Origin of the sequence: Echinicola arenosa (assembly GCF_014841125.1) — a bacterium.
Lineage (GTDB): Bacteria > Bacteroidota > Bacteroidia > Cytophagales > Cyclobacteriaceae > Echinicola > Echinicola arenosa.
In genome coordinates, this window is sequence record NZ_JACYTQ010000003.1 from 1 (window position 1) to 115,343 (window position 115,343).

Sequence of the window (115,343 nt, forward strand, 5' to 3'; positions counted from 1 at the left end):
AAAAACCAGAGTCAAACTGACCTTGGGTCAGAAAAATAGAGGCCGATTAATGAAAATCGGCCTCTATTGGCTAAAATCGACTGTCAAACTTTTTTAACTCTTGTTTTGAGACAGCCTCTTTTTATTTGATTACACCATACTTGTCACATCTGATCATATTACTCGTGATGTAATAGGGTTTTCCATTTGTTGTGGTGTAATGATAGGCGAAATAAAAAGTTTTTTGCCCTTTGGAGGGTAAGGAAACAGATGTGTTGGGATCTTTGATTTTATGCTTTGACCATCGTTCATCCCTAAAATCCATATCTTCCTCGGAATAGGCTTCCCAAAGTTCAATTTTCTTCGGCTTTAGCACATCAAATTTAGTTGAAAGCTTGACAGATTGGCCTGTATTTTCCAATAGTTCGAGAGTAGGGGCGGGCAAGGGTTTTTCTCTGCATTGAAACTCTAGAAAGGCACTTAAATTTTGAAAAGCTGAGGTGCCATCGCCTAATCCATGGCCTACATTAGGGATATAGATGAGGTTGTTTTTCCCAGGTAGGTCATTCCAATAGTTTTTTGCAGCATCAACCGGCCAGTAAGGGTCATTAGTACCTACAAAGACTAATTTAGGGACAGTCAATTGATGCCTATAGGCATATGGATCTACCATTGAAATGGTAGTTTTCCCTTTTTCCGAATTGGATTGTTGGGGGATACCGAGATTGACATAGTCTTGTATCTCAGGACTGTAGTCTTGCCACATCTCTATTTGATATTGCAAACTTACAGGCATGTTCAAAACGTCTATTACCATAGGAGCAATGGCAATGACTCTTTCGTCCTGAGCGGCAGTTAGCCAAGTGGTCCAGCCTCTTTTGGACAGCCCTGTGAGAAGAAATCTGTCCACTTGATGACCTAATTGATTTTTTGTGAATAGGGTAACTACATCCATGGCCTTTTGTACAGATTTTACCATGGGAAATAATAAGGGCCATTCTTCATCTTCTGTCTCCTGATACTGATGTAGGGTGTAGGAAATGATTTGGTCTTCCACTTTTCCATCAAAGAGCGGCTGGTTAGGAACTTGAAAAACAGCCGAAACAATAGTCTGATTTTCAATGGAAAGTTTGGCCAGTTCATTGATCAGTTGATCATCCCGCTCTCTCATTTGTGGGATTTCCTGCTCTAGACTTCCTCCCCCGATATAAAGAAGCCCTTTTTGGTATTTGGTTTTATTGGGGGCGAGAATTACTAGTCTATGTTTCCACGTATAGTCTTTCCATTTTTGGGAAGTAAGGATAAACTCATATTGTGTGACCTTATTTTTTTGTACGGTCTGAACACATTCTACATAAAATTCTGGATTGGGCTTTTCCAAATAATTTTTCAAAGCGGAATGGTTTTCCTGAGCGTTTGAATAGTAAGGTTGAGCTATAGATGCACATAGCAAAAGGACCTTAAACAATACCTTTTTCATCGTAAAACAGATTAATATGAAACAAAAATTTTAAAGGGTGACGGGTAGTTAAAAATTACTCTAATTATTAAAAGTACATATGAATAAATATAAAAAAAATCAGTTGAAATACAAATATCAAACTTTAAATGAACATCTGTTTTATGTAATTGAAGTAGGACTTAAAGGGTGTTTGTGTTTAGGGAGTAGAGGAGGGATATAAAACAAAAAGCACTTTACTGAAGTGCTTTTTGTTTTAAGTTACATAACTTAATATTAGTTGATTTAAGCAATTTTTTTATTTCCTATAAGTTAGAATAATCTTTCCTTTTACTTCTCCTTGGGGAGTTGCCATTTGAACCTGATGGGCTGTGGTCATTTTGTCCCTTTCAAGGGTCAGTACCTGATAAATGGTTTTTTCACCGTTTTGATCAATAGTGGTAAAAGAATCGGAGCCTTTGGCCGTCCACTTCCCACTTCCATTGGTTTCTCCCGCAGGATTTTTGATGACATAGCTGAAGTCTTTGTTTAAGGTTAGTTTTCCATTAATGTGGAGATCCTTGCCGCCTTCTATCATGGCTTTGATATCAGGACCTGCTGATTGCTGAAACTCCAAGGAGGTGCCAGTCCAAGTTCCTGTCAGTTTTTTAGTTTGATCCATATTGGAATCGAATGAAAACAGCATTGACATTACTGCCAAAACTGGAATCAATAAGAGAAATCGGGCTTTCTGCCACTGGTTTGATTTCGTTTTGTTCATCATAATAATTCGGTTTTTAATTGGTGAATAATTGAAATTGTGCATTATTGCTAATGAGCTTTTTTGACTGGCCAGTTCCACCAAATGTCTAGCATATTGGCTGGTAGAATACTTTAGGGAGACCATTTTATCCGCTTCGAATTCATGTACTTCTTTGATGGACTTATCAAACAGATAGATCATAGGATGGAACCATAGAACAGCTTTGCATATGGCTAGAAACAGCACATCCCAACTATGGCGTTTTTGAACATGAACGGATTCATGTAAATAAGCTTGTTGATTTTCAATCGTTTTGTTCAAAGGTTCTGGAAAGAATATGTATCTAAAAAAAGAAGCATATTGATGTTTAGGGTGGACGGCCAGTGTAATTCCATTTTTTTTCTCCAATGATGATGCTTTGATTCTGTCAAATATCATTTTGAGTTGATAGCCGAGCTTAAAAAATGCCCAAATAGCTCCTGAAAGGTATATCATAGAAAACCAAAAAAGATAATTTGAAGTAGTTTCGAGCTTTCCATTCAAGGTTATTCTGTCAGATACAGTACTGGATAAATTCGTTTGGAGAAGGAAGGAGGTGTTGGTTGGAGCTGATTCATGAAAATCAAATGAGAGCAGTGGAGTGATGAGACTGGCAATTATCAGGAATAGAATACAAAGCCGATTAACATTAAAAAAGGTCAATTTTGAAAACGCCAAATAATAAACAGGATAGGCTAATAACAGGCAAATACTTACTTCAAATAAATATATGAGCGTACTTTCCATCTTACTTTTCCTTATCGTAACTATTAATTAAACTCTTGAGGTCTTCAACTTCTTTCTCGCTTAGTTTTTTTTCTTTCACCATAAATGAAAGCACATTACTGGCTGACCCTTCAAAAAAGTGGTTGACCATTTTATTAAAGCGGTATTTTTTATAGGCTGACTGGGAAATTAACGGAAAGTATTCATGGGTTTTGCCATAAGCTTTGTGGCCTATATAGCCTTTTTTCTCCAATAAACGGACTATTGAAGATACTGTAGTATATGGCGGTTTAGGTTCATCCATTTTTGCTAGAATATCCCGTACCAAGCCTTTCTCTAATTTCCAGAGAATACGCATGATCAATTCTTCATTGCTGTTTATTTCTTCCATGTTCTGAATTTACTAACTAAATTTTAATAATACAACTAAAAATTAGTTAATTAACTTCTATTAAGAAGAATCAGAGCGTGTAGTTTATGTTATTTGAGGGTCATACTTAAGGCCCAGCTATTGAGTTTGCCTATGTCCTTGCTAAAAGTATCTGCTACATGGAGCTTCCATTTTCCCTTGGCATTTTCATCCTTTAGGTTTTGAAGGATAGGAGTGTTGGTCATTGAGAAGTTCTTTATCAGGTTATTGCTGCTACCACCTGTTTTATTGTGCAAGATGATTTTAGTGCCATTGGGAGATGTCAGGGTGACTAATAAGTCACCAATATAGGTATGTGTGATATCTAGTTTGACCTCGATTTCCTGGATCAAACCAGTCTCATCAATATTTAATTCTCTAGATATTCCTATTGGATCACTATCGGGAATTTTAATGCCAGGTGACTCTGATACTTCTATGTTTTGCTGAGGCGTTGATTTTTGGATTCGGAGTTGCCAGCTGTTGACAGTACCTATGTCTTGAAGGGCATGGTCAGTGACTTGAAGTTTCCATTTCCCTTTGATTTCTTTTCCTTTAAAAGCTAGCAACGCAGGTAGACTTTGCTCATTATAAGCTACTTCCAGGTCATTGCTTCCTCCACCATTTCTATTATGAAGTAGAATAGTGGTTCCATCTGGGCTAGATAGTGCTACTTTTAAATCTCCTATATAGGTGTGGCTAATATCAATTTCAACGGATAAACCACCCACAGTCCCTGCTTCATTGATGGTGATCTCATCAAGGACGCCTGCTTCGTCACGATCAGGGATATTTAGGTTAGGAGAGGAGGATACATTCACCACTTCTTCTTGAGGGGAAGGTGCAGGAGGTAACATTCCTAAGGTTGCAATAACTGCCGCTTCTGCATCCACTTTCCCAAAGCCAAACCAAGGACTCCAAGTTCCGTCGGCATATCCCTGATCTGTAAAATCTCCCTGGTGAAATGGTGATACTGGAGAGATATCCCAGGAAGTGTCTGGGTCATAACTGGCTGGTGGAGTGCGGGCATAGGATGACATATTAAGATCTTTGGAAGCGGTACTTTGTAATATTGAAATTACCTCATAAGCAGATAAGTTTGGGTTGGCAGAGATGACCAATCCAGCTATTCCGGCCACCAATGGAGTGGCACTTGAAGTGCCACCAAACTCATTGTCAATTAAACTGGAATCGCCAGAGGTGGTGGTGATTCCAATCCCGGGAACAGACATGCGGTAATATTTATGGATGTTACTGGAAGGAGCAGTAATCGAAATATCAGGACCATAATTAGAGTAGTGACTTCTTTGGGCATTGCTGGCCAAGGCAGCCACAAACATAACTCCTGGTATTCCTCCCAAATTGTGACTAAAGGTTTTGGAAGTTTGAACACCTACCCATTGAACTGATCCTGTTGGACCATACCCATATCCGCTTGTATAGGGAATATTTTGATTTCCCGTGAAGTTGATAGGACAGTTTTCATTGCCCGCTGCCCAAAGAAATACTATTCCTTTACCTCTTCTTCCCCCGTTCTGTGCAAGGGATTTAATTTTGTTGACCACAAAAGATGCGTAATTGCCATGTGGAGAGCTTCCCCAGGAATTGGACAATATGTCTACTTTATCTTTGATATATTCCAAAACGGTAAAAATCTTATCATCACTGATGTACAAACTACTTCCACTGGATTCCCATTTGATGGGCAAAAGCTTGCAGCCTGGAGCGGCCCCAACAGTAAGGTGGGCATCTACTTCAGCAGCAGCAACCCCACAGCAATTGGTTCCATGGTCAGCTCCAGTTTCATACATATTATCGGGATTGGCACTGACAGCATCACGGTGAATTAAGTTGAGTCCTTGCATGTATCCCCAAGAGGCAAACTTTCCTGTTGAGTCAAAGTCTGGATGATTGAGCTTACAACCATCGTCAGTAACTCCTATAACTACATTGTTGTCACCAAAATGTTCAAGGGCTTTCCAGGCATTTTCGCAATTGGCTGAAGATCTTATGTCAAACTCTTGGTCTGTTAACCTTTTGTGCAGGTGCCATTGAGAAATATAGTTGGGGTCAATAGGAATGGCGATATTACTTTTGGAAATGGTATGGTTGAGGTCATGCTCACACAATTCCACGAGATCTTTGTCTTTCTCTGTTATGGTAACTACAAGCTTGATGGGGTTCATTCCTGTCTCATCGGTAAGCTGAAAAAGATACTCCAAATCACTGTACTTTCTTTTAAGCAACAAGGCATATTTTGCCATAAACTCACTTAGTTGATCATGTGTAATTGGTGCTTTGAAAGTAACGATTATCCTGTCAGTAATTAAAAAGCTACTGTCATCTTCTTCCCTAGTATAGGCATGGTGAGCCACAGCATTTTTTCGGATAATGCTCATTTCGTTTTCCAAATGCTCTGGATCCACATCTACTTTTGTTGAGGCGGAAGAAACCTGGTGAAGCGGTTTGTCCAATCCCATTCTGCTAAGCTGTTTTGGTGTAGCTCGTACTACATATTGGTCATCCTTTTTAAGTAAGAATTGTTTCTTTCCATTTCTATAGGTGTACAATTGATTTGACTTGGCCATGATGTTTTCGTTTTAGTAAGTGGAATAATTAAAAAACGCCAGAAATAATGCTAACTACATAAAGTAGTGGGAGTAGTAGATAGAGAAATAGTTGGTGGTTTTCTTTCTCTAAACTTGTAAGAAAACAAGTGTATAAAAGCTACAAAATAGTAGACCGACTTAATCTAAAAGTTGGTTGTCAAAGTTACTGAATTTCAGTCTTTTGAAAAAGTTTTGCGCTTCTTATTCCTGCTCGTTGACGGAAGGGTTTTTAAGATGGTTTTCTGGATAGTTGATCACCTTTTGTACCCTTACTCTATTTCGTTGATGCCAAAGAAAAGGATAGAAATTAAAGATAATATTGGTTATGAAAAGTCCAATGATAAAGGTTGTAGTATAGCCTAAATAAATGTTGATTAAAATCAAGGAGTTTAAAGCAACAAAACCTATCAGATGACCGATTTCCAAGTCAAATCGGTCATCCTCTAATTCCTTAAGACTGTAATGCTTGATGCCGCTTTTATATTTGCCTTGATACTCCCAGTAATTTATCGTGGAAGAAGTAAGCAATTTTCCAAATAACTTCACACCCAGCAGCTTTTCCCAACGGTTACTTTTGATTAGGGAAAATTGCTTAAACTTTTCTCTAAAAGATGTATTCTTGATATTTTCATTCACCATTAGCCCCACAAGCCAAGAAAATGCAGTCATGCAGATTATTTGTAGCAAATAAATGAATATCATCGGTAATGAGATAAGTTGGTTACTTATTGTTTATAACGTTAAAGATCAAATTTATTTATGAAAATGTTAGATTTATCTATTCCAAAAAACTAGAAAATCCTTCCAATGGTTCATTTACTGATTTAGATGGTATCCTTACGGGTGAGGTTTGGATTTGGCCCAAATTGTAAATTAGAGCGCTTAATTTTTCAGATAATATGTTGAGGTAACTTTTCATGATTAATTGTATTTATAGGTTGAATTTTAACTTTTTACCATTTATAGGCTGCTTTGAATGTAAACCAGTTGAATTTATAGCCTGTGCCTGTACTGGATGCTACGTTGCTGGTTTGATAGTTCAGAGAAGTTTCAACTGCCGGAAAACGGTATCCCAGTTCTATTTGGAACCTATAGGCTGCATCCCAACCTTGACTTTCGATATTCTGTGAACCAACTGCTCCTTGTGCAGATAGATATGTTTTACTGATTTGCGGCAGGGAAGTGCTGAAGTCAGCAAATACCTCTCCGCTCATATACTTATCAGGAGCAAAATAGTATGGGTTTTCACTTTCTTTAAAATGAAGGGTGGAACTGTTCAAGCCCACTTTTAATGTTGGTTCGGTTCTCAATAGATGATACACGGAAGCGAATAGCTGCATTTTTTGGTTATTATCATTTAGAAAACCATAACCGCCTTGTGAATATATACCAGTCTTACCACTGAGCATGATATGTGTGACATACCCAATGTTATGACTTCTGATGTCCTTATCGAGTATTTCGGCTGTAAAGTTTAAGATTTCAGAATCGTAATACAGCCCAATCATTCTTCTGTCATTAGGTTGGAATTTTACTGTTTGACGACCCGTGAGACCGCGATAAGTATTCCCATCGGAAGATTTCACTTGTTGAAAGTGTAATTCTGTCTGGCCTGTGAAAGCCAGGCCCCATCTTTCTTGAAGACTGAAATGGGCAAATTTTACCTGAGTTTTTTTTTCTTCAGGAGAGCTTACAGAGGCTGTACCTATTTTTGCTCCCAAGCGGTATTTGAGCTGACTACTTTGTTGCCACCAGATGGCATTTTCAGTTCTGATGTTATTTCCAATATCTTTAAAATAAATAGTATTGGTACCTAACATTTGTTTATCACTTTGAACAGCTTTATTGGTAAACGTCTGCTGTTCTTTTTTATTGAATAGGGCTTCATTTTCCTGCATAATATCCTTGGCTTTTTCAAACTCCTTTTTGCCCAAAAGGATATCAGCATATTCCATAACGTAGTGTTTATTCTCAAAGTTGTTGACCAAACTGTCATATAGTTTCAGACCATATTGATAGTCGCCGCTTGATGAAGCCAAACGGGCTTTTAGTACCAAGGATTGGTCATCTTGTAGCAAAGACTCATGTTCACTAAGAAAACTTTCGGCTTCTTTGGTTTTTTGGTTCCAAAGCATGGCGTTGAAGTAGTTGATGATTGCATTGGTATGTGATGAGTCATTTTCCCAAGCTGATTGAGCTATTTTTAGTGCTTTTTTGGGTTTATGACTCATAAAAAGTGCATAGGATAGATTTATCCTTGTAGTGGTCAATTCATATTCCAAAGGTAATATGGATTCATAAACAGTTACAGCATGGTTAAAATCCTTGTTTTGCAATAGCAGGTCTCCTTTGTACAAAAGAATGGAAGCATCGTTGGGCAGAACGTCCAAGATTTTTTGCAATGAAACAATTGCCCCACTGTAATCTCCCTGGGCTCTATATTCATTGGCTTCTTCTATAATGGCCTGCTTGTGCACAGGATCAACTGTATTTTGAGCAAAGCTGTTTTCTGAAAGGAAAATCCATGAAACACCAACTAATATTTTTAAATACTTCATTTTTGTTTTAACTTTTATTTAAACTTAAGCCAATGAATATCACAAGAGAGATTTTTAAAATGAGTGGCAAACCAGGGGATTGTCTCAAGTTTATTTTACCGGCTGCTTTTGTCGGAAATGATGTTGTCGAACTTAGAAACCATGTTTTTGACCTGTCCAATGCTGGGTTTGATCAAGTGTATGTGGATGCCACGAAAGTCGAAAAGGTAGACCTTTCCGGGATCAATGAAATTATTCATATACATCATCAACTTTATCATGCCAATAGAGAGCTTGTTTTTCTTTATAGAAAATCGTCTGCTATTGAAGAGTGGGTTGATAGCACTTCGATGGATAATTTTGTAGCTACGGCGATTATTCCCTAAGGAATAGAGTATTCCCACCAAAACCATACTATACACTAAGCTTCCTAATGTGGACATGACAATGTCCCAGAAATTAAGATGCTCAGGCAATACTATTGCCCGAACACCTAGGGTGATCACGCTTACTAATAATATTTGTGCAAAATAAGGTGATCGAGACGTTGGAGTGATAAACGTAGAAGGGAGCTTTTTATAAAAGACAAAAATACCTAAAAGACCTATTATGCTACTGATGATTTGTAAGAGGAAGTAACAAGGAACTGGTTTTCCAAATATTTTGACAGTTATACTTAATAATGGTATTTGAAGTACAGCCCAGCCATCATAATGGGTGAATGCATCCAAGAATAAATGGGAAGCGATACCTACCACTAAGGAGAATATGACCATTACAGAATGCTTTTTGAAATAGCTTAACCAGTCGAAATCTACATACCGGATCAATTTGCTTTTGGCTGTTTCAGGTAATGCTTTGATGAAAAGGTCTCGAACCAATAAATGGAATAATAGACATAAAATAATTCCTAGTGGAATATCCAATAATAAAATTCCCCAAGGGTGGTGCCCAATATTTTCACCTGCTTTCATTTTCAAAAAAAACTCAAAGTCAGGTACCATGCTGCCCACAATAAGTGCTGTTGCAGAGAGTGGCTTCAATGCTTTTTTAAAAGGTAGAAGATAAACTGGATGAGATAAAGTAAAGGGCATAATAGGTTCTTTTTTGATTAGTTCAAACTGGTTAGAATTCGCGTTACTTCTGTTTTAGTAGCCCTACTTTTAAGCAGGTATTCGTGTGATCCAGACTCCATTGCGCTAATGGCTACATTGAGGTCTTCAAAAGAAGTACAGAAAACCACATTGGTGTTTGAATTTTTGCTTTTGATATGGGGGAGTGCTTCCAGTCCATTTGTTTCATCCATTTGGTAATCAAGAAATACCAATGAAGGGTTAAGGTGAAGGTTGTCCAAACAGTCTTTACCATTATTGAAAAGCTGAATGTTTTTGAACCCCATGTCAGATAATACTTGGGAAAGTACAGATTGCCAAAACGGATCGTCATCGACAATAAAGATGGTTTTTTCTAAATGTGTTTTCATACTATTCTGTTTTTAGAAAGGAGTATGCTATACACGTGCCATATCAAGAAAATGTCGTTTATGAGCTGTTTATGTCGATTTTATAGGTGTTTATATTCCAAATTTTGGAAAATAATCTTGTTAGTGGAAAGGTTGTTGAATATTCAGGGAGATAAAAAAATATATAGGCAAACCGCGTCACCTACAAATTTAGATCAATAACCTAATAAGACTATCAAATTACAACTGTATATGTTCTAATTCTTGGTTCACTTCCTCAATCACCTTATCAATTTTATTAATGGACTTTTGTATGTTTTCATCAGACATATTGCCTTCTTCTAATTTTCTAATGTCCTGTTGGATAGAAGTGATACCCAGGCTCGATATAGAGGGCTTCATCCTATGGGCTATTTTTTTGATTTGCTCTCGGTTACTACTTTTATAAGCGTCTTTGATTTCCTGCATGGAGGAGGAGGAAAGCGTTTTGAAAAGATCAATCATTTTTTGTTGGAAAAGCTTATTTCCTGGAGATAAGGCTTTTAATTTTTCCAAATCATAGAGCTTTTCCGTCGAATCTGGAAGCTTTTTGTTTATACTTTCAGCTTTGTCTTTATCATTTCTTAGATCATTGTCTAGCCATTTACAAGTCGTTTCCAATAATTGGTATTCATCAAATGGTTTGGCCAGGTAATCATTCATTCCTTGATCCAAGAATTTGACATCATCACCCTTTAAAGCAAAGGCTGTCAAGGCAATGATGGGGATTTCTGTAATTTCTTTTTGTCGGATGATTTTAGTCGCTTTTAATCCATCCAGCATCGGCATTTGAATATCCATAAGAATCAAATCAACTGGAAATTTCTCTACCTGATCAATGGCTTTTATCCCATTGTCTGCTTCTAATATTTTGGCGCCATAATTACTAAGGATAGTAGAGGCTACCAATCTGTTCATATCATTGTCATCAGTGACCAAAATTAACTTGTCCTTTAAAATGCTGGTGTCAACTGTGTTGGGTTTTGTTGTTGGTAAATTCTCCGCTTTTCCTTTGAGAAGTGGTAATAGGACAAAAACGGATGTTCCTTGGTTTTTGACACTCGATACTGTGATTTTACCGCCCATGAGTTCTACCAATTCCTTACAAATACTCATGCCCAGACCAGTTCCTCCAAATTTTCTGGTGATTGAAGAATCTTCCTGGTGGAATTTTTTGAACAGGTTTTTAACAAATTCTTCTTCCATTCCTATGCCTGTATCCGAGATACCTATTTTGATGTTCTGAATATCATCTTGTTCAGATATCAATTCGAAGGTAATGTCTACATTTCCTTTTTCTGTGAACTTGATGGCATTGGAAATAAGGTTGAGAAGAATTTGATTGAGCCTGTAAGGATCGCCAATTAGGACATTGGAAATTTGGGAGTCAAATGTTGAGTTGGTGAATTTAATACCCTTTTCTTCAGCTTTATGTCCCATTACTTGCATGACCCTGGTCAGAACATGGTGAGGTTCGAAGCCGATTTCCTCAAGTGAGAGCTTACCGGCTTCGATTTTGGATAGGTCCAGTATGTCATTAATTATAATTAGCAAATTATCCGCAGCTGAATTAATAGTATTAAGATAAAAGGTTTGGTCTGAATCTAAAACTGTTTTGCGTAATTGATTGATCATTCCTGTTATTGCATTCATCGGAGTCCGAATTTCATGACTCATATTGGCAAGAAACAATTCTTTAGCTCTCGTTGATGCTTCAGCGTCTTCCTTTGCTTGGATCAGTTCTTTTTCTAATTCTTTTTGAGAGGTAATATCAAGGTGTATTCCCAAAGAACCAATCAATTCCCCATCATCGTTATAATTAGGGGATCCGCTAACAAACCACCATTTCTTTTCTCCAGCTTTATTTTTAACGGAGATCTCAAAATTGTCCGAAATACCTTGATTTCTCAAGTTTCGCTTTTCTTCAAGTAATTGATGGCCCTTTTTTTCCAGCAGTAGATCAGTAGCTTTTCCTCCGTGAAGCTCTTTAAGAGAATAACCCGCCATTTCACAAAAACGCTTGTTGGCATAAAGGATGTTTTCATGGTTATCCACTTCAAGAATGCCCAAGTTCATGTTGGTAATGATATTCCGATATTTCTCTTCCTGAATCTTTAGGTGTCTTTCTGAGTCTTTTCTTTCAGTAATATTTAAAATCATCTGTGTGAAAAGAAAGAGTAACTTCCTTTCTTTTTCTTCAAATTCATGAGTTTTTAAAACAGCATCAAAACCTATAAAACCTATCAGTTTATGGTTCCTGATCATGGGTAGTGTGATGAGACTTTTTACACCTTGTGGTTCAAGAATCCCTCTTAAACTATCGGGGCCTTCATCTGGAAGTAATGAGACATCGGGGATGTAAAAAGGTTCTCCTTTTGCATGCTTCTCTACCCATTGCGGAAAATAGGCAAGAGGAATCTGTTGTAGTTGGTCTATCTCGGGCCGAATACCTGCTCTGCACCACTCAAAAGTGTTTGAGGTTGTTTCATTACTGAAGTCGTAATCAAAGATATAAGCCCTATCTGCCTGCACAAACTCTCCGAGAGCTTCCAAAGATTTTTGGATGGCTTGATCCACATGCTCCAGTTCAATATTGATGTATTTTGAGGAAATATCGATCAGGATATTTTGAAGTTCAACTTCTTTTTTCAGCGCGAGGTCTGCATCTACGGAAGGAGTAATATCCCTGCCATAAATATTGAAGTAATTGTTTTCTATTATTGGAATGACAATAAACGAATAGACTTTACCATCAGCTTCTATTTCAAAACTCTGTTTCTCCTCATTGAGTTGTAGTTCCTTGGATATTGTTTTCCAAAATTCCTTATGCGGATAATGCCTGTTTTTGTAGGTATAGGATATTAGCTTTGACGCAGATGGATTGGCCAGTAAGATGCTTCCATGGGTATCAATTCTTACTAATGGATCAGGGTTTTGCAAGGGAAACAAAGCTGTTTCTTCAATTTCTTTACTGGCCTTTTTGAGCTCATTCTTCTGTTTTTTTAATGTTTCAAGGACCTTTTTAAGGTCTTGGCTAATAGTTTCCTGATTTTTCAGGGAATGGAGTAAATCAAATGAGGGGTCGTGGTTTGCAAAATCGTGTATCGTAAGGGATTTTTCAGTAAGCTCTTCAATAGACTTAAACCATGGAGTCCCAATAAATAGTAATTGTTCTGAAGCGGAAATGACTTCAAATTGTCCTCTTAAATCAAACAGAGGATCCTCTGTATAATTAAGGATGACCATTTGATGGGTTAGCTTAAAAATATCGGCTGATTGCTCCTTAGCTGGAACAGGGATTTTCACCTGAAATATTTCGGGAAAGGATTGGTGGAGAATTTCAGGATATAATTTTTTTAAGCTTTTGCCTAAAGCTGTAATTTTCAAGTCCTTTCCAATGAGCATGTAAAAAGGAAAGATGTCGTTAAATTGCTCAAAATTAAATGAGATCATATTACATCAGTCTAAATCCATAATATGTCAAATAGGGCAGACCTTTCTGGGTGAAAAGGATCCGGGGTGATATTGATCTTCACTTGGCTACTAAATAACTTCGCAAGTCCTATCAGCATTCCATATACAAAATTCACCAATCCTGCTCTTTTGGATTTGTAGAGCAATTGAATATTGTTTCTTGAAATGGATGTAATGGCAAATTCAGGTGTTTGGATTTTCGGGTAAATCATCATTACCCTGGTATGAAAAGCAGGGAGATTGATCAAAAACTCTCTTAGATCTTGTCCTCCAGTGGTCATTAAGGAGCCGTATCTTTCTTTAGAAAGTTTGACAATCCACCAAATTCCAAGCTCTTTCAATAACTCATTTTGAGATTTTCCAATTACATTTCCCGCTGCTTCAATTAATTGAAAAGTAAGTTGGTCATCATAAACCTGGTTGATCAAAAAGAAATCTATATCAAGATTAATCTGTTCCTTCGTATTGTCCCAACTCTCTTCACCATATTGGGTGATGATCAGGTCTTCGATTGCTTTATTAACTATTCCGTACATCGTATAATTGTCATTCTTTTGCTTAGAATAACATAAAACAATGCCAAAACTGTATTTGATGGCTAATAGAGGCTGAGGCCTTTTTAGGAGATACTGGCCTGAAGAGATTATTCCGATTATTGGAATTTATTCCAAAAAGTAGAAGCTAAAGATCGCCTTCTTTGATCATTTTATAGATGGTGCTTTTACCAATATCCAGTTGTTTGGCCGTGATCAAAACATCATTATCGTTCTTTTCCAAATAATATTTAATAATATCCTTGGTGTGTTCTTTTAGAGACTTTTGCTCCAATAAAAACATATCCTCCTTTGTGATATTATTAAAGGATATGTCATCTGCCATGATTTCTTTTTCATTTGACATGACTATTGCTAATTCAATGATGGCTTTGAGTTCACGGACATTTCCGGGATATTGGTACTTCAAAAGTTTTGCTTTGGCCTCTTTACTTAGACTGATCGGAGCCATTTGATTGTCTTTCGTAAACTCATCAATAAAGAATTTTGCCAAGATCAGTACGTCATTGTCTCTTTCACGCAGCGGAGGTAGGGAAATAGGTAAACCCATAATTCTGTAGAAAAGGTCTTCTCTAAATTCATTGCTTTTCACCTTTTCGGCTAGATTTTGATGGGTAGCCACTATGAGTCTTACATCAAGCTTTACTTTTTCATTTCCACCTACCCGAGTAACTTCTCTTTCCTGAAGTACCCTGAGAAGTTTACTCTGGTTATTAAGGTCCAATTCGGCAATTTCATCCAAAAAGATAGTGCCACCCTCTGCTTCTTCAAACTTGCCTATTTTGCGGGTAAGCGCTCCTGTAAAAGCACCTTTTTCGTGACCAAAAAGTTCACTTTCAATAAGCTCTTTGGGGATGGCTGCCATGTTCACGGCTACGAAATTCTTTTTCTTTCTCTTGCTATTGTAATGGATAGCTTTGGCTACGACTTCTTTTCCGGTGCCTGTTTCTCCTGAAATGGAAACATTGATATTTGTTTTGACAGCCTTTTCAATAAGAGTAAATACCTTTTGAAGTGAGGAGCTATTGCCGATGATGGATTTTTGAAAAGTAAATTTTTGCCCCAGTTCTTCCTTTAGACTTTCTACTTCCATTTTAAGGCTTTGATTTTCCCTGATTCTAATCACACTGTTCCAAAGCAGGTCTTTGGTGGAATCGTCTTTCAGTAAGTAATCACTGGCCCCCATTTTTAACATTTTTACTGCAATAGCAATGTTCTCCTGTGAACTGATTACGATCACTGGCAAATCCGGTAGCACATCACGTATTTTTTTGAATAAATCATCTCCTTCCATGTCAGGCAATGAAAAGTCCAGTGTGATCAAGTCGGGTTTGAGGTGCAAATGCTTGATCAATTCTTTCCCGGTTTCGAATCGCTTTACCTGATAGTCAGGATTAAGTCCTAAATGGTACTCTAAAATCTGTCCATACCAAGGGTCATCCTCGACTATAAAAATTTGAAATCCATTCATTTTCATGTGGCAAAATAAAAGTTAATTACTGTGGCTATTCTGTCAACTAATATAGAAAAAATATAAATGAAGTGTTGTGCAAAAATGAGAATGTATTCCAGAATATGGAAAATTGGCAAGGTTAAAATATTTTAAAATACTGAAAATCAATATTTTAAAATTAGGCATTGCAATTGGGTAAAGGGTTTTGGCATCAGTGATAAAACATTGACCTACATATTTAAAAGATTGATTTACAATTAAACCATTTAGTTATGAACAACATTCTCAAGGAAGATTTTCAAAAGTTTGCGATTGTAGTCCCATGCTACAATGAAGAAGAAAGATTTCCATACCATCATTTTTTGACTTTTGCCAAAATGAACCCTGATGTGCTTTTGTGCTTTGTCAATGATGGCAGCAAGGACAACACTTCCGGAGTATTGAGAGGTATACAAGTACAGTCACCTGAAAATATTGTGGTGCTGAACCTAAAGCAAAATGGAGGTAAATCAGCAGCCGTTAGACATGGAATGCTTTATATGCATTCAAAACATAACGTGCAGTTGTTGGGCTTTTTGGATGCAGACTTGGCTACTACACCCGAAGAGTGGTTGCAGATGGCTATGTACAAAGAAAACTATCCTAAGTTCGGAGCTATAGTGGGTAGTAGAATCCAACGTTTGGGAGCAGATATTAAAAGAGATGATAATAGATCTTTACTGAGCAACATTGTAAAGAGAGCCATAAAAAGCATTTTGAAAACCAACTTTCAAGACACTCAATGTGGTGCAAAGATATTTCACAGAAGTCTAGTGCCTTATTTATTTTCAGAGCCCTTCAAGACTCCCTGGTTATTTGATGTGGAAATTTTCTTGAGATTACAGCAAAAATTCGGAAAGACCACCTTGCAAAGAGGTGTACTGGAATTTCCGTTGATGCAGTGGACTGAAATAGGAGGTTCTAAACTAAAGTTTAAAGACTCTTTTAAAATACCCTTTCAATTATTCCAACTCTATTACACGTATCGCGTGTCGCCATCCATGGTTTCCAAATCAGATGCTGCACCACTAATGTCAAAAAAAGTTGCGAGTTGATCACCCTCAATTCTCTTGAGAATAAACACTTAAAGCTGTACGATGGAAAAGTTGACTTATCACCCAATAATTAACAATTCAATTACACTTTAAGCTGTGCTTTGATCGGGGCTGCGGCCCCGACTAGAGCTTTCAATTAATGAATCCAAATTTACATAAGACCTTTTAAAAGATAAGATCATGAAACATTCCAAACACTACAATAAATCCAATAGCTATGTGGCTATTATGGCTGGAGGGATAGGAAGTCGATTTTGGCCTATCAGCAGATCTAATTACCCAAAACAGTTTTTGGATATTTTGAATACAGGAGAAACCCTCATTCAGGCTACCTTAAGAAGGTTCAATGCATTTATCCCTTTGGAAAATATTTATGTGATCACGGCTGATGATTACCTTACTATCGTGGAGGATCAGCTTCCAGAACTGCCCAAAGAAAATATTTTAGGAGAGCCTGAGCGTAAAAATACGGCTGCCTGTATCGCTTATGTTTCTACGAAGCTACAAGCAATAAATCCAGAGGCAAATCTCATCATTGCGCCATCTGATCACCTGATCGGTGACGATGAGCTCTTTAGGAAACACTGTGAAACAGGTCTACATTTTACGTCCAAATATGATGTCTTCCTTACTTTGGGAATTCAGCCTACACATCCTAATACTGGTTATGGATATATTCATTACGGTCATGAAATGGTGGGGGATGAAGAAGTTCACGAAGTTTATCAATTTACTGAAAAACCGAATAAGGAAACAGCTGAGCTGTTTTTAGAAGCAGGGAATTTCTTGTGGAATTCTGGAATATTCATCTGGAAAGCATCCGTTTTATTGAAAGCGTTGGAAGAATTTCAACCGGCTATGTTTAAGCTATTCAGTAAAGCAGCCAGACAATTAAATACCTCAAACGAGGTGGAGGCCATCAAGCAAGTGTATCAAAAATGTGCCGCTATTTCAATTGATTATGCTGTCATGGAGCATGCCCAAAATGTCTATGTGATTCCGTCTTCATTTAAATGGAATGATTTGGGAACGTGGAGTAGTGCCTATGAAAACTTTAATAAGGATGCCATGAATAATGCAGTCAATAATTTCAATACTATCACCAAAGATACTTCAGGATGCATGATTCACTCCAATGACAAAAAGCTGATGGTAGTCGGAGGGGTGAAGGATTTGATCATTGTCAATACTCCAGATGCCATTCTTGTCTGCAGTAAGGACAAAGAACAGGAAATAAAAGATTATGTGAGCCTGGTAAAAGAAGTCAAAGGCAACACTTACTTATAACATTCACCTAGCAGTAACTCAAACCAAGAAAACCTTGAGTAGGATAGAGCAAAACATATGGAATGACTATTTGGGTAAGAAATTACTCTTGATAGCCATGTCAATAGCATTGCTGACACATGGGGTAATTGGATATTTTACCTTGCCTCAGACTTATGATGCGTATGTGCATATGTTCTTTGCAGATCATTATTCAAGGTTTTGGTTTGAGCCTTGGGACTATCGCTGGTATACAGGCTTCTTAACCGTAAGCTATCCTCCACTGCTGCATCAAATGATAGCGTTGATCAGTAAGGTGTTTCCCTTAAAGGTGTCATTTTGTATTGCGGGGATTTTTATCTTTGAGATTTTGGTGGTAGGTGTGTATCGTTTTTCAAAAATATTCTTCGATAAGACTACTGCAGGCGTGGCTGCTTTATTGGTCGTAGTATTGTCTTCTATAGTGGAAACTTTGCACGTTTATGGTCAGCTGCCCACATTGACAGGCTTGGCCTTCCTACTGAATGCATTGCCTTTTTTGTATCAGTTTATGATCAAAAACAAGCCGTTTTACCTGATTATGGCATTTTCTTTTTTGGCGGTGGTGATATGTTCTCATCATGTGACAGCCATTTTTGGGATGGTTTTTTTTATTGCTCCGTTGCTGTTTATGGGCATTGTGGATGGGTCATCAGCGCTGAGCAACACCAAGTTTTCTTGGGCTTTTGTCAAAATGGCTTTGAGAGCTATTTGGGCTAAGAAATGGCCCATTATCATATTTGCCACTTTGATGATCAGCATGGCCATTAGTTTGATATTTCCTTATTGGTATTGGAGCAAAACCGATCCAATTGCACAAGTATCGATTCCTCATGGATCTAGGGACAATTTCTTTGAGCAAACTTCCTCAGGATTGATTTTCTATGTCATTCCTCTGGCCTTGATCTTTGCTTTATTGCCAGCCATTTCCTACAGCATTTTCAAGAGGACCCGTTTTATCGGTTGGTTGCTTTCCTTTTATGGCTGTTTACTACTAGGGAGTGGAGGGACTACACCCTTGCCAAAAATGATGTTAGGAGAACATGCCTTCAATATCCTCACGTTGGACCGTTTTGGTTTTTGGGCTTCCATTATTGCCATTCCCTTTATGGCCAAATTCATATTGTCCTTTTTGGCAGGACCGGTGAGGGGTTTCTGGATCAAAAGACATAAAACAGCGGTCCACTTTGTGTTGTCAGGGTTAAACGGATTGGCTTATATCTTATTTATTATCTACATATTTCACTTGGCCAGCTTTAGGCCTTTACAGCCAAAGCCGGTAGATATTCAGCCAATGCTCAATTTTCTCAACCGAGATGAACACATGAGGTGGCGTTTTATGACTCTAGGTTTTGGAGACCAGATGGCTTGGTTAAGTTCCAATACCATGGCTGCCACAGTGGACGGAAATTATCATTCCGCAAGAAGACTTCCAGAAATGACTTCCCGGCCAGTAGAGCGTTTGGAAAATGCCAAATATCTAGGGGAGGAAGGATTAGCCACTTTGGAAGATTTCTTGACCAAAGCTGAGAAGTACAATTTAAAGTATGTTTTCAGCAATGACCGCTTTTACGACCCTTTACTGTATTATACGGGTTGGAGCAGAAACATCCTATTGGAGAATGGCATCATGGTATGGGAAAAAGGTAATATCAGTACGATTAAGCCTATTACTCCCAAGGAACTGCACCCATTTCTAAAATACGCATGGGGTATCATTCCAATCAGTAGTCTTATCCTGATGACATTGCTCACCACGCTTTATATGGTGAAATATAAAAAGCAGATGTACTTTGAAGTTGAAGGTCCCCTAGATGCAGATTATCCTAAATCTGTGATATATGCTACCTCTTTCATGCCGGTACTTTTCTTTACTGGGTTCTTGATCTATGTAACCTATGAATTACTATTGGTGGATCAACAAAAAGACCCAGAGACTACGATTGCCAATTTCTATAATGAACTGGATTTTCAACGATTTGAAAATGCACATGGTTTTTTTGAGCCCTCTTTGACTTTCACTCTGGATCAATACCTATTGGAAAAGTCGGTTCAAGATGGAGGGCTTTTACCTTCCTATGCAAAATTGGATAGTATTGCTGTGGTGGAGTTAAGGGCGGATGAAGACAATGTAAGTGTTGCTGTTCATACTCAGTGGAGAACTTCTTTAGGATACCAAAAGCAAATCGATTCATTGGATTTAGTTAGGCTAAATAAGCAATGGTACATTGTTCCACCAAAATTTGAATTGGAGATACCTGAAGAACAAGTACATAGCTATACCTATACTTTGTTCAAAAAGATGGGTAAGCGGGTGATTTCCAGCTTTCCAACGGTTAAAGATGACCGGGTGAAAAAACCTTTTGCCGCTATTCTTCAGGCCAATTTGGTTCAGTATGGTGAATCCCAACACATCGCTGGTGAAATTCTAAACGCCGATGATGTTCCCATTAATGTAGCGCTGATGGCTACTGTTACCTTCGGGAACGGAACTAAAGAGAACTATTATCCAAGTACATTAATGCATTATAACCTTTCTCCAAAAGCCAGTACTTATTTTCAAATAGGATTAGACAGTGCTTCCTCTTTGGATTCTTTGAAGATTGTGAATATAGACCTTCAAGCAGCCACGGACATCAGTGAAAGAGGATATATACACGGTGGTACTGTTGGCTATGAAGTAGAGGAGCAAGCACCTTTTGAAATGAAAGTAATTGCAGAAGTATACAATGAATTGACCACTGAAATCAATATTCCTGGGCTTTTAATTGCTGAGAAAGATAGCTTGGGAAGAATATGGAAAGTGGAATTGGCCATTCACCAAAGATCAATTCGCACAGGATTAAAAAGGGAATTTACAGTGCCTTTTCAAAAGATTCAAGATCGGGCCAAATTGCTCGAAGAGGACCTGATCAAACTGTATGTGAATGGACAGAAAAGAAATTATTTCTCTATATCGCCTGATGAAATAGCTGTAAGACATCAAGGCATCAGCATCATGTCTCATGGCTTCTTGGCCAATGAAATTTATTTGCAATGAGGAATCTCCTATTCATATTGTTTGGAGCGATTTTATGCGTTGCCTGTAATCGCTCAGCTATACCTGAACCCATTTGGCTTAATAAAAAAGAGATCTTCGGATTGTCTGACTTTACTGCCAACTTTTTGGTAGAAGGAGAAGAATGGGAAGGAATTCTTTTTACTTCCTCCCAACCGATCATACTAGAAGGAAAGCAAGTATCGGGAAAATTGAGATTAAGCATTCCAATGGGTAAGAACTTAATTGGTGGACCCGCGAATCTTGAGCTACGTAACGGAAAGCACGCTTTTTATTATCCGCTATGGTTAAAGGTGGATACTGTAGAGGTGAAATGGATAGAGTTCAGGTCTCCCAAAACGGTCAATACTGATTCCGTATTAATGCATCAACAGTTGGTATATAAAACCGATGGGATTGGAAATATATTGAAGGTGGATTCCGACTTATGGTTTAAAGAACGAAGCATAACGCTTAGTGAAGAAGTTGGAGTCTATCCAACCAGCGATGATGAGCCCCTGAAGGCATTTTATGTGCAGCCTGGAAGTCCAACTGCAGTTCCCTTGATGCTAAAGGAGAAAGAAGGAAGTATAAACAATGATTTGATTGTTGGCCCCATGAAAGATAGATATGGGAATTTGCTTGCTGATGGTACTTTGGTCAAGATAATATTGAAAAACGATACTAAGACTTGGTTAAAAGAAATTTATGCTAAAGACGGTATGGCCAATATGACCATTGAAAGAGGGGAGTTTGATGGGTATGAAGTTTTGGCCATGGTTTATCAAGTAAAATCTAATATCATTAAAATTTTATAATCATGATGAAGACCTTATTCATTGGGTTGATTTGTCTAGTATGCAGCATCTTTTTCCTCATGGGAAATGGAAGATACAAGGAATCTATTCTACCAGTATTTCTTCAGCAAGATGAGATTGTTAAAGCGCATGAGACACAAGTTGAAATAACAGTCCATTCTCCCTATGTCCCTAACAGCTTTCAACTGGAACAGTTCAAAAAAGATTATTCAGGTGTCTGGGCCCATCTTAATCATTTGTATTCAACAAATGATGTAATCACCGGTAAAGAGTATTATTCAGAATCTTGGTTCAAGCAATTGGCCAATCAACATACAGGCAGCTTGGATAATGGCGTGAAAAGAAAAGATCTTTTTCATGATGTACATCTGATGAACTGGTCAACTGATGGATTGGTCTGCACAGCGGTTGACAGTTCTGCTGTTTTGGAATATGATTTTCCAAAAAATGGAAAAAAGTTTACCCTGGCAACTGTGGCAATGGTCTTTTTGTACCAAGGGGACCATTGGAGAATAGATGGCATAAGATTTATAGAAGAAAAAGAAATTATTGCATCAAAAAAATTGAAGTAACCATGAAACTTGCATTTGTATCACCTTACCCGCCAAGCCAAGTTACATTAAATGAATACGGCTATCACCTTATCAGAAGTTTTATTGGCAAACCTGGTATCGATGAGATTTATGTTCTGACCAATCATCTTGACAATGATGCGGATTATGAAAGATATGCTTGCGCGGGTATAGAAATTATACCCTGTTGGAAATTCAATGATTGGAAAGCCACTTGGTCTATTCAAAAAAAACTGAAGGAACTAAAACCTGATGCTGTTGTGAGTAATCTGCAGTTTATGACCTTTGGGTCTGGTAAAATCCAAGCAGCCCTCGGCTTGTTTACTCCATGGATGTGCAGATTGATTGGAATTCCATCGGTAGTTATTTTGCACAATATTACGGAAACTGTCAAACTGGAAACCATTGGAATGGCAGATAAAAAATGGAAAGGTAAACTCTTCCTTTGGATAGGGGAGCAGCTGACCAAAATTATCCTTCAAGCGGACGTAGTAGGGGTGACCATTTCCCAATATGTCACCATTTTGAAGGAAAAGTATAAAGAAAACAATGTGGTATTGCTTCCACATGGCAATTTTGAATTGCCTGACCGAAAGCCATTACTTGAGCCATTGTCCAAAATAGAGTTGATGGCTTTTGGGAAGTTTGGCACTTATAAAAAAGTAGAGGTAATGCTTGATGCAGTAAAGTTATTGGAAAAAAAGTACCCCTCACTCAATTTTTCCGCTACGGTAGCAGGAACTGACAACCCAAATGTGAAGGGCTATATTGATGGAGTAAAAGAACAATACAAGGAAATGCGAAATGTGAAATATACGGGATATGTGCCTGAAGAGGCGGTTTCTGATATTTTTCATGATAGTACCTTCGTGGTATTCCCATATACGACCACCACAGGTAGTTCAGGGATCCTGCATCAGGCTGGATCCTACGGAAGGGCTTGTATTCTGCCAAAAATAGACGATCTGGAGCGAGTGGTGGAGGAAGAGGGGTATGATGGGGCCTTTTTCAATACAGATGATGCGGACAGTCTTGCAGAGGCTGTAGCCAGTTTGGTTGAGAATCCTGAAAAGAGAAGGCAAATAGAGGATAAAAACTATGCAGCTGCAAAGGGATTGCCTATGAGTGAGCTTGCGGAATGGTATCTAAGTCATATTTATCGTTTGACCAACTTTAGATTAAACTAACGATGGATTTATATTTACGAACGGGAATTGAACGTTTCTTGGAATTGTGTTATCCTCTTTTCAAGAAGGTACTTCCTTTCCAAGTTTATGCTTATATGGCTGTAGGAGGTATCAATACTGCACTAAATATCCTATTGTTTATTATCTTCTTCCAATGGGGATTACCTATTGAGGGTTTTGTTGTTTTGGGATATTCATTGGCTTCTTATTCCGTGGCCTTAGTATTGGCATTTATGATTACGGTACCCACTGGTTTCTGGTTTAGCAAATGCTTTGCATTTAAAATAGCTGGAAATAATGGTACTAAAACTATAGCCCAATTAGGTAAATATTTTATTGTTGTACTGCAAGGTTTAGGAAGTGATTATGTGCTTCTTAAACTGTTGGTTGAATTTGGTGATGTCTATCCTACCGTCGCCAAGGTGCTCTCTACTGCAATCGTATTAGTCGTTAACTATCTGCTTCAAAAACACTTCACTTTCAGGACAAATATACAACATTGACGCAGCCGGGTAAATTTAGGGGGGTTAGTCTTTAATATATTGATCTAATGCAGTGATAGCCTGCTGAATTTCTTTTAAAATAGCGTCGATGTCGTTTAGTAAATTCTGATCATCAAAGTTATATTCTTTTCTAGTTTCAATTTTTGCGGATAGTTCTGCTAGTCTGTCCATTCTCATGGTGCATGCAGATCCATAAAGTTTGTGAGCGGCTAGACTCAAACCTGTGCTTTTAGTTTTGTGAATTTTAATGATGTCTTCACGGGAGTTGATCAATTCTTTTTTACCTGATTTTAAAATGATTTGAAACATCTCGCTCTCTACATCTGGAAAACCTAAAATTTCCTTTAAATTTTCTATGTCGAAAGCAGCTAGTGAAGGCAATTCTTTAAAATTCTGTACTAAATCATGTGATTGTTTAAGCTCCCATTTCTCTAATAACTTAATCAAATCCTCTTCAACAAATGGTTTTGCAATAAAATCATTCATCCCGGCATTCATGCACTTTTCCCTTTCTCCTTTGATATTTCCTGCTGTGAGGGCTATGATCAGGATGTTGTGTTTATTGTAAAGTTGGCGAATTTCTTTGGTCGCCTCATAACCATTCATCTCTGGCATTTGTATGTCCATAAAAATGATGTCAGGCAGATCCTTTTTGCATAACTCCAAGGCTTCAATACCATTTTGAGCCTCCAATATTTTAGTGGAAGGGGAGAGGTTGTTTACTACTGTTTTTGCCAAAAGCATATTGATGCTGTTGTCTTCCACAATCATGATCTTGGTGTCTTTCGGAAAGATAGACTTCTTTTCAGCTTTTTGAGATTTTGATTTTTTATGGTCTTGCTTCCTATTGATGGTCATCAAAGCGTCATACATTTCTTGTATTTTGATGGGCTTAACCAGCTTCATATTGATATTGAGCTCTTTACAGGCTTTAAGTATATTTTCATCATCTGAAGAGCTATGTAGGAATATGATGGGTTGATGCTCAAAACTCTCTCTGATTTTTCGAATGGTTTCAATGCCATTCATATAAGGCATATGATAGTCCATAAGGATGACATCATATTTATTGCCATCGATTAATTTTTGAATGGCTTCAAATCCATTTTTGGCCTGATCTGTTGCTATTCCTCTCAGAGCGAGCATTCTATCTAGGATGATTCGGTTATTGTCATTATCATCCACAATCAGGACATGATTGATGCCCAATTCAGTTTGCCATACTTCTGGATCACCATATTCACATTTTACTTTGAGGTCAAAAAAGAACTTGCTCCCTTTTCCAGGGACACTTTCCAGTTGAAGTTTACTGTCCATTAGTTTCAACAAACTATTGGAAATGGTCAATCCAAGACCAGTTCCTCCGTATTTTTTGGTAGTGCTGATATCCTCTTGGGAAAATGCCTCAAATATTTTAATTTGTTTTTCAGGTTTGATCCCGATACCTGTATCACTTACAGAGAATCGAATCTTCATTTCGTTGTTCTCGTTGATTTTTCCCAATGGCTTTAGCATCAGCTCAATTTCTCCTTCTTCTGTAAATTTGGAGGCATTTCCAAGGAGATTAACCATGACCTGCTTCAATCTTACACTGTCCACCCAAATGTATCTTGGAATGTCCGGATGGATGTTGAGCAGCATTTCTAGACCTTTTTTATGAATTTCATAAGTGATGATATCACTGGCTTGATCACTCAATTCATAAAGGTCACATTTATCCGTATCTAGGTCCAGTTTCCCAGCCTCAATCTTAGAGAAATCAAGGATATCATTGATGATGTTTAGTAATGCATTGCCAGATTGGTTGACAATGGAAAGGTACTGTGCTTGAGTATCTGTTAGCTCCGTTTTTAAAACCAAGTCGGTAAATCCTATTACTCCGTTTAGAGGGGTTCGAATTTCATGACTCATATTGGCCAGAAATTCTGATTTGGCAATACTGGCTTGCTCAGCCATTATTTTTGCCTTTTTGAGTTCATCCCGTTGAAGACAAGCTTCTGTAATGTCTTGGGTCAGCATCATGATTCCACCGATCGTACCGTCAAACTGATGCCATGGTCTTACTTCCCATCGCAGGTATTGATCGTGATCCCATCCATCAGGTCTCCAAACGTCCTCTTCGTTACTGATTACTTCACCTTTGAGACACCTTGCATGGATGGCTTTCCATTCATCTGAAATGCTTTCAAAAACTTCATAATGGGATTTGTTTTTTATGTCTTGTCCTTGGAGTTGATATTCTTCCAACCAGCGATTACTATATGCGATGTATTTGATATCAGTATCAAACATAGCTACTGCTGCAGGGGCGTGGGTGACAAAAGCATTGAGCCTCGCCTTTTCAATAAATAGGGCATTTTCTGCCTTCTTTCTTTCAGTGATATCGGTGGCCATTCCCAAATAACCTGTGATTTCGCCATGTGTATTTCTCATGGTGGTTACTGCCAAACTGACGAAAAGTTTGGTGCCGTCTTTTCTGATATAGGACCATTCTCTTTCTTCGGCCCCATAGATCTCAGATTTATATACAAAAACCTTAAAGCCAGTGATGCTTTGATTGTATTTGGAACTGAGTTCTTTCCCTCTTTCTTCTATTTCAGTAGGATCATGGATGATGGCTGGACTTTGCTGGCCTATCATTTCTTCTGCTGAATATCCTAACATTTTTTCAGCACCCTTATTGAATAAGGTGATGATACCTTCTGTGTTTGTGGAGATGATGCTGACTTCGGATGAAGCATTTTGCACATCTTCCAGCAGCTTTTTTGATCTTATTATTTCTAGCTCGGCCTGTTTCTTTTCATCCACATCCTGGAAAGTCCCAAAAAGCCTAACACATTTACCATCTTTAAATTGGGGCTTCCCAATCGCCCTGACCCATATTTCTTTCCCCTTTGCCGTGATCAACTCCAATTCCAGATCATAGGATTCCCCTTTGGTAATGGCATTCTCAAAGGCTCTTTTTATAGCTTCTTGATTCTTTCCTTCTTTGTAAAAACTAATGGCATTTTCGGAGTCTGGAATGAAATCATCGGAAACTTCATGAATCTCTCTTGTCACATCTGACCAATAGAGAGTATTATTGATAAAGTCAGCTTCCCAGCCTCCTACACGGGCTACACTGTTGGTTTGCTCTAACATTTCCTTTAATCTATTGTACTCGTATTCTAATTTGTACCTTTCGGAAATATCCAGTGCGTTACCTAGAATAAATTTATCTCCATGGATGTTTTTTTGTAGAACGTTGGTATACAGCCACATTCTTTCAGAACCATCTTTATGGAGGGTTTTCATGGTTCCACTGCTATGGCCTTTTTGAAGAATTTCATCCAAATAATGTTTGATACCTCCAACATGATGCTTAGGAATGATGTCAAACAATGACTTTCCCAAAAGCTCGTTCTTTTCATAGCCCAAACTTCTGGCACTGGCATTATTGATCAATAGGAGTTTTCCTTTAAGATCATGTGTGCACATCAGCCCCATTGATTCTTCGAAAAAATTCCTAAACTGATTTTCGGAATAGTTGATGTTTTCCAGTTCTAGTTTATTGATATACTTTGAGTTGATTTCCTCAGTCAGCAAAGCGATTGAAGAAAGTGTTTCTTGACTTACTTTTTCGGAAGGTTCAATCAAGATCAAAAAACCTTTGGACTCCTTGAAACCATTAATAAAGGGTGAAATTATCAGAGATTGTATTGACTGACCTTGAAAGTCAATGTTTAGTTTTAGTTGGGTGATCTCTTTGATTTCATGGGTTTTGTTTATAAAGAAATCGTTGTTTTTGCTAATTGATACTTCGTCAAATCCAATTTCAGATAATAAATGAAATTGCCCTTCTTGACAAACAGCAACAAAAGCGAATTTAGCTTTTGCCATCATCAAAGCCACATTGAGTAATCTGTCGTAATTCCCACTTAGTGCTGTCTCGAAATCTTGAGGTGTCTTTTTTTGAGGCATTTGATTGAACTTTATAATCTGTTTGTATCTGAAGTTTAGTTATTTGTAAACTTTAATTAACTATATTTTTTCTTTAAAAAAAAGAAGGTGGCTGCGACTATGATAACTTACTTTTTGATAGGTTTTAATTACTTTTTTGTGCTTTTAAGGCTGGAAGGATTTCGGAGGTACCTGTTTAAATATGAGGTAAAGTTTGATGAAATAACTAGAATACCTTTTCTAAATTTTAAGATTGACCAAAAACAGAAATAATACTAAACTGTATAGTAGGGGATTTTTCACAGGAGGTTTCAAGAAAAATAAAGATACTGGACACTCACACTTATGAAATGGATACTTTAAAAGTATATAAGTCTACAGAAAGGCCTAATAAATTGATACCAGCCCTTCTCTGTTATTTATGAGCACTGGGCTTGAAAGCTCAAAATCAACCTGATTATAGAAGGGGCTGAATCTGGCAGAAACTACAGTTTTTTATCATGAAGGGATCTATTATTTATATGGAACATATCGTGCAGATGAAGGTTTGCAGGTATAAAGATCTACTAACTTGAAGGAATGGAAAGTTTTCTCAGTGAAGCTATCTGAGGGATTTTATTTGAGTAAGGAGGATGTTATGGAGATTGGGGTTTTTGGGCTCCTCAATTTTTCCAAAAGTGCGTGATGATCAATATGGCCTATACAGCCATTGAGTACATTTCGATTGTATAAAGCAAAAGTCCTTTGGGTCCATTTGAGCAAGAAAGTCAACTACATTATAGGAAAGTAAGCTGACCGAGAAATTGATCCTTTATTTTCGATGAGCCCAAAGGAAAAACATATTTGTACCATGCCAATGTGGCCAATGGAGTAAATAGAATTTATGTTTCAGAATTGACTCCTGCTTTAAAAAGCCTATAGGAAAGAAGTACCAATTTTTGCATAGAAGCTACAGAATTGTGGGAAAATTATAAAAGCGACAAGGATAGTATGGATAAAGTCAATAGCATAGCTCCATAAAACATGCTATTGATTGATGAAAATATAGCTAGTAGCCCAGTCCTTAATTCTGTAAAAATACTCTTTGGTGAAAGCATGAGCTCGGAGTAGAAATTACCAAGTGATTGGTCAGGGAATTGCCTGTATATTTTTTCACGATAAACAAAGTAACTGTCCATTAACCAAAATAATAGAGTAGGGACAAATGCAAAGAGTAAATAATGCAAGTTTGTAGTAGATGCTGCCAGTACTAATACAATAGAAATGTTGGTAATTGCAATAATTTTCACAATGATGGAATTCTTTTCCATAATAAGAATACAATTCTTTGAAGAATTTAGATTTTTTTTCATATCCTAAAAGTTTAAAAATGGGAGATTATGTGTGGTAACCTTAATCCCTTAATTACTAGTTGGTTAATCTGTGTTGATAAATCTAATAGTGGCAATTCATAGTACAAGTGCCATTACCCTTATTCCTTGCGGATCATAAAGGTACCAGTTTAGTAATTATTATAAAATACCATGAATACGGTATTTATCTACAATAAAATGTTGATCAGTAAATTTTAAGGAGAATAAAAATAGGTTAAAAAAGATAAATATCAAACAAATTTTAATAAGTGTTTTTTTTACATTTTTATTTGAACAAAAGTTTATAAAGGGTAATTTAGAACAGTGATAGTTACAGGTAATCAGGCTTTAAAAGAAAATAGCCTCCATAAAGCCTAATAAAGAAGATTTATAGTCAACCCAAAATAATAAACATGAAAAAGGAGAAGAAGTACGACATGCTAGCATTATATTTTTTTGCTGAAAAAATATTTACAAAGGTGTTATCGGATAACCTTAATTTTAAAGACCTATTAGAGCAGTTTGAATGTAATTTGATTTTGAATCCGATCAAGGACAAATAAGAAACCCCGTATAACCAATCTTTCATGAAACAATTATTGATTTTATTGCTTTTGTCACTGATCATCTGCTGTAGTGAGCCTGATCAGCATATTGGGCCACTGATAGGTTTTTCACTGGATGATGTACAATTATTAGATGGGCCATTCAAAAAAGCCCAGCTCACTGATATGCACTACATATTATCCATGGATCCGGATAGACTTTTGTCCCCCTACCTTAGAGAAGCAGGCCTGCAACCTAAAGCAAAGAGTTATCCTAACTGGGAAAATACAGGCCTTGATGGCCACATTGGAGGGCATTACCTTACAGCTCTATCTTTAATGTATGCCGCTACCGGCAATGAAAAACTCAAAGAGCGGCTGGATTATATGGTGGATGAGTTGGCTCGATGCCAGAAAAAAAACGGCAATGGCTATATAGGAGGAATTCCTGGAGGAAAGTCTATGTGGGAGGAAATTGCTGAGGGAAATATTAGGGCAGGTCGATTTTCGTTGAACGATAAATGGGTGCCATTATACAATATCCATAAGATTTATGCAGGACTTTATGATGCACATACGATAGGAGGAAATGCCAAGGCCAAAAAACTATTGATCCAATTGATGGATTGGATGCTTGATATAACCTCTAATCTATCGGATGAGCAGATTCAAGAGATGCTTTATAGTGAACATGGTGGACTTAATGAGGTATTTGCAAAAACATCAGAATTAACTGGAAACAAAGCGTATTTGGATTTGGCAGTTAAATTCTCCGATCATGAGATCTTGGATCCTTTGTTGGAGAAAAAGGACATGTTGACAGGTATGCATGCCAACACCCAGATTCCAAAAGTGATAGGTTTTGAACAGGTAGCTAGGCTAAATGGAGATGAGAGCTGGCTTGCAGCATCAGACTTTTTTTGGGACAATGTTGTCAATCAAAGAAGTATTTCCATTGGAGGAAATAGCGTTTCAGAACACTTTAACCCAATCGATGATTTTAATGGAATGGTCGAATCGGTTGAGGGAGTTGAAACTTGCAACAGTTACAATATGCTCAAATTGAGTAAGGATTTATTCTATGAAAAGCAGGATGCTGCTTATATGGATTTTGTGGAGCGGGTACTTTATAACCATATCCTTTCATCCCAGCATCCTGATGGAGGTTTCGTTTACTTTACCAGTATGCGTCCCAGACATTATCGGGTGTATTCGCAAGCGCATGATGGTTTTTGGTGTTGTGTAGGTTCTGGCTTGGAAAATCATGGCAAATATGGAGAGTTTATTTATGCTCATGATCATCAAAATATTTTTGTGAATTTATTTATTGCTTCCAAACTTTCATGGAAAGAAAAGGGACTTGAATTGATCCAGCAAACCACTTTTCCTGAAAGTAATGAAACAGAATTTACATTAAACCTAGAAAATCCCATTGATTTAGGGTTAAAGATCAGGTATCCGGGATGGGCCAGCGCAGGAGAGATTGCCATATGGGTTAATGATCAAAAGCAAGAAATAGAGGAAGGGCCTTCTAATTACATTTTGTTGGATCGAAAGTGGCAGAATGGTGATAAAGTTCGTGTTCAACTGCCTTTGCAATTAGGGGTGGAATACCTTCCTGCTGACAGTAGTTGGGTTTCTTTTAAATATGGACCAATAGTTTTGGGAGCCGAGACAGATACCACTGATTTAGAGGGGGTATGGGCTGGCGATAGTCGCATGGGACATGTGGCCAGAGGACCATTATACCCTTTAGATAAAGCTCCTTGGCTGGTTGCCAATAATGATCAGGAGTTGTTGGGGAAAGTAAAACCTATTAATGAAGAGGCACTTTTATTTGATCCTAATGAATTGTTGTATACATCGGCATATCAAGGTGTGAGGCTTAAGCCATTTTACCAAATCCACGAAGCAAGATATATGGTGTATTGGCCTGTAGTCAGTGAGAAGGAAGTTGAAGGAAAACTTGAAAAGCTACGAGTTGAAGAAGAAAAGATGTTGGTCTTAGAGGCTAAAACAGTGGATAAGGTAAAGACTGGTCAGCAACAGCCAGAATCAGACCATTTTATTGCCAGTGAAGCGTCATGGACTGGGATCAGTCATGGAGATCACTGGAGAGAGGCGAGGGACTGGTTCAGTTATCAGTTTACCGATAGGAACAAGGTAGCAAAGAACTTGAGGATTACTTATCACGCCAAGGATGGAAATCATCAATTTGACTTACTGCTCAATGGAAAGTTGCTCGTCAGGGTGAAGGAAGAAGGCAATGGAAATGATGGGTTTTATGATGTAGATTATGAAATTCCTAATAAATTCATTTCAAATTCTGACGGGAAATACGAAATAAAACTTCAGGCTTTAGAAGGAGAAAGTACAGGAAGAATTTACCATTTAAGGTTGATCAAATAAGGTGACGAAAACTAGAAATTAGAGCAAAGCATTTTTAATGATTGTTTCTTGGTCTGTATTTTCAAGCATAATCATTAAAGTGTCACCAGCTTCTATTTCAGTTTGCCCGTTCGGGGTAATAAATTGACTGTTCCTATTGATAAGCACAATCAGGCAAGTACTGGGCAGATCCAGTTCCAGAATTTTTTTGCCTGTAGCGGGTGATTCATCAGGAATATCCAATTCAATCAGGGCATTCTTAAACTCATCAGACAGCTCGAGATCCAAAAGAGATTTTCTTTTTAAGGAAGCAGGAAGCGCAAGGTCAAGTAGTTTGGCTGCCAAAGGAAGGGTAGTGGCTTGTAAGGCAACTGATGTGAGGACAATAAAGAAAACGATATGGAATATCACTCCAGAACTTGGTAGTCCAGCAATCATGGGAATGGTCGCAAAGACTATAGGTACCGCTCCTCTAAGACCTACCCAACTGAGAAATGTTTTTTCTCTCAGTGATAATTTGAATGGAGTTAGGGCTAAAAATACTCCGAGCGGTCTGGCTACCAAGATCAGAAATAATGCTGCTGTCAATGAAATGCCAATAATTGGTAGCATCTGAGTAGGGAAAACCAATAAGCCAAGGGTGATAAACATCACCACTTGCATTAGCCAAGCCACACCATCAAAAAACTTCATCATGCTCTTCTTGTGGACCATTTTTCCATTACCCACTGTCAAGGCACAAATGTAAACAGCCAGAAAGCCGTTTCCGCTAAATAGATCAGTCAATGTGTATGTAAGCATTACCAAAGCAAGCATTAATACTGGGTAGAGTCCTTCAAAGTCCAAATTGATTTTATTCATTAAGAGGACACACATTCTTCCCATCAACCAACCAACTAGTGCACCCACTGCCATTTGAACGAAGAAAAATGGAATGACTTCCCAAATATTGTAATGGGGAGACACGATAATACTTGTAAGGGCAATAGTCAGAAAATAAGCCATGGGATCATTGCTACCACTTTCCAATTCCAAAAGCGGTCTGAGATTTCCCTTCAGGCCAATACTTTTTGCCCTGAGAATAGAAAAAACAGCGGCAGCATCTGTTGAGGAAACAATGGCCCCCAAGAGCCAACTTTCCATAAAGTCTAGATCAGAAACCCAATAAACAAATGCTCCCAAAGTAATACTTGTCAATAATACTCCAACTGTGGAAAGAGAAACCCCTTGCCAAAGCACAGGCTTTATACTTGGCCACTTGGTATCCAACCCACCAGAAAAGAGAATAAAGGTAAGCGAGATGATACCTAGGAACTGGGTCAAGTTAGGATCGTCAAACATTATTCCTCCAAGTCCATCAGATCCGGCAAGCATTCCTACACCCAAAAAGATCAACAAAGCTGGAATACCTGTTTTTCCTGATGTCTTACTGGCAATAACTCCTGCAAAGAGTAAGAGAGAACTAATCAATAAAATGTTTTCAGTGGTTAAGGTCATATCGGTTGTTTGGTAGATAAAAAATAATAGACATGCAATCTTAAACAATAGTTTCAATTTGTTGAACTAATTGAAGTTATTTGGCGTATTGACTGTATGAAAATTAAGTCCGTATCAGCCGTGCTATTTTATATTTTGCTCTGGGTATTCCTTCCAGGGATATATTCAGGGCAGGCTGAGTGGTCATCGAAGGAGATTTCTTTATTGGAGGATACTGTCCAATGGAACTCTAAAGCTTACCAAGCTTGCCATGGACAAGTTAGCAGTTATGATTTTTATTTTAAGGAGCCCTCCATTGAGTTTACCGAAAATGATTTTAAAGGTTTAAGTCATTTTTTCTACGGTATTCCTCGAAATTTCCATTTATTTGATGGTTCCACAGAATTGTTTGGAAATGGGTTTCTAAAGCCCATTGAAGGAGCATTCGTTTCCACCATGATTATATTTCCCTTTCATTATTTCTGGTAGACAACACCGTTTTCTGTTTGAGTTTTAAGCTACACCCCAAAGTTTGAGTTACTTCGGAGTGCTTATGTCTGTACCATATTGTATAAAAAATGAAAGAAACAACAATTATCATTACAGTGGTAGGATCTTTATTGGTGTTTTTCCTACCCCTATACCTGAATAGTAGAAAGCATTCAAGAGTGAATAAAAAGCTCAAAGAAGAGCTGTTGAAAGCTGGAAGTAAGGAAAATTTGAATTTAAATAAGTTAAACGTTTGGCGAAGTTTGTATGGGTTGGCCATGGATAAAGATAAATCCATTTTGGTTTATGGGAAATCAAGTCAAGAAAAGGTTAATTGCAGCATTGTTGAGTTGGAACATTATAAACTTTGCAAGCCTGCAAAAGTGCTTAGAGATGTTGGAGCTGGTAAAGAGAGACACAAAGTAGTAAGTAAAATTAACTTGGTGTTACTGCCAATGGATGATAAATTTCATCCAATTAACTTTGAAATGTTTAATGAAGATCACCATTCCAATATTATTATGGAATGGGAATTGGCTCAAGAATGGGCCAAAGAGATCAACAATCATCTTATTAGGACAAAGGAAAAGTATGTAGCGTAGCACTGAAAGCCCGTTAAAGTGAACAGGGAAGGTTTTTTGCCTTCCCTGTTTTTTTGACTAGGCCAAGTGTTTATGGAAGAAACCGATAGTTCTTTTCCATGCTAATTTTGCGGCTTCTTCATCATACCTTGGTGTCGTATCGTTATGAAATCCGTGGTTGGCATTGGGGTAGATATAGGCCTCATATACCTTGTCGTTTTCTTTTAAGGCTTTTTCATAAGCAGGCCAACCGGCATTGACACGCTCATCCAGCTCTCCATAATGAAGAAGCAAAGGGGCATTGATTTGGGGAACCATTTCAGCAGTGGGTTGGCTACCATAAAATGGTACTGCGGCTTTTAGGTCAGGAATTTTTACCGCCATCATATTGGAAATCCATCCACCAAAACAGAACCCTACCACTCCAATATTACCAGAGCATTCAGGATGGTTTTTGAGGTAAGTAAATGCTGCAATGAAATCCTCCAACATTTCGTCCCGATCTCTTTGGCGCTGCATAGCCCTTCCATCATCATCATTTCCCGGGTAGCCACCTAAGGGGCTTAGGGCATCAGGAGCAATGGAGATAAAACCTTCTAATGCCGCTCTTCTGCCCACATCAGCAATATATGGATTTAAGCCTCTGTTTTCGTGAACCACTACAATGCCGGGCAGTTTTTTATTTGCATCTGCTGGGCGCGAAAGTTGTGCTTTGATTTCTCCTCCACCCTTGGGTGAAGGATAGGAAATGGTTTCGGTTTTTAGATCTTGATGATCAATAGGAACTTGAATATTGTCCTTGTAATTGGGCATGATAAAGCTCAAAAGTGAGGATACAGTCAAGCCTCCCACAGCAAAGGTGGATAGCTTTTCCATAAATTCCCTTCGTTCCAATTTGTTATGGGCATAGGCATCATAAAGGTCAAAAATTTCTTGCTTGATGTCTGCTTTGCTAAGTTTTTTCATGGGGATGGTTTTAGGTTATTGAAGAGGTGGAAAAAGGATAGTTAATACATTCATATAATTTACAATTTAATCCTTTGAATTAGAAAAGCAGGTTGATTTCTTTGAACGTTAAGATTTTAAATTATCTGATCCCCCAACAATTCGAAAAATCAAATCAGCCGTTCAGCTCCTTAATAGTTGGAAAAATATTGGCTTATCGCGATGAGGGACAGAAGGATTTCTGAGGTTCTTATAACCAAAACATTGAAAGGGATGTTCCCAGGTTTTTCCATGACTTAAGGTGTAGGCTAGCCTAAATTGCCGATAAGAGAAACACGGGATAAACACGGGATAAACACGGCTTAACTAGGGGTTAAATACGGGTTAAAGAGGCAATGTTAAAAATGTTACATTCATTAATATGGACCATTTTCATTCTTGATTCAGTTGTTTTCTTTTTGGCTTGTTCCTAAAAAAATCTAAATGTATATCCGCAATTGCACCAGTAAAGGTTAAAAGCGAGTCGAAATGTTCGTTTTGATTAAAATATCAACTGCTTCGTTCTTCAGGCTTCAAATTTCTGATCACTTTAAGCAAAGGATTTAAGGTTACTGGCATCATTGCGGATAATCAGAAAAATCTATAATGTTTGATTGATTTCTTTTGTTCTAAGACTAAAAAATAACATCATTGCGGAGCTTTTTTGTGCAATTTTGCATACAATTAAATTAACATTAACCTAATTACTACATTTCATGGAATTTGCCATTTGGGACAAAATCATCTTTATCTGTTATGGACTGATCATAATAGGCATTGGTCTATGGGTGTCCAAGGGAAAAGGCGGGACTTCAGAAGATTATTTCCTTGCCAGTAAATCACTGCCATGGTGGGCCATTGGAGCTTCGCTAATTGCAGCAAATATTTCAGCAGAACAATTTATAGGCATGTCAGGCTCCGGTTTTGCTGTTGGATTGGCCATTGCTTCTTATGAATGGATGGCGGCATTGACATTATTGATTGTGGGGAAGTATTTCTTGCCTGTGTTTATTGAGAAAAAACTCTACACCATACCGGAATTTGTAGAGGTAAGGTATAGTACTACATTGAAAAGTATTTTGGCGGTATTCTGGATATGCCTATTTGTTTTTGTGAACCTGACTTCAGTGCTTTATTTAGGAGCTACAGCCTTGGATACGATTATCGGTGATGGCAGTGGTTCTATTTTTACCTATTGTATTTTTGGTTTGGCCTTATTTGCTGCAGCCTATTCTTTGTATGGCGGTCTTTCAGCTGTAGCATGGACAGATGTTGTTCAGGTAGTTTTGTTGGTAGCAGGTGGATTTATTACTACGATTATTGCGCTGTCCCATGTAACAGAAGGAGGTGGTGTAATAGATGGCTTGGTGACGATTTATGAACAAGTACCAGAAAAGTTTTCTATGATTTTGGAAAAAGGTGAAATCATTACACCGAATGGCAAAGATGCTTGGTGGGATTTACCTGGCTTGGCAGTGTTGATTGGAGGATTATGGGTAGCCAATTTGTACTATTGGGGTTTTAACCAATATATTATCCAAAGGACCTTGGCCGCAAAGAGCCTTCAGGAATCCCAAAAAGGGATTGTATTGGCGGCCTTTTTGAAATTGCTGATTCCTTTGATTGTAGTTGTTCCAGGAATCGTGGCCTTTGTCATGAATTCAGGACCTGATGGAGCAGTGGGAGAGATGTACACGGATCCTTCTTTTATTGCGGAAGGTGGAAGAATTATCAATGACAACGCAGCTCCTTGGTTGATCAAAGAATTTGTCCCTACTGGATTAAAAGGACTGGTTTTGGCAGCTTTGGCAGCAGCGATTGTTTCGTCTTTGGCCTCCATGTTAAACTCTACTGCTACCATTTTTACAATGGACATTTTCAAGCCTTATTTTGGAAAAGAAGCTTCTGAACAAAAGTTGGTGAATGTAGGGAGGTTATCTGCCACTTTGGCCTTGATAATTGCAGTAATACTGGCTCCACAGCTGAAAAATTTAGGACAGGTTTTTCAATATATCCAAGAGTATACAGGGATTGTCAGCCCTGGAATATTAGCAGTGTTTATGCTTGGCCTTTTCTGGAAAAGCACCACAAATAGGGCAGCCATTTTAGGAGTATTGGTATCCGTTCCTATTGCTTTTTATTTTAAAGTAGCACCAAATGGTTGGTCGGAAAATAGCATTTTCCTTAACCTTCCTTTTATGGATCAAATGTTCTATACTTGGATTTTGACCATGTTGTTTATGATCTTGATCAGTTATTTGGAAACCAAAGGAAGAGCTCACCCCAAAGCCATTATTATTGGAAAAAGCTTGTACAAGACAGAGCCAGTTTTCAATATTTGTAGTTTTGCTATTATTTTGATATTAGTTATGTTATATGCGCTATTTTGGTAAGAAATTACCATAAAAATTAAAGGCCGAAAATTAATTTTCGGCCTTTAATTTTTATGGGCTTTTTGTTAATCGGCTAGTTGGTAATACAGTGTTAGGATTTAATAATCCTGTATGACTGCCTCAGTGAATACTTACTTAATTTGATTGTTTAAAATCCATTGAGTGGATATATAAGATTAACAATTATTGGGATAGGTTTCTTTTGCTAAAAATGAAACTGATTTGAATCTAACTTTTAACTTGATTACAATGAACATAAAAAATGGTTTTGTTTACGTATTGTTTGCACTGATTAGTATTGGAGCTAAGGCGCAAGGGGAATTAGTAGATTACCAAAGAGCTGATTCCATTAAACAAGCTTTTGCCAAAGTATATCATTCCCCAAGTAGCTTTAACTGGATCAAGGATACTGAAAAATTTTGGTATCAGATGAAAACAGAAAAAGGAGAGGAGTACATGCAGGTCATCGTTTCGGAACGCCACAAGCAGTCACTATTTGATCAGGAAAGACTTGCTCTTCTACTTTCCAATGAAACATATGATACTATTAAAGCCTATCAACTACCCATCAGCAGAGTTCAACTGGAAGAAAAAGGCAAACTGATGAAATTTCAAGCCAAAGGGTATCATTGGGAGTATGATTTGGAGGATGAAATGCTTGTTAAGAAAGAAAAGGTGGAAACCAGAGGTGGTTATTGGGGGACGCGATGGAGCGATAGGGAAGGGGAACCAGTGGTTTCACCTGATAAAACAAAAGAAGCCTATATTCGTGAGCACAATGTTTGGGTTAAAGACTTAAGCAGCAAGGAAAGCACCCAATTAAGCTTTGATGGTTCGCCTGGGAATTATTATGCTGCAGATATCCAATGGTCGCCAGATAGTAAAAAACTGGCTACCTATAGCGTCAGGCCTGCTGAGGTGAGGAAACTGACATTGCTTGAGTCTTCTCCTGAAGATCAACTGCAACCGAAGCTACAAACCAGAGATTATGTAAAGCCGGGTGATGCCTTACCAGTAAAAAGACCTGTTCTCTTCCATGTTATTGAAAGGAAAATTGTACCCATAAGTGATGAACTCATTCAAAACCATTTTAGCCTTAGTCGAATAATTTGGAGAGAAGATAGTAGGGCATTTACCTTTGAATACAACCAAAGGGGACACCAGGTATACAGGGTGTTGGAAGTGAATGCAGCTTCCGGTTCTATCCGTCCACTGATTGAAGAGCAAAGTGAAACATTTATCGATTATAGTGGTAAGAAGTTTAGAATGGACCTGGAGGATGGTAAAGAAATTATTTGGGCTTCAGAGAGAGATGGTTGGAGGCATTTGTACCTGTATGATGGGGAATCTGGAACCGTTAAAAACCAAATAACCAAAGGTAATTGGGTGGTCAGGGAAGTGATGCATGTGGATAAGGAAAAACGTCAAATCTATTTTTTGGCCAGCGGAATGGACAAAAAAGAAGACCCTTACCATCTACACCTCTGTAAAGTGGGACTGGATGGAAAAGGATTCCAGCAAATTACAACAGAAGAAGCCAATCATAGCATTTCGTTTTCAGACAATTTGACTTATTTTATTGATGTTTTTTCGACTCAGGACATGGCTCCTGTAGCCCAATTGAAAGAAGTGTCCTCTGGCAAGGTGTTGATGGAAATTGAGGAAGCAGACATCACTCAACTTGAGACTGCAGGCTGGAAAGCTCCTGAGATTTTTTCGGCCAAGGGCAGAGATGGGAAGACAAACATTTGGGGGCTGATCATCAAACCAAGCAATTTTGACCCCGAAAAAAGCTACCCAGTGATAGAATATATTTATGCAGGTCCTCACAGTTCATTTGTTCCAAAGTCTTTTGCTCCAAATTATAGAGGACTGAATGAACTGGCAGAATTGGGCTTTATTGTAGTTCAAATTGATGGAATGGGAACCTCCAATCGCTCTAAAGCTTTTCATGATGTTTGTTGGAAGAACCTTAAGGATGCTGGTTTTCCAGATCGGATTTTATGGATGCAGGAAGCCGCTAAGACCAGACCTTATATGGATTTGGATCGGGTGGGGATATTTGGCACTTCTGCAGGTGGTCAAAGTTCAACAGGAGCTTTGTTGTTTCATCCAGAGTTTTATAAGGTTGCTGTATCTTCCTGCGGTTGTCATGATAACAGAATGGATAAAATTTGGTGGAATGAACAGTGGATGGGCTATCCTATTGGAAAGCATTATGAAGAATGTTCCAATGTGGTCAATGCCAAAAACCTGGAAGGAAAGTTGATGTTAATCGTTGGAGAAGTTGATGATAATGTTGATCCTTCCTCTACTTATCAACTGGTAAACCAGCTGATCAAACACGATAAAAATTTCGATTTTCTAATGGTGCCTGGCATGGGGCATAGTTCTGGTGGAGAATATGGAGAACATAAAAGGAGGGATTTCTTCGTTAAGAATTTGATCGGAATAGATCCTCCGGCTTGGGAGGATTTTTAACGGATTATCGACCTTATAAAGATCAGTTATAAGACTGAAGAAGAATAAGCCCTTACAGCAAAATAATGCGTAAGGGCTTTTATTTTTTCAAAATAGGAGATCAGTATGACTTATTTTACATTTCATTTTTTCGAAAGAAATTGAAATGGTCATCTTGAATATTTTTGTATATTTAGATTCAAATAGGTAAAATATTTAATTAATGATTTATATTAATTAGGTAATTAAGTAAGAAAAAAAATAAGCTTTTTGGCATCTAAATACTAAATCAATGAGGCTTCTAATCCAGAATAACTATGATTTGCTCTCTAAATGGGTGGCGGATTATATTGCAGACAAAATCAAAAAACATCAGGAAAAGCATTCGAGGCCATTTGTCTTGGGCCTACCCACTGGCTCTTCACCAATAGGGACTTATCGGGAGTTAATAGCGCTTCATAAAAATGGACAATTGTCTTTTAATAATGTCATTACTTTCAATATGGATGAATATGTTGATTTAGAAGAAACCCATCCGGAAAGTTATCATTCATTTATGTACCATCATTTCTTTGATCATATTGATATCCCTCGGGAAAATATCAATATCCTAGATGGTAACTGTGAAGATTTGGCCCTGGAGTGCAGTCAATATGAAGAAAAGATTAAAGCTGTTGGAGGAATAGACTTGTTCTTGGGTGGAATTGGGACAGATGGGCACATTGCATTTAACGAACCAGGTTCCTCGCTTAGCTCTAGGACAAGAGTGAAAACCTTGAATACTGAAACCCGCCAAGTGAATTCCAGGTTTTTTGACAATGATATCAATAAAGTACCTAAGTTGGCCTTGACGGTTGGGGTTGGCACCGTGATGGATGCAAAAGAAGTGGTTGTGATTGTCAGTGGTCATCAAAAGGCCAGAGCATTGCATAAAGCAGTTGAGGGAGGTGTTTCCCATATGTGGACTTTAAGCGCTTTACAGCTACACAATAAGGCCATGATCGTATGTGATGAAGATGCGACCATTGATCTCAAAGTGGGAACTTACAAATACTTTAAGGATATTGAAAGAAACAATATTGAGCCAGAGAAAGGTAAGGAATTGGATAAATATTTACATTAAAGTAAATCCTGAAAAATTAAATAAAATGGGGAGGTGACCAGATTTCGGCTACCTCCCTTATTGTTTTCTCTAATTTTTAATCTTTTAAAAACTTCCAGCTGGTTTGATGATTTTTAGATAAAGTCTCATCAGTGATTCTTGCCCTGATCAGTTCAATGGGAATAGCATTTTGGGTCAGGATAAAATCATGGAACTGTTTCTCTGTCATTTTTCCAGTGTCTACCATTTCGGCTTTTAGGGCATAGAACTGAAAACCACCAATCATATAAGCTATTTGATAAAGTGGGCCATAATTTCCTTCAAATGATCTTCTTACTTCAGCTTCCGCATTGGCATACTCATGGCCGACTTTTTCAACCAAGAAGTCGATACATTCTTGCGGGGTCATGTTGCCCAAATGGTAATTGAGCGAGAAGATGATTCTTGCACAGCGGTGCATTCTCCAAAAAAGCATTCCAACCCTGTCTTCTGCATTGCGAGGGAAATTTTTGTCCCACAGGTTCAATTCCCAGTACAATGCCCATCCTTCCATCCAAAAAGGCGTATAGAACATTCTCCGGTAAGGTTTGTGCCTTTGCATCATAAAATTTTGTAGGTGGTGTCCGGGAATGAGTTCATGCTGTACTGTGGCACGGGAAAAATGGGGATTGTTTCCTCTCATGCTCATCATTTTGTCCTCTTGGTTCATTTCAGAAGTTGGGTACGAGATGATAATGGTTTCCCCACCCAGAAAGAATGGGCTTACTTTCTGGCGTTCGGCTGACATCATCTTGGTTCTCCAAGCTTCTTTGGCCAATTCCGGGATGGTGATCAGGTCATGTTTTTCTAAATAATCTGTCGCCTCATTGGCCAACTCCACCACATCACCTGGCCATTCGCCCTCTGGTACATAAGTATTCTTGACATACTCTAAGGCTGCTTTCCAATCATTTCCATAACCCAATTCGTTGGAAGCTTTGAGCATTTCCTTTTCGCACCAAGCAAACTGCTTATTGGCTTCATCAATCAATTCTTGGGCTGAATAAGGGATGAGTTCAAACTTCAATTGTTTTTTGATGGCTTCAGCACCAATTGGTTTTCCGATAATACCGCTACCATCGTCTTTGACAATGTCATTTTGGAAATGGCTCAATAAAGATGTACTATATTCATTAAGGGTTTTTTCCAGTTCTTTCCAAGGTTGCTGAACCCACCAGGTGAAATCTGGATCATAATCATAATAAAAATCATAGGCTTCCTTCAAAGTTTCCTTAAGCTCCTTAATGGTACTGGAAGCTAATTCAGCTTTTTGCCAGCTGTCAAAAGGAGTTTCATTGATGCTTTCCCATTTTAGCTGGATGGTTTTATTGGCTTCTGTAAATGATTTTGCGATGGCTTTGGCATCAGGTTTCTCAGCGGTTCTTCTGAAGATGTAAAAAGCTTCCAGTTCTTTTGCAAAACTTTTTACATCCATTACCTCCTTAAATTCTTTGAACTCTTGCTGGTGGAAGTAAAGGTTTTTTTCTAAATAGTTTTTGAAAGCTAGGTAGTCTATTTTTCCATCAGCACTCAGCTTTTGATAGTCCATGGCCTTTAGCTTTTCCAACCAGTTTTGGTATAAAAGTTCGATGCGATCAAAATATTCAGAAGAGAGATGGTTGCTGTACTTTCTATTTAAAGCGGACCGATCGGCTTGAAAACTTTCAATAGGCTCATACAGCTCACTGGCTTCCAGGAAAAAAGGCAAAAAAAGTATGATTAATGCAATTAGCGGTTTTTTCATTTTAAGATTAGACTTTTTAGAAGTAATTTTTTGTATGGGGTATATTTCAAAAGGTTACTAAACATATGATTATTTTTGTGTCCATACAAATACTCCCATTATGAGCGGTCAGTCAAGAAAAAGCTCGGGCGCAAATGATGCTAAAATTAGTTCTGATTGCTATAAAGGACTGTTGGACTGTTTATAGATCGAAAAAAGGATGGAGCAATTTTAAATGAATAGCCAGAAATCAATATTTCTAAAATTTAAACGAAAATTTTTGAATAAAATGAAAACAAAATTAGTGTATTAGCGCTTACTATAGGAAACGAAACTAATATGATCAAAGGAACTTTTTTATTTTATGTGTTTTTAAGTTTTCTAATTGGGACAATGGCATGGAATCTTTTTGATATCAATCAAGAGGAAGCATGGGAGAATGTTGTAAAATCTTATGATGTTTATGAAGGAATGGACAAGGCTAGCGCTTTAGCAATCATGGGAATTCCTGAAAGCAAATTGCCTAATGAAAACGCTGATACTACTTACCATTATGCGACTCCAATACAAGCTAAAAAGGGAATAGATATCTGTTTTGATTCTTTAGGTAGGGTGTTCAGAGTTGTTTATTATGAGAATTAGGACGAAGTACCAGTGTAAAAATACTGGGAAACCACTGTTTCCCAGTTTGAGTGTTTTACAGTAAAAAGCCTACTAGCTTGGCTTTTCGTTTGAAAGGTTTGAGCTTCTTTTTGACAGTTTTTTTGTACTTTTTAAAATCATCTTCACCCAAAATGTCTTTAAAGATTTTTGCATTATCCTCTTTAGCCATTTTGAATTTCATGGTCTTTTCTTCAGGAGTATCATTTCCTTTGGCAATATCAAAAAGATTGTCAACTGCACTTTTGTTACTTTCCTTGAGTTTGTCCTTTTTATCGGCACTGATGTCCAAATCATCAAAACTATTCATGGCGTTTAAAATTTCGCTTTTTTCTACTTCTTGAGCCAGTAATTCTGGAACCCCAATAAACATTGCTAATAAAAAAGGAATTAATATTGCAGCTTTTTTCATGGTAAATATAGTTTGTTGGTGAGTTATTATTGTAATTTAAATAATAATTTGAATTAATTAAACATGTTTAAGCTTAAAAATGCAACCTATATTAGCTAAATCGAATTTTATTGAAAAGGAACCTTTAATGAAAAGATGACTGATTATTCAGTTAGGGATCTATAAAATGAAATAATTGTCAAGTCAGAAATTGGTGAACAGACATACATAAAATTGATGAAGCATTAGAAAAAGTAAACAGTTTTTTCGTATTTATTTTAAGCTGATGTGACGAAAATCCCCCTAAAGCTGTATTAAAACAAGCAAGGTAATACTGACTTTACCTTGCTTTAAAGCATCAATCAACTTACTAGCTTTTACTCTTTACCCAGTACAGGTGCATAATTAATCCCCGAATTGTCCCAATGTTTTTGAATTCGCTGGAGTGACTTTTTAAAAGACGCAAAATCCTTTTTTTCTGGCATGGTCCAATCAACCTCTGCAAAAGCTGCAATTCTAGGAAAGGTTTGATACTCTACCACTTCGTTGGTCGGTGCCCATTCTGTCCACATTTGACAGCCAGAACCATATACATTTTGGTGATATTCTGGAGATAATCCCTCGGGAATAGGATCAAAATTATAAGCTTTCTGCAAAGAGATGCTTTTATAGCTGTAATCCAAATAGGTATTGCTATGTAGCGAGTTAACAATTCCATATCCTTTTTCTGCCGCCTCAGTGGCCAGCTCCAGATTACCTTTCCAGAAGTGAACCACTACATTTTTGGCCAAAGCTGTTTCAGCTTCTTTATCATCCTTTTTTTCTCCAAAATCTTGATGGATGTTGCTTCCCATGATTTCATTCCACCCCATCATGCGTCTCCCGTTCTCTTCGATAAACTGTGAAATCTTATTGGTAAAGTTAATCTGTAGATCTGCAGGAGTTTTAATCCCTTGCGTTTTCATATACTCCTGGACATGGGGGGATTCTTCCCATACTTTATAGCCTACTTCATCTCCACCTATATGGATTACTTCCGAAGGAAAAAGCTCAAATAGTTCGCTGAGGACATCTTTGGTAAACCCAATGACTTCTGGCTTGGTGACATCATAATTATCATAGTGCCTGCCAAATTTGACAGGAACATCAATGTCCTTTCCAGCCGTACCAAGCCAAGTGTAGGCAGCTATGGCCGCACTGGAATGCCCTGGCATTTCGAATTCAGGTACAATGGTAATATTCCTAGCTGCAGCATAGGCTACGATATCTTTGATCTGATCTTGGGTGTAAAATCCTCCATGGGCTTCTCCAGAAGTTTTCCCACTTTTCCAAGTGCCTATTTCCGAATCATTTCTTTGTGAACCTATTTGTGTGAGTAGCGGATACTTTTTGATTTCAATTCGCCAGCCTGCATCATCAGTCAAGTGCCAGTGAAAGACATTCATTTTCAAAAGCGCCATTTGATCTAAAATGGTTTTGACAAATTCTTCTCCTTGAAAATACCTGGCCTCATCAAGCATATACGCTCGCCAGGAAAATCGCGGCTGGTCATCAATGATTACACCGGGTACTAGCCATTGCGTTTTAGAAGAAGACGCTGTTGAGTCTTGGGTAATTAACTGTCTTAGAGTCTGGGTGCCATAAAACCAGCCTGCTTTTCCGGATGCCTTGATCACAATTTGCTCAGGACTAACCTCCAACTGATAGGCTTCATTGGGAAGATTTTCATTGGTTTCAAAACGAATTAGGGCATTTCCTGTTTCAGCAATCTCCAATGCTAGCCCTGTTTCTTTCTGAATGTTTGAAGAGAAAAGTGTGGCAATTTCTTTTTGGGTACTATCTTTTACAATTATTTTTACTCCATCTTCAAGCACCATTGAAGCATGATTTACAATGACTTTGTTGGGTTTGGGAATAATGGTTAATTCCTGCTCAGTAAAAGTTCGGCCACTTTTCGTACTACAAGCAAAAGTCGAAAGTATTAAAATAAAAAAGAGTAGTTTATCTTTCATGGATGAATGATGTTTGTAATGTTTTGTAATATATGTAATATAAAATAGAAATAAAACGAAATTGATATGTTACTTTTTGTTGCTATTTTATGTGGTGTCAGAATGTTTAGCCTGGACTTAAGTTGGCAAAGGTGGTTGTGTCAGTGGGTTGTTTATCAGGAGAAAAGAGTGGATGGGACTCCTCAATTACTTTGGGATCTAACTAAGGCTTAACCGTTTCTTCGTTACTTGGTATTTCAGATGGTAAATAGCCAAATTCTTCCTTAAAAAGTTTTCTAAAGTACTTGGGACTGCTAAAGCCCACTTCATAAGCCGCCTGGGCTACGCCAAGATTTTCAGTTTTGATTAAGTAGGCCGCCCGTTTTATTTTGACACTTCGGACATATTGGTTGATGTTTTTTCCGGTTAGGGCTTTCAGTTTACGGAAGAGAGAGGTACGGCTCATGCCCATCAGTTGCGAGAGGGTGTCCACATCAGTTTGTTGTTCTGTCAACTGATCTAAGATATGGCTTTCCAAGCTTTTGAGAAATGCCTTTTCTTTGGATATGGCAAGTTTTTGAACTTCGTTGAGCTCTTCCAGATTTTCTTGTTTACCTAGGTAGTAATCCCTTAAACGAGCTTTTGCATCCAATAGATTCATGATTCTTGACCTGAGAATCTGACCGTTGAAAGGTTTGGTGAGGTATTCATCGGCCCCTTTCCCAAAACCACTGGTGATGCTTTCCACACTGTCTTTGGCAGAAAGCAGGATTACAGGAATATGGGTTGTTGCTTTTTGCCTTTTGAGGATTCCACAAAGGTCGATTCCATTTTTGACAGGCATCATTATATCAGAAATTATAATGTCAGGAATATATTGAAGCGCTTTTTCCAAGCCCTTCTGTCCATCTGCGGCATGAATAAGATCGTATTCTTGTTCCAGCAAATGATCAAGGTAAGACAAAATTTGAGGGTTGTCATCGATCAACAAGACCACCTGCTTTTCCTCTTTCAAATCTAAATTGGATTTAGGAGTAGTCATTTCCTGTTTGTCCAGTTGGGGAGACCAAATAGTAGAGTTGATCAAGGCAGAGTCTTCTTCTTTTTCGACATTGGCCTCCAATTTTTGCAAAGGAAGCATCACAGAGAAAATGCAGCCCATATTTGCCTGACTGACCAAAGATATTCTTCCTTGATGATCTTCAACCAATCTTTTCGTGAGGGCCAGCCCAATACCTGTCCCTTGTTGGGTATTGGTTGAGCCACTTTTATAGTACCAGTTGAATATTCGTTGTTGGTTTTCGAGAGGAATACCGGGCCCATTATCCAGAACAGTTATTTCATAATGTTCTGGGTGTGTTTGAATACTAATATTGACTTTGTCGTTTGGCCTACAGTACTTCAAGGCATTGGAAAGAAGGTTATTGACAATGATATGAAGCTTTTCCAAGTCAATAGCAGCTACAAAGTCTTCATCAGGAAATTGGGTTTTTAGTTCGATCTTTCTATGCTGAGCTAGCGGCTGGTATTCCTCTACCCATTGTTTGAGAGGGCTTAGGATATAATGGTTTTTCAGTTGAAGTCTATTGAGATCCAACTCTGATTTTCTGAATTCCAATAGCTTGTTGATCATTTCCAGAAGATACTGTGCATTTTTTTGGACCAATAACAATTCTTTTCGGTACGGGGCATTTTTAACCTCTAACAGCAAGTCTTCTATTGGAGCCATAATTAGGGTAAGTGGGGTTTTCAGCTCATGGGAAAAGCCTGTAAAGAAGCGTGCCCTTTCCTCATTGAGTTCATGTTCCAGTGACCGTTGTTTCTTCTCAAATAGCAGTGAGTTTTTTAATTTCAAACGGTCAGCATAGTATTTCATTCCACCTACAACAAGCCCCGTTGCTACGACCAGGTAAATCAGGTAGGCAGGCCAAGTTTTCCAAAATGGTGGAGCAATGACAATGGCCATCTGGTTCTCTGCATAATGGTTAGCATTGCTACTGGCTTGAACTTTTAGGGTATAGTTACCCGGAGGAATATTGCTGAGATTAGCTGTCCCAATTTGACTGGTTTCGATCCATTGATTATGATAAGGCTCCAGTTTATAGGCATAATTGATGTCATTGCCAGAAGGATATTTTAAAGCTACAAAATCCAATGAAACCAAAGATTGGTCATAATTTAAATTCAATTGCTTTAAAAAGGGGATGTTCTCAGTGATCAAAATTCCCGATTCTTGATTGTCAATGACCACATCTTTATTCATTAATCGAAGGTCTGTAAAGATCAGCGGGTAATCACTAGTCTGCTGGTGTAAGGCATCAGGAGACAACACATTGATGCCTTTGTTGCCACCTAAATAGATTTTACCGTTTTTATCAGTGAGTGCTGCTCCAATGTTAAATTCACTTTGTTGAATATTATTATAGGCATTCAGGTTTCCTATCTCATTGGTAGTGGGGTCATAAAAACTAATCCCACGAAAAGTGCCTAGCCAGATTTTACCGTCTTTACCTTTAGTAATACTGTTAATGGTATTGTTGCTGAGCCCATTTTCTTGGGAAAATACTGCCACAGTTTTATTTTTTGGATCAAGCCTGATCAATCCCTCATATCTACTTCCTGCGAGTATTTCTCCGTTCTCCAATCTTTCAATGCTAAAAATTATATCTCCAGGAAAGCCAAAAACGGTAGATTCATTATACTGTTCCTGTTCTCCCGTAAGGTAATTATAGCGGATGATACCATTGCCGAAAGTGGCAAGCCAAAGGTTCCCCAGATCATCATCTACAATATCACGAATGTCTATTTTTCCAAGTTGTTTGACATAATCAAAATCATCAATAGGAGGGTGGTAACGATAGAGGCCTCCCCGGTTAGTACCCACCCAAATTTGACCTCTTTGGTCTTCGAAAATTACCCTTACATCGTTCCCTTTTTCCTGGCTTCCCTGTAAGTAATGTCTGAAATTACCTTGGGGTTCAATCATACGGTTTAGCCCACCTTGATAGGTGCCAGCCCACACCCTGCCTTGACTGTCTTCGAGTATGGAAATGATATAATTATTGGAGAGGCTTTTAGGGACATCCATTCGATGTTCATAGTGTGTGATTTGACCAGAGGAGGGGAAATATTGGTCCAATCCTCCTCCATCAGTACCTACCCAAATGCTTCCATTTCGACCAGAAGCCAAAGACCCAATACGGTCATGGGAAATGGTTTCTTTGATGGATAGATTTCGTTGAATCAACTGTATGGGATCCCCATTCGGGTTGACCACATTCACCCCCGTGCTGGTACCCACCCACATATTGCCATCCCGAGCCAGCTTCAAGCAAGCAACGGTACGGTTAAAAACGCTGGTACCATCATTTCTTGGCAGAAACCATTGGATGGAAAGTTGATGATTGTTCAAAAGCCGCTTTGGGTTAATGATATTCAGACCACCATTTCGTGTACCTACCCAAAGCTGTCCAAGCTGGTCTTTTTCAAAGCAAAGAATATTGTCATCTGAAAGCCCTTTCTGTGGTGTAGCAGCAGCCGAAACGTTCAAAGTGTCACCTTTGCTGCTGATGATTTGGATTCCTTTATTGCCACCTACCCATAGGTTACCGTCTTCATCAGTGTATAGACTATTTATATTGGAGGCTATGGTATTTGATTTTACCGGTCGAAGACTTTTATTTTTGTAATTGAGTTTATTTAAACCTTTGTCAAAAGTGCCCACCCAAAGAATGGAGTCGCCTTGAAAAGCCAGAGAAGTCACTTGGTTTGAGGATAATGACAGCGAATCATTTGGATGATGGGAGTAGGAGAATAGTACTTTGTTTTGATTGATAATCTGCAATCCTCCCCAATAGATTCCCAATGCAGTATTCCCGTCTGGAGTGCTTGCAGTGCAGTTGACATTGTTTTCTATAAGTCCAAATTCCTTTCCTTTAAGTTCAAACAAATCTGTTTTGGGATGGTAAATATTGAGCCCGCCACCGGTAGACAAGAGTAATTGGTTATCCTTGGTCAGTTGGATGTTTTGGATATAGTTATTTGCCGGTCCACTATTAGGCAATCGGTTATTTTTTCTGTAGTTGGTGAATTTTTGTCCATCATATCTGTTCAGGCCTTCCAAAGTGGCGATCCATATGAAACCCAAGGAATCTTGCTCAATACTGTTGATATAATTATGTGACAATCCAGCTTCCACATCCAGCAAATAAAAAGTAAGTTGGTTTGAGCTAGGCAAAAGTGTTTCTGCTCGATCTTCTTGAGCGAAAACTATGGAAACAAAGTTAAAAATAATTAGGGCTATTAGGGGTAGTCTCATTGATCACAATCACGGTAATTGTTTTCAAAAATGCCAATAAAATCCAAAATAAACATCTTTTGGACGTTTTGTACCCCATGATTTGCTGATTAGTACCCCTGATGAAACAGCAATTCTTTCGAAAATTGTCTTAAGCTTTTTCATAATAGTATGGTGCTGTTATGAAATCTTTTAAAATAAATTAAAAACAATAAACCTAAAAAAACATGCCAACACAATTACAAGCCAGGGCATGGCTTTTTTGCATGTCATTAGTATTTCTGATGCTGTGCACAGTGCCCGATGTTTTTGGTCAACAACAAATCAATGGCCAAGTATTGGATGAAAATGGTAAGGGACTTCCGGGCGCTTCAGTGCTCGTAATAGGAACTTCCAATGGAACCGTTACAGATCTTGACGGTAATTTTAAACTCACTGTTTCATCTGAAAATCCCGTTTTAAAAGTATCATTTATTGGATACGAATCTCAGGAAATCACTGTAAATGGGCGAAGTACCATTGAAGTAAATCTTCAGCCTGATATGCAGGCTTTGAATGAAGTGGTTGTAGTAGGTTATGGTGAGCAGAAGAAAGCCACACTCACAGGGTCTATATCCCAAGTGGAAGGCAGGGATTTGCAAAACAGTCCCCAACCCAATGTTTCCAATTCACTGGCAGGCAGATTTTCTGGTATCATCGCCAATAACAGAGGTGGAGAACCAGGTTATGATGGTTCCAGTTTTAGCATTCGTGGTTTAGCCACTACAGGAAACAACGATGTATTGGTGGTGATAGATGGAGTGCCAGGACAAATTGGTGGTCTAGAGCGCTTGAACCCAAATGATATAGAAAGCGTATCTGTCCTGAAAGACGCCTCAGCAGCGATTTACGGCTCAAGAGCGGCAAATGGAGTGATTTTGGTGACCACTAAAAGAGGTGAATTTGGTAAACCTGTTATTTCATACAGTTTCAACCAAGGTTTTTCTTCACCCACTAGGTTACCAGAAATGGCTGATGCTGCAACTTATGGACAAATCAGGAATGAAATTGCCTATTACAACAATCCTGACGGAGGGATGAACCAGGTATATTCCGAATCAGATTTGGCTCTCTTCGGAAATGGATCCGACCCCTTGAATTACCCGAATACAGATTGGGCTGCAGCGTCGCTGAATAACGTGGCATTGCAAAATCAGCATAATTTGAGTGTGAGAGGTGGTTCTGAGTCAATGAGTTATTTTATGTCTTTGGGCAAAACAGGCCAAGATGGCCTTTACAAGGATGGAGCAACCCGATACGACCAGTATAGCTTCCGGGCCAATATTGATGCTGATATCACAGAACGTTTGAAAGTGGGGCTTTCCTTGGCAGGGCGAAAAGAAGATCGTCAGTACCCAACCCAAAGTGCAGGGACTATTTTTAGATCGATTTACAGGGCTTACCCAACTGTAGCAGCTGTTTATCCAAATGGCTTACCTTCTACAGGGATTGAAAACAACAACCCCGTTATAATGGCAACGGATGCTGGCGGACTGACTCATAATCCAAAATATGTTTTTAATGGGATATTAAGAGGTAGTTATCAGCTGCCATTTTTGGAAGGCTTATCCGTAGATGGTTTCTTCTCTATTGATGAAAGCTCCAATAGAAACAGGACTTTCAGTACACCTTACACATTGTATAATTATGATTCTGGAAGTGATTCCTATAACCCGGTAGTAGTAGGAGGTGGTCCTGACCAGCAAGCCACACTCTCTGAAGAGCACTATACCCAGTCCATGATGGTATCCAATATCAAGCTGAACTTTAAGCAATATTTTGGAGATCATTTTGTGGATGCTTTTGTAGGTTATGAGCAAAGTGAGAATAGGACCCATACCATGGGAGCCTCAAGGCTTCACTTCCCAACTACCGAGACACCTGAATTGTCCCAAGGTGGAGCAGCTGCTTCAGATTATGACAACTGGGGAAGTAGTTATAACTACACCAGAAAAAGTTACATAGGTCGGGTAGCCTATAACTTTCAGGAAAAGTATTTGGCAGAAGTGCAGATGCGTGTAGATGGATCCTCTAATTTTCCTACTGGTGAAAGGTATGGATTCTTCCCATCTGTATCTGCAGGTTACCGTATCTCCGAAGAAGATTGGTTCCGTGAAAACGTTGGTTTCTTCGATGACTTAAAGTTTAGGGCCTCTTATGGTAAATTAGGAAACGATAATGTAGGCCAGTTCCAGTATTATGATAATTATTCCTTTAACAACCGCTATGTAATCGGTGATGAAGTAGTGACGGGAATTGATTTGACCAGACTGGGTAATCCGAATATTACTTGGGAAGTGGCCACAAAGACAGATATTGGTTTCAATGCGGTTTGGTTGCAGAAGTTTACAACTGAATTCATTTATTTCCAGCAGGACAGGACCAAGATTTTGACCACTAGAAATGCTTCCATTCCAGGAACATCGGGAATCGTGAACCCTTATGATGGAGAGACATTGGTGCCGGCAGAGAATATTGGTGAGGTGAAAAGCCATGGGGTGGAGGCAACCTTAGGTTACCAGCATAAAGGAGATTTTAGCTATGGTGTGTCAGGTAATTTTACCTATGCCAAAAATGAATTGGTGTTTGTGGATGAAGCCCCAGGCGTTTTGGATTATCAGCGTCAAACTGGTCGTCCCCTGAATACTTATTTACTTTATAATGCCATTGGTATTTTCAGAACGCAAGAGGATTTGGACAATTACCCTCACGTGCCAGGTGCTCAGCTCGGTGATCTAATTTATGAGGATTATGATGGCAATGGGGAGATTACTGCGGATGATATGATCAGAACTCAATATGGTAATATTCCTCAGATCACATTTGGCCTTACTTTAAATGCAGCCTATAAAAACTTTGATTTCTCCGCTGTGATTTCTGGACAAAGCCAAGTGAGCCAATATGTTTTGCCGGAATCAGGAACTGTGGGTAACTTCTATAGCAGCTGGGCAGATAATAGATGGAGCCCTAACAATCCAAATGGAAGCTACCCAAGAGTAAGTGAAAGAGCTTCTTCAGCTGTTAGCGGAGGGCTTTACCGCAATAACTTTTGGTTGAACGATGCGACTTTTGCAAGACTTAAGAACATACAGATTGGGTATAATGTACCTCAGAGCTTCTTGGACAAGTATTCTATTGGAAGCTTAAGAATTTATGCCAATGCTTTCAACTTACTGACAGTTACAGGTGTGAAAGATTATGATCCCGAGGGATCCAGCGAAAGTGGTCAGTTTTATCCACAGCAGAAGATCATCAACCTTGGTCTAAATATTCAATTTTAAAATCGGTCGACATGAAAAGTAACTATATCATCAAACCATTTATGGTCATAGCACTGATCGGTTCATTGCTGGTCGGTTGTAAAGAAGATTTCTTGGATATTGTCCCAACAGACAGGGTATCCGATGCATCTATATTATCAGATTCTACATTATTTGAAGCCTATGTAATCAACCGTTATTTAGGAGCAAGGCTAACCAACAAAGAAGGTGATGCTTACCAACCAGGCTTTGGTCGTGGCTTTGAGTATGCCTTCTGGAGTTCATTGACTGATGAGTCCATTTACAACAACGACGACAACACCTGGTTTATCCAGCAAGGTCAACTTTCTCCCGAAAACACAGGGATTGCAGGTACTTTTTGGGGTCGTTCTTACAGAAGTATCAGAGAGTGTAATTATGCACTTACCAACATTGGTGAGCTGGATATGAGTCAAAGCGGTAAAGATCGTTTGATTGCTGAACTGAAATTTATCCGGGCTTTCCGTTATCATGATTTGATCCGTAACTATGGTGATGTGGTGATGATGGGAGATAGAGTGCCAGAACTGGGAGAGGATTTTACTGATCCATCATTCTATGAAAAAACGGACAAGCAGGCAGTGATTGAATATGTAGCAAATGAGTTGGATGCGGCCGCCGCAGGTCTACCATTGGCTAATGATGGAACTTGGAAAGAAGGGAGGGCAACAAGAGGAGCAGCACTGGCCTTAAAAGCAAGGTTATTGCTGTATGCTGCCAGCCCATTGTATACAAATGGTTCAAATGATATTCAGAAATGGCAAACTGCTGCCAATGCTGCTAAAGCTGTGATGGATTTGCAACAATATAACCTTTATCAGGGTGGATATAGTCAGTTGTTCTTGACTTCCAACAGCAATGAAGAAATCATTTTTGCCCGCTATTATAATATCAATGCCCGTCACACAGCACTTGAAATTGCCAATGGTCCAAATGGCTATGATGGATGGGGAGGTAATGTACCTTTGCAAAATTTAGTGGATGATTATGAAATGATGGATGGGACATCTTTTAGCTGGGATAATGAGGAGCAGGCCAGTGCCCCATATGAGAATAGAGACCCTCGATTCTATGAGACTATTTTATACAATGGTGCTCCTTACCGAGACCGTGAAGTGGAAACTTTCCTTCCGGGAGGCAGAGACAGCCAAGATGGTCCATCTAATTGGAATACCACCAAAAGTGGCTACTATTTGAGGAAGTTTATCAATGAGGAATTGCCTATAAGAAACCCTTGGGAAGTGGCAGGAACGCAAAACTGGATTTATTTCCGTTATGCTGAAGTATTGTTGAACTATGCAGAAGCGCAAAATGAGGCCGTAGGGCCAGATGCGACCGTCTACGATGCTATCAATACCGTCAGAAGCCGTACAGGTGTAGAAATGCCGGCATTACCAACAGGCTTGAGCCAAGACGAAATGAGGGAGAGAATTCGTCATGAAAGAAGAATTGAGTTGGCTTTCGAAGAACATCGTTTTTATGATGTGAGAAGGTGGTTGATTGCTGATGAGACAGAAAACGAACCAGCTTATGGCATCACGGTAACAAAAGCAGGAGATGGTTCTTTGACTTATGAAAGAAAGATTGCCTTGGAAGGAAAAAGCTTCTTGGATAGACATTATTGGTTGCCTATCCCACGAGCTGAGATCCTCGCATCCGATAACCAGTTGGATCAAAACCCAGGCTATAATTAATTTGAAACAATAAAAAGGGAATCCAAAAGGGTTTCCCTTTTTATAATATTATCTTAATGAAGAAAAGATTGTAACGTGGGAAAATTGAAGAGAAGTTTTTATGCTTGGACAGGGTTACTTTGTTTAGTAGCGTTTTCTTGCAATTCAGAAAGAAAGGAAAAACAGCCTGACGAAGTGCATGAACAGGTCACCCAGGTCAACGCACTAACCAGTACAAGCTATCAGACCATAGAACACTTTGGGGCTTCAGATGCTTGGTCTTGTCAGTTTGTAGGTTTATGGCCCGAGCAGAAGAAAAGGGCAATTGCTGAGTTGCTGTTCAGCCAACAGAATGATTCAAATGGAAAGCCTGATGGAATTGGTTTGTCCCTATGGCGCTTTAATATTGGTGCAGGAAGTGCTGAGCAGGGAGAACAAAGTGGAATCAATGATGAATGGAGAAGGGCGGAATCTTTCTTGAACAGCGATGGAACGTATGATTGGGATAAGCAAGCAGGTCAAGTTTGGTTTGCGCAGACAGCACAAGAGTTTGGAGTGGAGAAACTATTGGTGTTTCCTAATAGCCCTCCAGTATCCATGACCAGAACAGGAAAAGCCTATGCTGAAAATGGCCAGTCCAATTTGTCCTTTGAGAAATACGATGCATTTGGAGTCTATTTAGCCCAAGTCATCAAAGGCCTACAAAGTAAAGGACTAGAGGTGGATTATATCAGTCCTGTCAATGAACCTCAATGGGATTGGTCTGATGGAGGTCAAGAAGGCACTCCTTATTGGAACAATGAAATTTCAGGAATAGTGAAGGCTTTGGATAAAGCACTGACGGCTGAGGGTATGGATACCAAAATTGATATTGCTGAAGCAGGCAAAATTAATTACCTGTACGAGCAAGCGGATAAAGAGGGTAGAGGCAATCAAATTACGGATTTCTTTAATGAGTCATCTAATAATTACATTGGTGATTTAACCCACGTGGGAAATGCCATTTCTGCCCATAGTTATTTTACCACTTCTCCTCATGAGGCAGCTGTGAAGCGAAGAGCTCAAGTCAAATCTGCTATGAATTCTCTGGAGGGGAGAAATTTTTGGATGAGTGAATACTGCATTTTAGGTGACAATGCTGGAGAGATCAATGGTTCAGGTAGGGATTTGGGAATTGACCCAGCACTCTATATGGCCAGGGTAATTCATAATGACCTCACCGTAGCTCAGGCCACAGCATGGCACTGGTGGCTGGGAGTCTCTCCTTATGACTATAAAGATGGTCTGGTGTATATTGATTATCAGAAAGCAGATGGCAACTATTACGAAAGTAAAATGCTATGGGCTCTTGGTAATTATAGCCGATTTATAAGGCCTGGATATAAGCGCGTAGGAGTGACCATAGATGGCAAAGAAGGTCAATCCCCAGAACTTTTGGTATCTGCTTATCAGCATCCCGAAGGAGAAGATGTGGTTTATGTAATGATCAATTCAGCCAATAAGGAAGTAGAAGTAAATTTATCATTGGATGGATCTGAAATTTCTAATACCACCTTATACCTTACCAGCAAAGACAAGGATTTGACCCCAGTAGATCAAGTCGATAATAGCTCAGCGCTTATTATCCCCGCTAGGTCAATCCTCACAGTGATTACAAAACCATAAAATTCCAATATAAACCGTGATAACCTATACTAAAATTTTAACCTTTTTATGTGGGCTGATGCTTTTGTGCATAAGCCATCAGATGTTTGGACAGGAACAGGGCAAAACGCTATTTAATGAGCACTGGCAATTTATCAAAGCTGATGAAATTACTTCTTTGGAAGACTTAAGATCAACAGAAAACCTTGATTGGAGAGCCATAACCTTACCGCATGATTGGTCAGTGGAAGGTCCATTTAGTCCTGAATGGGCAAGTGGTACAGGTTTTTTGCCTGGTGGGGTAGGTTGGTACAAAAAGCAGTTCGATCTTATAGATTGGGATAACTCTAAGGAATATCAACTGTATTTTGATGGGGTTTATAAGAACAGTGAAGTATGGATCAATGGACATTATTTGGGAAAGCGTCCCAATGGGTTTATTGCATTTTATTATGAAATAGGAAAATACCTCAATGCAGAAAAAAATGAGGTGATTGTAAAGGTGGATCATCGTCAATATGCAGATTCAAGGTATTATACTGGTTCAGGGATTTATAGAAATGTATACTTGATCACCAAAGAACCAGTACATTTCAAAACTTGGGGAGTTTTCTTTAGTACTCCTGAGATAAATAATGATCAAGCACTGGCGAAAGTAGAGGTTGAAATCATAAATACTTTCGATAGAACCTCAAATGTAAGCATCAAAGCCCGTTTATTAGATGGTTCAAGTGAAGTGGCAAATAGTGAATTAGTCTCTTTTGTACCTTCAAAAGGTAAAAATCATGAGACCCTGTATATGTCAGTGGAGCAACCCAACTTATGGTCACCAGACTCTCCTCAGTTGTACCAACTTGAAGTAAGTTTGTGGACCGATGGCGAACAAGTGGATAGTTATATTGATCAGGTAGGTTTTAGAAGCATTCGTTTTGATGCCAATGAAGGGTTTTTTCTCAACGGGGAAAACATGTTGATCAAGGGAGTTTGCATTCACCATGATGCAGGATCCTTTGGAGCTGCTGTTCCCAAAGAGGTATGGGCCAAGCGCTTGGAAACGTTAAAGGATTTGGGGTGTAATGCCATTAGGATGAGCCATTATCCGCATCAGGACTATTTGTATGACTTATGTGATGAAATGGGCTTCTTGGTTCAGGATGAAGCTTTTGATGAATGGGAGAGAGGAAAGAATAAATGGATTGAAGGTTGGAATGTGGGAACGCCTGGCAATGATGGGTCCTACGATGCTTTTGCGGAGTGGGGACACCAAGACGTTAAAGATATGGTCCTTCGCTCAAGAAACCATCCTTCCATATTTATGTGGAGTATTGGCAATGAGATAGATTACCCGAATGATCCTTACAGCCACCCAGTATTGGATGAGGGAAGAAATCCCCAAATATATGGAAGAGGTTATCAGAAAGATAATCCAGCTGCATCTCAACTGGGGCCATTGGCAGAAGGTTTAGTGGCCGCTGTTAAAACGGTAGATACATCCCGTCCTGTAACTGCAGCATTAGCAGGGGTAACCATGTCCAATCACACCAGTTATCCTGAGGCCTTGGATATTGTAGGGTATAATTATCAAGAATATCGGTACCAAGAAGACCATAAAGCCTACCCTGATAGGGTAATTTATGGTAGTGAAAATGGAGACGCTTTGGAAGCTTGGCAGGCGGTTACTGAAAACAAACATATTGCTTCACAGTTTTTGTGGACAGCCTTTGACTTTTTAGGAGAGGCTCGGCCCTGGCCAGTTAGAAGTAGCGGAGCAGGCATCATTGATATGGCAGGCTATCCCAAGCCAGACTTCTATTTTAGAAAGAGTCTTTGGAACGATACTCCAATGGTTTATATCGGTATCACCAATAGTGAAGAGAATGTCAATCATAGAAGAAGAATCCAAGATACTTGGATTGGTGAGAAAGGGCAAGAGAAGTGGGTGGCCGTTTACGCCAATGTGGAAGAAGTAGAACTGATGCTAAATGATCGGTCATTGGGTAAAAAGAAAATCAATTATTCTTCTGAATCCATGCCCGGTTGGTCTGTTCCTTTTGAGGAAGGAACTCTGAAAGCAATAGCTTATAATGATGATAAGCAAGTAGCTTCTTATGCACTAAGCAGTCCTGGGAAGATCGATCATATTGAAGCTACCATTTGTGAGGGATTAAAAGCTGATGAAAAAGATGTTGTTCACTTGGATATAGAGCTTAAAGATAAAGCTGGTAACAGAATTATTTCTGATGACAGGGAGATTCAAATAGACCTTGATGGACAGTTGAAATTACTTGGTTTAGAGAGTGGTGATTTGAGTAGTCACGAGGATTATCAAAGCAAGCACAGAAAAACTTACCACGGAAGATTAAGAGCATATGTGAGGATAGATGGCGAAGGAGGAATTAAAATCAGCACAAAAGGGCTTAAACCAATTAAGGTAAAAATGAAATAATTGTAAAAAGGGTTTGCTTAAAGAAGCTGCCAAGTTGAAAGCAGTTTTTATTGGATGAAGTTCAATATTCGGGTTAAAAAAGTGAAGTGAATCTGGAATCTATTTATGTGAAAATTATTTTGTGATTACTTATTGTTTTGACTGTTAAGTAATTAATGGATTATAAGGGAAAGGTAAGTTTTATATATAACTTGCCTTTCGTTTCTTTATAGGGTAGCTATTGTTGAAAATGCTACTTTATTTGTTTTATGTCCGTCTCTTACTTCCTAATCTACGATTAAGGTTTTCAAAATATCGGGATTAGGAATCTAAATTGGACAAAAATTAATCTTAAAAAGTTAAATTTTATGAGGTTGGGTAGTTTTGATAAAGTGTTGGTATTCAGTTTTTTGATTTTCGTTTGGTCATGTGAGGGTATGGCTCAAGTGGTTCACCGAGAACGACCAGAAAAATGGAACGAACTGGTTTTGGGCGGAAGATTTTTGGATCGTTTTGATAAGATATCTCCTATTGGAGAATTAGTAGATAGCGTTTGGGGAGCCGCGAATGTAATTCCTCGTTATATGGAAAACGGTATTGAAGATAAGGAGTGGTCTTATTGGGGAGGAAACATTGTTTATGGAAAAGATCAAAAGTATCATTTGTTTATATGCCGGTGGCCAGAGTCCTCTAGCAAAGGTCATATGGAATGGCCCAATTCAACAGTGGTACACGCGGTTTGTGACAATTCAGAAGGTCCTTTTGAAGTTGTAGAAGAGATAGGAAAAGGGCACAACCCAGAAATATTTCAATTGCAGGATGGAAGGTTTATCATTTATGTAATTGACGGCTATTATATTTCAGAAAATTTAGGTGGTCCATGGGAATATGGTCAGTTTGAGTTTGATCCCCGTGACCGGCCTATTATAGAGGGACTATCCAATTTGTCTTTTGCAAGACGTGAGGATGGCTCTTATTTGATGGTTTGTAGGGGAGGAGGAATTTGGTTGAGTAAGGACGGACTTTCCTCTTATCAACAATTGACAAATGAAAGGGTTTACCCTCCTGTAGATGGTCGCTTCGAGGACCCTGTAATTTGGAAAGACCATATTCAATACCATATGATTGTCAATGACTGGCTTGGGAGAATAGCTTTTTATTTGAGGTCTAAGGATGGGGTTCATTGGAAGACTGATCCGGGAGAAGCTTATCAGCCTGGAATAACTGTCTATAAAGATGGTGTAGAAGAAGATTGGTTTAAATATGAGCGATTAAAGATTTTTCAAGATGGATTAGGGAGGGCTGTACAAGCCAATTTTGCTGTCATTGATACTTTAAAACATGAGGATAAACCTGGTGACAATCACAGCTCCAAGAATATTGGAATTCCTCTGACTGTAGGAAGGCAAATTGAGTTGTTGAACAAGAAGATTACAGAAAATACCCGTGAGATTTTAGTGATAGTAAAGGCTGAGCCAGGTTTTGATCCTAAAACTGATATGGACTTCAGTTCCTTGAGGTTTGGAGCGTCTGAGGTAATAAATTTTGGTGGTGGTAGTGTTTTGCTAGATACCAAAGAAAGAGGAGAAGATTTGATTTTGATTTTTGAGGCGGAGGGACATGCTTTTAATGAGGATAATTTTGCTGGGAAGCTATTGGGAAAAGATGCTCAAGGCAAGTTACTTTTTGGATATTCTAGATTGCCCTGGGTTAATTATTTAGAACCAATGTTATCAACAACCAGGCCTCGTCAAATTGATCAGGAAAATAAATGGGAGATAGAAGTCATGAACTTTGGTCAAGTAAGTTCCGAGAAAACCAGTCTAAAATTAGAGGTAAAGATAAAAGATGAGTGGCAGCTTTTTGGAGATGCACAGGTAAGGACACTTAATCCTTTTGAAAAGGAAACCGTGATTATAATGGGCAACAATGGAAAGTCCATAAAATTGGGAGACACCTGTAGGGTGGTTATTAACAACAATACCAAAAGTCAAGAGTTATTTGTAATGGAATAGGTTAGTTTGGGTGTTTTGGAGTATTGCCTGTTTTTTGGTAGGCTAATTTGATAAGTAGATTATTGTTCCATGCCAATATCGTTTAGGTCGCAGAAAGATTTTATTCCTCTGTATTTTATCAGTATCTCTTCTAACTCTCCCTGGAATTGAATTTTTATAAAGTTTGTAGCATCAACTTTGGGAACGGCAGTGATTGGATTTTCCAAAATACTTGCATCAAAAGCTTCGCAAAGCTGTTTGATTTTATTCAATCGGGATTTAACTCCTTTACTCTTGAAATTACTTTTAATAGTCAGTTTTAGTTCCATTTCTTCCATAACTGGTAAATGATTAAAAATTTACGATTTAACTACTTTTTATAGTTTTTTAATGTATTAAAAATGTATTTCGTATCAAATATAATTGAAACAGTGATCCTTTCCAAATTGATGATTAAAAGCCTTATTACCATTTATAAATTTTAAAAAGGGTTGTTATTTGAAGTGTTTTTTTTATTCTATTTATCACTTTTGATCTATTTCTACGTCTAGTGGAATGGAGCCTGATTGCTAAAGTCAAAGAAATTATTAAACTAATGTTGGCATTTGTCTTATTGTATTTCAAAAAAGTGAAGAATTGATAATAACCTTTATGGATCCGAAAAACCATCTAATTCCTTTAAGAAATTTAACTCCTGATTATAATTTAATCTGATTATCCGCTATGATGCCAGTAACCAAACATCCTTTGCTCAAGTGGTCTGAAGACCGAAGCAGTTGATACCATAATCAAAAGGGTAGTTTCTACTCGCTTTTAATCTTTACTGGTAAAATTGTGGATATACATATAATTTAAATATTTAGGAAATATCATATAAAATAAAGCGGAAAGAGCTTTCATAAATACAAGGTCAGAAAAATATTTGAGTGAGCAGAATAACTTTTATAAACTTGGTAGTTTTTAGTGCATTAAACCTATAACGAGGATTGAGAAGCAATTTTTCTGTATAAATTTGTGGTTTCACATAACCTATTTGATTTTGAAGTATTTTCAAAAAGCCCTTATTGCCATCTGCATCCTTTCTGCCTGCAGCAAGCCAGAACCCATTGATTTTTCTATTGTCCCTTATCCTAGTGAATTGAAAGTGGAGCAGGGGCAGTTTGAGCTGAGTCCAAATACACAACTTTTGTTACAGGATGAAGCAGCTTTTACTGAAGAAGTTGCATTTTTTCAATCCTTGATGAAGCAAATTTTGGGCTCGGAACTTTCTACCCAAAAAGGGGAGAATAGTATTGAAATCCGGAAATCAGCGGAGCATTCAAACCCTGAGTCTTATAGTTTAGAAATAAGCTCGGACAAAATCATTCTGGAAGCGGGCCATGCTCAAGGGATTTTCTATGGAATGACCACATTGCGGCAGCTACTTCCGGCAACAGTGGAAAGTGGCAATTTATCAGACCAACTTTTGCTCCCGGCTTTGAGTATTCAAGACAGTCCAAAATACAAATGGCGGGCGATGCATCTAGATGTATCCAGACATTTCTTTTCAATGGATTATCTCCATCGCTATGTAGATTTGCTTTCACTGTATAAACTGAATAAGCTTCATCTCCATCTCACCGATGACCAAGGGTGGAGAATGGAAATCAAGCAGTACCCGGAGCTTACCGGGCAGGGCGCTTGGCGAGAATTCAACAAACATGACTCGATTTGCATTGATCGCTCCAAAGAAGATGCTCGTTTTGCTTTGGATCCTAAACATATCAAAATGCATGGAGAAACACCGGTTTATGGAGGATATTACACACAGGATGAGCTAAGGGAATTTGTCGCTTATGCACAGTCAAAGCATGTGGAAATAGTGCCGGAGATCGATATGCCAGGTCATATGATGGCTGCGATTAAGGTTTACCCTGAGCTGACTTGTGGTACTCCAGGTTGGGGCAGGGTGTTTTCCACGCCATTATGCCCAGTGAAAGAGGAAGTTTACACCTTTGTGGAAAATGTGCTGACTGAAGTGATGGATGTTTTTCCTTCCCCGTACATTCATATTGGTGCCGATGAAGTGGACAAGGGCCGATGGGAGGAGTCTGCCGCTTGCCAGCAGTTTATGAAAGCCATTGGGATGAAGGATTTAGAGGAATTGCAGGGATATTTTGTCAATAGGGTCAGTGATTTCTTGATCAAAAACGGTAAAAAAGTGGTGGTTTGGGATGAGGCCATTTCTGGCGATATTGACAGCAGTCTAACAGTGATGTACTGGAGAGCTTGGGTGGCTTCAGTACCGGATAGAGTAGTGAAAAAAGGAAACGATGTGATATTGGCGCCTGGGGATCCTTTTTATTTCTCCAATCCAAAATCAAAGCTTTTTGATATTTATAACAAGCAATTGCTAAGTTCTAAATTTCCCACTGAGCTCAGTAATAAAATTAAAGGGATGCAGGCCTGTCTTTGGACAGAAACTATTCCTTCCGAGGAATTGGCAGATGCTTTGATTTTTCCAGATGCCCTGGCTTTGGCAGAAAGAGCTTGGTCCTCAGAGGAGAATCAAGACTGGGATTCTTTCAAATCCCGTTTGCAAATCCAGCTCAAAAGGTTAGAAAATATGGGTGTGAAAATGGACTATGCGCCTTCCTCTGAGCTTTTACCATTTCTAAATGTGGACAAGGAATTACAGCAAATAGGGATCAGGTTTGAAAGTGAGATGAGTGAGCCGATGATCTATTATACCACTGATGGAACTACACCAACTGTCAACTCGAAGTTATACGAGGGAGAGTTTTTTGTGAAAGGGAGTGCAAACATCGCCGCAGCGGTCTTTAAAGATGGAGAATTGGTTGAACCGGTTTTAAGAAAGCAGGTGGATTATCATAAAGCCATAGGTAAAACAGTGGAATACCTAAAGCCATGGAACACGGCATACCCAGCTGGAGATGCAGGAAGTTTGACCGATGGATATAGAGGCACCAACTCCAATAGTGATGGGTACTGGCAGGGATTCACCAATGACTTGGAGGTGATCGTGGATATGGGTGAGGTGACAGACTTGAACAGTTTCTCGGCGACTTTTATGCAGAATATTGGACCGGGAATCTTTATGCCGGGAGTGGTAGAGGTAGCCGTTTCATCGGACGGAGATAGTTTTACTAAAGTTTTGGAAATTGAAAACGAGGTACCTATTGACCAAAAGGACTTGATTTTGAAGGATTTCAAAGGTTCTTTAAAAGGTGAAGAAGCAAGGTATGTTAAGGTAATTGCCAAAAATACCAATCATGCCTTCATCTTTGTGGATGAGTTGGTAATTAATTGATTATTATATTATTAAGAGAGAGGTTTTAGCTTAAATGTTTATCCTGGTGACTTAAAATGATCTTGTCAGTTTTAACTTATGAATTTCCTAAAAATAGCCAACGTGATAATTTATTATGATCAAAAAGTAAATCTAATCGCTTTATTGTGTTTGATAGGAGGGCTATTTCATTTGTCCAATGAAACCCTTGCTCAAACCATTGACTTTATTCCACAGCCTGTGGAAATCAAAAAAGGGGAGGGCTCATTTGAGCTTAATCAAGTAACGACAGTTTTTTTTGATTTAAAAAAGCTATCCGGTCATGCAGAGCTTTTGGTAGAGGGTTTACAGTTAGATGCTGAAATCAAGCATACAGCATCCCTTTCTTCAAGCGCAGATAATAATTATATCAAATTGGCTTTGAACCCCACCTTATCAAAAGAGCATAAGGGCAAATACTTGATACGTATAACTAATGATATGATTGCCATTGAGGGAGGAGATGAGGAAGCAATTGTCAATGCTATATATAGATTGGTTCAGTTAAGTTTGATACAGGAAAATAGGTATAAACTTCCATCTTTGTCCCTGATCGATTATCCAAGATTCGATTACAGAGGGTTCCATCTGGATGTCAGTAGAAACTATTTCCCCATATCATTTTTAGAGAAGTTGATCGACATGATGGCCATTTACCAACTCAATACTTTTCACTGGCACCTGACGGATGGTCCGGGATGGAGACTTGAGATCAAATCATATCCCAAGCTGACCCAAATAGCCGCTTTCCGTAGCCATCGCACTTGGAAAGAATGGTGGAATTCGGAAAGAAAGTTTTTAAGCGAAGGTGACCCGCAAGCTTATGGTGGTTACTATACCCAGGAGGAAGCGAAGCATTTGGTCGATTACGCCTTGAAGAGAGGAATAACAATTATACCTGAAATTGAAATGCCAGGACACTCCGGTGAGGTATTGGCCGTTTATCCGGAATTGGCCTGTTCGGGAAAACCATACACCCAAAGTGAATTTTGCATGGGCAATGAGCAGACTTTTGAGTTTTTTGAAAAGGTATTGGGGGAAGTAGCAGCGATCTTTCCCTCTGAGTACATTCATATCGGAGGAGATGAAGCCAACAAGCGTGCATGGCGTACCTGCTCAAAGTGTCAACAAAGAATTAAAGCCCTTGGCTTAAAGGATGAAGACGAATTGCAAAGTTACGGTGTAAAACGAGTCGGGGAGATCCTGGAAAAACTTGACCGTAAATTTATTGGATGGGATGAAATCTTGGAAGGAGGCTTGGCTCCGGGAGCGGCAGTGATGTCTTGGAGAGGTGAATCAGGAGGCATCAAGGCTGCTCAATCAGGGCATGAGGTCATCATGACCCCAGGTGAATTTTGTTATTTTGATAAATACCAAACTAATCCAGCTACTCAACCAGAAGCTATTGGGGGCTATATTCCCATAGAAAAAGTATATGGTTATGATCCCATTCCAACAGTATTGAAGGATGAAGAAAAGGGTTATGTCATGGGTGTGCAGGCCAATCTGTGGACAGAGTATATTCCCACCACGGAGCATGCAGAATATATGATTTTCCCAAGGCTATTGGCATTGTCCGAGGTGGCTTGGACTACAAATGAGAATAAGGATTGGGATGGTTTCTTTGAGCGGCTTCAGTCTCACTATAGACTTTTGCAAAGGAGAGGAATCAATTACTATCATCCTATCCCCAATTTGAACATAGAGGCCAAGCCTTATTCCTTAAAAAAAGCTTCATTGGTGAAGATAAATTCAGAAAGATTTGGAGCAACCATTAAATATACGCTGGACGGCTCACCACCAAATAGGGAAAGTCCAACATACTCGGCTCCATTTTATCAAATTGGAACACCTTTAGTTAAAGCGGCTATGCTTTATCCTTCTGGAGAGATGGGACCTGTCACAGAAATGGAGTTGGCTTATCATTTAGGAGTGGGAGCAAAAGTTACCTATCATCAGCCTTTCAGTCGAAAATATCCAGCTCAAGGTATTAGCAGCTTGGTGAATGGGCAAAAAGGTTCATTTACCTACGGAGATGGTGAATGGCAAGGCTTCGAGGGAAAAGATCTAGATGTAACCGTTGCGTTATCTGAGATTAAAAAGGTTAGCCAAATCAAGGCCAGGTTTATGCAGTTAACTGGTCCAGGAGTTTACCTGCCCAAGCGGATATTTTGCTCTTGGTCCAAAGATGGTGAGGATTTTAGTGATCCTGTAGAAATTATCAACGAGATTCCGGAATCAGATAGCAGCCTTATTATCCATCCATTTGTTCTGCCAGTGAATGCTGAGGCCAAATACTTCCGGATTACGGCCAAAGTCAATAAAGGATTCCTTTTTGCTGACGAATTGTTGTTTTATTGATTTTTTAATTTGGTTGAGCAAAGTGATGAGGGTATGAATCTGGAAAAAAGGACTTTGATTTTACATGAAATTAGGTCTTTTGGACAAATTTTACTTTTTTGGATTAGCAATCAAATGATGTCATTAAAGATTATGAAGTATAATAAGCTGTTATTGGTTTTATTTCTATTTGTTGTTTTTGGGGACAAATTAGGGGCTCAAAATAAAGGAAGAAAGCAACCCAATATTGTGTTCTTTTTTGTGGATGACATGGGCTGGCAGGATACTTCTGTTCCGTTCTATAAGGAGAAAACCACTTTGAACATGCAATATTACACGCCTAATATGGAGAAGTTGGCGCAGGAAGGTGTTAAGTTTACCCAAGCTTATGCAGCGGCTTTGTGTTCGCCTTCACGTGTTAGTCTGATGACAGGAATGAATCCTGCCAGACACAAAGTGACCAATTGGACCTTAATTAAGGATAAGTCTCCTGATCCAAAACACGATGAAATTGAGCCTCCAAAATGGAATGTGAATGGCTTGAGTGCAACAGGAAAAGATAATGCTACAGTTTTCCATTCTACTTTAGCGCAAAAGCTTCAATCCGCAGGTTATACCACGATTCATGTGGGAAAGGCCCATTTTGGAGCAAAAGGAACTTCAGGAGAAAATCCTACCAATTTGGGTTTTGATGTCAATATTGCGGGGCACGCTGCAGGAGGGCCTGGCAGTTATTATGGCAAGTATAACTTTAGTGCGGATTGGAGAAGCCCTGGAAATCACACTTGGGATGTGCCTGGGTTGGAAAAATACCATGGACAGGATATTTTCCTTACGGAAGTGTTGACGATAGAAGCCAATAAAGCCATCGAAAAAGCAGTGGATTTAGGAAAGCCTTTTTACTTGTACATGTCCCACTATGCCATTCATGCGCCTTGGGAAAAAGATGAGAGGTTCTACCAAAAATACATCGACGCTGGATTAAGTGAATTTCAGGCTACTTATGCTTCCATGATAGAAGGAATGGATAAGTCATTGGGAGACATTCTCCAGCAACTAAAAAAATTAGGTGTTGAAGAGAATACCATTATTGTTTTTATGTCCGATAATGGAAGTCCTAAACAAACGCCTCAAAACCTTCCCCTGCGTGGACACAAGATTACGCCTTATGAAGGAGGAATTAGGGTGCCTATGTTAGTGAAATGGGCTGGAGTCAGTGATTCCAATACAGCGGTCAATGATTATTTGATTGTGGAAGATATTTTTCCAACTTTCCTTGAAATAGCAGGCCTTTCTGAAAGTGAGATTGGAGAAACAGATGGAAAAAGCTTTGTGCCGCTTATAAAAGGAGAAGCAGAATCGAAGGAGAGACCTTTGTTCTGGCATTTCCCCCATGTTTATGATGAACTGCCTTATAGTGTTATCAGAAAAGGAGATTGGAAGCTGATTTATCACCATTTTGATCAAAGTTTTGAGCTGTTTAACATCACCGAAGATATCAGTGAGCGCAACAATTTATTCGAACAGGAGAAAGGAAAGGCCAAGCTTTTGGCTGCTGAATTAACGGCATTTCTCAAGGACAGCGAAGCCCAAATGCCCAAGTTTAAAGCAAATGATAAAATTGCTCCTTACCCTTCCGAATGCTTTGATTGACTTTATAATTTATGATTTGATGTGTATTGCTGTATCTTTGAGACATCAGATCTCACAATGACATATGGGTGTGGTAAAGGAAATCAGAAACGTCAACGGGAAGCTTGCTGATATTAATTCTAAATATTTGAGAAATGAAAGATAAGAAATCAGTCATCAAGGATATTTTTGTGGAAGGTCCTATCAGTCCGGAAAAAATCGCCAATTCGATTGCCAGTCATGGTACCAAAACAAGTATTGGTGGGCATTCTATTTTTTTGGGACAGATAAGGGATGATGAAAAACCGGAAGGAAAAGTAGTTTCTATTGAATATACGGCTTATCGGGATATGGCTTTGGAAAAGGCTTTGGAAATAAGGGAGGACATTTTTGAAAAGTATGATTTGTCTTGTATGCATATTTACCATAGCTTGGGAAATATCAAAGTCGGAGATATATGTTTGTTTGTATTTACCTCCTCAGCCCATAGGAAAGCAGCCATTGAGGCCTGCAATGAGCTGGTAGAAAGAATAAAGGCTGAGCTGCCCATTTGGGGCAAAGAAATACTGGATAGCGATGCTGAAGTCTGGAAGGTGAATCGGTAAGTATTGTTGGTATTAAAATAAAAAGCGCCCTTGAACTCCAGTGTTCAAGGGCGCTTTTCTTTTCATAACTTTAACCTTTTGGTAGAATATTCTGCATAAATGGCTGATCATAAAACCGTTTACCTGTGGCCTTGTACAATGCATTGGCCACTGCAGCAAAGGTGGGAGGGAACAAGGGCTCTCCCAAACCGGTTGGGTCTATGTCATTCTTAACAAAATGAATGGAGATGTTTTTATGTGCTTCCCGCTGTCTGATCATTCTGTATTTATCAAAATTACTCTTTTCAGGTACCCTATTGTTGAAAGATTGCTCACCAAATAAGGCGTTGCCAATACCATCGACAATTTCCCCTTCTCCCATATTGGAAGCGGCATCTGGATTGATGACAATTCCGCAATCTACTGCTGCCACTACATTTGTGATTAATGGTTCATCATTTTTCATTTCCAAGTCCATGACTTCCGCAACATAAGTATTATGGCAGAAGTAGGCAATCAAAAGGGTCGTTTCTACTCGCTTTTAATCTTTATTGGTAAAATTACGGATATACATATTGATTATTTATGAGAGGAGTAGGAAGTATGTGTGTTTTTAGATTAAATAACTGGATTTCCATCTTGAACAAAGAGTTTTGAGGAAGTTTAAGCCATTCAATCAAAAAGTCATTAACTCTGAAAGGTTTTTCATATGATGGCAATCATGAAGTAGAATTGATGCTATATTTTACTTCAATGTTTTTTCAAAACATCGGCTATTGCTTACACCAATATATTGGCCGTAATTGGGAATTAATAGGTAACCGTTCTTTTCATACAACTTGATGGCTTCTGGCTGTTTGAGGCCAGTCTCCAAAATGCAACGTTTATAGTTGAGTTCCTTGGCCCACTTTTCCAGTTCCGCCAATACGACGGAAGCAATTCCTTTACCCCTAAAATTCATTACAGTATACATCCTTTTGACTTCCATAGATATTTTATCGTATTCCTTGATGGCGCCACAGCCAACAGGTATATTTTCTTCATATGCGATTACGGCATAGTTGATTTGATTTATTTTATTGAATTGATCATAAAAGGTATGGTCTTCTCCATCCCTTACAGCCAGTTCTGCATCTAGTAGCTTTACAAGTTTTATAAAGTCTTGGTGGCTAGCGTTTGTTCTTATAGTTTTGATCATTTCTCTATTTATTTTTTTCCAGCTAAAGGCTACCTTAAAAGGAATAGTAGAGGTTTATTTAATTTCTTTATTTTCTTTGAAGTTATTACAATTCAATTGATCAAACTCGTTTGAATTTAGAAAAATATCTTCGGATCAATTGATTCAGTTTGGAGTTGGGAATTTACAAATGGTTGGTTCTTCAGAGAGTACTGCATTATTAATATTTTTGAGATTCACTTTTAAATTTAAAGGTTGATCCATCATATTATTTCTTAAATTAGACATTTTCCAGCATAACAATTTATGTCTATAAACTAATAACCATTTAATATAAACGAAGTCAAAATGACAAAATCCAAATTATCTAGAAGAAAATTTATAGCTCAAACATCAGTGGCCACCATGGGATTATCTGCTATGGCGGGTACATCATTTGCTTTTTCAATACCTCGAAACGATAAGGTTCGCTTAGGCTTTGTGGGTACAGGCAAGCAAGGATTTATTTTATTGAATTACTTGATGAAATGCCCAGAAACGGTTGTAGTAGGGTGCTCAGATGTGGTGGAGTTTAATCGGAATAATTTCAAAAAGGATGCGGAAAAGTTAAATGCAGATAAGTTTGGTACTGCTCAAGAGGTGAAGATTCACCCTGATTTTAGGGATTTATTGAGCAGTTCTGACATTGACGCGGTGGTCATTGCTACCCCTGATCATTGGCATGCCTATATAGCGGTAGAAGCTGCCAAAGCTGGTAAGGATATTTATTGTGAAAAGCCATTGGCCGCTACTGTGGTGGAAGGCCGAGCTATGGTTGATGCTACCCGAAAATATAAACGTGTTTTCCAGACCGGAAATATGCAAAGGTCCTGGAATGAATTTAGACAGGCCTGTGAATTGGTGAGGAATGGATATATCGGAGAAGTAAAGGAAGTCAAAGTAAACATTGGCAAACCTTCCCGTCTTTTTGATATAGAAGTGCAGGAAATCCCAGAAGGAATTGACTGGAACATGTGGGTAGGCCCGGCTGAATACAGAGGCTATAATGACATACTCGCTCCCATGTATCAAGAAGGAGAAGATTTCAGGTATCCAGACTGGAGGGTGTATAGACCTTATGGTGGGGGAGATATAACCGATTGGGGGGCTCATATGTTTGACATTGCTCAGTGGGGTATTGGAATGGATGGATCAGCCCCGGTAAAATACATCCCACCGAAAGATCCAAGTGCTGTATACGGAATGAAGATGATCTATGACAATGGTATTGTGATGACCCATGAAGACTGGGGAAAGAGTAATGCAGTGAGGTTTATTGGCACAAAAGGAACCGTTGATATTGGAAGAGGTTACCTGAAAACAAGTCCGGAAAGCTTAGCAGAACAGAAGATCAAAGATTCCGATATCCGCTTGGAGTACAGTGATAATCACTATCAAAATTGGATTGATGCCATTAAAGAGAGAAAAAGACCGATTTGCGACGTGGAAATAGGTCATAGCACATCCGCCTTGTGCAATGTAGTGAACATTGCTTATCAGTTAGGAAGGGAACTGGAATGGAATCCAAAGAAGGAAAAGTTCATCAATGATGATGGTGCCAATCAACTCTTGGGCAGACCTTTCCGCGGAGAATGGAAACTGGAAGTTTAAAGCCATGCATATAGCTGATTCAATAGAGATTGAATCAGCTATATACTATTCTCGGCTATTTAATGGTTGTATTGGACAAAATCGTTGGTTACAACAGTTGATGTAGTTTGGCGTATTGTAGAAGCATAATTGTTTTGGCATCTTTAATTTCTCCAGTAGCTATCATTTTATAGGCATCTTCAAAATTCAACTCCATCACCTCGATATTTTCCTGCTCTTCCTCAAGACCGCCACCCTCGCTTACTTTCATGCCCTTATCATATTCTGCCACAAAAAAATGTAGAATCTCTGTAACAGAACCTGGAGACATATAGGATTCGAAGATCTTTTGCACTTTATGAACCTTATATCCTGTTTCCTCCTCTGTTTCTTTCTTGATGCAGTCTTCAGCATTGTCCTTATCCAGGAGGCCAGCACAACTTTCGATCATCATGCCCGATTCGTTTCCATTGATATAAGTGGGTAAGCGAAACTGCTTGGTGAGGATCACAGACTGAAATTCTTTGTTATAAAGTAAAATAGTTGCACCATTTCCCCTGTCATAAGCTTCTCTGGATTGGGGTTCCCATTCTCCATTTTTCTTTCGGTAGTCAAAGGTGACTTTCTTCAAAATGTACCAGTTGTCAGACAGTATTTCAGTTTTATTGATTTTGATATTTTCGTTTTTCATGAGTATGAATAGTCAATGGATTTTGTTTTATCAAAGTGCTGATATCAGGTTTAAAGTAGCAATAATAAAAGCTGGTTTTGCATTTTAAATCAATAATCATTGAAGAAAGATCGTTGAATTGGCCATTATACTTGGTCATTCATATTGAGACAAACGCAAAAGGACTTCTTCTTTATAGGACCGACTTATCGTTAATGCTTGCCCACCAATTTCTAGGTATTCATGGGTATAAGAATCTATAGCCTTAATGTTTCCTACAAAAGACCTGTGAAATCTTATAAATTGATCTTGAGGCAGTTTTTTGGTGAAATTTGAAATGCTTTCACGGACGATTACAGTTCGGTCTTGCAAGTGGATCTTGATATAATCCGCATAGCTTTCAATGTATTGGATATCCGTAAAAGCTATTTTTTCCATTTTGCGATCCTGCCTCACAAACAAAAAGTCAGCCTTCTCTTCATCTGTCAAGTTTCCTTTATTCTTTTCCAGTGCCTCTTTTACTTTGGCTACAGATTTTAGGAACCGATCAAAAGGTATGGGCTTCAATAAATAATCGGTTGCTTCTAAGTTGAACCCTTCCAAGGCATATTCCCGGTAGGCGGTGGTGAAGATCACATGAATGTTTTTGGGGATTATTTTGGCAAATGCTATTCCATCAATTCCTGGCATATTAATGTCTAGGAAAATCAGGTCAATTTGTTCTTGCTGAACCATATTGAAAGCTTCATTGGCATTGTTTGCGCAGCCGATCAGCTTCAAGTGGTCCACTTTAGATATAAATTCCCTAAGGATGTTCTGGGCTATAGGTTCATCGTCGACGATCAGACAATTCATGAGACCTTTGGTTTGATTTGGACAGTATTCAGTTGTAATTCGATTGTAAATTGCCCATTTAGTTTTTGGATATGGAAAATATGGGCATCTGGATATAGGAGTTGGAGCCTTTTTTTGATATTCTGGAGACCAATTCCTGAAGAGGTAAAACTTTTCATATTTGAGGTTTCCTCATAAGTGTTTTTAAGAAAAAACAGTACTGTTTTTTCTTGGGTTTTGATGTTCAATTCGATCAAAGCTTCTTTTTCCTGTGGTTTGCCATGCTTAAAACTATTTTCCAACAGTGGGAGAAAAAGCATCGGGGCAATCATCAGCTGACTGGGCTGCTCTGGGAAACTTACCGTTATTTTGAAATTGGATTTGTGCCTCAGTTTTTCCAATGCCAGGTAATCCTGAAGGTGATCGATTTCATCTTGAAGAGGAACCAATGATTTTGGCGTTTGATACAGAATGTAATCCAGTAACTTGGATAGTTTTAGGATAAGTTCAGGGGTTTCATCACTTTTTGCGATGGCAGACCCATAAATGGTATTGAGGGTATTGAATAAAAAATGGGGGTGAATCTGCATTTTTAAATATGACAGTTCTTCTTTTTTGAGCAATAGTTCTCCATTGACCAGAGTATATTGAAGTTCTTGGTTCCTTAATTGGATTTTATAACTTTCGCGATAAGCCGAAAAAAGGGTTGTCAGCAAAACAACAATATAAACCCCAATAATAATTAGGTAGAGGTTTTTGCTTAACATAAATTCATTGTCCAAGCTCTCCAGGGAATTAATAAAAATATAGCCGGAAAAAGCGGAAAGGGTAATTAAAAAAATGGAGATGATGATAGTATAAATAGTATAAACTAAAAACCACCAATGTTTTTGTTGGAAAAGGTAAGTTGGGATGATGTGGAAGCTGTAAACATTGACCATAACCAAGGTAACAGGAAGGAGAAATGCCCCGAAAGTAAATGCGGGCCCTAGGTTAGAAATGGTGATACCGAAGTAAAAAGTAAAAAACAAAAGGGCTCCCACACAGATTAAAAGCTGCTCGAGCAATTTGCGGGATACTTCAATTAATAGGTCTTTTTTGTTTGTCATTGAAATGGACAAGGTCTCTAAAAAAAATGTAATTCCAAAGAATTTACGATGGTTGACTGATTTAGGAGGATAAGTAACTTGCTAAACTGAATGATAAAAGAAAAACACCAGTAACTTGCCGTTCTTTGATCTTGTTTGGTAATTCATCGCATTTGCTAAGGGGATGTTACCAATTTTACTACCATTGCAGAGTAACAAAAAATAAACGACATGAATTTAATAACAACTATTCTAGGTCAAACAATGGGCTTTTTTATTTTTGATAGGTTTGTTGAAGGTGGAGTTGGTGGGATGACAATGATTTTAGCCTGTTTGACATTGGCGATTTTTTTCACCTTTAAAGCTTTTACCCATTTGAAAAGTGAAGAATCTCTGTTTTTAAAATACAAGAGACTTATCAATCAAGCGGTGCTGTTAGGATTGGTGATTTCTTTTGCCAATAGCATATTGGGGTTGATCCAGGGTTTTGATGCCTTGGAGGCCACAGGTGGCGCTGCAGATCCTGCGATCATTGCCGGGGGGCTGAAAATCTTTTTGCTTTCACCATTGTTTGGCCTTATTGTCTTTATAATTGGCTATTCCATCACTTTTGTACTTAGTTGGATGAGAAAAGCTGAATCTGAACAATAAGGTATTTGTAGCTTTAGTTGAAAGTCTAGCAGTTAACAGATGGGGTTTCCACCTGAAGAATACCAATTACTTTAGGACAACAATGAAGCTCTAATTGAAAATTAAAAGATTCCCATGAGAACATTTAACCATATTTACCAAATGCTGCTTGCCCTTATCATTTGGGCGGTATTTACAGGTCTATTGGATGTGATTGTGCTAATACCTACAGCTTGAAAAGTGTGTTTTTGATTATAGAAGGGAGTGAAAGAAATATAAACTTCCACTCCCTTTTTACTCAATTAAAACTTAATCGAAGATCTGCATTTATAAAAAATGAATAGGTTTCTCCTACATCGAAGCTGCTTAAACTGGAAACATCAGAAACTGATCCTTCAAATTTTAGATCCAGAAAGATACCACTGAAATCTGCTCCTGTCTTTGCAAAGCCGTCCCAATTGAGTGATTAAAAATTACTTTTATCCAGACCGTTCTTATCTACTCCTGTTACAATGAGTGTTGGGCTACCTTCTTACTTTATGTTTGGTTAGAGTTGGACTGGTCTTTTATAGGTGTTTGTTTGCTTGAGAACAATGAATAAGTCCTGATTGATAAAGCAAAGTCCTCTGATCATTAGCCCATAGGGACTTCCATCAAAAGTACTTTAGATTTATTTAGCGCTTTTAGTTCTAAGCTTTTTGTATCCCATATACCCATGCCATCTCTTCGGGAAAGTTCTTGCCCGTTGATCTCTAACTGGCCCTCTAATAGAAAAATATACACGCCATTGTTTTCAGGTGATTTTAAAGAATAGGTGAGGGAAATTCCACTTTCCAAGTCACCTAAATGAAACCAGGCATTTTGATGGATCCAAATTCCTTCATCATTTGCGGAAGGTGAAAGGATCTGAGCCAACCTGTTTTTAAGTGAGGAAATATCCAGTGTTATTTGATCATACCGAGGCTTGACATTTCTCTTGCTAGGAATAATCCAGATTTGGAGGAACTTAACCGCTTTGTCTTTATTCTTGTTATACTCGCTATGCGTAATGCCGGTTCCTGCACTCATGACTTGTATATCTCCTTCTTTAATTACTGTGGTATTGCCCATGCTGTCGCGGTGCTCTAGGTCACCTTCAAGAGGTATAGAGATGATTTCCATATTTTCGTGAGGATGGGCCCCGAATCCCATTCCTGGTGCTACCTGATCATCATTGAGCACCCTGAGCATGCCAAAGTGTATTCTTTCCGGGTCGTAATAATTGGCAAAGCTGAAAGTATGATGGCTATCTAGCCAACCATGATTGGCATGGCCTCGTGTGAGAGCTTTATGAAGTATAGATTTCATCGATTCTACGCTTTTTATTGGAGTAATTGAATCATTTTTTGTACACCTGAACTGGCTTGATCTTCGATGGCTGTCAAATTATCAACAAAGCCAATTTCAGGAATCTTTACATCAATGATGAATTTTGGAATAGAAGAAGAAGCATATTGAATAAGGCTTGCAGCAGGATAAACCAACATGGATGTTCCGATTACGGCAAATATATCTGCTTCCTGCGTTGCTTCAATGGCAGGCTCCATCATCGGAACCATTTCCCCAAACCAGACTATAAATGGTCTAAGTTGACTGCCTTTTTCACATTTGTCTCCTTCCTTGATTTCCCAATGCTTCATGTCATAGATCAAGCTGGGGTCTAGGGTACTTTGGGATTTGAAAAGTTCTCCATGAAGGTGAATTACATGATTTGAACCTGCGCGTTCATGCAAATTGTCTACATTTTGGGTGACAATGGTAACTTCATAGTCCTTTTCGAGTTGGGCAAGCCCATAATGGGCTGCATTTGGAGCGACTTCCAAAGCCTGCTTTCTTCTCTGGTTATAGAAGTCAAGCACCAAGGCTCTGTTTTTGTGCCATCCTTGAGGGCTTGCTACTTCCATGACATCATGTCCTTCCCACAAGCCGTTATTATCTCTGAAAGTTTTGATACCACTTTCTGCTGAAATTCCTGCTCCAGTGAGTATTACAATTTTCTTTTTCATGGCAGTAATTCTTAAAATTGATTAAGAATTAATTTAGGGAATTATCGGCAAATCTGACTGGTTGAATAAAAAACCGAGGCCTTCTACCTCGGTTTTTGATTATTTTTTCTTTTTGGCAAACCTTCCTTTTTTCTTTTCAGGTTGGTTTTCTATGATCTCAATGGTTTCATCATAGCTCAGGTCTTCTGCAACTTTGTCTTTAGGTATTTTGAAATTGTTTTTGCCAAACTTGATATATGGCCCCCATCTACCATTCAGGATTTGAATATCTGGATTTTCTTTGAATGTCTTGATATGCTTTTTGGCATCTGCCTCTCGCTTGTCTTTTATGAGTTGGATAGCTTCTTCTTCTGTGATGCTCAATGGGTCTAGCTCTTTTCCCAATGATACAAATTTGCTGTCATGTCTGATGTATGGGCCGAATCTTCCTATTGCTGCGACAATTTTCTTGTCTTCAAACATGCCCACATCTCGGGGAAGCTTGAACAATTCCAAGGCATCTTCAAGCGTGATACTTTCGATAAACTGACCTTTTTTTAGACTGGCAAACTGTTTTTCTTCATCTTCTTGATCACCGATTTGAACCAAAGGTCCAAATTTACCCAGTCTGGCGATGATAGGTTTTCCGGTTTTAGGGTCTTTGCCCAATTCACGGGAAGAGCTTACATTGGCTCTTTCTACTGTTTCGGCTTCTTCTACAGTACCATGGAACCTACTGTAGAAATTTTCAATCATATCATCCCATTGTTGTAAACCATGGGCAATGTCATCAAATTCCTTTTCTACCTTGGCGGTAAATTTATAATCAATGACATTTGGAAAATGTTCTACCAGAAAGTCATTGACCACCATGGCAATATTAGTAGGGAAGAGTTTATTTTTGTCAGATCCGGCGTTTTCGGTCTTTTCAGCTTTGGTAAATTCACCTCCTTTGATAATCATTTCGGTGTAATTACGTGGCTTGCCATCTCTAGACTCTTTAATGACGTAATTTCTTTTTTGGATTGTGGAAATGGTTGGCGCATAAGTGGAAGGTCTACCTATCCCCATTTCTTCCAGTTTCTTTACCAAAGAAGCCTCTGTATATCTGGCTGGAGGTCTGGTAAAGCTTTGTCTGGCTTTCATTTCATTCAGGTCAAGTTCTTGACCGATGGTCAAAGGAGGTAATAGGCCTCTATTTCCTGCATCATCATCTTCATCTTCATCATCTGTACTTTCTAAGTACACCTTCAAAAACCCTTCAAATTTAATGACTTCTCCAGTTGCACTCAAAGTAAGGTCAGAATTGCTAATAGCGATACTTACATGTGTTTTTTCAAGTTGTGCATCAGCCATTTGCGAAGCAATGGCCCTTTTCCAAATGAGCTCATAAAGTCTTTCCTCATTGCGGTCACCCCCAGCTTCCAGGTTGCTGAAATTTGTTGGCCGGATGGCTTCGTGGGCTTCTTGGGCACCTTCTGATTTGGAGGTATAGGTTCTGGCTTTATGGTATTCACTGCCAAAAGCAGATTGGATTTGGTCTTTGGCACTTTCCATGGCCTCTTGGGAGAGGTTGACACTGTCAGTCCTCATATAGGTAATCTTACCAGCTTCATAAAGGCGCTGGGCAATGGTCATGGTCTGAGAAACTGAGAAACTAAGTTTTCTACTGGCCTCTTGCTGAAGTGTAGACGTAGTGAATGGCGCTGCTGGAGTTTTCTTTGCTGGTTTTTTCTCCAAATTTTTGATGGAGAACTGAGCATCTAAGCATTCTTTTAAGAAAGCTTCCGCCTCTTCTTGGGTTTCAAACTTCTTGGGTAATTCTGCATTTAATACTTTGCCTTTGACATCAAATAAGGCAGTGATTTTATAAGAGGATTTTGATTCAAATTTTTCAATCTCTCTCTCTCTTTCTACGATAAACCTAACTGCGACAGATTGTACCCTACCTGCAGATAGCCCTGCTTTTACTTTCTTCCACAATACTGGAGATAGTTCAAAACCAACGAGTCTGTCCAAAATCCTTCTTGCTTGCTGGGCATTGACCAAGTCCACATCAATAGATCTTGGGTTTTCAATTGCCTTAGTAATTGCATTTTTGGTGATTTCCCTAAATACAATTCTTTTGGTATTGTCATCCTTCAGGTTTAGTACTTCTTTTAGATGCCAAGAAATAGCTTCTCCTTCACGGTCATCGTCACTCGCTAGGTAAATGGTCTCAGAATCCTTTACCAAACTTTTCAGCTGTTTGATTACTTCTTTCTTGTCGGAAGTGACTTCGTAGGTAGGTTGAAACTTATTTTTTATATCAATAGCCTTATCGCCTTTTGGAAGATCTCGGACGTGACCATAGCTGGAAGCTACTTTGAAATCTTTTCCGAGATATCCTTCTATTGTTTTGGCTTTTGCCGGTGATTCGACAATGACTAGATTTTTTGGCATAATGGTTTTCTTTACTTTGGCAGCAATGTTTGAACATGCTCAACAAAATCCAAAAATAGACGCGATTATATTCTCCTCCAAATAATAATCCATCTCATATTGGTTTTGGCATGGTTATTTCGATGTAATATTGTAATTATTTTTAATGCATATCAAGGTAATATGACTAAATATCTCACTTTATTAAGACACGGCGAAGCCGAACATGGTTATGGTCAGTCCGGTGATTTCAAGCGTAAACTTACAAGAGATGGAAAGTATAAACTCCAGAGATTGGCCAATGTTTTAAAGGAACGTAAAGTTGAATTTGACCTTTTGCTAAAGAGTCCTGCAACAAGAACTGTGGAGACTGCGGGAATTATCCGAGATGCTGTTTTATCACATGAAGATAGAGAAGAGGGAGTGTTGTACTTGGCAGAAACTGATGATATTATAAAAGTACTAAATAAGTTGTCTGATGATATTCATAAAGTAATGGTGGTCGGCCACAACCCAGGAATCAGCGCATTGTTATCCTTTCTTACTAATGAATATCAAATAAGCCTTTCACCTGGAATGATGGCTGTTGTTGAACTTCATGCGGATAAATGGGAATTAGGACTTACTAGGGGGATGGGGACCTTGCAGGAAATATTACAATAGTATTAAATGGTAGATTCTATTTTATTGAGTTCAAGAGACTTATGGAATGAGATTTTTGAGTGTTTAATTATCACTTTTTTATATGCAGAAATTCACAAATATTAAGTAAATTATAGTTAGTATTTTATCGAAATTAGCACATAGAATACAAGCTTTTTTAGCAGATTAAAACAAATTCAAAAAAATGAGCAGTAAAAAACAGGAACTTATTGACAGTTTTGACCCAAATGGAGTAGCCTCACATGGAAGTATTTTTGGTTTACCTTTTGATGATGAGTCAGCATCTTTGATTATAATTCCAGTACCTTGGGAGGTGACAGTTTCTTATGCCCATGGAACTGCAGAAGGACCAGCTGCTGTGCTCCAAGCTTCAGCGCAAGTGGACCTTTTTCAAGATGATATTGTTGATGCTTGGACTATGGGAGTTCATATGCTTCCCATTCCTGAAGATATTCATATTAGTAGTACCAACCATAGAATTTTGGCTGGCAACTATATAGAATGGCTCGAAAATGGTAAATCCAAAGAAGAGAAGGAACGCTTCTTGGCTGTGCCAGATTTGATCAAAAAGTCCTGTGAGAAAATGAATACATGGGTATATGAAACGGCCAAGAATTACCTGAATCAAGGTAAAAAAGTTGCTTTGTTGGGCGGAGACCATAGTACTCCTTTAGGGTTGGTAAAGGCTTTATCCGAAAAATATTCAAGTTTTGGCGTATTACAGATAGATGCACATGCTGATTTGAGGGTTGCTTATGAAGATTTTGAATTTTCACATGCTTCCATAGCCCATAACTTACTTAAGATTCCCCAGGTTGAGAAATTGGTTCAAGTTGGTATTCGTGATTACTGTGAAGATGAGGCAGAAAGGGCGGAGGATGATGATAGAATCACAACTTTTTATGACCATGAAATTAAAGACCAATTGTATGAAGGTAGAACTTGGCGATCCATCTGTGACAGAATAATTGCTTCATTACCTCGAGAAGTCTATGTGACCATTGATATAGATGGGTTCGACCCAAAACTATGTCCTAATACTGGAACCCCGGTACCGGGAGGGTTTGAGTTGGACCAGATTATGTATTTGATGAAACTTATTGTAAAATCAGGAAAGAAGATCGTTGGATTTGACTTGGTAGAGGTAGCTCCAGGGCCAGGAGAGGATGAGTGGGATGGGAATGTAGGTGCGAGAATTCTTTACAGGATGTCAAATTTGATGGGAGTGTCCCAGTCAAAACTTTGGTGGAAATAACTATATAGAGCCTGTTTAATAAGACAGGCTCTTTTCATTTATCAACTATTTTTAGGCTAAAATCCATGTGCTGTATTCTTATTGCATTTAAGATAGCCAGCATCGCAACACCAACATCTGCAAATACTGCTGCCCACATGGTAGCCATTCCTAAAGCTCCCAAGGATAATACAATCAGTTTGGTCAAAAATGCCAGACCTATATTCTGCCAGACAATGCTTTTGGTCTTTTTACTAATGTCAATAGCTTGAGCTATTTTTGAAGGTTGATCTGTTTGGATCACCACATCAGCGGTTCCAATGGCTAGATCACTGCCCAATCCTCCCATGGCTATTCCAATATCTGCCAAAGCCAGTACAGGAGCATCATTAATGCCGTCTCCAACAAAGGCCACAGTATGTTTTTCATTCTTTTTAAGAAGTTCTACTTGCTTGACTTTGTCCTGAGGAAGTAAATCACCATAGGCCTTATCAAGTCCCAATTCCTTTGCATATTCTATGGTGACATCACTTTTGTCTCCCGAAAGCATTACTATTTCAGAAATACCCTTTCTTCGGAGCAGTTGGATGCTGGATTTGGCATCTTCTTTCAAACTGTCAGCAATATTAATTTGGCCTGCATATTGACCATCAATTGCCACATAGATTGTGGATGTTTTGCTTGAAGTGGTTTGCTTGGGAATCGTGATTTGGTTTCCAGTAAATAATTTTGAATTACCTACTAATACTTCTTTTCCATTGACCTTCCCTCTCAATCCTTTTCCTGAAATTTCTTCCATTTCATTAACGGGGAAGGTTTCAATGGAGTGCTCATCGGTATATTCCAAAATGGCTTTTCCAACAGGGTGCGTACTTTGCTTTTCAAGGCTGGCTGCTAAGCTGATCCATTCGGTGTTTGCTGATTCTGGGGAGATTTCCTGAATTTTAAAGACTCCCTTTGTCAGTGTGCCTGTCTTGTCCATCGCCAAGGTTTGGATATTTTCCATTCGATCCAAAAAATTAGATCCCTTAAACAGAATCCCATTTTTGGAAGCCGCTCCGATGCCTCCAAAGTAGCCTAATGGTATGGACACAACCAAAGCACATGGGCAGGAAATTACCAGAAAAACCAACGCTCTATACAACCAATCTGAAAACACATAATTACTGACAAAGAAATAGGGGAGTATAACTAAAGCTAAAGCCAAATAGGTGACGATAGGGGTATAGACTTTTGCAAACTTTCGTATAAATTGTTCTGTTTGGGCTTTTCGGGAGCTTGCTGTACTGACCATTTCCAGTATTTTGGATAGGGAGCTTTCGCTGTATTTTTTATGGACTATCAAAGTGAAGAGTTTTTCTAGGTTGACCATTCCGGCCAAAACATCTTCTCCTTTACCTAATTTTTTTGGCTTACTTTCTCCGGTAAGTGCAGAGGTGTCGAACCTGCTTCCTTCGTCGAGGACAATTCCATCTAAGGGAACTTTTTCACCAGGTCTAACTTGAATGACTTCATCCAATAGGACTTCTTCAGGGTGCACCGTCTTCCACTCACCATTTCTATTTACCGAGGCTATTTCTGGTCTGATATCTAATAGAGACTTGATATTTCTTTTAGCTTTTCTTACTGCTAATCCTTGAAACCTTTCTCCTAATTCATAAAAGAGCATTACAGCAACGGCCTCTGGATACTCACCAATGAAAAACGCTCCAAGTGTAGCTATTCCCATTAAGAAGAACTCAGTAAACACTTCTCCTTTTAGTATTAAGCTTAATCCTTTTTTTAAGATGGGAGTAGCTACAGGTAAGTAAGAAGCGACATACCAACTCACCCTTAACCATCCAGTAAAGAAAGAAACCTTATAGTGGTCCATCAACATTCCTATAACCAGCATTAAAAAACAAAACACTAAGGTTCCCCAAGTTTGTAAAAACGATGTGGGCTCGGAGGTTTTGGATCGGGATTGTTCTGTTGTTTCACAGCTACAACTATGATTTTGTAATTCTTGGGTGGCCATAATTGTCTATTTACTTCCAAAAGTAAGCAATAAAGCAGTGCATAGGAATTGCATTTGATCGGAGTGTAAAAGATAGTTCTTATAACCAGAAATTATCAATTTTTGTTGAACCAAAACATTTAATGCATTATAAAAATTGGTATTTTAATAGAAGGAAAAAGTTTTAACAAATCCATATCAATATGAAGTGGAAAGGTAGAAGAAAAAGTTCCAATGTCGATGACCGAAGAGGTCAGTCAGCAGGAGGGTTTGGCGGAAGAGGGATTTCATCAATGCTCATTGGACCATTGATCAAATTATTGTTTTCTAAAGTGGGACTGATCTTGATCGGTGGGTTTTTATTAATTTCTTGGCTGACAGGAACCAATCCTTTGAATTTGCTTCAGAATTTTATTGGTGGTAATGGTATGGTCAATGAAGTAGCAACCGAAGTTTATCAAGGAACTCCAGAAGAGGAAGAACTGGCAGAGTTTAGTAAGGTGGTGTTGGCCGATACTGAGGATGTTTGGAACCAGCTGATGGAAAATTATAGGGAGCCCACCATGGTTTTATTTACAGGGCAGGTTAAATCTGCATGTGGTTTTGCTTCGTCTGCAAGCGGCCCTTTTTATTGTAGCGCTGATGAACAGTTATACCTTGACTTGAGTTTTTATCGTGATATGAAGGATCAATTGAATGCTCCTGGTGATTTTGCGCAAGCCTATGTGATAGCCCATGAAGTGGGGCATCATGTACAGCATTTGCTGGGTATAACCGAAGAAGTACATGGCTTGAGAAGTCAGTTGAATGATGCTGAATATAATAAGATGTCTGTTAAGTTGGAGTTACAGGCAGATTTTCTAGCGGGTATCTGGGCTCATCATACACAAAAGATGAAAAATATCTTGGATGAGGGAGATATTGAAGAAGCTTTAAATGCAGCCAATGCCATCGGAGATGATCGGTTGCAAAAACAGGCACAAGGGAGGGTGGTACCGGATTCATTTACCCATGGAACTTCTGCGCAAAGGATGAGATGGTTTAAAAGGGGATTTGATACTGGTGATTTGTCTCAAGGAGACACTTTTAATGCAGAAAAGCTTTAAGATATCAGTCAAAAATAAAAAGAGCCTTGGTGTACCAAGGCTCTTTTTATTTATTTATAATTTCTGATGTGACTAGTTGTTTGTCGCATCTTCTACTTCATCCTCAACATCATCTGCAGCATCTTCAACCGCATCACCTGCGTCTTCCATTGTTTCTTCTACTTTATCTCCAGCTTCTTCCACTTTACTTTTATCATTTCCACAAGAAGTTAGAGTCATCATACTACTTACGGCGAATAAAATTAGTAATTTTTTCATTGTTCGATTTGTTTAAAGTTTGAATTTGGTTTATGCGTTTGGTATTACAGTTACAAAGGTCATACCAGTTTTTCTTGTTTTTGTTAAGAAATGTGTAAAAAAATCTTTTTTAAATAAAAAGTAAAACCAGTTTTTGCTCAAAACTGGTAAAATTGTGAAGTAACAAAATCCATGGATCTCATCACTTATCGTTCGCTAATACCTTTTGAAAATACATTGATTTGGTTTTTTAGTCAATTGATCATACCTATACTATTGGGAATATTAATTATAATTCCCACCCAAAACCAGTCTGTAATACGTAGTCAGTACTGCTGGCTCCCTCCACAGCTTGATTGTCATAGTTAAGTGTAAAACCAGCTTTTATATAAAAGTCCAAAGGAAGGTCATACTTGGCATTGAAGTTAAAATCACTTCTGAAACGGCCTTTTTCTGTAATACCAGGATAAATAACCACGCGGGAATAAAGGTTCAAGTCCCCAATATCATATAGATTAAGTTCAGATCCTAGGTAAGCCTCCCAGCTATTCTGGGTTGGGGCGTCGCTTGAATAACGTTCTTTTACGTAGGAAGCACCACCTTCCAGACCGAAGTAGGCATTGTTGGTATGCAAGATATATTTACCAATACCACCCGTAAAGTTACTTCGTATATCAAGTAGCTGCTCAGTGTTTGATAGAAATGAATAGTTCACGGGAACATAAAAATCTTTAGGTAAGAACTTCTTAAATGAGAAATTACCGTCTTCCCTTCTTGTCGGTTCCACACCATCTTGACTGGAGCGAATGAGGTTATATCCTGCATTGGCTGACCATTTTGACGCCACATAACCTAGTGTACTTGTAATGCCTGATTGCTTTAAATTATTGGCTTTTGTAAAGCTATAGTTTATGTCGACAGAAGCAGAAAGGCGACTCCAGAAATCATCTTCATAGGTGGTGAAATAAACAATTTCATCCACATTGACTTCCAGATCACCTTGTTCTACACTATTGATCAATACTTTGCCAGGGCTAGAGGAATTTATTTTTCCGTTTAACCGCTTGCCTGATTGAAGTGAAATCAAATAATTTTGCTTGGAATATACTTCAATTATTTCTTCCCATTCTATGGTAAAATCGGAATCGCTATAGTCTGTTTCAATTTTTAGAATCCCTTTGTCCATGGATTTAATTTCACCGACTATGATATTTTTGTTTTTGAAAACCAAGGAGTCTTCTTGAGCCATTAGGTACTTAAAAGAAATGAGGCATAAAGCAATGAGTAATGTTAATTTTTTCATATCAAATTAATTTTTATCGGACATTCTATAATCATATCACATTAAAGAGTATTTACTTCTGTTTGATTATTTTGTGGTTTTTCTAAAGCCAGGAATACGATAATTTAGGTTCAGCATAAATTGACTCCTTTTTCCGAACACACCTAATTCAGTTCTTAAAATCCATCTTTTGTTAAACTGATATTGGGATCCTAAAATTATGTTGAAGGGTGCAGTTACACGTTTTTCCAATGTATAGTCAATGGTACCATCGGAATCTATATTATTAGAAACATTCTCCAATTCATTAATGATTTGGTTTACGACCAACCTTTGAGCAGGAGGGAGGGTTTCCGACCAGTCTCTAAGGGTTCCAATAAAGTTTCCGCTTCCAAATCCCGGGAAAATTTCTGTGACACCAATGCTTCCTCTTGTATCATTGGAGAGTTTTTGGTAGAATACTCCAACCCAAACAGCAAGGGACTTTTGAGGATAGGTTGGGTTTCGTAGGGTATGGCCAAACCGAATACTGCTATTAAATGCAGGTATCGGTTCTACTATGACATCAACATCTACAAAATTGTAATTATTGTCCCAAGCGATCCAAACAGGACCAACAGCCCCAGCTAAAGTAGCTCCCAAACCAAAGGATCTAGCCTCAAACCGCTGTGTAGTTTCAAGACCAACAGGAGCCAACAGATTTACTCGTGTTTCAGTAGTACCTCCCCCTAATATCCCATAGAGGTTTAGAAAGGGGAGCAACCAAATATCTGGGCGAACAGTATAGGCATTGGTGGTTGCAATGGTTGGACCAAAATCAATGACATTACTTAGATCCACCTGTTCACTACCATTAATGCCAATAGAAGTACTTTCAATGGATATTTCTTGCGTTTGAGTAAAATACACTCCACTAATTCCATAGGCATAAGAAATATCGTATCCTCTCTTATAAGCCTGTTTACCTAAAATTGGAAGAGCATATGGATAGTCCATTTTTTTTAAGCTGTCAAAATAGGGCTTATATGCAGGGTTATTAGATTTCCCCACACCTTGAGAAAAAGCATCAAGGTTTAGGATAAATAAAATAGAAAAGATCCAAAGTAACGTATTTGGTCTCTTAATGCTAAAATTATACATGACTTTCATATGGTAATTGGTATAGTGTTTATTCTTCCTTTTTAACCTTACCGGCACCAATTGGAATTCCTACATACAAGTAAAATGCGCGATTATGAAGGCTTTCATTCGTATTGTCTTTTAAAATATCCGCAAGGCCTAAGTAATACCTAAAACCGACATTCATTCCATTTCCTTTCATTAGTCTGTAGCCTATTCCCCCAGCTAGTCCATAGTCAAGGGCTTTATAACTGTCCCTAATGTCCCCAGTAAAAACTAGGTCATCTTCATCTTTAATATCAGTGAAGAATTCGTCTTTGGCACCATGTAGCAGCCCAAGTTGTGGTCCTGCTTCAAGAAACAACCTATTATCCAATTTATATTTCAGATAAATGGGTACATTAAAATAGCTTAAGCGTCTCCTTATATCTCCCTCGGACATTAGTTCATCTAAGCTTTGTTCACCTACTGGGTAGGTAGGGATTTTATGAGCGCCCAAAGTTGATTTTACAATGACACCTGTATGGAGATAAAGATGCTCTTCCATTTTGATGTCAAAATAGAACCCCAAGTGAAAAGCAGAAACAGAACTGGAACTTGGAAGTCCATTGAGATCGGTGAAAGCTATTCCGCCATCTAGACCAAATTCAAGCTTATCTGAGTTAAGTTTATCTCCTAACAGTAATGAAATCAATACTTGCCCTTGACTAATCTGAATAAAGGAAAAACTGACAATTAAGAGCAGGATTAATTGTTTAAAACTAATATTCATTTAGCCTCAGGTTATGTTCAAGTAAAGAGTTAGTCTATAAATCACCGGATTGAGCTTGTTCTTGCATTTCGCTATTAGCGTAAATGGCCATTTCTACACGTCTGTTTTTAGCCCTGTTTTCGTCATCATTGGGATATTTTGGCTGAGTTTCTCCATACCATTTTTCAATTAGCCTAGACCTTTCCACTCCGTTGTCTGCTAAGAAAGAAGAAACTGCTTTGGCTCTTTTTTCTGACAGTTGCATATTAAACTCATCTGAACCCGAATCATCGGTATGACCTTCGATGAGTATGTTGGTGTCAGGATATTTCTGGAATACAGGGATCGCATTTGTTAGATCTTCCTTATAACTATCGCTGAGGGTTGCTGAGTTGATCTCAAAAGCCAAACTGGCATCAAACGTTACATTAATTCCCTCATCGATTCGCTGTACTTCCGCGGTTGGAATGGCTTGGGCCAATTCTTTTGCTTGTTGGTCCATTTTCTTACCAATCAAGTTACCTGCGGCTCCACCTATGGCTGCACCTGCCAACACCCCCCAAATACTTCCTTTGGAAACTGCTGCTCCTATCGCTGCCCCACCGGCTGAGCCAATGGCAGTGCCTTTCTGCTGGTTGTTCCAGTTGGCACAACTTACTGTCACTGTCAGTATCAATGCATAAATGATTAAATTTTTCATCTGATTTATTTAAAGAGGTTTAATTACATACCAAGGCAGAAAACATGTCCATGCTCATATTCACCCAGCCCAACTCAAGTGCTTTACCAATGTCGGAGCATAGGGTATTTTTTTCTTCGGCTGTCATTGACTTTTTCAATTCTTGCGCTTTGTTAGTTCCATATTTATTTTCTACCATCTTCAGCCCTACATTGCTGCGGCTAATGTATACTTCAAGAGGATCATGCCCATTTTCCAAAGCTTGGTCATATGCATCATAAGCATCAAGATATTGGTTATGAAAAAGTGCCATGTCTCCTTTTTGAAGTAAAAAGGAGGTGTTCTCAGGGTCCATTTCAATGGCTTTGTCTAAATACATCAAGGCGGTATCCTGTTCATTTAACTGTCTATTGTAGATCCTGGCCATCAGGGCATAGTTATTGGCCCGTTCTTTAGTGTTTTGGTTCATCTCCGTGAGTTCGATTACTTTGTCCAATTCTGCTTTTGAACCAGAGATATCACCTAATCCTTGAAGAGCGATTCCTTTTTGGAAATGCCCTCCTAAACTTTTGTTTTTGCTGACTTTTAAAGCAGCATCTGCCTCTTTGATGGCCCTATCATATTGGCCCAAAGCGTTATAGGCTTCAGCCTTGCTAATGGATCCCAGTTCTTTGGCATCTTTTGTCTTACAGTTTCCTGAGAATTCATCCAACTTGGCCAATGCCTCAGAGTAAGATTGGGAGTTTAATAGTGTATTTGCTTCTTCTAACAATGCGCTGCACTTCTTCCCCATTGTAAATGTTTGCGCTTTTATTGAAACGGTACACACAAGACCAAGTGCCATTACTAAAAACATCCGTATTGCTTTTTTCATATTGCTTATATGTTTTAGGTTATAGCTTCCCATTATGAGAGTTTTGATTTTTCTGTTACCGAAAAACTCGAGCTGATTTTTCAAGTTTTCAGACCTATTTCAACTTCATCCGAGCATCATTTTTTGATGCTTATTTTGGAAACAAGAAGATCAAAACAGCACGCCATCCCCAGTCCGCTTTGGCCCCATCAGGAGCAGCCAAATTGAGCCTTGGGCCGATGACAACTTGCGTCTTTTGTTTTCCTAAACTTGTTACAGCACTCAAAGTAGGGTTAAGCCAAAGGGTTCCTTTGGAGTTTTTCCAATCTTGTGTCCATTCCATATTGGCTCCCAATCCTGCTCCACTTGGCCAGTTATATACCACAAATGGTTGCACAAACATTTGACTGACATTGCTTCTCTCACTTGAGCCAGCTACTGACCATATTTGATTGATCAAGCCGCCCAAGGTCCAACCATTACTTTGTTTTAAGGCTACGGCTGTGGGACCAACTCCAAATTTCTTGGTGGTCAAAAAATCATTAGTGCCAATAGGCAACAATAATGCAGGACCAACTCCCCAAGTAAGGTTTTCAGAGTTTTTTGGAGAAAAGAAAGCCGATACTACCGCGTCAGCCAAGCCAGACTGTTTGGTGTTTTCTCCAGTAATATTATACTGAGTGACCACTGGAACAATGGCCCTAGTAATCATATTCCAATCATCATTGATGGAAATAGGTATTACTGGTTGGATATTTAAGGTGTTTTTGGTCCCATTATTATTACCAATTCCGTAGTCGGTATTGTTTTGAAAAGGCACGGATATAAGTGAGGCAATAGGGTTGGCCAGCTTCTTAGCCAACTCAGCAGCATTATCCTGTGCCATTCCGGCTTGAGTTAGTACAAATGAGAGTAGAACTAAAGTGTATTTTCGGAAATTTTTCATAGTTATGGCTTTATAAAATATTTATTCTTCTTGCACATCGGCCACCTCATACTTGTCTTTTCCATCTAACTGAACAGGCTGATAATAGGTGTCACCATATTTCACATAGGTTTGATCTCCTACTTTAACTTCTTCAGCACCCTCAGGTAAATGTTCAACAACTGCTCCTGAAGTAGGGGGTACCACGGTATATCCATCATCACTTTTTTCATAATAGGTGCCTCCATAGTAGTAGTTATTGGTGGTCTCATTGATGACGACATTTTCTGAATTATCTGGAAGTACTTTGATGGTAGCTCCGACAGGTGCTTCAACGACGGTATAACCTCCATTACTTTCCACATAGTACACGCCTTGGTCATAATGGTATTTTTGATTTTCAACAGATATCACTATGGCTGTGGCAGCTAAAGTAGCCACAAAAAATCCCCATGGATGCCATACTGGCCCCCAATAGAATGGTCTGAAAGGGTGATAGAAATAAGGATGGTAACAATAGTACCTATATCTGCCATATCTGTAAGGCGGTCGGACATAAGGTCTAGGGTTTCTCACCACAACAGAGCTTCTGTTTCTTACATTAATATTATTCCTGTTGTTGACATTGATGTTGACATTTTTACTATTATCAATGTTGACCCGGTTATTACTGCCTCTGTTGTTGCTTTTGATTTTTGACAAATTATTATTGCTTCCTCGATTATTTCCAATGTTTCTATTGTTTGAATTACTTTGGTTTCTTATGGTCTGATTATTTCTGTTAGGAATTGACCGTTGGTTAAGGTTGTTAGGTCTGGATGCGGAGGTTCTAGCACCTCCATTGATAGACCTGCCACTTGCGGCAGGTCTTGCGGCAGTTCTATTAGCAGCTGGTCTTGCAGCACCTCTGTTGTGATTTAATCTTTGAGCATTAGCTTCAATGGGCATATAAAGCATGGCCATAATTCCTATCGCCAACACAGATTGAATGAGTTTATTTATTGATATTTTCATGGTGTTGTGGTTTAATGTTTAGGAAGGATAGCGATTAATCTAGCCCCTGGAGGAGGTGAGAATTCAAATATGGAAGCAGGTATAACGGGATTAATTTCCCAGTGGGTAAATGTAGCTTCGTATTGAGGGAAGTTTTCTTTATCCTTGTGAATGATCAAAAGTTTGACGGGCAAGTTTGTAGCGTCGTTAGCTATCCAAATTTGAACAATTAAGGAATCGTTGGAAGCTGCAATATGAAAGCAGTCTTTTCCGTCTATTAGCTTGGATCCCAAAAACTTCAACTTATCGAAATTCTCCAAGAGATCATCAGTAAAAGTAGGGTAGAAGAAATCTGCAGCAGGAAATTCTACATCGTAGTAATAATTCATACTATCAATGGTGCTTAGAATATTGTCTGGTGCCTTAACTGTAGTATAATTATTTTCACTATAGGAATAATAAGTGAACACCTCTCCATTATAATAAAAACCTCGGTGTCCATACTGACCTTTTGAATGGACCAACATTTTGTTTGGCCCCTGCATATAAACTTCACTATCGTTGTGTTCTTTTTCAGTGCCCACTTCTACACTAGGGGTGTCAATTTCTGTGGTGATGGTATAGTGACATGATTCGAGATCTCCTATAACCGAGGCCATATGGTCCAAAATAAATACTGCTATAGGGTCGATATCCTCTTCCTGTTCTTGCGCAAAGGAGGAAACAGAGGGAATTGTAAAAACCAGAAATAATAATATTCTTTTCATATCAATTATAGTATTGTTTCAATTTAGATAACTGTCCTTTGGATATTTTAAAATCGAGGGTACTAAATAACCACTTTTCATTACAGTATTGAGGATGCATACTGCGTTTTGGGGTGATTTCGAATTGTTCCGTTTATTTCCCATTTTGCTACAAAAAGTCAATAATTTGATCCTGGCTTGAACTACAGCACTTCTGTATTATCCAGTGGAAATTTCAAGTAATTATTGAATTAATTTAATTTACTAAGGAATAGCCTAGGAGTATTTAATATAGAATCAATAGGTGCCAATATTTATAGAATTTGGCATATGGGGATATTGTTGTTTTTGAGAAGCTTAGAAAAAATGTTTTATATAATCTGACGGATTGTAGCCAGTATGCTTTTTAAATGATGAAATAAAACTATGTCGATCGATAAAACCACTTTCCTTTGCGAGTAAATCCATGGTCATATCGTGATATGCTTTTTCCTTAATGATATTTTGGCTGTATTGGATGCGTTTGAGATTGACATAGTCTTGAAATTTAAGTCCGTTTTTCCGCTTTAGATAGTTATTTAACTGATCTATTGAAATGCCCAATTCTTTTGCCAATAGAGCAGGAGTGCAATCTTTTTTTAGATATGGGTGATAGCTGTTCATATAGATTTCGATGATGTCTTCATTTATATTTTTCGGCTTACCAACCATGGTCTGAGGGTAGGTAAATGGATTGGTCTTTATTTTGGAGGGCAGCTCTTTGTGGCTAATGTCTTTGATTCCAAACAATAGAAATGGCCTAAGAAAAAGAGAAATGGATAAGAACAAACCACAAATGGCTTCTATCGTAATGGATTCTAGGGAAAAAGTCTTATAAAAACCAAATATTTGGAAGATGAAGAAGGGTATGAATAACATTGTTTGAATGACCAAATAAACCACAGTCCATCGAAGCCAATGAACATTGATATGTATAAAACCTTTTTTGCTGATGTTACGGAGTTTTTGAATCAGGTTTACTTCCATAACCCAATAAATGCCCATTTGTACATGCAATGATATCAAGATAAACTCTGCTATCCATAAAGATGGGAGAAAGTATTGGTACAAGGCGATCAAAAAAATTCCTATTGGAAGTGCAGCATGTACAGCATGTTGCATGTTGAGAGTGCTAGCTTTTGCCAATGTATTAAAATAGAGGTAATTCAAAGGCATAAAAATTGAAACAGCGAAGACTATAAATACGTCAAATAGTGAAAAATCAAATGGAGAAGAGGTTGTGTTGTTGAGGAAATATAGGATGTGCCATACGAACAAGGATAAAAAAGCCATTGAAAGAACTTGTTTGGACTTTTTTTGGCCCTCAACCAAGTTAGGATACCACCATAAGATGATTGCAATCATCATCGAAGTAATGGCAGCCATAAAATGAATGATTGTGTTCAATGTCAACTGTATTGGCATGGGCTCTTCTAGGTAGTAGTCAGAAAACTTCCGATGTAAAGATTTGAAACACTCCAGTAACTATTTGATAAATAATTATTGAGTTTGAAGTGTTAAGAAAAACATCTTATGCCCTAAAGTAAGGAAATGACGATTGAATTATGGGTGATATAATGTTTAAAATGCCAAGAATTATAATGTTTTGAAAATCAGTGGTTATTTGTATTTTTTGATAAACTCAGAAGGAGTTTTCCCAGCAAATTTTTTGAAGGCAGCGGTAAAAGAATTTCTATTGGAAAAGCCACAATCGTAGCCTAACCCTTCTAGGGTAATGTTTCGCCATTCCCCTTCCGCAATTTTCTTTTTGCAATACTCAATGCGATAACGATTTAAAAAATCACTGAAATTCACGCCTTTTTCTTTATTGATAAAAGAACTCATTATATAAAGAGGAACATCAAGATCTCGTGACAAATCTTTAAGGTTATACCCTTGGTTAAGAAATGGTTCATTCGATTCAATGTGTTCTGTAAGTTTGCTATCTATCTCAATTATTTTGGCTTTGCTTAAGAACTTTGATGAGTTGGTTGATGAGGTCTTTACTTTTTCTACAGCAGGAATTCTATCATTTATAGGTACTAATACTTTAGAGAGACCATAAAGTAATTCAGGTCTACTAAATAAATAGGCGGCACTAAGAATGATAACAAAGGCACCGGAAAAGTCACTAATGATATGGTTAATTGAGTTTTCAAACGGTGAACTATTATTAATGAAATAAGGGTAAAATAAGAAAAACTGCACACAACAGAAGAAGAACAACCAGTTTACAGTAGTTTTGTTGGCTTCTTTTACATCATTGTCTCCATGTCTCACAAACCGGATAATCATCCATATCTGAAGCATCCAATAAATTCCAAAAGTAATGTGATACAATACAATAATGATTTCTGAAGGAATGATACCAATTTGATTAGAAACACTAAAGGTGGTGATTGGGGCGTTGATCAAGTTTTGCAAGAAAATTACTTTTTCTTCATGAGGCAAAATCAAATATGGGATGTAATCAACTATAACTAGCACGAATGGCAGAAAATGCAAAAGATCTCGCTTTCTTGGGTGTTCTTTTTGTAAAACTGAGCGTACGTACAAGAAGGACAGGGGGGTAAAGAGGAAACATAGTATGTTCCCAAATTTATACAGATCAGGCAACTCAAATAAGTAATCACTTCCCATGATTGCTTCTCCTATTAAATTAAGTGTGAGTACAATAAAAGTGAAGCTGAGCAATTTTCTGGATTTTTGTTCAGAATTGGGGAAGGCCCAAAGTATAACGGCAGTTACAAGACCTACTGTTATGGCTAATAGGTATACAACCGTTAAAGGGTTTATGTTGTTTTCCATAGTTAAAAGTATAAAAAGATCTGGTTTTCGGTCTATTTACCACTTACCCGATAGCGGTAAACTCCTCTATGATTTCGTTCGAATGTCAAGGAAAATAGTAATGTAAAGCTCTATTGATCAATAAAATTATCGTCAATTATTTAAAGATTATTCAAAAAACATCCAACTTTATTGTTTCAAATAAACCTAAATAAGGTGAATAATTTTATTTCAATCGAACTACTACAAATATAAAAGAATTTGGGATAAAATAGTTATTTCATAAAAAAACTTGTTAGAGTCATAATATTGACTTTGTATAGGACATCTGTACAGTTGTGTTAATTGTAATATTTCTAAATTTTTATTGGATTAATTATGTGAGTTCTCTTTCAATTGTTGTTGAATTTTCAATAACCATTAAAGTTATTATGTCTTGTATAGTGAGTGATAGGAGCGCGAATATTATATATTGAGTTACTTTTTTTGTAAATGACTTTAAAAGTTTTGCAAATAATTAGCGAATTCAATCAATTCTATGTTGCATAAATTTTTGAAATTCATTTTTTAACTAAAAATTGTTAAAGCTTCTTAAAAAGACGAAAGTCATTGGGAAATTAATGTTTGAATGAAATGGATATGGTCTATAAGTTTTGAGTCCTTGATCATATTGTTTGAACTTTAATAAGAAAATTTTACAGAGTTATATATATCACATTAGTACGTAGTGAATTGATTTGTTTCATGCTTTTTAATGATTTCGAGTCACCTGAAGTCATTTGATATTATTATTTAAAACTTACTTAAAGCCATGGTCATAAGACAAAGTGCCATATTAGTTTTAATCGCTTTTTTTAGTTTAACTGATCAAATAGCATATGCGAAAAGTTATAAGGCTGAATCTGCTACTGAGTTCACTTATCATAAGGCCTTTGTCAATGATTTGATCATTGATCAAATGTTGAGTAATAATTCTCCAGAAGTTGGAAGTGAAATAATCTTGACACTTTCTGTGAACAATAACAGTGAAGATCCTGCAACGGGTGTAGTAGCAAACAGTCAATTGCCCAATGGATTGACGTATGTTAGTGATAATGGAAGTGGCACTTATGATTCGGGTTCTGGAGAATGGGGAATAGGTGGATTGGCTCCCAATCAATCCATTTCATTGGAAATAACCGCAAGGGTTAACCCTGTTGGAAGTTATCAAATTGATGCCAGTGTGAGTGGAGATCAAATAGATCTAGTTCCTTCAAACAATTCACATTCTTTGACGATTACCCCAGTTCCAGTTGCGGATATGTCGATTGGCAAAACGGTGAGCTCAATGACACCTGATATTGGAGATGAAGTAACTTTTACGATAACCTTGGACAATATAGGACCATCTCCTGCCAGTGGGATCCAAGTTGAAGATCAATTACCCAATGGCTATTCATATGTTTCCAGTAATGCCAATAAGGGTTCCTATAACAACAGTACAGGAATATGGAATGTTGGATCAATAAATTCTAATGATCAAGCCACTCTAAACATTAAAGCTTTGGTACTGCAACCAATTGGCAGTATTAATTATAACAACACAGCAAGTATTATAAGTCAGGCAGAGATTGATCCTGTAGCAGATAACAATACGGCTTCCATTGCATCTGAGCCAGTTGCCAATCCTAGTTGGACAATCAGCAAATCCAGCAGCACTCCCAGTTATTCTAATGCAGGTGATGAAATCGTTTATGAAATTAGATTGGAGAATACCGGCAATGTAAACATCAGTGAGGTAGGCCTTGAGGATGAACAAGTGAGTTCAGGGCCAGACTTGATCAATGGTGATGGTAACGGGGACAATATTTTAAATCCAGGAGAAATTTGGGTCTTTAGGGCGACTTATAATGTAACCCAAGAAGATATAGATAACGGATCTTTTACCAATACCGTCTCGGCCAGGGGAAGCCCTTTGGTGGGGAACCTTGATGATGTAACAGATCAGGAAACAGTCAGTGCCAGCCAAAATCCATCGTGGATTTTATCCAAGTCGAGTACTAGCTCACCTAATGAATTTGATAGTCCAGGAGATGTCTTGACCTATGAATTGGTAATTGAAAACACCGGTAATGTTTCTATCAGCAGCCTAACTGTCTCCGACAATCAAGCAGATGAAGCACCTACTTATATCAGTGGAGATGAAGATAATGATGGGGTTTTGGATGTAGAAGAGTCATGGACTTATACCGTAAACTATACCGTGACTCAAGAAGATGTTGACAATGGATTTTTCACCAATAGTGCTACTGCTTCAGGAGTTGCATCAGGTGGAACCCTGTCCGATGCTGCTGCCACTGAGATAGTAAATGCTGTACAGTTACCTTCTTGGTCCATTAGCAAAACCAGCGTGACTACACCTAACTCCTACACCAATATCGGAGATGAACTTATTTATAGCATTGATGTAGAGAACACCGGTAATGTTTCTATTGCTAATGTAAATATTAGCGACCCAGGTGCAAGTTCCGGCCCCGAATACAGCTCCGGTGACATCAATGATAATAATGTTTTAGATGTAGGAGAAACCTGGACTTACACGGCTGGTTACGTAGTCTCACAAGAAGATATTGACCATGGTTCTTACACCAATACCGTTACCGCTACAGGGGAGCCTTCTGGAGGAGATTTGTCTGATGTGAATGATACCGAAACCATATCAGCCAATCAGGAACCTTCTTGGACACTTTCCAAATCTGCTATTACTACTGGAGGATATACCAATCCTGGAGATGTTATTGAATATGAAATCTTGGTGAGTAATACCGGAAATATTTCTATTTCAGAAGTAAATATAGATGATGAACAAGCCACTAATGGTGCTATTTATCAATCTGGAGATGAAGATAATGATGAAATATTAGATGTGGGCGAAACTTGGGTGTTCACGGCTTCTTACAGTGTTACTCAAGAAGATATTGATACTGGTAGCTATACAAATACTGCCACAGGTAGCGCTGTACCTTTAAGTGGAGAGATAGATGACCTGACTGCTAATGAAACAGTTAATGCGAATCAAAATCCAAGTTGGGAGATAAGCAAAACTACAGGAGAAGTCAGTTATTCTGAATTGGGTCAGATTTTGACTTATGAAATCACCTTAACCAATACAGGAAATGTTTCTATTTCGAATGTAGTGGTCAGTGACCCACAGGCTACAGAAGGACCGACTTACCTTTCAGGTGATGTAGGGGTAGATGAAATAATGGAGCCAGGGGAAACTTGGACATACTCAGCCAGTCACGAAGTCACCAATGAAGACCTTGACAACGGTTCATTTACCAATACCGTGACCGCTACAGGCGATCCTGCTGGAGGAGTTTTGGATGAGACAAATGATGAGGTAACCATAAACGCAGTACAGGATCCATCTTTTACAGTGTTAAAAGTGGCTGATAAGAATGGATACAGTGAGGTTGGGGAAGTAATTACCTATACGATTTACCTCAATAATAATGGTAACGTTTCTTTATTTGACCTACGAGTTACTGATCCCTTGACCCGCTTGGATGATGGCATTAATATATTCTATGCAGGAGACACCATATCATTTACGACTACCCATACTGTTACCCAAGAAGATATTGATAATGGGAGCATTGAGAATGTTGCTTCCATTTCAGCAACGGATCCTGAGGGGAATGAGTTGACGAGTAGTGACGATGAAATTATCAATGCTTCTCAAACTCCAAAACTGACCATCAGTAAGTCTTCAGCTCAAACAGAATACGATGCGGTCAATGAAGAATTGGTATATACCATCCTAGTTGAAAATACGGGTAACATAACCATTGAAAACCCTGTGGTCAATGATCCTCAAGCAAGCACTGGCCCTACTTATCAGTCAGGGGATTCCGATTCTGATGGAATTCTGGATGTAGGAGAAATCTGGACTTACACTGCTACTTATTTAGTTACCCAAGAAGATATAGATAATGGTAGTTTTACCAATACCGCAACCGCTTCAGGAGACCCTGTAAGTGGCACACTTAGAGAAGAAAGTGCAAGCGAGACGGTAAATGGTATCCAATTACCTGAGTGGACCATCCAAAAAACCAATACCAATACACCAAATTCTTTCTCCCAAGCTGGTGATGAGCTGACCTATGATATTGTGATCACCAATACTGGAAATGTCTCCATTACTAATGTTGAGGTATTTGATCCAACAGCTACCACAGGACCAATCTATCAATCAGGAGATGTGGATGGAGAAGAGGTATTGGATGTGGGAGAGTCATGGGTGTATTTGGTAACATACACAGTAACTCAGGCCAATGTAGATGCTGGAAGTTACTCCAATACCGCTTCAGCCAATGGAAATTCAATTGGGGGCACCCTCCCAGAAGTGAGTGATGAAGAAACTGTTGTTGCAGAGCAAGTTCCTGCATGGACTTTGACCAAAACGGCCAATAAGGATACCTATCAGGATGTAGGAGAAACTATTACTTATAGCATTGAAGTGGAAAATACAGGTAATGTGTCTATTTCAAACCCAGTGGTGGATGATCCTCAAGCGAGCAGTGGCCCGACTTATCAATCTGGTGATACAGATAGCGATGGACAGATAGATCCTGGAGAAGTTTGGGTTTATCAAGCTAGCTATGTTGTAAGTCAAGAAGATATCATTAATGGCAGCTATACGAATGCCGCTACTGCTTCAGGAACTCCTTCAGGAGGGGATTTGGCAGATGCCTCGGATGAAATTACAGTAAATGCCATTCAGGTTACTGAATTAAGTTTGGACAAATCTGTTTCACAAACTACCTACTCAGAAGATGGAGTAATTCTGGAGTACACCATAGTAGTAAGTAACAGTGGTAATATGCCCATTACAAATATCAACGTTTCAGACCCTCTTTTAGGAATAGACGAAACGATTGATTCCCTTGCCCCGGGAGATAGTCAAACTTTTACGGGGTCATATACAATTACACAAGAGGATCTGGACAATGGCAGCATAACCAACATCGCAACCACCTCCGGAGAAGACATTGATGGAGCTTCAGTAGAAGATACAGATGAGGCTACTTCCACTGCCATTCAAAATCCATCTATAAGTATTGAAAAAGAACTAAGTGATGAGGGCTTCAGTGAAGAGGGAGATCAGCTTAATTATACTATCACTGTGACCAATACAGGGAATGTTACCTTGAGCAATGTACAGGTAACGGACCCTTTGACTGGTTTGGACCAAACTATATCTTCATTAGAACCGGGTGAATCCGTTGATATCAATACAACCTACACAGTTACACAAGAGGATGTGGACAATGGTGTGGTAACCAATACAGCATCGGTTACAGGCCAGGACCCTAATGGAGCTGATGTTTCAGATACAGATGATGAAACCATCAATGGAGCCCAAACGGGAGATTTAGATGTTAAAAAGACAGTAGAGGAAAGTGGGTTTTATGAAGCTGGAGATGAACTACATTATACACTTACACTGACAAATAATGGAAATGTTGATGTAACAGATATTACATTGACTGATCCTTTGACCGGGCTTACAGAAACGATCGACTTATTAGAGCCTGGAGAAAGTCTGACTTTTTCGACCACCTACACGGTGACTCAGGAAGATATAGATAATGGGATGGTTTTGAATACGGTTAATGTCTCGGGAACTGATCCTGATGGAAATACAGTAACGGATTCCGATGATATTGCACTTAACGGATCTCAGAATCCAGAACTTACTGTCAACAAAACTTCCGTAGAAAGTGAATACAATTCTGCGGGGGACGTCCTTACTTATCAAATAGTTGTTACCAATACAGGAAATGTGACCATCACAGGTATAGAAGTGACTGATCCATTGACTGGTGCTAATGAGACAATTCCAGAATTGGAACCTGGAGAATCATACACAATTAATACTGATTATACCGTGACAGCTGATGATGTTTCCAACGGAAACATTGCGAATGTAGCTACAGCCACAGGCCAAGATCCAAACGGAAATGATGTAAGCGATGGTGATGCAAATAACATTTCCATAAATGGAACAGATAGGTATGAAATAAGGATTTTAAAAGATGTTCAGGAATTTGGTTACAGTGAATCAGGCCAAATATTGAACTATACGATTGTGGTCCGAAACAGAGGTACAGTCTTATTGGAAAATATTTTGGTTACAGATCCATTAACTGGACTTAATCAAACAATACCTTCTTTAACCCCTGGCCAAGCAGAGACCTTTAATGAGACTTATACCGTCACACAGTTAGATGTTGATAATGCAATTATAAATAATACTGCAACAGCAGCAACCAATACTCCAGTCACCTTGAGTGAAAGCGTCGATGAGTCGATTGTAGGAGCACAGACACCAGCGATAAAATTGAGGAAAACGGTGGAAGAGTCAGGTTATGAATTACCAGGAGAAGTATTGACCTACAATGTAGAAGTAGAAAATACAGGTAATGTGACTTTGAGTACTGTAAATGTAACCGACCCTCTTACAGGTTCTGATGAGACTTTGGTAAGCCTTGCTCCTGATGAAGTTCAAATTTTTACTTTCAATTATACCGTTACCCAGGAAGATGTTGATCGTGGATATATTGAGAACATAGCCAACGTCACCTCAACAGCTCCTAAAGGAGGGACAATTGAGGATGGAGATACGGTAAGATTGAGTGGAGCTCAAAATACCAGGTTGTCCCTAATTAAGACAGTTAATGAATCAACTTATAATCAGGTAGGCGATGAATTAAATTATACCATCACTGTCGAAAATACAGGTAACACTACCCTATTTGACCTAGTGATTGTTGATCCCTTAACGGGCTTAAACGAGACAATTATCAGCTTGTCTCCAGGAGATAATGAAGAATTCAATGAAACCTATGTGATCACCCAGGAGGATTTGGATTTAGGAGCAGTAAATAATACTGTTACATTGACGGGTGAAGATTTTAATGGAATTCTGATAAATCGTGAAAGCTCAGTAAGTGTTCCAGCTTCTCAAAACCCTCAACTATCAGTCACTAAAACTCCAGACATCACTACGTTTGATCAGGTAGGAGTACTAATAAATTATGTGATCACCGTATCTAATACAGGTAATATTACCATCGAAAATATATCTGTTAATGATCCAAAGGCGAATAATGGTCCAACATATCAGTCTGGAGATGTCAACAGCAACAGCATTATGGAAGTTGGCGAAACATGGACTTATTCTGCAGATTATACCACTGTTCAGGAAGATGTCGATAGTGGAGGCTTCACCAATACGGTTACCGCTTCTGGAGACCCGGCAGGTGGAAACTTATCCAATGGTCAAGCTTCAGCAACGGTCAATGCCATTCAGAGCCCTAGCTGGAATATGTCCAAAACCAGCACCAACAGTCCTAATAGTTATGCTAATGTAGGCGATCAGCTCAGCTATGAAATAAGCCTTGAAAATACCGGAAATGTTTCGATTCGCAACATTGTAATTACTGATAATGGCGCTGACAACTCTCCCGTCTTAACGTCAGGAGATAGTGACAATGATAATGAGTTGGATGTGGGAGAAGTGTGGCTATTGGAAGCCATTCATACTGTAACCCAAACGGATATGGATGCGGGTAGTTATGTAAATGTGGCCGTGGCATCAGGGGGGCCTGCTGGTGGAATTTTGGAAAATATCAGTGATGATGAAACTGTCAATGCTATCCAAAATCCCGCATGGACACTTACCAAAATAAGTACAACCGAACCAAATTCATTCAACAGTCCGGATGATAAACTGAACTTTGAAATACTACTAGAAAATACTGGAAATATTAGTATCTCGGAAGTGAATTTGTCTGATCCTTTGGTTAGTGAAGGGCCTACTTACAGAGGTGGGGATAGTGATTTGGATGGAGTGCTTGACGTAGGGGAAATTTGGACATACACCGCTAAATATACCACAAGCCAGACAGATGTGGATCAAGGAGAGTTCCTCAATACCGCTACCGCCACAGGAACCCCAGCCGGAGGTGATTTGGCTCCAGCAGTTGGAGAAGTAGTTGTTCCGGCTATTGAAGCTCCTGCCTTGTCCATTACAAAAACAGTAGAACAGTCTGGATTTACCGCTCCGGGAGATTTATTGAATTATACCATTATAGTAACCAATTCCGGTAACCAAACCATTTCCAATCTAACTGTTAGTGATCCTTTGACCGGTTTAGAGGATACACAAATAAGCTTGACTCCCGGACAATCAAAAGTATATAATGAAGTTTATGCGGTCACCCAAAATGATTTGGATGTTGGTACAATTGAAAATACAGCGACAGCAATTGGCTTTGACCCGAATGACAATGAAATCTCTGCCGAGGATTCGGAAATAATCAATGGCTCACAATCTCCATCGATTGACATTATAAAAAGTGTTTCTGAAAGCGGATATATCCGGGCAGGTGACTTGGTAAGGTATACGATATTCGTAGGTAATACTGGTAATGTAACCCTTTTTGATGTAAGGATTACAGACCCAATGATTAATCTTGATATTACATTAGATGAACTGGCCCCAGGTGAGATCGAAAGATTTAATGACTTTTATGCTATTAGACAAGAAGATGTAGATAGAGGTGAATTGGCTAATGTAGCCACTGTAACAGCCACAGATATCAACGGCGGGACATTAACTGATAGTGATGATGAGCTATTGAAAGGTACTCAGATTCCAGGAATGGCAGCTTCCAAAGCAACCACAACAGATACATACGTTTCAGTTGGAGATATTATCAATTATACCATTTCAATCACCAATACGGGAAATGTTACTTTATTTAATGTACTGATAGAAGACCCTAAAGCGGAGATAAGCAGTACAAATCCAGTTCCTAGCATAGCTCCAAGAGAAGTAGTTGTCCTTGATGCTACTCATGTGGTAACTCAAGCGGACATTGATGCTGGAAAATATGTAAATCGTGCAACGGCAAATGGCTTTGACCCTATGGATGTTCCTATTGGTGCAACAACCAACCAAGTAACTGTCCCAGCTACTCAAAACCCATCGATCAGCATAATCAAATCTACTTCAACAGTGGATTATGATGAAGTTGGTGACATCATCAATTATACCATAGAAATTAAAAATACAGGTAATGTTACATTGACAGGTATCAAAGTGTCTGATCCAAAGGCTGAGTTTATTTCCCCAACGGATATTCCTGTCCTGTCACCGGGTGAATCTGTTGTTTTAGAAGCTCAGCATGTGGTAAATCAAGCAGATATAGATGCAGCTGAATATGCAAATGTTTCCCATGTAACGAGTAAAGATCCCAATAATGCGAATATTAATGATGATTCTAATCAGGTAATTGTTCCGGCAATACAAAGCCCTTCAATGGAAGTAACTAAGTTGAGTGATCTTAGTACCTATAGTGAAGTTGGGGAGGTAATTCCATATGAAATTACCGTTCAAAATACAGGGAATGTAACTTTATCCAATATCACTATTTCTGATCCAAAAGCTGAAGTCCTAAGTGGTAGCCCAATTGCGGTTTTAGCACCAGGAGAGTCAGCAGAAATCACCGCCCAACATGTCGTTACCCAAGCTGATTTGGATGCCGGCAAATACACCAATCAAGCCACAGCCTCAGGTTCCGATCCATTGCAAAATGCTGTTGTGGAGGTTTCGAATGAAGTGGTGTTGACTGCTGTACAAACCCCATCCTTTATAATTAGTAAATCTACTTCCACACCGATTTATGCCAATGTTGGAGATATAGCCCTTTATGAACTCAACGTAGAAAATACAGGTAATGTAACCTTGTCCAATATCATTGTCACAGACCCTAAAGCTGAAATTACCAGTGGAAGTCCCATTGCTACACTGGCACCTGGTAAAATTGCCAACGTGGCAGCACAACATTTGATCACCCAAGCCGATATAGATGCAGGAAGCTATACCAATATTGCCTTAGCTTCTGGCATAGATGTCAATGGAGAAAGGTTATCTACCAATTCAAATCAAGTAACCATTACTGCGATCCAATCACCATCAATTGAGATCACCAAAACTGCTGAACCTAATAGTTATGAACAAGTCGGTGAGGAGATTAATTACATAATTATTGTGACCAATACCGGTAATGTGACCTTGACAAATGTCCAAGTGGATGATCCATTGACAGGACTAAATGAGTCAGTGAGTACTTTGGCACCTGGAGAGGAAAAATCTTATGAAACCCAAATTATCATTACCCAAGAAGAGCTGGATTTTGGTAGTGTCATTAACACCGCTTCAACGATTGGATTTGATCCTAATGGCGCTGAAGTAATTGATGAAGATGATGAAACAACAACAGCAGTTCAGAATCCTTCTTTAACCATCACCAAAGTGGGAGATAAAACAAGCGTTTCTGAGGCTGGAGAAGTAATTAACTATACGTTGACAATTACAAATGATGGAAATCTTTCGGTATCCAATGTAAGCATAAAAGATCCTTTGACTGGCTTGGATGAAGTGCTTCCAACCATGACTCCAGGTCAAACTGAGGTGTTTAATGCGAGCTATCAAGTCACCCAAGCCGATATTGATAGGGGATCAATTCCCAATACAGCCACTGTCAATGGACTTGCGGCTAACGGAGATTTGGTCAATGACAGTGATGATTATTTAGTAACTGCCGATCAGATCAAGTCACTAGGAATTAGTAAGCGAAGCAATGCATTTACTTACAGTATGGTAGATGAAACATTGGAGTATCAAATAGTGGTGGGTAACACTGGAAATGTAACGCTGACCAATGTTTCGATATCTGATAACCAATTAGGATATGAGCAATCTGTAGGAACCTTAATGCCAGGACAAACTGCTGTATTCACCGTTAGTTATTCCGTTACTCAATCCGATCTGGACAACGGCAGTTTTGTAAATACGGCAAATGTCACTGGCCAGGCACCAGATGGAGAAACGTTAACAGAGAATGACTCATTTACTACTAGGGCTCTTCAGGCTGGAGCAATTGAGGTAGAAAAATCTGCTATTCCTAGGTTCTTTAACAATGCAGGTGATCAAATCACTTATTCCATTAAGGTTACCAATAACGGCAATGTGACGCTATCCAATATTATAGTGTCCGATCCATTGACAGGAATGAATGAAACCATTCCAAGCTTAACACCTGGTGAAGAGCAAATCTTAAACACCATTTATGAGGTTAGCCAAGAAAATGTTGACAATAGGTCAGTGCTTAATAGGGCTACAGCCATTGGTACCACTCCGGCTGGAAATGAAGTTAGTGATTTTGATGAATTCAGAATTTATTCTTTCGGCACTCCAGGAATAGAAATTACCAAATCAGCCACTCCATTGACTTTTGACCAAGCAGGAGATGTGATTGAATATGTATTGGAGGTAGAAAATATTGGAAGCCTGACTTTGGAGAACGTGGTGGTTTCTGATCCGCTTACAGGATTAAGTGAAACCATAGCCATTTTAGAGCCAGGCCAAATTGAAGTATTCAATACCTCATATGTAACCACTCAGGAAAACATTGACCAAGGAGAATTAGCAAATACGGCCTCAGTATCTGCAACAGCGCCTAGTGGCAATGAAGTGACAGATTCAGACAGGGCAGTGGTTATTCCAGTTCGATCTGCCAGCATGGAACTGGTTAAGACATCCGATCCAAGTTTGGTTAGTGAGGCGGGAGCTTCCATTTCTTATAATTTTGAATTGACCAATACCGGAAATGTGACCTTAACTAATGTCCAAATTATAGATGAAAAAATTGGTTTTAATCAGCAAGTAGGCACACTGGCACCTGGACAGTCCGTTAATTATTCCGCTTCTTATGAAGCTACCCAAGAAGATATTGATGCTGGGGTCATTATTAATACAGCTTTAGCTAATGCCCAAGATCCATCTGGAGAAGACCTAAGTGCCGAAGATCAAGCAACTGTTTTGGTAAGAAGATCTGGAAACATAAGTGTCACTAAAGTGGCTGATGTAAACACGGTGACTTCAGCTGGTGAGCTTATTCATTACAGCATTGAGGTTACCAATTCTGGAAATGTAACCTTGACCAATGTTCAAATAACAGATCCTTTGACTGGAATGGATGAAAACATTGGCAGTTTGAATCCAGGAGAAAGCCAGCCTTTTGAAACCAGTTATACTGTCAGTCAAGCAGATATTGATGCTGGAGAAATTCCTAATACAGTTGTTGCGCAAGGAACCACACCGGCAGATAGAACCGTAACTGCAGAAGCCGAGGAATTGGTTACTGCATTGAAATTAGGTAGCATCCAAATTGAGAAGTCAACAGAGTTACCTTCTTATAGTCTTATTGGAACAGAAATTCCTTATACGATCACGGTGACCAATAATGGAAATGTGAGCCTCACAGAGGTAATAGTAAATGATCCATTGACTGGAATGGTACAATCCATTGAAGTCTTGGCACCTGGTGAAAGCCAGTCTTTTGCCACAAGCTATACCACCACCCAATTAGATCTGGACAACGGCCAAGTAAGGAATATAGCCACTGCAAGAGGAAGGACTCCTCAAGGTGTTTTGAAAGTAGATGCAGCTGTGGTAGAGGTACCAGCAGAACAAATGCCTGCACTTGACTTAGTAAAAACAGCCGATGTAAGCAGCTTCTCTGAAGTAGGTGACGAAATCAACTATACACTTGTTGTAACCAATACGGGTAATGTAACCTTAAATAATGGAACCATCTCTGATCCTTTAACTGGCCTGAATTTAAGTGGAGGCACATTGGTTCCTGGCGATAGTAAGACATTTAAAACTCAATATGTCATCACACAAGAGGATATAGATAATGGACTTGTGAGCAATGTGGCGACCACTACTGGTAAGTCTCCATTGGGTGTAACTGTAACAGACCAAGCTGAGTTAGCGATAAATGCCAATCAAAGTCCATCCATATCACTTATAAAAACTTCAAGCATTAGCACTTTTGATGAAGTAGGGGTAAGAATCACCTATCAATTGACAGTGACCAATACCGGTAATGTAACCTTGACTGATGTTCAAGTTACTGATCCATTAACTGGTATGGATGTAAGTGTCGGCAATTTATCTCCTGATGAGGAAAAAGATTTCACGACAAATTATTTGACGACACAATCAGATTTGGACGCTGGTGCTGTGATAAATGATGCTATTTCTACAGGCTTGGATCCATTAGGTGAGATAGTAAGTGATACAGCTCAAGTGACCGTTTCTGCGATTCAGGAAGCTTCCCTAACACTGGAAAAAACAGCTGATAGATCCAATTACGAAGCGCTTGGGGAAGTGATCAGTTACACCCTTGTCGCAACTAATACCGGCAATGTTACTTTGACCGATGTTCAGGTTACAGATCCATTGACAGGAATGGAAGAAAACATCGGTGATATGGCTCCTGGAGATGTAGAGGAATTAACATCAACCTACACAATAAGTCAGGTGGATTTGGATCAAGGAAATGTGACCAATACAGCTATTGCAGTTGGGGTAGACCCTGAAGGGGCCTCAATATCAGATAGTGATTTTGTGGAAATAAACGCAATCCAAGAACCATCAATAAGTCTGGAAAAATCCACTGAGGCTACCACTTATGATTCAGTCGATGAAGTGATTTTCTACACCTTACTAGTTACCAATACCGGTAACGTAAGCTTGGAAGAAGTAACTGTTAGGGATCCGTTAACGGGTTTTGTAGAGAATGTTGGAACTATGGTTCCTGGAGAAAGTAGGACACTTACCACAACTTATACAGTCACTCAAGCTGACTTGGATAAAGGTTTGATTACCAATAGGGCCACTGTAGTTGGTGTTGATCCGATTGGTCAGAGAGTGAGTGATGAAGATGCGGTAAGCATTGAGGCCAATCAATTGATTGAGATTGGTCTGGACAAAAAGGCAAGTCCTAAGACTTATTCCCAAGTTGGACAAGAAATCACCTATACCTTAACGGTAACCAATGAAGGTAATGTGACCTTGAAAAATGTATTGACTGAAGATCCATTGACTGACTTCAGTCAAGTAGTAGCTAAGTTGCTGCCTGGACAGCGCGAAAGCTATGCTATTTCATATTTGATTACCCAAGCTGATTTGGATCGTGGTCAAGTGAATAACGAGGCAATTACTTCAGGTGTAGGCCCTGAAGGAACAACCGTAGAAGACATTGATACGGAGCAAATCTTTGCATTGCAAAGTCCAAGCCTTTCTGTCGAGAAAACAGCGAATCCAAAAACTTATGCATCCCCCGGAGAGGTCATCACTTACACCCTTGTGGTGACCAATACGGGCAATGTTAGTTTGAGGGCAGTGGATGTGGAAGATCCTTTGACCAATTTTGATCAAGTGATCAACTTGATGGCACCTGGGGTTTCCCAGACATTTACTACAACTTACACGGTGACCCAAGATGATATTGACAATGGAAGCATAACAAATACAGCTTCGGCATCTGGTATCTCCCCAAGCAATGAAAGCGTGACAGCAGAAGATAATGCCAAGGTTGTGGCTTTACAGGCCGGATCAATTGAAATAGAAAAAACTTCCAATCCAAAGATTTTTGAATTTGCAGGTGAGGTTGTTACTTATACCATCACCATTACCAATACAGGTAACCTTACCTTGTCCAATATAGTAGTCACAGATGATAAGGTTGGATTTGCTGAGAACCTAACTGCATTAGTACCGGGAGAAAGTGAAACTTATACCTTGGACTATACATTAACTCAAGAAGATATAGATGGTTTGATTTTAATCAACACCGCTTTTGTAACAGCTACCACACCTGATGGAGAAACTGTGACTGATACAGATAAAGCAGCTGTAGGTGCAAGAGGTGAAGGCGCCATTGAAGTGAAAAAATCATCTAATCCCAAGTTATATGATGAACCAGGAGATATCATTACCTATACTTTGGAAGTAGAAAATATTGGCAATGTGACCTTGTCCAATGTGGTATTACAAGATCCTTTGACAGGATTTGTCCAAAATATAACTGAGCTATTACCTGAAGAAGTACAGATTTTCACCATCGACTATATGGTGAGTCAAGAAGATATTGACAACGGTTTGATCACCAATACAGCTACTGCAGAGGGCACCACTCCAGTGGGTAAACTAGTGAACAGTGATGACAGTGCCGTAGTGATAGCCCTTAGGTCCGGAAGTATAGAATTGGTAAAATCAGCTGACGTGGATGTTTATGATGAAGCAGGTGATGAAATCAATTATACATTAGTGATCACCAATACGGGAAATGTAACCTTGACCAATGTTCAAATAACAGATCCATTGACGGGATTAGACCAAAGCATTCCTAGCATGGCTCCTGGACAACAAGAGACCTACAATGTTGTTTATAATGTCACTCAGGACGATGTGGATTGGGGAAGTATTAGGAATGTCGCTAATGTTACAGGTATGACCCCTGCAGGAAATGCAGTCAATGATAGCGATGAAGTCCGAATTAGAGCACTGAGAGCTTCCAATGTCTCATTAGAAAAAACAGCTTCTCCCAGAGTGTACGCTACACCTGGAGAAGTCATAACCTATACCATCAAGGTATTCAATACCGGAAATACGACCCTAAGCAATTTGACCGTAGGCGATCCATTGACGGCTATGTTGGAAAATATTTCAAGTATTGTTCCAGGAGATTCTGTTGAATTTACCACCAGTTATACTATCACTCAAGCTGATATTGACCAAGGTGAAATTATCAATACAGCAGCAGTGAGGGGATTTGATCCAAACAGAATTACAGTTGCTGCAGAGGATGACGCTAGGGTTGTGGCCTTGAGGTTGGGAAGACTTGAAGTGATCAAGGAAAGCCTCACAGAAAATTATAATGCAGTTGGGAATGTGATTAACTACACTGTTGATGTTTCCAATATAGGCAATGCCACATTAGTGGATGTAGAAGTAACGGATCCATTGACAGGAATGGTTGAAAACATTGCCCAGCTAAATCCTGGAGAAACAGTATCATTTACCACTGACTACTCTGTTACACAAGCTGACTTGGATGCTGGAGAGGTAGCCAATACAGCCTCCGCTTTAGGTTTGAGCCCAAGTGGAAGGGAAGTACAAGCCTCCGATGATGCGCTGGTACCAGCTGTAGAACAAGGGGCTATTTCCATTACGAAAACGCCAGATGTACTATCTTATAGTGCTGTAGGCGAAATAGTCAATTATACTTTAGCGGTTACCAATATTGGAAATGTAACGCTTTCCAATACGCGAGTAATTGATCCATTAACCGGTTTTGACCAAGCTATTGGAAAACTTGCCCCTGGTGAGTCCAGAAATTTGACCACCAGTTATACCATTAGCCTATCAGATTTAAATAGGGGGATGGTTACCAATACAGCTAGCACCAGAGCAGTTACCCCGTCAGGAAAAGTCGTAGAAGATGAAGCTAGCGCAGAGGTAAGTGGTGTACAGGAGCCTGCCATTAGCCTGACCAAATTGTCCAATAAATCGACAGTTTCAGAAGCTGGCGAATTGATTACCTATAGCTTAACAGTTACCAATACAGGAAATGTAAGCTTGCATTCCTTAGCTTTGGTGGATCCGTTGACCGGACTTAGCGAAACGGCTACAACTTTTGCCCCTGGCCAAACTGCAACTTTGGAAAGCAGTTATGAGGTTACCCAAGCAGATATAGACGCTGGACTTATCATAAACAACGCTTCAGTGCGAGGGCTTTCTCCAATGGATGTTTTAGTGGAGGATAATGCTAGTGTGGAAGTGATAGTTGTTCAAGAACCTAGTATTGTATTGGAAAAAACAGCCAATAAACCTTCTGTTTCACAAGCTGGTGAGTTGATAAGCTATGACCTTACGGTCAACAACATGGGCAATGTTACTTTGACCAATGTTACCATTATTGATCCACTTACTGGACTGGAAGAAAATATCGGCGATTTGGCTCCTGGACAAAGCGAAACCGTTTCAAGTACTTATTCCGCAACACAAGCGGATATTGATGCAGGAGAAATAAATAATACGGCCAATGTGGAAGGGACTTCACCTCAAGGCATTGCAGTAGAGGATAGTGCTTCTGCTCAAGTATTGACAGAAAGGACTCCTAACATCCTCATAGAAAAAACAGCGAGCCAAACCAGCTACAGTGAGGTAGGGGAAGAGATTAGATATACCTTGACAGTGACCAATACTGGTAACGTAAGTTTGTCAGAGGTTTCAGTGACTGATCCATTGACAGACACCAATGAAGGATTAGGAAGTCTGTTACCAGGCGAATCTGTTTCTGTAGAAACGAGTTATAGTATTGTGCAAAGTGACTTGGATGCGGGCAATGTGCTCAATACCGCAAGTACTAACGGAAAATCTCCTGATGGAATAGTGTTGGAAAGCGAGGATAGCCAAGTGATCTATGCCATTCAACAGGGAGAGATCAGTTTGGAAAAAACAGCTGATCAAGAAAGTGTCACAGAAGCAGGTGAAATCATCAATTACACTATGGTAGTGACCAACACTGGGAATGTTACCTTGACAGATGTGACGATCTCAGACCCTATGGTCAATCTAAATCAAAACATCGGTACGATGGCTCCGGGGCAATCACAGGAAATTTCTACCCAATACATGGTTAGCATTGAAGACGTTGCCAGTCAGACACCTATCATCAACCGGGCAGTGGTCACTGGTATAGACTTCAATGGTGAAACAGTGACTGATGATAGCGAAGCCCGTGTGACCATTCTTTGTTCCAGCAACACTTTGATCACAGGTAGGGTTTATGTAGAAGAAAATAATATGGCTTTGGAGAATATTCCTGTATTGTTGATTCCTTCTCAAAGCGATCGAGGAAGCGGCCAAATGGTGCTTACTGACGAAAACGGACAATACACCTTTGAAGGTATCCCAACAGGAAGCTATCAGTTGACAGTTTTCGATAGGAATTTGAATAAAAACCAAGGGCTTTACGCTTTAGGTTCCAACAGTCAAACTATCAATGTTGAATTATGTAATTACCAAACCGTTGACTTTGCTTATGCTCCATCTGAAATACCTGTTATTCACGGTTATGCATGGTATGACCTAAATGGAGATGAGATCCAAAATGAATGGTTTGATGCCAATGATGATGGCCTTGTAACGAAAAATGCCATTGAACCGGGAGGAACATTCAATGTAAATGAATGGGAATGGTTTGATTTTAATGGTGACGGCAGTTATGAAGGGATTGAAAATGATGGTGAGCTCAATAAAGCAGGCTTTGGGAATGCAGCAGGCTTGAATATTCAAATAGAAGGGCCAAATGGCTATTTCAGAAAAACAGCCATCAATGAATATGGATTCTGGAGGCACTTCCTACAAAACAGTGATCCTTATGGAGAATATACCATCACACTAAATCCTGACAGCACTTTTGCTCAAAATGGCATCACGCTAGCAGCTTCTGGCTTAGTGAAAATGCTGCCAAATAGCGGCTCCAGAATGACGGGCATCCAAGAAAATCTGGTTTGTGAATTTACCACTGAGCAGGTGCTCACCCAAGTCTTAACGGTTGATAATGTTCCGGACTTTGACTACGGGTTGACCTGTAGATTGGAAGAAGAGTTGATCATTGCCAATGATGATGATTTTGGAGAGTTTTTCTTGAGCTATGACGGTATCTTGGGTAATGTGCTTGAAAACGATTTGTTCGATGGAGTACCTGCTTTACCAGAAGATGTGCTGATTGAATTTACAGATATAGATGGTTTGATCGGGTTCTTTGTTGCCAATAATGGTGATATCAATGTACTTCCTGGAATCAATGAAGACAGAATGTATACACTTCACTATGTGATCAGGGAAAGAGGTGATGAAGACAATTTTGATGAGGCCATTGTCACTTTCACTTTGGTAAATGATGAAGTGGATCTCGCAATCACCAAGACATCATTTGATAAAGAGATATACGAAGGAGATGAATTTGAGTACCAGATCATTGTGAACAATGTTCATGATACCGATGCGACCAATGTCACCATAGTGGATGTCATCCCGGATCAGCTCACTTATCTCAGCTCAGAAATATCGACTAATAGTGAACAAATTCTGGTCAATACCAATATAAATGGTAATGAGGTGACTTGGGCAATGCCATTATTGCCAATTGGCGGGGAAGTAACTATTGTCGTTAAGGTCAAAGCTGGTAATCCCGCCAGTTTGGTCAATACAGCTGTAGTCTCCGCATCGGAAGAAGATGTAAATCCTGAAGATAATACCGCTACTGATGTCAACGAAGTTCGACCATTCAGGATTCCAAATGTTATCACTCCTAATGGTGATAATGACAATGACACCTTTGAGGTGCTTGGCTTAGGTAAATTTGAAAGCAATAGAATTACGATCTTCAATAGGTATGGAGACCACGTGTTTGAGAAAGAAGATTACCAAAATGATTGGAGTGCAGAAGGTCTGGTAGCCGGTACCTATTATTATATTTTATTGACCTATGATGAAGATGGTACTGAGCATGAGTTTAAGGGATGGATTCAAGTAATCAAAGAGTAGAAATCATGAAAAGGACTTTAAAAATATTTATCATTGGCTTTTTGATTGGAAGTTTTGGCATAGGAAAAATATCAGCCCAACAGCTCCCCCAGTTCAGCCAGTATATGTTTAATGGCCTGCATATCAATCCAGGGTATGCAGGCTACAAAGGTGAACCTTATATTCAATC

The 115,343-nt window shown here is 38.8% G+C and carries 69 protein-coding genes and 1 pseudogene (1 of these 70 running past the window's edge); 30 read left to right on the plus strand and 40 right to left on the minus strand.

Features of this window, described 5'->3' with window-relative positions:
- Nucleotides 1-121 precede the first annotated feature (121 nt).
- The 11 genes from IFO69_RS09435 to IFO69_RS09485 all read right to left on the minus strand — a co-directional run bounded on the left by IFO69_RS09435 (nucleotide 122) and on the right by IFO69_RS09485 (nucleotide 15,500).
- Nucleotides 122-1,459 carry a PhoPQ-activated pathogenicity-related family protein gene (locus tag IFO69_RS09435; protein ID WP_192009860.1) on the minus strand — a complete coding sequence of 446 codons (1,338 nt, stop codon included), beginning with the start codon at nucleotides 1,457-1,459 and terminating at the stop codon, nucleotides 122-124.
- 277 nt (nucleotides 1,460-1,736) lie between these two features.
- Entirely contained in the window at nucleotides 1,737-2,966 is a 1,230-nt protein-coding gene (locus IFO69_RS09440) for a M56 family metallopeptidase (RefSeq protein ID WP_192009861.1), read from the minus strand.
- Between the two features lies 1 nt (nucleotide 2,967).
- The gene (locus IFO69_RS09445) at nucleotides 2,968-3,336 is read right to left on the minus strand and encodes a BlaI/MecI/CopY family transcriptional regulator (RefSeq protein ID WP_192009862.1); all 369 of its coding nucleotides are present in this window, start codon (nucleotides 3,334-3,336) and stop codon (nucleotides 2,968-2,970) included.
- An 89-nt stretch (nucleotides 3,337-3,425) separates the two neighbouring features.
- On the minus strand, nucleotides 3,426-5,942 hold the full coding sequence (locus IFO69_RS09450; RefSeq protein WP_192009863.1) for a proprotein convertase P-domain-containing protein: 2,517 nt from the start codon (nucleotides 5,940-5,942) through the stop codon (nucleotides 3,426-3,428).
- A 222-nt stretch (nucleotides 5,943-6,164) separates the two neighbouring features.
- Nucleotides 6,165-6,632, minus strand: coding sequence for a glycosyl-4,4'-diaponeurosporenoate acyltransferase CrtO family protein (locus IFO69_RS09455; RefSeq protein ID WP_192009864.1), 468 nt, complete (start codon nucleotides 6,630-6,632; stop codon nucleotides 6,165-6,167).
- 284 nt (nucleotides 6,633-6,916) lie between these two features.
- Complete coding sequence (locus IFO69_RS09460; protein ID WP_192009865.1) at nucleotides 6,917-8,521, minus strand: tetratricopeptide repeat protein; 1,605 nt, start codon at nucleotides 8,519-8,521, stop codon at nucleotides 6,917-6,919.
- Between the two features lie 95 nt (nucleotides 8,522-8,616).
- On the minus strand, nucleotides 8,617-9,594 hold the full coding sequence (locus IFO69_RS09465; RefSeq protein ID WP_192009866.1) for a DUF4184 family protein: 978 nt from the start codon (nucleotides 9,592-9,594) through the stop codon (nucleotides 8,617-8,619).
- Nucleotides 9,595-9,611: 17 nt separating this feature from the next.
- Complete coding sequence (locus IFO69_RS09470; protein WP_192009867.1) at nucleotides 9,612-9,983, minus strand: response regulator; 372 nt, start codon at nucleotides 9,981-9,983, stop codon at nucleotides 9,612-9,614.
- A 219-nt stretch (nucleotides 9,984-10,202) separates the two neighbouring features.
- Entirely contained in the window at nucleotides 10,203-13,454 is a 3,252-nt protein-coding gene (locus IFO69_RS09475) for an ATP-binding protein (RefSeq protein ID WP_192009868.1), read from the minus strand.
- Nucleotides 13,455-13,465: 11 nt separating this feature from the next.
- Complete coding sequence (locus IFO69_RS09480; protein WP_192009869.1) at nucleotides 13,466-14,011, minus strand: heme NO-binding domain-containing protein; 546 nt, start codon at nucleotides 14,009-14,011, stop codon at nucleotides 13,466-13,468.
- A 145-nt stretch (nucleotides 14,012-14,156) separates the two neighbouring features.
- Entirely contained in the window at nucleotides 14,157-15,500 is a 1,344-nt protein-coding gene (locus IFO69_RS09485) for a sigma-54-dependent transcriptional regulator (RefSeq protein ID WP_225444080.1), read from the minus strand.
- Nucleotides 15,501-15,754: 254 nt separating this feature from the next.
- On the opposite strand from IFO69_RS09485, the gene IFO69_RS09490 reads away from it, so the two are divergent.
- The 7 genes from IFO69_RS09490 (at nucleotide 15,755) to IFO69_RS09520 (ending at nucleotide 23,998) form a co-directional block, all read left to right on the plus strand.
- Nucleotides 15,755-16,576 carry a glycosyltransferase gene (locus IFO69_RS09490; protein WP_192009871.1) on the plus strand — a complete coding sequence of 274 codons (822 nt, stop codon included), beginning with the start codon at nucleotides 15,755-15,757 and terminating at the stop codon, nucleotides 16,574-16,576.
- Nucleotides 16,577-16,756: 180 nt separating this feature from the next.
- Nucleotides 16,757-17,863, plus strand: a complete 1,107-nt coding sequence (locus IFO69_RS09495) for a mannose-1-phosphate guanylyltransferase (RefSeq protein ID WP_192009872.1) — start codon at nucleotides 16,757-16,759, stop codon at nucleotides 17,861-17,863.
- Between the two features lie 34 nt (nucleotides 17,864-17,897).
- Nucleotides 17,898-20,921 carry a hypothetical protein gene (locus IFO69_RS09500; RefSeq protein WP_192009873.1) on the plus strand — a complete coding sequence of 1,008 codons (3,024 nt, stop codon included), beginning with the start codon at nucleotides 17,898-17,900 and terminating at the stop codon, nucleotides 20,919-20,921.
- Nucleotides 20,918-21,736: a hypothetical protein gene (locus IFO69_RS09505; RefSeq protein WP_192009874.1), complete on the plus strand. Its 819-nt coding sequence runs from the start codon at nucleotides 20,918-20,920 to the stop codon at nucleotides 21,734-21,736. The genes IFO69_RS09500 and IFO69_RS09505 overlap by 4 nt, the downstream gene beginning before the upstream one ends.
- A 2-nt stretch (nucleotides 21,737-21,738) precedes the next feature.
- Entirely contained in the window at nucleotides 21,739-22,308 is a 570-nt protein-coding gene (locus tag IFO69_RS09510; protein ID WP_192009875.1) for a hypothetical protein, read from the plus strand.
- Between the two features lie 2 nt (nucleotides 22,309-22,310).
- The gene (locus IFO69_RS09515) at nucleotides 22,311-23,495 is read left to right on the plus strand and encodes a glycosyltransferase (protein WP_192009876.1); all 1,185 of its coding nucleotides are present in this window, start codon (nucleotides 22,311-22,313) and stop codon (nucleotides 23,493-23,495) included.
- Between the two features lie 2 nt (nucleotides 23,496-23,497).
- Entirely contained in the window at nucleotides 23,498-23,998 is a 501-nt protein-coding gene (locus IFO69_RS09520) for a GtrA family protein (protein WP_192009877.1), read from the plus strand.
- Nucleotides 23,999-24,022: 24 nt separating this feature from the next.
- Here IFO69_RS09520 and IFO69_RS09525 read toward each other — a convergent pair whose 3' ends face one another.
- Nucleotides 24,023-27,958, minus strand: coding sequence for a PAS domain S-box protein (locus tag IFO69_RS09525; RefSeq protein ID WP_192009878.1), 3,936 nt, complete (start codon nucleotides 27,956-27,958; stop codon nucleotides 24,023-24,025).
- A gap of 947 nt (nucleotides 27,959-28,905) precedes the next feature.
- A complete protein-coding gene (locus IFO69_RS09530; RefSeq protein WP_192009879.1) occupies nucleotides 28,906-29,289 on the minus strand; it encodes a hypothetical protein in 384 nt (127 codons plus the stop codon).
- 587 nt (nucleotides 29,290-29,876) lie between these two features.
- Here IFO69_RS09530 and IFO69_RS09535 point away from each other — a divergent pair.
- Nucleotides 29,877-32,243: a glycoside hydrolase family 127 protein gene (locus IFO69_RS09535; RefSeq protein WP_192009880.1), complete on the plus strand. Its 2,367-nt coding sequence runs from the start codon at nucleotides 29,877-29,879 to the stop codon at nucleotides 32,241-32,243.
- Between the two features lie 18 nt (nucleotides 32,244-32,261).
- Here IFO69_RS09535 and IFO69_RS09540 read toward each other — a convergent pair whose 3' ends face one another.
- A complete protein-coding gene (locus tag IFO69_RS09540; RefSeq protein WP_192009881.1) occupies nucleotides 32,262-33,719 on the minus strand; it encodes a potassium/proton antiporter in 1,458 nt (485 codons plus the stop codon).
- Nucleotides 33,720-33,815: 96 nt separating this feature from the next.
- Here IFO69_RS09540 and IFO69_RS09545 point away from each other — a divergent pair, with 96 nt between their 5' ends.
- Nucleotides 33,816-34,187, plus strand: coding sequence for a hypothetical protein (locus tag IFO69_RS09545; RefSeq protein ID WP_192009882.1), 372 nt, complete (start codon nucleotides 33,816-33,818; stop codon nucleotides 34,185-34,187).
- An 89-nt stretch (nucleotides 34,188-34,276) separates the two neighbouring features.
- Nucleotides 34,277-34,789, plus strand: a complete 513-nt coding sequence (locus IFO69_RS09550) for a hypothetical protein (protein WP_192009883.1) — start codon at nucleotides 34,277-34,279, stop codon at nucleotides 34,787-34,789.
- A gap of 57 nt (nucleotides 34,790-34,846) precedes the next feature.
- On the opposite strand, the gene IFO69_RS09555 is transcribed toward IFO69_RS09550, so the two are convergent.
- Nucleotides 34,847-35,734, minus strand: a complete 888-nt coding sequence (locus IFO69_RS09555) for a dienelactone hydrolase family protein (protein WP_192009884.1) — start codon at nucleotides 35,732-35,734, stop codon at nucleotides 34,847-34,849.
- A 734-nt stretch (nucleotides 35,735-36,468) separates the two neighbouring features.
- On the opposite strand from IFO69_RS09555, the gene IFO69_RS09560 reads away from it, so the two are divergent.
- The 3 genes from IFO69_RS09560 (at nucleotide 36,469) to nagB (ending at nucleotide 41,728) form a co-directional block, all read left to right on the plus strand.
- A complete protein-coding gene (locus IFO69_RS09560; protein WP_192009885.1) occupies nucleotides 36,469-38,145 on the plus strand; it encodes a sodium/sugar symporter in 1,677 nt (558 codons plus the stop codon).
- 249 nt (nucleotides 38,146-38,394) lie between these two features.
- Nucleotides 38,395-40,626 (plus strand): S9 family peptidase, encoded by a 2,232-nt coding sequence (locus tag IFO69_RS09565; RefSeq protein ID WP_192009886.1) that lies wholly within the window; start codon nucleotides 38,395-38,397, stop codon nucleotides 40,624-40,626.
- Between the two features lie 271 nt (nucleotides 40,627-40,897).
- The gene (gene nagB, locus IFO69_RS09570; protein WP_192009887.1) at nucleotides 40,898-41,728 is read left to right on the plus strand and encodes a glucosamine-6-phosphate deaminase; all 831 of its coding nucleotides are present in this window, start codon (nucleotides 40,898-40,900) and stop codon (nucleotides 41,726-41,728) included.
- A gap of 76 nt (nucleotides 41,729-41,804) precedes the next feature.
- Here the strand turns inward: nagB and IFO69_RS09575 are convergent, their stop codons facing one another.
- A complete protein-coding gene (locus tag IFO69_RS09575; RefSeq protein WP_192009888.1) occupies nucleotides 41,805-43,490 on the minus strand; it encodes a DUF885 family protein in 1,686 nt (561 codons plus the stop codon).
- A 318-nt stretch (nucleotides 43,491-43,808) separates the two neighbouring features.
- Between IFO69_RS09575 and IFO69_RS09580 the strand changes: the two genes are divergently transcribed.
- Nucleotides 43,809-44,111: a hypothetical protein gene (locus tag IFO69_RS09580; RefSeq protein WP_192009889.1), complete on the plus strand. Its 303-nt coding sequence runs from the start codon at nucleotides 43,809-43,811 to the stop codon at nucleotides 44,109-44,111.
- 55 nt (nucleotides 44,112-44,166) lie between these two features.
- On the opposite strand, the gene IFO69_RS09585 is transcribed toward IFO69_RS09580, so the two are convergent.
- From IFO69_RS09585 to IFO69_RS09595, 3 genes are all read right to left on the minus strand, one after another.
- Nucleotides 44,167-44,541 carry a hypothetical protein gene (locus IFO69_RS09585; protein WP_192009890.1) on the minus strand — a complete coding sequence of 125 codons (375 nt, stop codon included), beginning with the start codon at nucleotides 44,539-44,541 and terminating at the stop codon, nucleotides 44,167-44,169.
- Nucleotides 44,542-44,897: 356 nt separating this feature from the next.
- Entirely contained in the window at nucleotides 44,898-46,532 is a 1,635-nt protein-coding gene (locus IFO69_RS09590; RefSeq protein WP_192009891.1) for a beta-N-acetylhexosaminidase, read from the minus strand.
- A gap of 202 nt (nucleotides 46,533-46,734) precedes the next feature.
- Nucleotides 46,735-50,829: a hybrid sensor histidine kinase/response regulator transcription factor gene (locus IFO69_RS09595; protein ID WP_192009892.1), complete on the minus strand. Its 4,095-nt coding sequence runs from the start codon at nucleotides 50,827-50,829 to the stop codon at nucleotides 46,735-46,737.
- Nucleotides 50,830-51,035: 206 nt separating this feature from the next.
- Here IFO69_RS09595 and IFO69_RS09600 point away from each other — a divergent pair, with 206 nt between their 5' ends.
- The 5 genes from IFO69_RS09600 to IFO69_RS09620 all read left to right on the plus strand — a co-directional run bounded on the left by IFO69_RS09600 (nucleotide 51,036) and on the right by IFO69_RS09620 (nucleotide 61,903).
- Nucleotides 51,036-54,128, plus strand: coding sequence for a SusC/RagA family TonB-linked outer membrane protein (locus IFO69_RS09600; RefSeq protein ID WP_192009893.1), 3,093 nt, complete (start codon nucleotides 51,036-51,038; stop codon nucleotides 54,126-54,128).
- A gap of 11 nt (nucleotides 54,129-54,139) precedes the next feature.
- Nucleotides 54,140-55,840: a RagB/SusD family nutrient uptake outer membrane protein gene (locus IFO69_RS09605; RefSeq protein ID WP_192009894.1), complete on the plus strand. Its 1,701-nt coding sequence runs from the start codon at nucleotides 54,140-54,142 to the stop codon at nucleotides 55,838-55,840.
- Nucleotides 55,841-55,915: 75 nt separating this feature from the next.
- The gene (locus IFO69_RS09610; protein WP_317173447.1) at nucleotides 55,916-57,484 is read left to right on the plus strand and encodes a glycoside hydrolase; all 1,569 of its coding nucleotides are present in this window, start codon (nucleotides 55,916-55,918) and stop codon (nucleotides 57,482-57,484) included.
- An 82-nt stretch (nucleotides 57,485-57,566) separates the two neighbouring features.
- A complete protein-coding gene (locus IFO69_RS09615) occupies nucleotides 57,567-59,909 on the plus strand; it encodes a glycoside hydrolase family 2 TIM barrel-domain containing protein (RefSeq protein WP_192009895.1) in 2,343 nt (780 codons plus the stop codon).
- A 347-nt stretch (nucleotides 59,910-60,256) separates the two neighbouring features.
- On the plus strand, nucleotides 60,257-61,903 hold the full coding sequence (locus tag IFO69_RS09620; RefSeq protein ID WP_192009896.1) for a glycoside hydrolase family protein: 1,647 nt from the start codon (nucleotides 60,257-60,259) through the stop codon (nucleotides 61,901-61,903).
- 59 nt (nucleotides 61,904-61,962) lie between these two features.
- On the opposite strand, the gene IFO69_RS09625 is transcribed toward IFO69_RS09620, so the two are convergent.
- The gene (locus IFO69_RS09625; protein WP_192009897.1) at nucleotides 61,963-62,220 is read right to left on the minus strand and encodes a hypothetical protein; all 258 of its coding nucleotides are present in this window, start codon (nucleotides 62,218-62,220) and stop codon (nucleotides 61,963-61,965) included.
- A gap of 701 nt (nucleotides 62,221-62,921) precedes the next feature.
- On the opposite strand from IFO69_RS09625, the gene IFO69_RS09630 reads away from it, so the two are divergent.
- The 4 genes from IFO69_RS09630 to IFO69_RS09645 all read left to right on the plus strand — a co-directional run bounded on the left by IFO69_RS09630 (nucleotide 62,922) and on the right by IFO69_RS09645 (nucleotide 69,787).
- The gene (locus IFO69_RS09630) at nucleotides 62,922-65,192 is read left to right on the plus strand and encodes a glycoside hydrolase family 20 protein (protein WP_192009898.1); all 2,271 of its coding nucleotides are present in this window, start codon (nucleotides 62,922-62,924) and stop codon (nucleotides 65,190-65,192) included.
- 78 nt (nucleotides 65,193-65,270) lie between these two features.
- A complete protein-coding gene (locus IFO69_RS09635; RefSeq protein ID WP_192009899.1) occupies nucleotides 65,271-67,571 on the plus strand; it encodes a beta-N-acetylhexosaminidase in 2,301 nt (766 codons plus the stop codon).
- A 132-nt stretch (nucleotides 67,572-67,703) separates the two neighbouring features.
- Nucleotides 67,704-69,203, plus strand: coding sequence for a sulfatase (locus IFO69_RS09640; RefSeq protein WP_192009900.1), 1,500 nt, complete (start codon nucleotides 67,704-67,706; stop codon nucleotides 69,201-69,203).
- Between the two features lie 134 nt (nucleotides 69,204-69,337).
- Nucleotides 69,338-69,787, plus strand: a complete 450-nt coding sequence (locus tag IFO69_RS09645; RefSeq protein ID WP_192009901.1) for a molybdenum cofactor biosynthesis protein MoaE — start codon at nucleotides 69,338-69,340, stop codon at nucleotides 69,785-69,787.
- A 70-nt stretch (nucleotides 69,788-69,857) separates the two neighbouring features.
- Here the strand turns inward: IFO69_RS09645 and IFO69_RS09650 are convergent.
- Both IFO69_RS09650 and IFO69_RS09655 read right to left on the minus strand, forming a co-directional pair.
- A pseudogene (locus IFO69_RS09650) lies at nucleotides 69,858-70,280 on the minus strand (molybdopterin cofactor-binding domain-containing protein); the annotation flags it as partial.
- Nucleotides 70,281-70,511: 231 nt separating this feature from the next.
- Nucleotides 70,512-70,964: a GNAT family N-acetyltransferase gene (locus tag IFO69_RS09655; RefSeq protein ID WP_192009902.1), complete on the minus strand. Its 453-nt coding sequence runs from the start codon at nucleotides 70,962-70,964 to the stop codon at nucleotides 70,512-70,514.
- Between the two features lie 327 nt (nucleotides 70,965-71,291).
- Between IFO69_RS09655 and IFO69_RS09660 the strand changes: the two genes are divergently transcribed.
- Entirely contained in the window at nucleotides 71,292-72,593 is a 1,302-nt protein-coding gene (locus tag IFO69_RS09660) for a Gfo/Idh/MocA family protein (RefSeq protein ID WP_192009903.1), read from the plus strand.
- A gap of 88 nt (nucleotides 72,594-72,681) precedes the next feature.
- Here the strand turns inward: IFO69_RS09660 and nudK are convergent, their stop codons facing one another.
- The 3 genes from nudK to IFO69_RS09675 form a co-directional block, all read right to left on the minus strand.
- Nucleotides 72,682-73,263: a GDP-mannose pyrophosphatase NudK gene (gene nudK, locus IFO69_RS09665; RefSeq protein WP_192009904.1), complete on the minus strand. Its 582-nt coding sequence runs from the start codon at nucleotides 73,261-73,263 to the stop codon at nucleotides 72,682-72,684.
- A gap of 135 nt (nucleotides 73,264-73,398) precedes the next feature.
- Complete coding sequence (locus tag IFO69_RS09670; RefSeq protein ID WP_192009905.1) at nucleotides 73,399-74,097, minus strand: LytR/AlgR family response regulator transcription factor; 699 nt, start codon at nucleotides 74,095-74,097, stop codon at nucleotides 73,399-73,401.
- The gene (locus IFO69_RS09675) at nucleotides 74,094-75,185 is read right to left on the minus strand and encodes a sensor histidine kinase (RefSeq protein WP_192009906.1); all 1,092 of its coding nucleotides are present in this window, start codon (nucleotides 75,183-75,185) and stop codon (nucleotides 74,094-74,096) included. The genes IFO69_RS09670 and IFO69_RS09675 overlap by 4 nt, the downstream gene beginning before the upstream one ends.
- A 210-nt stretch (nucleotides 75,186-75,395) precedes the next feature.
- Between IFO69_RS09675 and IFO69_RS09680 the strand changes: the two genes are divergently transcribed.
- A complete protein-coding gene (locus tag IFO69_RS09680) occupies nucleotides 75,396-75,815 on the plus strand; it encodes a hypothetical protein (RefSeq protein WP_192009907.1) in 420 nt (139 codons plus the stop codon).
- 612 nt (nucleotides 75,816-76,427) lie between these two features.
- Here IFO69_RS09680 and IFO69_RS09685 read toward each other — a convergent pair.
- From IFO69_RS09685 to topA, 3 genes are all read right to left on the minus strand, one after another.
- Nucleotides 76,428-77,141, minus strand: coding sequence for a pirin family protein (locus IFO69_RS09685; protein WP_192009908.1), 714 nt, complete (start codon nucleotides 77,139-77,141; stop codon nucleotides 76,428-76,430).
- 14 nt (nucleotides 77,142-77,155) lie between these two features.
- Nucleotides 77,156-77,839, minus strand: coding sequence for an SIR2 family NAD-dependent protein deacylase (locus IFO69_RS09690; RefSeq protein ID WP_192009909.1), 684 nt, complete (start codon nucleotides 77,837-77,839; stop codon nucleotides 77,156-77,158).
- A gap of 99 nt (nucleotides 77,840-77,938) precedes the next feature.
- Nucleotides 77,939-80,260, minus strand: a complete 2,322-nt coding sequence (gene topA, locus IFO69_RS09695) for a type I DNA topoisomerase (protein ID WP_192009910.1) — start codon at nucleotides 80,258-80,260, stop codon at nucleotides 77,939-77,941.
- Between the two features lie 162 nt (nucleotides 80,261-80,422).
- Here topA and sixA point away from each other — a divergent pair, with 162 nt between their 5' ends.
- Nucleotides 80,423-80,902, plus strand: a complete 480-nt coding sequence (sixA, locus tag IFO69_RS09700) for a phosphohistidine phosphatase SixA (protein ID WP_192009911.1) — start codon at nucleotides 80,423-80,425, stop codon at nucleotides 80,900-80,902.
- Between the two features lie 184 nt (nucleotides 80,903-81,086).
- A complete protein-coding gene (locus IFO69_RS09705) occupies nucleotides 81,087-82,157 on the plus strand; it encodes an agmatinase family protein (protein ID WP_192009912.1) in 1,071 nt (356 codons plus the stop codon).
- Between the two features lie 34 nt (nucleotides 82,158-82,191).
- Here IFO69_RS09705 and IFO69_RS09710 read toward each other — a convergent pair whose 3' ends face one another.
- The gene (locus tag IFO69_RS09710) at nucleotides 82,192-84,009 is read right to left on the minus strand and encodes a heavy metal translocating P-type ATPase (protein WP_225444081.1); all 1,818 of its coding nucleotides are present in this window, start codon (nucleotides 84,007-84,009) and stop codon (nucleotides 82,192-82,194) included.
- Nucleotides 84,010-84,335: 326 nt separating this feature from the next.
- On the opposite strand from IFO69_RS09710, the gene ypfJ reads away from it, so the two are divergent.
- Nucleotides 84,336-85,238, plus strand: a complete 903-nt coding sequence (ypfJ, locus tag IFO69_RS09715) for a KPN_02809 family neutral zinc metallopeptidase (protein ID WP_192009914.1) — start codon at nucleotides 84,336-84,338, stop codon at nucleotides 85,236-85,238.
- A gap of 72 nt (nucleotides 85,239-85,310) precedes the next feature.
- On the opposite strand, the gene IFO69_RS09720 is transcribed toward ypfJ, so the two are convergent.
- From IFO69_RS09720 to IFO69_RS09770, 11 genes are all read right to left on the minus strand, one after another.
- A complete protein-coding gene (locus IFO69_RS09720) occupies nucleotides 85,311-85,460 on the minus strand; it encodes a hypothetical protein (RefSeq protein WP_225444082.1) in 150 nt (49 codons plus the stop codon).
- 304 nt (nucleotides 85,461-85,764) lie between these two features.
- Nucleotides 85,765-86,778 carry a DUF481 domain-containing protein gene (locus tag IFO69_RS09725; protein WP_192009916.1) on the minus strand — a complete coding sequence of 338 codons (1,014 nt, stop codon included), beginning with the start codon at nucleotides 86,776-86,778 and terminating at the stop codon, nucleotides 85,765-85,767.
- Between the two features lie 66 nt (nucleotides 86,779-86,844).
- Complete coding sequence (locus IFO69_RS09730) at nucleotides 86,845-87,906, minus strand: hypothetical protein (RefSeq protein ID WP_225444083.1); 1,062 nt, start codon at nucleotides 87,904-87,906, stop codon at nucleotides 86,845-86,847.
- A gap of 19 nt (nucleotides 87,907-87,925) precedes the next feature.
- A complete protein-coding gene (locus IFO69_RS09735; protein ID WP_192009917.1) occupies nucleotides 87,926-88,648 on the minus strand; it encodes a porin family protein in 723 nt (240 codons plus the stop codon).
- Nucleotides 88,649-88,682: 34 nt separating this feature from the next.
- On the minus strand, nucleotides 88,683-89,327 hold the full coding sequence (locus IFO69_RS09740; RefSeq protein ID WP_192009918.1) for an OmpA family protein: 645 nt from the start codon (nucleotides 89,325-89,327) through the stop codon (nucleotides 88,683-88,685).
- A 19-nt stretch (nucleotides 89,328-89,346) separates the two neighbouring features.
- Nucleotides 89,347-90,180, minus strand: a complete 834-nt coding sequence (locus IFO69_RS09745; RefSeq protein WP_225444084.1) for a tetratricopeptide repeat protein — start codon at nucleotides 90,178-90,180, stop codon at nucleotides 89,347-89,349.
- Between the two features lie 130 nt (nucleotides 90,181-90,310).
- Entirely contained in the window at nucleotides 90,311-91,105 is a 795-nt protein-coding gene (locus tag IFO69_RS09750) for a transporter (RefSeq protein ID WP_192009919.1), read from the minus strand.
- A 21-nt stretch (nucleotides 91,106-91,126) separates the two neighbouring features.
- Entirely contained in the window at nucleotides 91,127-92,098 is a 972-nt protein-coding gene (locus tag IFO69_RS09755) for a DUF6515 family protein (protein WP_192009920.1), read from the minus strand.
- A gap of 11 nt (nucleotides 92,099-92,109) precedes the next feature.
- Complete coding sequence (locus tag IFO69_RS09760; RefSeq protein ID WP_192009921.1) at nucleotides 92,110-92,844, minus strand: DUF2092 domain-containing protein; 735 nt, start codon at nucleotides 92,842-92,844, stop codon at nucleotides 92,110-92,112.
- Nucleotides 92,845-93,180: 336 nt separating this feature from the next.
- Nucleotides 93,181-94,248 carry a helix-turn-helix domain-containing protein gene (locus tag IFO69_RS09765; protein ID WP_192009922.1) on the minus strand — a complete coding sequence of 356 codons (1,068 nt, stop codon included), beginning with the start codon at nucleotides 94,246-94,248 and terminating at the stop codon, nucleotides 93,181-93,183.
- Nucleotides 94,249-94,482: 234 nt separating this feature from the next.
- Nucleotides 94,483-95,670 carry a helix-turn-helix domain-containing protein gene (locus IFO69_RS09770; RefSeq protein ID WP_192009923.1) on the minus strand — a complete coding sequence of 396 codons (1,188 nt, stop codon included), beginning with the start codon at nucleotides 95,668-95,670 and terminating at the stop codon, nucleotides 94,483-94,485.
- A 790-nt stretch (nucleotides 95,671-96,460) separates the two neighbouring features.
- On the opposite strand from IFO69_RS09770, the gene IFO69_RS09775 reads away from it, so the two are divergent.
- A complete protein-coding gene (locus tag IFO69_RS09775) occupies nucleotides 96,461-115,174 on the plus strand; it encodes a DUF7507 domain-containing protein (RefSeq protein ID WP_225444085.1) in 18,714 nt (6,237 codons plus the stop codon).
- 5 nt (nucleotides 115,175-115,179) lie between these two features.
- Nucleotides 115,180-115,343, plus strand: the 5' end (the start) of a protein-coding gene (locus IFO69_RS09780; protein WP_192009924.1) for a PorP/SprF family type IX secretion system membrane protein. The gene runs 811 nt beyond the window's last position; the window shows 164 of its 975 coding nt (coding positions 1-164); it begins with the start codon at nucleotides 115,180-115,182; its stop codon lies off the right edge, out of view.

Excerpts from the sequence above, each read along its gene's own strand:
- IFO69_RS09575 (WP_192009888.1), bottom strand. The coding sequence starts at position 43,490 with ATGAAAAAACCGCTAATTGCATTAATCATACTTTTTTTGCCTTTTTTC.
- IFO69_RS09525 (WP_192009878.1), bottom strand. The coding sequence starts at position 27,958 with ATGCCTCAAAAAAAGACACCTCAAGATTTCGAGACAGCACTAAGTGGG.
- IFO69_RS09440 (WP_192009861.1), bottom strand. The coding sequence starts at position 2,966 with ATGGAAAGTACGCTCATATATTTATTTGAAGTAAGTATTTGCCTGTTA.
- IFO69_RS09745 (WP_225444084.1), bottom strand. The coding sequence starts at position 90,180 with ATGAAAAAAGCAATACGGATGTTTTTAGTAATGGCACTTGGTCTTGTG.
- nagB (WP_192009887.1), top strand. The coding sequence starts at position 40,898 with ATGAGGCTTCTAATCCAGAATAACTATGATTTGCTCTCTAAATGGGTG.
- IFO69_RS09620 (WP_192009896.1), top strand. The coding sequence starts at position 60,257 with ATGAGGTTGGGTAGTTTTGATAAAGTGTTGGTATTCAGTTTTTTGATT.
- IFO69_RS09605 (WP_192009894.1), top strand. The coding sequence starts at position 54,140 with ATGAAAAGTAACTATATCATCAAACCATTTATGGTCATAGCACTGATC.
- nudK (WP_192009904.1), bottom strand. The coding sequence starts at position 73,263 with ATGAAAAACGAAAATATCAAAATCAATAAAACTGAAATACTGTCTGAC.
- IFO69_RS09460 (WP_192009865.1), bottom strand. The coding sequence starts at position 8,521 with ATGAAGTATTTAAAAATATTAGTTGGTGTTTCATGGATTTTCCTTTCA.
- IFO69_RS09550 (WP_192009883.1), top strand. The coding sequence starts at position 34,277 with ATGAAAGAAACAACAATTATCATTACAGTGGTAGGATCTTTATTGGTG.
- IFO69_RS09540 (WP_192009881.1), bottom strand. The coding sequence starts at position 33,719 with ATGACCTTAACCACTGAAAACATTTTATTGATTAGTTCTCTCTTACTC.
- IFO69_RS09675 (WP_192009906.1), bottom strand. The coding sequence starts at position 75,185 with ATGACAAACAAAAAAGACCTATTAATTGAAGTATCCCGCAAATTGCTC.
- IFO69_RS09660 (WP_192009903.1), top strand. The coding sequence starts at position 71,292 with ATGACAAAATCCAAATTATCTAGAAGAAAATTTATAGCTCAAACATCA.
- IFO69_RS09740 (WP_192009918.1), bottom strand. The coding sequence starts at position 89,327 with ATGAAAAATTTAATCATTTATGCATTGATACTGACAGTGACAGTAAGT.
- IFO69_RS09735 (WP_192009917.1), bottom strand. The coding sequence starts at position 88,648 with ATGAATATTAGTTTTAAACAATTAATCCTGCTCTTAATTGTCAGTTTT.
- IFO69_RS09615 (WP_192009895.1), top strand. The coding sequence starts at position 57,567 with ATGTTTGGACAGGAACAGGGCAAAACGCTATTTAATGAGCACTGGCAA.
- IFO69_RS09685 (WP_192009908.1), bottom strand. The coding sequence starts at position 77,141 with ATGAAATCTATACTTCATAAAGCTCTCACACGAGGCCATGCCAATCAT.
- IFO69_RS09680 (WP_192009907.1), top strand. The coding sequence starts at position 75,396 with ATGAATTTAATAACAACTATTCTAGGTCAAACAATGGGCTTTTTTATT.
- IFO69_RS09600 (WP_192009893.1), top strand. The coding sequence starts at position 51,036 with ATGCCAACACAATTACAAGCCAGGGCATGGCTTTTTTGCATGTCATTA.
- IFO69_RS09485 (WP_225444080.1), bottom strand. The coding sequence starts at position 15,500 with ATGAATGGATTTCAAATTTTTATAGTCGAGGATGACCCTTGGTATGGA.
- IFO69_RS09505 (WP_192009874.1), top strand. The coding sequence starts at position 20,918 with ATGAGGAATCTCCTATTCATATTGTTTGGAGCGATTTTATGCGTTGCC.
- IFO69_RS09520 (WP_192009877.1), top strand. The coding sequence starts at position 23,498 with ATGGATTTATATTTACGAACGGGAATTGAACGTTTCTTGGAATTGTGT.
- IFO69_RS09490 (WP_192009871.1), top strand. The coding sequence starts at position 15,755 with ATGAACAACATTCTCAAGGAAGATTTTCAAAAGTTTGCGATTGTAGTC.
- IFO69_RS09530 (WP_192009879.1), bottom strand. The coding sequence starts at position 29,289 with ATGAAAAAAAATCTAAATTCTTCAAAGAATTGTATTCTTATTATGGAA.
- IFO69_RS09445 (WP_192009862.1), bottom strand. The coding sequence starts at position 3,336 with ATGGAAGAAATAAACAGCAATGAAGAATTGATCATGCGTATTCTCTGG.
- IFO69_RS09625 (WP_192009897.1), bottom strand. The coding sequence starts at position 62,220 with ATGGAAGAAATGGAACTAAAACTGACTATTAAAAGTAATTTCAAGAGT.
- IFO69_RS09760 (WP_192009921.1), bottom strand. The coding sequence starts at position 92,844 with ATGAAAAGAATATTATTATTTCTGGTTTTTACAATTCCCTCTGTTTCC.
- IFO69_RS09750 (WP_192009919.1), bottom strand. The coding sequence starts at position 91,105 with ATGAAAAATTTCCGAAAATACACTTTAGTTCTACTCTCATTTGTACTA.
- IFO69_RS09770 (WP_192009923.1), bottom strand. The coding sequence starts at position 95,670 with ATGGAAAACAACATAAACCCTTTAACGGTTGTATACCTATTAGCCATA.
- IFO69_RS09590 (WP_192009891.1), bottom strand. The coding sequence starts at position 46,532 with ATGAAAGATAAACTACTCTTTTTTATTTTAATACTTTCGACTTTTGCT.
- IFO69_RS09475 (WP_192009868.1), bottom strand. The coding sequence starts at position 13,454 with ATGATCTCATTTAATTTTGAGCAATTTAACGACATCTTTCCTTTTTAC.
- IFO69_RS09765 (WP_192009922.1), bottom strand. The coding sequence starts at position 94,248 with ATGGCTGCCATTACTTCGATGATGATTGCAATCATCTTATGGTGGTAT.
- IFO69_RS09580 (WP_192009889.1), top strand. The coding sequence starts at position 43,809 with ATGATCAAAGGAACTTTTTTATTTTATGTGTTTTTAAGTTTTCTAATT.
- IFO69_RS09470 (WP_192009867.1), bottom strand. The coding sequence starts at position 9,983 with ATGAAAACACATTTAGAAAAAACCATCTTTATTGTCGATGACGATCCG.
- IFO69_RS09725 (WP_192009916.1), bottom strand. The coding sequence starts at position 86,778 with ATGAAAAAATTAACATTACTCATTGCTTTATGCCTCATTTCTTTTAAG.
- IFO69_RS09535 (WP_192009880.1), top strand. The coding sequence starts at position 29,877 with ATGAAACAATTATTGATTTTATTGCTTTTGTCACTGATCATCTGCTGT.
- IFO69_RS09670 (WP_192009905.1), bottom strand. The coding sequence starts at position 74,097 with ATGAATTGTCTGATCGTCGACGATGAACCTATAGCCCAGAACATCCTT.
- IFO69_RS09510 (WP_192009875.1), top strand. The coding sequence starts at position 21,739 with ATGATGAAGACCTTATTCATTGGGTTGATTTGTCTAGTATGCAGCATC.
- IFO69_RS09555 (WP_192009884.1), bottom strand. The coding sequence starts at position 35,734 with ATGAAAAAACTTAGCAAAGCAGACATCAAGCAAGAAATTTTTGACCTT.
- IFO69_RS09775 (WP_225444085.1), top strand. The coding sequence starts at position 96,461 with ATGGTCATAAGACAAAGTGCCATATTAGTTTTAATCGCTTTTTTTAGT.
- IFO69_RS09595 (WP_192009892.1), bottom strand. The coding sequence starts at position 50,829 with ATGAGACTACCCCTAATAGCCCTAATTATTTTTAACTTTGTTTCCATA.
- IFO69_RS09560 (WP_192009885.1), top strand. The coding sequence starts at position 36,469 with ATGGAATTTGCCATTTGGGACAAAATCATCTTTATCTGTTATGGACTG.
- IFO69_RS09435 (WP_192009860.1), bottom strand. The coding sequence starts at position 1,459 with ATGAAAAAGGTATTGTTTAAGGTCCTTTTGCTATGTGCATCTATAGCT.
- IFO69_RS09635 (WP_192009899.1), top strand. The coding sequence starts at position 65,271 with ATGAATTTCCTAAAAATAGCCAACGTGATAATTTATTATGATCAAAAA.
- IFO69_RS09455 (WP_192009864.1), bottom strand. The coding sequence starts at position 6,632 with ATGACTGCATTTTCTTGGCTTGTGGGGCTAATGGTGAATGAAAATATC.
- IFO69_RS09640 (WP_192009900.1), top strand. The coding sequence starts at position 67,704 with ATGAAGTATAATAAGCTGTTATTGGTTTTATTTCTATTTGTTGTTTTT.
- IFO69_RS09495 (WP_192009872.1), top strand. The coding sequence starts at position 16,757 with ATGAAACATTCCAAACACTACAATAAATCCAATAGCTATGTGGCTATT.
- IFO69_RS09730 (WP_225444083.1), bottom strand. The coding sequence starts at position 87,906 with ATGAAAGTCATGTATAATTTTAGCATTAAGAGACCAAATACGTTACTT.
- IFO69_RS09705 (WP_192009912.1), top strand. The coding sequence starts at position 81,087 with ATGAGCAGTAAAAAACAGGAACTTATTGACAGTTTTGACCCAAATGGA.
- IFO69_RS09710 (WP_225444081.1), bottom strand. The coding sequence starts at position 84,009 with ATGGACCACTATAAGGTTTCTTTCTTTACTGGATGGTTAAGGGTGAGT.
- IFO69_RS09655 (WP_192009902.1), bottom strand. The coding sequence starts at position 70,964 with ATGATCAAAACTATAAGAACAAACGCTAGCCACCAAGACTTTATAAAA.
- IFO69_RS09480 (WP_192009869.1), bottom strand. The coding sequence starts at position 14,011 with ATGTACGGAATAGTTAATAAAGCAATCGAAGACCTGATCATCACCCAA.
- IFO69_RS09755 (WP_192009920.1), bottom strand. The coding sequence starts at position 92,098 with ATGAAAATATCAATAAATAAACTCATTCAATCTGTGTTGGCGATAGGA.
- IFO69_RS09515 (WP_192009876.1), top strand. The coding sequence starts at position 22,311 with ATGAAACTTGCATTTGTATCACCTTACCCGCCAAGCCAAGTTACATTA.
- IFO69_RS09645 (WP_192009901.1), top strand. The coding sequence starts at position 69,338 with ATGAAAGATAAGAAATCAGTCATCAAGGATATTTTTGTGGAAGGTCCT.
- IFO69_RS09545 (WP_192009882.1), top strand. The coding sequence starts at position 33,816 with ATGAAAATTAAGTCCGTATCAGCCGTGCTATTTTATATTTTGCTCTGG.
- IFO69_RS09690 (WP_192009909.1), bottom strand. The coding sequence starts at position 77,839 with ATGAAAAAGAAAATTGTAATACTCACTGGAGCAGGAATTTCAGCAGAA.
- IFO69_RS09465 (WP_192009866.1), bottom strand. The coding sequence starts at position 9,594 with ATGCCCTTTACTTTATCTCATCCAGTTTATCTTCTACCTTTTAAAAAA.
- IFO69_RS09450 (WP_192009863.1), bottom strand. The coding sequence starts at position 5,942 with ATGGCCAAGTCAAATCAATTGTACACCTATAGAAATGGAAAGAAACAA.
- IFO69_RS09720 (WP_225444082.1), bottom strand. The coding sequence starts at position 85,460 with ATGATGACTCTAACTTCTTGTGGAAATGATAAAAGTAAAGTGGAAGAA.
- IFO69_RS09565 (WP_192009886.1), top strand. The coding sequence starts at position 38,395 with ATGAACATAAAAAATGGTTTTGTTTACGTATTGTTTGCACTGATTAGT.
- ypfJ (WP_192009914.1), top strand. The coding sequence starts at position 84,336 with ATGAAGTGGAAAGGTAGAAGAAAAAGTTCCAATGTCGATGACCGAAGA.
- topA (WP_192009910.1), bottom strand. The coding sequence starts at position 80,260 with ATGCCAAAAAATCTAGTCATTGTCGAATCACCGGCAAAAGCCAAAACA.
- IFO69_RS09585 (WP_192009890.1), bottom strand. The coding sequence starts at position 44,541 with ATGAAAAAAGCTGCAATATTAATTCCTTTTTTATTAGCAATGTTTATT.
- sixA (WP_192009911.1), top strand. The coding sequence starts at position 80,423 with ATGACTAAATATCTCACTTTATTAAGACACGGCGAAGCCGAACATGGT.